The organism is Microbacterium testaceum StLB037, assembly GCF_008763945.1.
In the GTDB taxonomy this organism is placed as follows: Bacteria; Actinomycetota; Actinomycetes; order Actinomycetales; family Microbacteriaceae; genus Microbacterium; species Microbacterium testaceum_G.
Window position 1 is genome coordinate 1,477,978 of sequence record NZ_VTQH01000001.1, and the last position, 112,659, is coordinate 1,590,636.

A 112,659-nucleotide genomic window follows, 5' to 3' on the forward strand; every position below is an offset into this window, starting at 1 on the left:
CAGCAAGGTCTCGATCCCCGGCTGGATCGCCTTCGAGCAGGTCGCGACGTCGGCTCGCACGGGCCGCAACCCCCAGACGGGCGAGGAGATCTCGATCCCCGCCGGCAAGCGCGTCAAGGTGACCGCGGGCTCGAAGCTCAAGGCCGCCGTCAAGTAAGACGACGTCGAATCACAGAGGGGGGCTGCCGCACGGCATCCCCCCTCTGTCGTTCCTGCGCGACGTAGGCTGGAAGGGTGAATCCCCGCCTGCTCCGCGTCGCGGGACCCGTCATCCTGGTCGTGGTCTCGCTGATCGCCGTCGCGGTGGGGCTCGCCTACGGCGGCGGTGCCGCTCCGACGCAGCTCGCCGACCCCGGCCCGGTGGTCCGCTGGGGTCTGCCGATCGCCACGGTCGTCGTCAACCTCTCCGCCGCCACGATGGTCGGCTCGCTGGTGCTGGCGCTCTTCGCCCTCCCCGCGGGGGAGCGGCCTTTCGAGATCGCCCTCGACACGGCATCCATCGGCGCTGCCGTCTTCACCGTCTCGGCGGCGACCACGGGCTATCTGACCTTCCTCAACGTCCTGAACGCGAAGCCGACGCTCGACGCGGTGTTCGGCCAACAGCTCGGGCGCTTCCTCGTCGAGAGCTCGATCGGGCAGGCGTGGCTCATCACCACGATCGCCGGCGCCGTGCTCACCGTGCTCACCTTCGCCGTCCGCTCGTGGGTCCCCACGCTCGTGGTCGCGATCCTCGCCCTCGCCTCGCTGATCCCGATGGGAACGCAGGGCCACGCGGGCGAGGAGGCCAGCCACAACGCGGCGGTGACCTCGCTCGTGCTGCACATCATGGCCGCGGCGGTGTGGCTCGGCGGGCTGATCCTGCTCGTCGTCGTGCGCCCCGCGATGTCGCGGGGACAGCTTCAGACGATCCTGTTGCGCTACTCCTCGATCGCGCTCGTCGCCTTCATCGTGGTGGCGGTCTCGGGCACGGTGCGCGCCTCGATCGGTCTGCTGGGTCTGCAGAACCTCTGGTCGGCGTACGGCGTGCTCGTGCTGGTGAAGGTGGGCGCGCTGATCGCGATGGGCGTGCTCGGGGCCTGGTATCGCCGTCGACTGATCTCGCGAATGGCCGACGAGCCCGGCTCGCGCCGCTTCTGGGGCGTCATCACGCTCGAGCTGGCGTTCATGGGCATCGCCAGCGGCGTCGCCGCCGCTCTCGCGCGCACGCCCCCGCCGGTGCAGCCCCCGCTCGTGGGCCAGACCCCGGCCGAGGTGCTGACCGGCGCACCGCTTCCGCCCGAGCTGACGATCGAGCGCTGGTTCACCGCGTGGGACGTCGACCTGCTCTGGACCTTCGTCGTGGCCTTCGGGGTGTTCTTCTACCTCGCGGGCGTCTACCGGCTTCTGCGTCGCGGCGACTCGTGGCCGATCTACCGCACGGTGCTGTGGTGCCTCGGCATGCTCGGGGTGTTCTGGGTCACGTCGGGACCGATCAACGTGTACCAGGACTACCTGTTCAGCATGCACATGATCGGGCACATGCTGCTGTCGATGGCGATTCCGCTCCTGCTCGTGGCGGGGGCGCCGGTGTCGCTCGCCGCGCGCGCGATCCGCAAGCGCACCGACGGCACCCGAGGCGGGCGCGAGTGGATCCTCTGGGCCGTGCACAATCCGGTCGCGAAGGTGCTGACCAACCCGTACGTCGCAGCGGGGCTGTTCATCGGATCGCTCTGGGCGTTCTACTACACCGACCTGTTCCGCTGGTCGCTCTACGACCACGTCGGCCACATCTGGATGGTCGCGCACTTCCTCGTCACGGGCTACCTGTTCGTGCTGAGCCTGATCGGCATTGATCCGGTCCCGTACCGGCTGCCCTACCCGATGCGGCTGCTTGTGCTCATCGCGATCATGGCGATGCACGCCTTCTTCGGCATCGCGATCATGATGAACTCCGGCCTGATGGTGGCTGAGTGGTTCGGGGCGATGGGGCGCACCTGGGGCGCGACACCCCTGCAGGACCAGTACGTCGGCGGCGGTGTGGCGTGGTCGGTCGGCGAGATCCCGACCCTCATCCTCGCGATCGCCGTCGCCATCCAGTGGAGCCGCAGCGACGAGCGTCAGCAGCGCCGCCGCGACCGCCACGTCGACCGCGTGGGCGACGTCGAGCTCGACGCGTACAACGAAGAGCTGCAGCGGCTGGCCGAGCGCGACGCGCGGGTCGCCTCGCGCGGCGCGTAGGGCACCGTCCCGTCGGCGGGCGTCCGCCGGGCGGGTGGGCGGCCCGCGGGTGGGCGAGGGTTCCCCCAGGTGGCCGGCTCGGGCGCGCGGCTCAGTCGGACGGAGAGCCGCCGACGAGGATCGACGCGGTGCCGTCGGGAAGCACCGTGATCTCGCCGTCGACGCGGAACGCGACGTCTTCCTCGACCGTGCGCACGCTGCCGTCGAAGATCGAGCGGATGTCGACGACGATGTGCGCGACCGCGTCCGCCGAGGGGATCCGCCACCCGGCACCGTCGGGGACGACGGTCACCACGGGCTGCTGGACGATCGACCAGGTGGGGGCGTCGTCGATGCGGTTGCGCACCGTGAAGCCGAAGGGGCATCCGGTGGGCTGCAGCACCTGCTGCTGGGCGCAGGCGGTGAGGAAGTCCTCGACGCGGGACTGCACGACCGAGATGAACTCGTCAGTCGGCTGCGCCTGCAGCTCGACCGGGACGCTCGCCAGCGGCGCATCCGCGAGCACGGCGACGCCGGGGGTGGCCGAGATGGCCGTGTCGACGTTCACCGAGTACAGCCCCGGCGAGAACACCAGCAGCGGCACCGCCGCGGTAGGGTCGACGTCGGCTCCGTCGAGCGAGACCTGGCGCTTGTCGACCTCGAAGCCGTTGACGGCGAACCGCATCGACCCGTCGACCGTGAGCTTCATGACCGACAGCGGGCTGCGGGCGAACCGCCACCGTGGCAGCAGGCCCTCGTTCGTATCGTGCTGGACCGAGAAGGTCGTCCGTCCGCTGTAGCCGCCGGCGGTGTAGCTGACCGTGATCTGCGTCCGGTCGCCGTCCGTGCTCTCGCCGGTGATCTCGGCATCCGTCAGCGCGGCGAGGGCGTCCGGTCGCAGCAGCGCCTCGGACGCGGTGGCCGGGAGGCCCGCCGACTCCAGATCGGCGGAATCGACCGCGACGCCGGGTAGCGCGAGCGCTTCGGCCGTCCGGCGCTCCTGCAGCAGCTCGAGGTAGTGCTGGACGAAGGCGCGCGGGCTGTAGAACTCGCGATAGAGCGAGGCCGCTCCGGCGCCCAGTGCTGCGATCAGCAGCACCCCCACCAGGACGGTCGCGACGATCACGCGTCCCGGGCGTGCGGGCGCGCCGCGGACGCCCTCGGGCGTCGCGGGGCCCCCGCCTGCGGTGTCCACGCCCCCAGTGTAGGAAAGGCTCCTGTACGGGCGCCGCAGGCGTCACTGCATGACGAGCGACTGCACCACGGCGACGGCGGCGAGCTGACCGCCGGCGAGGGCCGCGGCGAGCGAGAACATCGGCCCCGGCTGGTGGTCGGGCTGGGCCAGGTCGCCCACCGCGTACACGTTCTCGACGCTCGTCCGACCGAACGGGTCGGTGCGTACGGCCCCCGACTCCTGCAGCTCCACGCCGAGTCCGTCGAGGAACGTCGCGCGCGAGCGCCAGGTGGGGGCGACGAAAGCCCCGGCCACCTCGAGCACCGATCCGTCGACGCGTTCGAGGGCGAGGCCTTCCGCGGTCCCGTCGACGCGGACGACCGTGGCGGGATCGACGAGATGGACCTCGGATGCCACGGGCTCGAGCATGCGGCCGAGCACGGCGGCGTGGTCGCTGCCGTTGACGATCGCCACGGGACGGCCGGCGAACTCGTGTCCGTGGCAGAAGGGGCAGTTCGCGACGCGGTCGCCCCACTGCTCCTGCAGCCCGGGGATGTCGGGGAGCCGGTCGGCGACCCCGGTGGCGAGGATCACGGCGTGGGCGCTCAGGCGTTCGGTGCCGACCGTGACGGTCAGGGCGGCGTCGTCTCGCGAGACGGCCGAGACGGCGGCATCCCGGATCTCGACATCGGGGTACGCGGCGATCTCGTCGCGGCCGAGGCGGCGCAGCTCGGCGGGGTCGCGCCCGTCGTTGGTCAGCAGATTGTGCGCGTGGCGCACGGTGCCGTTGCGGTACTCGCCCGAGTCGAGCAGGAGGGTGCGGCGGTGCATGCGCCCGAGGGTGAGGGCTGCCTGCAGGCCGGCGGGGCCGCCTCCGATGATGATCGCGTCGTACACGATGGGGTCCTTCCGTTTGCGTTCGGCTCCATCCTGTGACTTCATGTCGACATGAAGTCAAGCGCGGTGACGGACGGCGAGTCGATCGGAGAGGCGGCGGCGCGGTTCGGCCTCGAGACCCACGTGCTGCGGCACTGGGAGGAGGAGGGGCTCCTGCATCCGACTCGGGATGCCGCGCGTCGGCGACGCTACGTCGAGCGTGACAGCGTGCGGATCGCGGTGATCCTGCGGAACAAGGCGGCGGGTCTCTCGCTCGAGCAGATCCGCGTGCTGCTCGACGAGGAAGCCCCCGACCGCCACCGCGTGCTCGAGGAGCACGTGGCCGAGCTCGACCGCCGTGCGGCCGACATCGCGCAGGCGCGCGCCATGACCGAGCACGCGCTGCGCTGCCGTTCGCACGACATCACCGAGTGCCCGCGGTTCCGCAGCCACGTCGCCGACGTGCTGTCGGGCGAGGCCCGCTGGCTGCTCGTCCACACCGAGCCGATGGGCGGCCCCGTCCCCAGCCCGCCGCCCGGGGCGACCCGTGCGAACTAGCATGGGCCGGTGACCACGCCGCCCCTCTCCGCCGAACAGCAGGCGCTGTTCCGGCTGATCGAGGACACGCGAGAGCACGTGTTCGTCACCGGCCGTGCCGGCACGGGCAAGTCGACCCTCCTGCAGCACCTGGCGTGGAACACCAAGAAGCAGATCGCGGTGTGCGCTCCCACGGGGGTCGCCGCGCTCAACGTCGAGGGGCAGACGATCCACTCGTTGTTCCGCCTGCCGATCGGGCTCATCGCGAACGGCGACATCGACCAGAACGACGCCACCCGCAAGATCCTCAACGCCATCGACACGCTCGTCATCGACGAGATCTCGATGGTGAACGCCGACCTGATGGATGCCATCGACCGCTCGCTGCGTCAGGCTCGAGGGCGGCGGTCGGAGCCGTTCGGCGGCACGCAGATCGTGATGTTCGGCGACCCCTACCAGCTCGCCCCGGTGCCGCCGCGGGGCGATGAGATGCGCTACATCCGCGACCACTACCGCTCGTTCTGGTTCTTCGACGCGAAGGTGTGGTCGGGAGAGGCCGCCAGCGACGGGCTCATCGACATCGGTCGGCACGGCGCGGATCTGCACGTCAACGAGCTCGTCGAGATCCACCGGCAATCCGACCCGGGGTTCAAACAGCTCCTCAACGCGGTGCGGTACGGGCGCGTGACGGCCGAGATGGCCGGCATCCTGAACACCGCCGGCGCCCGCACGCCGCCGCACCCGGCCGACGGCGAGCACCCGATCATCACGCTCGCGACCCGCAACGACCGCGTCAACACGATCAACCGCAAGCACCTCGACGAGCTCATCGGCCGCACGCAGACCGCGAACGCCGAGATCTCGGGCGACTTCGGTCGCGGTGAGGCGAACTATCCGGCCGAGATGGAGCTGACTCTCAAGGTCGGCGCGCAGGTGATGTTCCTGCGCAACGACGCGGCGCAGTTCGGTGAGGCGCCGCGCTGGGTCAACGGCACGATCGGAACCGTCACGCGGATCGCGGGCGACAGTGTGCGCGTCGAGGTCGACGGCATCCAGCACGACGTCGAACCGGCCGTGTGGGAGAGGTACCGCTACGCGTACGACCCCGGGACGAAGAACCTCTCGCGAGAGATCGTCGCCGAGTTCACGCAGTTCCCGTTGCGGCTCGCGTGGGCCGTGACCATCCACAAGTCCCAGGGCAAGACGTACGACCGCGCGGTGGTCGACCTCGGCGCGGGCGCCTTCGCCCCCGGGCAGACCTACGTCGCGCTCAGCCGCTTGACCTCGCTCGACGGCCTCTATCTGACGCGGCCGCTCAAGCCGAGCGACATTCGCGTCGACGAAGACGTGCGCCGCTTCATGAAGCAGGCGTGGCTCGCGCGGCAGGACACCGCGAAGGCGTGAGCCCTACGCGACCCGGCCGGCCTTGGCGCGCGTGAGGTCGGCGAACAGCTCGGTGGTGAAGCGGTAGGCCACGAGCACCTCGGCGATGACCCGCTCCTTCTCGTGGTCGTCCCACGGGGCGGCGTCGAGCTGCTCGCGATAGACGGTCTTGAATGCCTTGGGGTCGGCGATGTCGCCGAACAGCAGGAAGCCGATGCCGTTGGTCTCGAATCCGAAGCGGCGACGCATGAGGCGGCCGATCGAGGGCCCACCCGACAGGTCGCCGAGCAGGCGGGTGTAGTGGTGGGCGACGAAGCCGCCGGGCCAGGTGGCGGCCACGCGGCGGATGCGCGAGACGTAGGCCTGCGTGGTGGGCAGCGGCGAGATGCGTTCGCGCCAATCGGCCCCGATGAGGAAGTCGAGATCGGCCTCGAGAGCGGGAAGGCGTGAAAGGCGGCCGTGGAGGAACACGGATGCCACGGGGTCGGTCCGCAGACGCGTCGCCGCCTCTTCGAGGGCGGCGTAGATGAACCAGTGCTGGGCGATGAGGGCGATGTAGTCGTCGCGCGTGCCGGCGCCGGTGATCAGGTCGGTCATGAACCCGTCGCACTCGTTGGGCGAGTGCGCGCCGCTGGACCGCTCGCGCAGAGCTGTCGAGAACGGGACGACGGCGTTCATGCGGCCATCATACGCACAGAGTTAGGTTCCCCTAACCCCCATTTCCCCCGGAAACCGCTGTCGCCTGGCTGGTCGTGATGCAGACGTGACGGTAACGAGGGCGCAAGCGCCGCTTTCGTTCAGGTGCCATGTGTTTGAATCTTCGGAGCGGGTGCTTCGTCGCGCGCGGAAGTGCGGGGGTTTCACATGCGGGCATGGCGTCGTTCCGCGGCCATCGCGATCGCGGGAGCGAGTGCTCTCGCCGTCGTGCTGAGCGGCTGCACGCCGGAGGGCTCGGTGTCGGTGAACGTCCCGGCCCAGGTCGATGCGCCGCTGCCCGAGGCCACGGTCGCCGAACTGCAAGAGGCGGTCACCTCGGCCATGACCGCGACCGGCTCCACCGGAGCGATCGTCGGCGTCTGGGCCCCCTGGAGCGGCACCTGGGTGACGGGTCTGGGCACGCAGGGACCCGGTGGGGCGGAGGTCACGGCGGATCTCGGATTCCGTGCGGCCGATGTGACCGGCGCGATGACGTGCGACGTGCTGTACCGCCTGGCCGCCGACGGCACCCTTTCCCTGAGCGACCCCGTCACCCGCTGGGTGAGCAACCTCCCCGGCTACGAGGACATCACCCTCCGTCAGCTCTGCGACGGCACCTCCGGTCTCGCGTCGTACACCGCCGAGCTCGACGGCCTGGTCGCGAACAACCCCGAGCGCGTGTGGAACCCGCGCGAGCTCATGGCCTACGGCATCGCGAGCCCGCGCACCAACGCCCCCGGCGTGTCGTTCTCGGACTCGGCGACCGACTACGTCGTCGCGGGTCTCGCGGCCGAGCGCGCCGCCAACGAACCTCTCGCGAAGCTGATCGCGGAGCGCGTGACCGGACCCCTCGGGCTCGACGCGACGGGTCTGCCCGACGCGGCCCCCGCCGCCCCGGCCGACTCCTCGCTGCAGGGGTACTGGTCGCAGAAGAACGCCGAGGGCGCCTGGAACTGCACCGACCCGCGGGAGTACACCACCATGTCCTCCAGCTACGGCGGTGCGGCCGCCGGGGCCGTGACCGACATCACCGACCTCGGCCGGTACGCCCAGGCCCTGGCCACCGGCGCGCTCCTGCCCGCCGAGAACGACCGGTTCGCCGCCCCCGTGCCCGTGGGAGGCGACCAGCCCACGTGGTTCACCTCGGCGGGAGGCGCCTTCCAGGCCGGCTCGCTCATCGGGCAGTACGGATCGACTCCCGGCTACCTCGTCGGCGCGTTCGCCGACCCGACGACGGGCATGTCGGTGGCGGTCGTGCTGAACAACTCCGGAGGCAACTCCACCACCGGTGCGTGGCTCGCGTGGGAGCTCGCGGCGATCGCCTCGAAGGCCCCCGCCGCCCAGGGCCAGACCGCGCCTCAGGCGGGCCTGCCCTGGACCTCCGAGCAGATGCGCGACAACATCAACGCCAACGCCATCTGCTCCGCTCCCGCCGGATGACCCGGCGATGACCGCCCGCGGCGGGCAGGGGTCGGCAGCCGCGCTCGTGCTCGTCGGGCTGGCGTGCCAAGAGGTCGGCGCCTCGTTCGCGGTAATGCTGTTCCCCGACACCGGGCCCCTCGGCATCGTCATGCTCCGGCTGCTCTTCTCGGCGGTGCTTCTGCTGATCATCGCCCGCCCGCGCCTGCGCGGACACACCCGCCCGGCGTGGCGCTCCGTGGTCGGGTTCGGTGTGGTGCTGGCATCCATGAACGGGCTCTTCTACCTCGCTCTCGAACGGCTGCCCCTGGGCGTGACCGTGACCATCGAGGTGCTGGGGCCCTTGACGCTGTCGATCCTCACGGCGACGGGCGCGGCACGGTGGCTGTGGGCGGGTCTCGCGCTCGCGGGCGTCGTCGCCCTCGGGGCGGGCGGGTGGGATCGCCTCGATCCGCTCGGTGTGCTCTTCGCGCTGGGCGCCGCGGTGAGCTGGGCGCTGTACATCCTCGCGTCGGCGCGGGTGGGCCGCGAGTTCCCGCGGCTGGACGGTCTCGCCCTCGCGATGGCCGTGGGGGCTCTGATCGCGCTGCCGTTCGGGATCGCCCAAGCGGGTTCGGTGCTGCTGCGGCTGGACATCCTGGGTCTCGGCGCCGCTGTCGCCCTGCTGTCGTCGACGATCCCGTACGCCCTCGAGCTGGTGGCGCTGCGCCGCCTGGCGGCCTCGGCGTTCGCGATCCTCATGAGCCTCGGGCCCGCCACCGCCTCGATCGCGGGGTTCCTGCTGCTCGGCCAGCACCTGTCGTGGCTCGAGCTCATCGGGATCGCCCTCGTCATCACGGCCAGCATCGGCGCGGTGCTCGCCGCCGCCCGTCGCGGCGTCGGGGCGCGGCATCCCGGACGGGACGCCGAGGAACCTCTGAGCGAGCCCATCGGCTGAACGGATGCCATGACCCCGGCGCCTACGCAAGGGGTCTGCCCCGCCGGTGGGCGGTGACCAGGATGACGGCATGAGCGACGACCAGGAGCAGACGAAGAAGGACTTCGACGAGGCGGTCAACATGTCCGCGAGCGAGCTGAAGAAGTGGCTCGACACCGACGAGTCGAAGTCCGTGGGGCAGAAGAAGGACGGCGGCGAGTCGACCGGTCACGAGAGCGGGCGGCACATCGTGCGCATCCTCGAGAAGAAGAAGGCCGATCTCACCGACGACGACTACGCCCACATGCGCAAGGTCGTCGGCTACGTCAAGCGGCACAGCGCGCAGAAGCCGAAGGGCGACATCACCGACACCGACTGGCGCTACTCGCTGATGAACTGGGGCAACGACCCGAAGAAGTGAGCCCGTAAGGAGATCGTTAGGGCCGGCGCGACGGGGCCCGGGACCATAGGCATCCGGGGTAGAACGGACACATGCCCATCATCGACAGCGCCGTGTACGTCGACGGACGCCGGATCGAGAACCCCTCGAGCCTCGACCAGACCTTCGAGTACATGGAGGCGCACGGCGGGATGGCGTGGATCGGGCTGCTGCGCCCCTCGCCCGAGGAGCTCGAGCGCGTCGCCGCGGAATTCTCGCTGCACCCCCTCGCCGTCGAGGACGCGCTGTCCGGACACCAGCGCGCCAAGCTCGAACGCTACGGCGACAACCTCTTCGCGGTGCTCCGCCCCGCCCGCTACATCGACGAGACCGAGACGATCGAGTTCGGCGAGCTGCACGTGTTCATCGGCGCCGACTACGTCGTCACGGTGCGGCACGCGGAGGTTCCCGATCTCGCCGCGGTGCGCAGGCGGCTCGAGAAGAACCCCGACCTGCTCGCGCGGGGGCCGGAGGCGGTGCTCTACGCGATCCTCGACGAGGTCGTCGACCAGTACGACCCTGTCGCGCGCGGCCTGCAGAACGACGTCGACGAGATCGAGGACCAGCTCTTCGGCGAGGGCGGCGCGGATCTGACGCAGCGCATCTACGAGCTGGCGCGAGAGGTCATCCACTTCCAGCGTGCGACCGAGCCCCTGCGCGACATGCTCGAAGCCCTGCTGCGCGGGGCCGACAAGTACGGCGTCGATCTCGAGTTGCAGCGGTCTCTGCGCGACGTGCTCGACCACGTGCTTCGCCAGTGCGAGAAGCTGACGGCGCTGCGGGCGATCCTCGACAACGCCCTCACGGTCAACGCGACGCTGGTGACGCAGCGCCAGACCGACACCTCGCTGAAGCAGAACGAAGAGGTCAAGAAGATCTCGGGCTGGGCGGCGATCCTGTTCGCACCGTCGCTGGTGGGCGGCATCTACGGCATGAACTTCACGAACATGCCCGAGCTCAACTGGACCTTCGGGTACCCGATGGCGCTCGCCCTGATGGCCGCCACCTCGGTGGGCCTGTGGTTCGCCTTCAAGCGCAAGCACTGGCTCTGATCGCCCGATCCGCGCTTGTCGGATAGCCCGTTGCGCGAATCGAGTGGTTCGATGGGGGGCATGAACGACACCCCCTCGCGCTCAGGCGACGCCGCCGAGCCGACGACCACCTCGACCGTTCAGCTCGAGGACAGCGGCTATCACAAGCGCCTGACGTCGCGACAGGTGCAGATGATCGCCATCGGCGGCGCGATCGGAACGGGTCTGTTCCTCGGCGCCGGCGGCCGCCTCGCGCAGGCCGGCCCCGCGATCGTGCTCTCGTACGCGGTGTGCGGACTCTTCGCCTTCTTCATCCTGCGCGCGCTCGGCGAGCTCGTGCTGCACCGCCCGACGTCGGGGTCGTTCGTCTCGTACGCGCGCGAGTTCTTCGGTGAGAAGGCCGCGTTCGTGTCGGGCTGGTTCTACTGGATCAACTGGGCCACGACCACGATGGTCGACATCACCGCGGCCGCGCTCTACATGAACTTCTTCGGCAAGTACGTGCCGTGGATCGCCGCCGTGCCCCAGTGGGTCTGGGCGCTCGCGGCCCTCGTGACGGTCCTCGCGGTCAACCTCGTCTCGGTGAAGGTGTTCGGCGAGCTGGAGTTCTGGTTCGCGCTCATCAAGGTCGCCGCCCTCGTGGCGTTCCTGCTCGTGGGCATCTACTTCGTGATCTTCGGTACCCCCACGGGCGCCCCCACCGGGTTCTCGCTCATCGCCGACAACGGCGGGTTCTTCCCCAACGGCATCCTGCCCGCGATCATCCTCATGCAGGGCGTCGTGTTCGCGTACGCGTCGATCGAACTGGTCGGCACCGCCGCGGGCGAGACGAAGAACCCCGAGAAGGTCATGCCGCGCGCGATCAACTCGGTCATCTTCCGCGTCGCGATCTTCTACGTCGGCTCGGTGCTGCTGCTCGCCCTGCTGCTGCCGTACACGGCCTACACGAAGGACGAGAGCCCGTTCGTGACGTTCTTCGGCTCGATCGGCGTGCCCGGTGTGGACGTGATCATGAACCTCGTCGTGCTGACCGCCGCCCTGTCGTCGCTGAACGCCGGGCTGTACTCCACGGGGCGCATCCTGCGGTCGATGGCGGTGGCGGGATCGGCGCCGAAGTTCGCCGCGCGCATGAACAAGGCGGGCGTCCCCTACGGCGGCATCGCGATCACGGCGGTCGTCGCCCTCCTCGGCGTCGCCATCAACTACGTCAACCCCAGCGACGCGTTCGAGACCGTGCTGAACGTCGCGGCGGTCGGCATCCTGGTGACCTGGGCGACCATCATCCTCTGCCAGATGAAGTTCAAGCGCCTCGCCGACCGGGGTGAGCTCGTGCGGCCGGCCTTCCGGCTGTTCTGGGCGCCCTACACCGGGTACGCGACGCTGGTGTTCCTCGCGGTCGTGCTGGTGCTGGTGTTCATCGACTCTCCCGCGACGCTGCTGGTGGCGGTGCTGGCGAGCATCGCGATCACGATCGGCTGGTTCGCCTGCCGCAAGCGCATCGCCGAGCTCGCGGCCGAGCGCGAGGGGTACACGGGCACGGTGCCGGTCGTGCCGAGCCCGTTCCCGAAGCCGCGCGACAAGAAGGACTGAGCCGGCGGGGCGCCGCCGGTCAGGCGTCGAAGGGCCAGCCGCAGTAGGCCTCGGCGAGGTAGGCGCGGCCGTGCTCGGACTCCACGACGGTGCGCAGTTCGCCGACCTGGCGTCGGCGGTCGAAGTCGGTGGCATCCGGAGCCACGTGCAGCAGGCTCGTCATCCACCACGAGAAGTGCTGCGCCTTCCAGATGCGGCGGCTCGCCGTCTCGGGGTAGGCGTCGAGCAGGCGCTCGTCGTTCTCGTGCAGCAGGGACTCGAGGGCGGCGGCGAGCAGCCGCACGTCGGCGATCGCGAGGTTCATGCCCTTCGCTCCCGTGGGCGGCACGGTGTGCGCGGCGTCTCCGACGAGGGCGACACGACCGCGGCGCAGCTCGTGCGCGACGAAACTGCGGAAGCGCAGCACGTCGCGCTGGAAGATCGGTCCCTGCTTCAGCGTCGTTCCCGGGACGCGCTTCTGCAGCTCGGTCCACAGCTGCTCCTCGCTGTAGGCCGCGGTGTCGGTGTCGGGGTCGCACTGGAAATACATGCGCTGAACGGTGTCGGAGCGCTGGCTGACCAGGGCGAAGCCGTCGGGGGAGTTGCTGTAGATGAGCTCGTCGGCGCTCGGCGGCGCCTCGCACAGGATGCCGAACCACGCGAAGGGGTACTCGCGGAAGTAGCCGCCCGTGCTCGACCCGGTGACGGCGGCGCGAGCGACGCTGCGCGAGCCGTCGGAGCCGACGACGAACTCCGCCTCGATCTCGAACGGCTGACCGTCGGCGTCGCGGGCGATAACGCGGGGCCGGTCGGTGTCGGCGTCGTCGACGCGCTCCGCCGTGACGCCGAACCGCAGGTCCTGACCGGCCTCGAGCCGGGCGGCGATCAGGTCTTTCAGTACCTCGTGCTGGGGGTACAACCAGACGGCACGACCGACGGATGCCGCGAAGTCGATGCGGTGGCCCTCACCCTCGAACCGCAGCTCAATGCCGTCGTGGCGGTGGCCCACGGTGCGCGCGCGCGAGGCGTCGCCGAGGGTGTCGAGCAGTTCGACGGTGCCCTGCTCGAGGATGCCGGCGCGGATCGTGCTCTCGATCTCGTCGCGCGAGCGCTGGTCGATGACGACGGACTCGATGCCCGCCCGGTCGAGCAGGTGCGAGAGCAGGAGCCCGGCGGGGCCGGCGCCGACGATGGCGACGCGGGTGCGGGTGGTGGTGGTCATGGCGTCTCCTTCGACGGGGGCTGTGTCGATGGTGGCCCGCTCGACACCCGCTATCGCGTCTCTTCCCGTTGATCAGGAACCGGCATGACCCGCGTGAGGTGCCGATATCTGTCGCCTGGAGGCCCCCGCAAGCGACAGATATCGGCGCCTCACGCGAGTGGGGGCGGGGGCTAGCGGCGGTAGCCGAGGGCGCGCTCGGTGTCGCGGGCGGCGCGGTGCAACTCCACCAGCGCGAATTGGGTCTCGGCGTCGCGCGGGAGCACAACCGACAGGGCGGCGATCACCGCGCCGGTCTCGTCGCGCACGGGCACGGCGACTCCCGTCGAGACGCTGTCGACGTAGCCGGGGGCGATGACCCGGCCGAGGCTGCGGATCTCGGCGAGCACTCGGCGAAGAGTCGCCGGGTCGACGATCGTCTCGGGCGTGACGGCGCGCAGGGGACCGGCGAGCACGCGCTCCTGCAGATCGTGCGGGGCGAAGGCGAGCAGCACGAGTCCCGACGAGGAGGCGTGCAGCGGCAGGCGCCCGGCGACGCGGGTGATGTTGGCCCCCGAATCGGGGGCGCTGAGGCGTTCGAGGAAGAGCGCCTCCTCCTGCTCGAGGATCGCGAGCTGCGTGTGCTCCCGCACGCGCTGCTGCACACGCTCCATCGACGGCAGGGCCGCTTGCCGCAGGCGCAGCGCGTGCGAGGAACGCGTGGCCAGCTCCCACAGACGCATCCCCACGCGGACCCGGCGCTCCTCGTCGCGCTCGAGCAAGCCGGCATCCACCAGCTCGTTCACGATCCGGTGCGCCGACGAGCTCGGCAGACCCGCCCGGCGCCCGATGTCGGACGTCGTCTGCGCGGTACGCGTGGGCGTGAAGGTCTCGAGGATGCGCACCAGGCGGTCGGTGACCGAGTCGCCCGAGGGGGAGTTCGCCATGGGGCCAGGATGCCACGGTTCCCATTCAGCGGGAACGTTCCGCCACGGCGCGGGACCGTGCCAGAACATGGAGGGGTCGAAGGAGACCCCATGACGAACGCCCCCGCCGCGGCCCCCGAATCGCTGCTGGCCGCTCCCGACCAGGCGACGCAGGACGAGATCGTCCGCGAGATCCACGCCCGCCACGCCGAGCTCGACGCCCTCGACGCCGCGGGCGAGCGCGTCGCCGCGACCGCGCACGACTTTCCGGCCTATCGGTCGAGCGTGCTGCGGCATCCGACCAAGAATCCGAAGCTCGTCGACCCCGAGACCATCGAGCTGTTCTCGCCGGCGTTCGGTCAGCGTGACGTCGCCGCCATCGAGTCGGACCTCACCCTGCAGCACGCGGGGGAGCCGCTGGGTGAGCGCATGACGGTGCAGGGCCGCCTGCTCGACTCGTGGGGGCGCCCGGTGGCGAACCAGCTCATCGAGATCTGGCAGGCGAACGCGGCCGGCCGCTACATCCACCAGCGCGACCAGCACCCCGCGCCCCTCGACCCGAACTTCACGGGAGCCGGTCGCGCGATCACGAACGACAACGGCGAGTACCGCTTCACGACCATCAAGCCCGGCCCCTACCCGTGGAAGAACCATCGCAACGCGTGGCGCCCGGCGCACATCCACTTCTCGGTGTTCGGCTCGTCGTTCACGCAGCGGCTGGTGACGCAGATGTACTTCCCCGGCGATCCGCTGTTCGCGCTCGACCCGATCTACAACTCCATCCACCGGCAGAAGGACCGCGACGCCCTCGTCGGCGTGTACGACCACGACCTCACCTCGCCGGAGTGGGCGACGGGGTACCGCTTCGACATCGTGGTCGACGGGCCGGATGCCACCTACTTCGAGCAGGAGGGCGACGAGTGATCCCCGCCAAGACGCACCGCGCGACCCCCGGCCAGACGGTCGGCCCGTTCTTCGCCTACGGCCTGGAGTACCCGAAGCAGCACGAGGTGGTCTTCCCGCACTCACCGGGCGCGATCGTGCTCTCGGGCACGATCTACGACGGAGCGGGAGCGCCGATCCCCGACGCCCTCGTGGAGATCTTCGGAGCGGATGCCGACGGCTCGGTGCCCCGCGCGCGGGGCGCGTTCCGCCGCGACGACCACACGTTCACCGGGTTCGGGCGCGCCTTCACCGACGACGAGGGGCGCTACTCGTTCTGGACGCGCGAGCCGGGTGGCATCCGGGGCCGTGCGGGGTTCTTCGCTGCGATCGTGTTCGCGCGGGGTCTTCCCAACAAGCTGCACACGCGCATCTACTCGCCCGCCGACGAGGCCGCGCTCGCCGCCGATCCGCTGCTGTCGTCGCTGTCGAGCCCGGAGCGCGCTAGCCTCGTCGCGACCCGGACGCCCGACGGGTACCTGTCGCACGACATCCGACTGCAGGGCGAGAACGAGACGGTGTTCCTTGCCTTCTGATCCCCCCGCCGTGATCGACTCCGGGCTGCTCTCGCCCGTGACGGTGGGCCACGACGCGCTGGTGTCGGACGCCCTCCTGCTCGACGACCTCGTGCGGGCGGAGTGCGCGCTCGTGACGGCGTGGGTGGAGCTGGGGGTCGCACCGCGCGAGGCGCGGACGCAGATCGACCGGGTATTCGGCATCCAGGAGAAGTACGGCTCTCCGGCGCGGGGTCTCGACCGCGACCGCCTCATCGCGGAGTCGGTCGCGGGGGGCAACCCCGTGATCCCGCTCGTCGGCATGCTGAGGGACAAGGTACGGGCCGAGCACCGCTCGTGGATCCACCGCGGGGCGACGAGCCAGGACATCCTCGACACCGCGCTGATGATGCTCGCCCGGCGCGCGATGGACCAGGTCGCCTCGTCGCTGCGGATCGCCGGGCAGCGGGCCCGCGAGCTCGCGGTCGCCCATGCCGACGAGGTGGCGGCCGCGCGCACGCTCACCCAGCACGCGGTTCCCACCACGATCGGCGCGCGAGCGGCGACCTGGGCGCGGGGGATCGAGCGGGCCTCGAAGCGCCTCGACGACCTGTCGTACCCCGCGCAGCTGGGGGGAGCGGCGGGAACCCTCGCCTCGTTCGTGCAGATCGCCGGCTCCGAGGAGGCGGCCGCGGCGCTCCCCGCGGTGTACGCCCGCGCGGTCGGCTTGGACGCCCCCGAGGCTCCGTGGCACGTCACGCGCTGGCCGGTCACCGAACTCGGCGACGCCCTCGCGCAGGCGATCGACGCCGTCGGCAAGATGGCCGCGGACGTCTCCACCCTCAGCCGCACCGAGATCGGCGAGGTGTCGGAGGGGGTGGGCGGGGGCTCGTCGGCCATGCCGCAGAAGCAGAACCCGGCCGAGGCGGTGTTGATCCGCTCCGCCGCCCTGCGGGCGCCCGGTCTCGTCGCCACGCTGCACCTCGCGGCATCCCTCGCCGTCGACGAGCGACCCGACGGAGCCTGGCACGCCGAATGGCCGACGCTGCGCGAACTGCTGCGGCTGGCGCTGGGCGCGACGCGGCACGCGGCCTCGATGGTCAGCCACCTGCGGATCGACGTCGACGCGGCGCGACGCAACGCCGGGGTCACCGGCGGGCGGCTCGTGAGCGAGCGACTGCGCGGGGTTCTCGTCCCGCTCATCGGCGCGGCGCGGTTCTCCGAGCTGTTGGCCGGCGACGGCGATCTGTCGGAACGTCTGAGGGGGCTGCCGGAGGCCGCGGGCCTCGACGTCGACGCGCTGCTCGACCCGAACGGCTATGCGGGGCTGGCCCCGCGACTCGCGCGCGGCGAAACGCACACCGGCGTGGGCGACGCGGCGCAGGGAGGAGCAGGCGCATGAGCCTCATCTCCCTGACCGCGCCGGTCGGACCCGCCGACGCCCCGCTCGTGGTGCTCGGGCCCTCGCTCGGCACCTCGACGATCCTCTGGGATGACGTCGTGCCCCTGCTCGCGGACGACTACCGCGTCGCGGCGTGGAACCTCCCCGGCCACGGCACCGGGCCCCGGGTGAACGAGGCGTTCACCGTCGGCGATCTCGCGGATGCCGTGGCGGCGACCGTGCCCGACGAGACGTTCCTCTACGCCGGGGTGTCGCTCGGCGGGGCGGTCGGGCTCGAGCTCGCGCGGCGACACGGCGAGCGTGTGCGGGGCGCCGCGATCGTGGCATCCGGGGCCGTCCTCGGCGATCCCTCGTCGTGGCGCGAACGGGCCGCCCAGGCGCGGTCGCAGAGCACCTCGAGCCTCATCGTCGGCTCGGCCCAGCGCTGGTTCGCTCCCGAGTCGATGGCCCGCCGCCCCGAGCTCAGCGGGCGCCTGCTACACGTGCTGCAGGACGCCGACGACGAGAGCTACGCCCGGTGCTGCGAGGCGCTCGCCGCGTACGACGTGCGCGCGACGCTGGGTGAGATATCGGTTCCGGTGCTCGCCGCATGGGGAGCCTTCGACCAGGTCGCCCCCGAGCCCAAGGCGGTGGAGATCGCCGAGGGCGTGCAGCGCGGGACCATCGCGCGCATCGACGACGCCGGGCACCTGCCGCCCGCCGAACAACCCGAGGCCGTGGCGGCGCTGCTGCGGTCGTTCTTCGCCTCCGTGCGGGGAGAGGACGCCTGATGCCCACAGACCAGGAACGCCACGACCAGGGCATGGCCGTGCGCCGCGCCGTGCTGTCGGACGAGCACGTCGATCGTGCGACGGCCGCGACGACCGAGCTCACCGCCGACTGGCAGGACTTCATCACACGCGTGGCCTGGGGTGACGTCTGGTCGCGCCCGGGTCTCGACCGCCGCTCGCGCTCGATCGCGGTGCTGAGCTCGCTGATCGCGCACGGTCACCACGAGGAGCTCGCGATGCACCTGCGCGCGGCGCTGCGCAACGGCCTGACGATCGACGAGATCCGCGAGGTCATCCTTCAGGCGGCGATCTACTCGGGCGTGCCGGCGGCCAACACGGCGTTCCGGATCGCGTCGCAGGTGTTCGCGGCGGCGGATGAGGGGGCCGGCGGCGACGGGGAGTGAACCTCGAGGCCGTGGGTCGCGCTCGTCACGAAAACAGGGGATGTGACCAGAACAGGCCGGTTCCGCGCGGAGCGGCCTGTTCTCGTTGCATCCCCTGTGCCTGTGACGCCGCGATCTGATGCGGGGGATCAGGAACGCTTATGTCTGAATCCGGCATAAGCGGGTAGCGTCGACAGCGAACCCCACAGAGAGTGAGCGACGATGCTTCTCGAAAGAGACCTCATCCAGTCCGTCGGATTCCGAAACGTCCGCCAGAACGGCGAGATCACCGGCTTCCAGTTCCGCGTGCGCATGCCGTCGTACCGCGGCATGGCAGCCTCGTTGATCGACGGCATCGGCGTCAGCATCCCGAGCCTGGTGGATGTCGCACCCGACGTCCCGCTGTGGACGCTGCAGGGACGGCAGTACTCGCTCGCCGAGCTCTGGGACGGCGACGGCGTGCGGTGGCCGCTCGAAGACGCGGCGGTCATCTTCGTGCCCCTCGCCGGTGGCCTGCCCGACGGCGTGCACGAGCTGTCGATCGAACTGCGCCTGCGGATGTCGTACATCCCGCAGGAGCACCAGCCGAGCACGTACCGCGTCACCAAGCACGTCACGCTCGCCCCCGAGGCATCCGGTGCTCCCTTCCGCTACGGCGTCTCGCTCTACAGCTACATGACCGACTTCGGCACCGTGATGGACCTCGAGACCGCGATGGCCTCGATCGCCGACCTCGGCGCGACGGGCCTCGAGATCCTCGGCGAGGCGCACATCCCGAACTACCCGAACCCCTCCGACGAGTGGGTCGACCAGTGGTTCGCGCTGCTGCAGAAGTACGGTCTCGAGCCGACGAACTATGGCTCGTGGATCGACACGCGCCTGCACTCCAGCGGCCCGAACGGTCGCGACATGACGGTCGACGAGGGCGCTGCGGCCCTCCAGCGCGATCTGCGCCTGGCCAAGCGCCTCGGCTTCCGCTTCGTGCGGCCGAAGATCGGCGTGGTGTCGGGGGATCTCGTCCCGCACCCGATCTGGACCGAGGTCGTCGAGGCGTCTCTCCCGCTCGCCGAAGAGCTCGACGTGATCATCTGCCCCGAGATCCACTCGCCGACGCCCATCAAACACGAAGTCGTCGACGACTACATCGCCCTCATCCGCCGCACCGGCACGAAGCACTTCGGCCTTCTGCTCGACACCGGCATCTTCCAGGACCGCCCGATCCCGCTGAAGCCCGGCGAGCTGCCGGGTCAGCGTCCGGCGTTCCTGGACGGCATCCACGTCGATCCGAACGACGTGTTCGACGTGATCGAGAACGTCGTGTTCATCCAGGCGAAGTTCCACGACATCGACGAGAACCTCGAAGACCAGCAGATCCCGTGGGAGCCGGTGCTGAAAGCACTGAAGGACGCGGGCTACACCGGCTACCTCTCCAGCGAGTACGAGGGCGAGCGCGAGCCGTGGCGCTCGATCGAGCAGGTGCGTCGTCAGCACTCGCTGATGCGCCAGATCGCCGACCGGATCTGAGGGAGACGGACATGCCCAACGGACTCATCCACGACGACAGCCTCCGCGCGCACCCCGACGGGCTCGCGCTGCGACTCACCATCCCGTGGTACCGCAGCCTCTGGCTGTCGTCGGTCACGACGCTCGAACTCACCGTCGACGGGGAGCGGGTGGATGCCGACGACCTCCGCGTCGAGTTCGGTGACGCCTCGTACCGCCTCGACGAGCTGCCCGAGCAGAGCGAACGCCTCTGGTTTTTGCAGGAGCACCCGCTGCTCGTGGCCCGCCGCTCCACGCCCGTCGTACTCGGCGAAACGCACGACATCGTGCTGCACGGCGAGCTGCGTCTGCCCTACATGCAGATCGCGCCGGGGACCGACGGCGGGCCGGGGATGTACGTGCCGAACGTCGTCCACGACGTGAGAACCCTCACGGTCGTCGACGCGGATGCCGGGATTCCGGCGCTCGTGTCAGACGTCACGCCCCCGCCGCCCGCGGCCGAGGACGACCCGTTCCAGCTGGGCCTGACGCTGTACTCGGCCAGCGCGGAGTTCCGCGCGGGGTACTTCGACTTCGACGGTCTGCTCGACCGGGTCGCGGAGCTCGGCATCGGTCCGGGCATCGAGATCGTGGCATCGCAGATGGTGCCGACCTACCCCGTCGTCGGTGACGAGTTCGTGCGCACCTGGCGCGCGGCCTTCGATCGGCACGGGTTCGTCGAGAGCTCGTTCGGGGCCAACCTCGACATGGGTCGCCGCCGCGATCGCGACATGACGCCCGACGAGGAGTTCGCCTTCTCGAAGCTCATGTTCGAGGGCGCGAAGAAGCTCGGCTTCCCGCTGGTGCGGATCCAGAGCGCCAAGCCCGAGCTGCTGCGCCGTCTGCTGCCGATCGCCGAAGACCTCGAGCTGAAGCTCGCCTACGAGATCCACGCGCCGATGGGGCCGAACGCCGAGCCGATCCTGCGCGTGCGCGAGACGTACGCCGAGCTCGACTCGCCGCTGCTCGGCTTCGTGGCCGACTTCTCGTCGACCATGCACGCGATGTCGCCGACGCTACTGCGGGCCGTCCGCCGCGCGGGACTCGACGACGAGGCCGTGGCCAAGCTGCAGGAGATCTGGGCGACGGATGCCACGATGCAGGCGCGCCAGCAGCAGTTCCTCGGCTACCTTCGGGGCCGTGACTTCGACCCGGGTCGGCTCGGCTCGTTCGCGCACCTGGCCTTCAACATGCACGGACACGTGGACCCGCGCGAGTGGGCCGACATCATGCCGCAGATCCTGCACGTGCACGCGAAGTTCTACGACATCGACGAGAGCGGCCAGGAGCCGGCGATCGACTACCCCGAGCTCGTGCGCGTGTTCGTCGAGGGCGGGTACCGCGGCTTCTGGTCGAGCGAGTGGGAAGGGCACGCCTTCGCCGAGCTCGGCGAGGTCGACCCGCTGCTGCTCGTGCGGCGCCAGCACGACCTCATCCGGGCCTCGATGCGGGCGATGACCGTGGGCTGACCCTCCCCTCGAAAGGATCCGGGGAGGCTCTCATTCGGAGCGACCGGGTGCGGACGCCTCCAGCTCGTCGGGCCGTCGAGGGTCAGCCAGCCGACAGCGACAGGAACACCGTGCGCATCAGCCGCTCGAGCAACTCAGACCAGCGGTAGGCGTCGTGTGGCGTCGCGGTCGCCGTCACACCGAGGCCGAGATATCGCACGCACACGCTGTAGAAGACCTCGAACGCCCAGATGGCGTCGTCCTTCGTCAGCCGGACGCCGTGCGCGGAGGCCGCGGCCAGAAGGGCGCGGACGAACACGGCCTGCCCGGCGTCGCCGGAGCGTCGACCGCGCGCGAGGATCTCGACATCGTCCACCCCCATCACGAAGAAGGGGGAGAGCAGGTCGCGGTTCTCGCGCAGGATGCCGGCGTAGACCGCGACGATCTCGGCCGTCGCCGTCTCGAAGTCCGTCGCGCCGATGCCGGCGGACGCGACGCGTTCGGCGGTCTCGACATCGAGGCGGTCGAACTCCTGCGCCTGGATCAGGCGCAGCAGTTCGGCCTTGCCCGAGACTCGGCCGTAGATCGAGCCGATCGACACCTCGGCACGCGCGCTGACCTCGGCGAGCGAGAACTGACCGGTGTCGCGCTCGTGCAGCAGCGCGAGGACGGCGGCGCGGACCCTCGCGAACGAGTCGCGACTTCGCTGCTGCTTGGGCTCGGACACCCCGCTCGCTCCCTCTCTCGTCGCCATCGTCGTGCTCTTTCCGTTTCCGCCCTCAGGCCCTCAGCTCCACGAGGAACACGGACTGCGGCTCCAGGGCGAGGTCCATCCGCAGGCTCCCCTCCGCCGACACCGCGACAGGGGCGGGGCCCTCGACCGCGCCGGATAGCGACGTGACGGTGGCCTGCACGGTGGCATCCGCCCAGGGGAGGTTCTGCAGGTCGAGGCTCACCCGTTCCACCCCCTCCGATGCCAGATCGGGACGCTGCGGCGGGAGGGTGAGCCCCAGTTCGATGCGCTGCTCGCCGATGGGGATGCGAAAGGTGAAACGGTCCTCGGCGCGTGGGGCGAGGGCGCTGTCGGGGGCCACGTAGTTCGTCACGAGGACGCGGACGGTGTCGCCGTCGCGCCCGGCGGCGACCGCCAGCCCCGACGCGTCGCCCCCGGTGGCCTCCAGCCTCCGCCCGGTGAGCGCCCGACCCGCGAGGACGAGCGCGCGCGAGCGCTCGTCGGGCCGCCCGTCGACGTCGCCGACCCCGCCCGGGTCGACGAACCCATAGTGCGGATCGCGGCCGGTGTCGGCGCGGAAGAAGAACGCGTGGTCGATGACCGTGTCCTGCAGCGCGATCGCCGTGGCCGCCATGAACGCGCCCTTCTCCGGCGCCGGTGCGGTGCTGCTGGGCACCGCGAGGTAGTTCCAGTAGCTGAGCGTCAGGTCGGTGTCGGTGAACCCGTGACCATCGAGCACTGCGCGCAGCTCGCGCGCCACGTAGCGATAGTCCATCGGATCGCGGCTGCCATCGGTGAACCACAGGAACGAGAAGAAGTGCAGCGGCAGGTCGTTCTCACGCACGAACGTCAGGAAGCCCTCGCGGTAGGGCGAGTCGGCCTCCAGCGAGAAGGCGACCGAGGGGCCCCCGACGGTCAGGGACGCGTCGACGCGGTGCACCGCCTCGCAGAAGGCGCGGTACATCGCGTAGAACTCCTCCGGTCGCCCGGCGAAGTGCAGCGGCCCAAAGTCGGGCTGATCGCCGAATTCGTAGAGGCGCACGGGCGTCGCCGGGCCGCCCGCCCACCCCTGGGAGTAGTGCCGGACGATGTGCTCGACGACCCGGCCGTACACCTCGACGTCGGCGGCGGGCAGCTTGTTCTTCGGGATCGAGCTGGCCACGGTGAACAGCACCTCGGCGCCGATGGAGTGAACCGCGTCGACCCACGCATCGGTCGCGGCGAAGTTGTAGCTGGCCGGGTCGTCGGGGTCGGCGCTCCAGTCGGGGAAGAGGCTTGTGGGGTCGTCGCGGGTGTCGAGGCGCGAGATCCAGTCGAACGAGCGCACGAGGGTCACCCCCGCCTCGCGCCACAGGGGCGTCATGTCGGGGAAGTCGGGGTAGGCCGCGACGGGGCCGGGTACGCCACCGACGCCGTTGAGGGAGCGGAACATGCTCTCGCGGCCGGCGTCCACGACGAGGGTGCGGGTGGGGGTGTGCGACACGGGTGTCTCCTCGGGGGTCTCAGTAGGGCATCCGCAGGAGGCGGTTCGCGTACTCGTTCGCGATCGGCTCGTCGTGACGGAGATGGTCGATGCGCGCGGCATAGGTCTCGTCGGTGACCGAGTCGAATTCTTCGAGCATCGACTCGATCGAACGCTCGTGCACCGCGCGCACTCGGGGCAGGCGGCGCTTCATGAATTCGAGCTGGGCGTCGAGCAGAGACTGATCCTTCGCGAGCTCCTGGGCGAGCACGACGCCGTCTTCGATGCTCATCGCCGCTCCCGATCCGAGATAGGGCGTCATCGTGTGGGCGGCGTCACCCAGGATCATGATGCGCCCGCGGAACCACGGGTAGGGCACCCACACCGTCGAGTACGGGGTGTAGGCGACGTTCTCGGCGTGACGGACGTCGTCGAGCGCGTCGGCGAGGAAGGTCGACCCGCGCGTGAGGGACGCGGCGCGATCGTGCATGATCTCGGCCATCTTGCTCGCGTCGTAGCGCGGGCGGCCCTCTTCGGCCACGGTGAGCACCATGTACATGGTGTCCTCCGACAGGGGCGTGAGCATGATCTTGCCGCCGTAGCCCTGGCAGATGATCGGCTGCGTGATCTTGCGACGGTTGGGGAGACCCGCGCGCCAGGCGACCCCACCCACCGGGCGCGGAGCGTACTTCTCGCCGAAGTACTCGCGGCGGATTTGGGAGTTCAGACCATCGAAGCCGAGCACGAGGTCGTAGTCGGCGTCGTCCCCGGTGCTGAACGTCACGGTCGCGCTATCGGCATCCTGGGCGATGTCGGCGACGGTCGTGCTCATGTGGAACGTGGCGCCGTTGGCGAGGGCGTGGCGTGCGGCCATCTCGAGGAACGCCATGCGCGACATCGTCACGCATCCCGGCAGGCCCTCATCGCGGGTGCCGTAGCTCATGGTGCTCAGCAGGGTGCCGTCGGCGTCGTAGTTGTCGATGCCCGGGGCGGGATGGCCGATCTCGAGGACATCGTCGAGCAGTCCGATTTCGCGCACCGCGCGCAGGCCGTTGATGCGGAGGCCGAATCCGACGCCGGCGACGCTGATCTCGGGCTTGTCGTCGATGACGTCGACGTGCGCACCGATCCGGGCGAGGGCGGATGCCGTGGTGAGGCCGCCGATGCCGGCGCCGACGATCAGTATTCTCAACGGGTTCGACATGGGTGCTCCTCCTCGAGCGGACGGCCGGGCCCGCGGGGGTGCGCGCCTCACCGAATCAGAACGTTGATTCTGATTTCAGGCTAAGGACGGGCCGGTCGCGCTCACAACGACCGCACCTCGACCGTCGTGGATGCCGTCCATCACGATCGGTGATGCGGGCGGCACCCGCCCGTCTCACTGCGGTGCGTGCCCCGCGGCGATCACTCGGCCGGCCTCGGCGAAGAGGCCGCGCATCCACTCGTGCTCGGGATCGCGGTTGTGCGAAGGGTGCCACCACAGGGCGCTGACGATCGGTGTCGCCGCGAACGGCAGGGGCACCACGCGGATGCCGCCGATGCGCAGCAGGTGGGGGGCGAGGGCGGACTGCACGAGTCCCACGCGCCGCGTTCCGCTGACGAAGTGCCCCACCGAGAGGAAGCTCTCCAGCACCACCTCGATGTGCGGTTCGACGCCGAGCTGCTGGATCTGGCGGGCGGCCGAGGTGAAGGCCGAACGCGACTGGAAGGTGAGCACCCACGGCAGGTCCGCGAGGTTCTGCATCGTGAGCGACTCGCCCACCTCGTCGTTGTCGTCGGCCACGACCGCCAGCCAGTCGTCCTGCCAGAGGTCGAGGTAGGGCAGCTCCGACACGGGACCGTGGGGGATGACCATGGCGTCGGCCGAGCGCAGGCGGTTCGCGGCGTCTTCCACGATCCCGGGGTTGTGCAGCATGTAGCGGAAGCGAACGCCCGGCGCTTGCTCCGCTGCGAGCTGTGACACGACGGTTCCGACGGTGACGAAGCCGTAGTCGGACCCGTAGATCGAGAACTCGCGCGTCGACTCCGCCGGAGACCACGACGCCTGGCTGTCGAAGACGCGTCGGGCTGCTTCGAGGGCCGTGCTCGTGTGATCGGTCAGGCGGACGGCGAACGGCGTGAGCTCGTAGGTGTTACCGCGACGGGCGAGGATCTGGTCGTTGAAGTGCGTGCGAAGGCGCGCGAGAGAGGCGCTGAGCGCGGGCTGGCTCAGGTGCAGACTCTCGGCGGCGCGCGTGACGCTGCGCTCGGTGAGCAGCGCGTCGAGCGCCACCAGGAGGTTGAGGTCGAGGCGCGAAAGCGCCGAATGGTCGGTCACCACGGCGTGATCCTTCGCTCGGGAAAGCTGTCTCGGGATCGTATCAATACCGTCTATGTCACAGCTAGGCGCCATACTCCGGAACGATGGTCACGGTCCTCCGCGCCTTATGTGCTGCATCGCGAAGACTTATGTGCGTTTTCTGCGCAACGCGCCGATACTGAGTCACACAGCACAGGCGCTCCCACCGAAGGGCTCGCCGACAACGTCGTCAGAAAGGCTGGCCATGACTCAGCATCGCCGCGTCACGCGGATCGCAGGTCTCCTCGCTCTTCCCGTCACCGCCGTTCTCGTCCTTGCCGGGTGCTCCGGCTCGGGTTCGGGAGACGCCGGGGGCGACTCGAACTCCTTCACGTTCACGTACGCCACCTCGAACAACCTGGAGAGCCCGTACGAAACCCTCGCCAAGGAGTACATGCAGCAGCACTCGGGCGTGACCATCACGACCAACCCGACCCCGAACGACAAGTACGGCGAGACGATCCGCACGCAGCTGCAGGCCGGCAACGCCTCGGACGTGATTCAGACCACCCCGGGTTCGGGGGACGCGCGCGGCATCATCCCGCTCGCCCAGGCGGGCTTCCTCGAGCCCCTCGGCGACACCGCGACGAAGCTCATCATCCCCGGGAGCGAGAGCGTCTACACGATAGACGACAAGGTCTACGGCCAGCCGCTCGACTTCACGATCGGCGCCATCGTCGCGAGCCTCGGTACCGCGAAGATGAAGGGCCTGTCGGACTTCCCCACCACGATGGGCGACTTCACAGCCGCGTGCTCGACGCTCCAGGGGCAGGGTGGATCGCTCCTCGCACTGGCCGGCGCCGCCGGTCCGAATGTCGGTCTGACCATCCAGGGCATCTCCGCCACCCGCGTCTACGCCGACACCCCGGACTGGAACGAGCAGCGCGCCGAGAACAAGGTGACCTTCGCCGACAGTCAGGGCTGGAAGGACACCCTCCAGACCTTCGTCGACCTCAAGAACGATGGATGCTTCCAGCCGGGCGCCGAGGGCGGCGGCTTCGACGCCATCACGAACGGACTCGCGCAGGGCACGTCGGTGGGTAGCTTCATTCCCTCGGGCTCCGCGGTCGAGATCGCCAAGGCCGCGCCGGCCGAGGCCGAGTTCGCCGTCGAGCCCTTCCCCGCGGCCAAGAGTGGCAAGGAGATGATCCTGGGCAGCTCCAACTACACCCTCTCGATCAACGCCAAGGCCAAGAACAAGCAGGGGGCGGAGGACTTCCTCGCATGGATGGCCGAGCCCGCCCAGCAGCAGCGCTACTACGAGCTCTCGGGCGAACTGCCGGTGTCGGCCTTCGACTCCCTCGACCTGTCGGGCACCATCTACGCGCCGGTCGCCGACCTCCTCAAGGAGAAGAAGTACACGCCGCTGCCGAACAACATCTGGCCGAACCCCTCGGTCTACGAGGCGCTGCAGACCGGCGGTCAGGGTCTGCTGACCGGTCAGACCAGCATCGACCAGGTGCTGCAGAGCATGGATGCGGCCTGGGGCAACTGAGTGATTCCGCCGCCCGGGCCCCTGGACCCGGGCGGCGGAGCCGCACCCCATCGAGGATGACGAGGACGCGATGAGCACCACTTTCCGAGCCGGCGAGATCGCCGCCACCGAGACCGAGCGCGTGGTGCTGCCACGCCGCGGCGGACGCCGCCGCTCCGCGCCCCGCCCGCGCCGCAAGGGCCTGCTGAAGTTCGGATACTGGTGGTGGGCTCTGCCCGGCATCGTCTTCGTCATCGGCATCCACTACGTCGCCACGAGCGTCGGCGGCTTCTTCGCCTTCACGAACTGGACCGGCATCGGGGCCTTCGAGCTCATCGGACTCGACAATTTCGTGCGGATCTTCCAGGACCCCACCAAGCTCGGAGCCCTGTGGAACACCCTGTTCTTGGCATTCGGCTCGGTCATCCTCAGCAACGTGCTGGGCCTGGGCATCGCGCTCGGGCTGAATCGAGGACTCAAGACCCGCTACATCCTGCGCACGCTCTTCTTCATGCCCGTGGTGCTCAGCCCGTTGGCCACTTCCTACATCTGGAAGTTCATCTTCGACTACAACGGCCCCCTCAACCTCGTGCTGCGGGGGGTCGGCCTGGACTCGATGGCCCGGGCGTGGATCGCCGACCCCACGTGGGCGATCTGGACGATCCTCGTCGTGCTCGTCTGGCAGAACATCGGCTTCGCGATGGTCATCTACATGGCGGGTCTCGCCGCCGTCCCGGTCGAGATCGAAGAGGCCGCCGCCATCGACGGGGCCAACCTGTGGCAGCGCTTCTGGCATGTGACGCTCCCGTCCATCCGCCCCGCGGTCGCGATCGCGACCACCCTCGGCCTCGTGAACGGCCTTCGGGTCTTCGACCAGATCATGGCACTGACCGGGGGCGGGCCCGCCGCGGCCACCGAGACGCTGGCGACGCAGGTCTACAAGCAGTCGTTTGCCCTCGGCAACTTCGGCTACGGCGCCGCCCTGGCATTGCTGCTGACCCTCATCATCCTGGTCTTCGCGGTCATCCAGCAGCGCGTTACAGCCGACCGTTCGGAGGGAAACTGACATGTTCCGCTACACGAAACTCACGGGGCTCCGAGAGTTCCTCTTCTGGGTCGCCGCGCTCGTCTTCCTGGTTCCGTTCTACTTCCTCATCACCACGTCTCTGAAATCGGACCGCGAGGTCATCACCACCTCGACGCTGGCCCCGCCGACGGCTCCCGACTTCGGCAACTTCCTCAAGGTGCTGACCGCCTCCGGCAACTCGAACGTCGTCATGGGCCTGGTCAACAGCATCATCATCACCGCTGGCAGCATCGTGCTGCTGGTTCTGCTCGGCTCGCTCACCGGCTACGTGATCGCCCGCAGCACGCGCCGCTGGAGCCGCGTCGTGTACTACCTGTTCCTCGTCGCGATCGTGCTGCCCACGCAGCTCGGGACGGTGCCGCTCTACATCGGAGCACGCTCGCTGGGACTCACGGGGTCGGCCTGGGGCATGATCATCCTCTACACCGGCATGCTGCTGCCGCTGGCGATCTTCCTCTACGCGGGATTCTTTCGCGGACTCGGCACCGAGTACGAAGAGGCCGCCACCATCGATGGGGCGAGCCGGACGCAGATCTTCTTCCGCATCGTGCTCCCGCTGATGTCACCCGCGACGGGAACGGTCGCGATCCTCGCGGGCCTCATCGTCTGGAACGACTTCTTCACGTCGCTGATCTTCCTCGGCGGATCGGCGAACCAGACCCTCCCGGTGGCCATGTACTACTACATCGGTTCGTTGGTGTCGGCCTGGAACCAGATCTTCGCGATCGTGATCGTCTCGATGATCCCCATCCTCGCCTTCTACCTCTTCGCCCAGAAGCGCTTCATCCAGGGCTTCGCGGGCGGCCTCAAGGGCTGAGCCTGCCCAGACGGATGCCGCCTCGCACGGCATCCGTCGCTCGTCGCGCCTCACGCACCCCGAAAGGACACCCTCGTGTACCAACTCGCTCCCAACATCGAACTCCTCTTCACCGAGGCCGGCGACTACCACGACCGCGTGCGCGCGGCGGCGGCGGCGGGTTTCGACGCCGTCGAGATGTGGGGTCCGACCGGCGTCGACGCCCCGGCCACACCCAAAGACCTGCCGGCGCTCAAGGCGGCGCTGCAGGAGACCGGCGTGCAGCTCACCGCGCAGCTGGCCGAGCCCCGCACGCAGTTCATGATCCCGCCGTGGGATCACTCCGAGTTCTTCCGCAAGCTCGACGAGGGCGTCGAGATCGCCCGCGACCTCGGCTGCCCCCGCATCGTCGTGGGCAGCGGTACCGGCTTCGGCGGGTGGAAGCGGCAGGTGCAGCTCGACAAGCTCGTCGAGATCTACCGGAAGGCGATCGCGCAGATCGACGGCTCGGATGTGGGGCTGGTGCTCGAACCCGTGAATGTCCGTGTCGATCACCCCGGCTCGCTGCTGGATCGCACCGCCGAGGCCGTATACGTCGCCCGCGGCGTCGACTCGCCGCAGTTCGGCGTGCTCTACGACATCTATCACTCGGCCGTCGAGGGCGAGGACATGGAGGCCGAACTGGCGAACGCCGGCGACCTCATCCACTACGTGCAGCTCGCCGATGCCCCCGGTCGCGGAGAGCCCGGCACGGGACACCTCGACTGGAACGAGCGGTTCCGTCTGCTGCGCGACAGCGGCTACGACGGGCCCGTGGGGCTGGAGTACTACCCGACCACCGCGTCGGAGGCATCCGTCGCCCACGTCGTCGAGATCGCGCGCGCGGCATGAGCGCCCGGCAGTATCCGACCGAGGTCGATGTCGTGATCGTGGGCAGCGGCCCGACCGGCTCCGCCTACGCGCGCATCCTCGCGGAGCGCGCACCTGAGGCGACCGTCGCGATGTTCGAGGTGGGCCCGACGGTGTCGAACCCGCCCGGCGCGCACGTGAAGAACATCGCCGACCCCGCCGAGCGCGCCCGCGCGCAGGTGGCCTCGGAGGGCCCGGGCGAGCGCGGCGAGAAGGTCGCCAGCCCGGGCGCGGCCAGGGCCGGCGTGCGCGGGGCCCGCCCCGGCACGTTCCTGCTCGAGGACGGCTATGCGTTCGAGGGCGAGGACGGCCTGCCCGTCGTCGCGATGTCGAGCAACGTCGGCGGCATGGCCGCGCACTGGACCGGCGCGTGCCCGCGGCCCAACGACAGCGAGCGGATCGCCTTCGTCGACGACCTCGACGAGCTCCTCGACGAGGCCGACCGGCTGCTCGGCGTCACGACCGACGCCTTCGACTCCGCTCCCTTCGGGGCGATCGTGCGCGAGCGCCTCTCGGCTGCGGTCGATGAGGGCCGCGTCGAGGCGACGAAGGTGCAGCGGATGCCGTTGGCCGCCCACCGGCGCGACGACGGCCGTCTCGTGTGGTCGGGGTCTGACGTCGTGCTGGGCGAGGTGACGCGCGAGAACCCGCGCTTCTCGCTCTTCGACGAGTCGCTCGCGGTCCGTGTGGTCGTGGAGGGTGGCCGCGCCTCGGGCGTGGTCGTGCGGGATCTGCGCTCGGGCGAGGAGCACACGGTCGCGGCGCGCTTCGTCGTGGTCGCGGCCGACGCTCTGCGCACCCCGCAGCTGCTGTGGGCGTCGGGCGTGCGGCCCGAGGCCCTCGGGCGGTACCTGAACGACCAGGCGCAGGTCGTCTTCGCCTCGAGGCTGCGCGACATGCCCCCGCTCGACGCAGACGACCCCACCGCGGGCCTCGCGGAGTACAGCGGCGTGAGCTGGGTGCCGTTCACCGACGACATGCCCTTCCACGGGCAGATCATGCAGCTCGACGCCTCGCCCATCCCCCTCGCCGAAGACGACCCCGTAGTGCCGGGCTCGATCGTGGGTCTCGGTCTGTTCTGCGCGAAAGACCTGCAGGCCGACGATCGGGTCGCCTTCGACGCGGAACACCTCGACGGGTACGGTCTTCCCGCTCCCCGCATCCACTACCGGCTCACCGATCGCGATCGCGAGGTGGTGGAGCGCGCTCGTGCAGAGATCGTCCGCTTGGCCGAGGCCGTCGGCGACCCGGTCGGCGACCGCCCCTTCACCCTTCCGCTCGGTTCGTCGCTGCACTACCAGGGCTCGACCCGGATGGGCGTGGCCGACGACGGCACCAGCGTGTGCGACGTCGACAGCGAGGTGTGGGGAGTCCCCGACCTTTTCGTCGCGGGCAACGGCGTGATCCCCACGGCGACGGCGTGCAACCCGACGTTGACGTCGGTCGCGCTCGCGGTGCGGGGTGCGCGCAAGATCGCGTCGGTGCTCTCGCGGGAGCGTTCGCGCGCGAGCGCGGCATCCGCGTGATCCTTGCTTATGTACGAATCAGACATTAGAGTGTAGAAATCAAGACAAAGTGGTCTGTGGCTTCGGCCGCACCGACGAGGAGGTCATCGTGATCCCGGATCGCATCATCGAGCAGGGGACGCTCACCGCCCGCGACGGGCGCGCGTCGGTGGAGGTGCGCCTGCCCTGGTACCGGGCGCTGCCGGCATCCTGCATCTCGGGCGCGAAGCTCACCATCGACGGTGTCGAGGCACCCGCCGAGTCGCTGCGCTGGCAGATGAACGGCGAGGAGCTCACCTTCGCCGACATGAAGACGAACACCGAGCAGTGGTGGTTCCCCACCGACTCCGCCGTCCTCTCGGGCGAGATCGAGACGGATGCCGGGGAGCACGAGGTGCGCGTCGACCTCGAGCTCTACATCCCGTACATCATCATCGCCGATGACCAGGTGCTGCACATCGAAGAGCACGACACAAAGAACATGACCGCCCGCCAGGTCGAGGAGGCCCGCGCATGACCGGTTCGACCGCGTCCGGCACCCCCATCCAGGGCGTCACGCTCTACAGCTTCACCCGCGCCTTCCACGGCCGCGAGTACGACCTCGACCAGCTCATCCGCAAGACCGCGGCCGAGGGGTTCGGCCCGGGCCTGGAGATCATCGGCTTCTCGAGCTTCCGCGGCTTCCCCGACATCGACGATCGATTCGCCGGACGCTTCTCCGACCTCGTCGACGAGGTCGGGCTCGTACGCACCTCGCTCGCGGTCAACGCCGACATCGGCCTGCGGCCCGACAGGCTCATGGACCAGGACGAGCTGCTGGCCTACATGCGCAAGCAGATCGCGGCGGCGGCGAAGCTCGGCTTCCCCATCGCCCGCGTGCAGATCTCGATCACGCCCGACTCGATGGAGGCCCTCGCCCCCATCGCCGAGGAGTACGGCGTCACCCTCGCCCTCGAGGTGCACGCTGACCAGTACGCCTCGCACCCGCGCATCCTGGCGCTGCGCGACCGCTACGAGAAGGTCGGCTCGCCCTTCCTCGGGTTCACGATGGACTGGGGCGCCACCGTGACCGGTTTCGCGCCGTCGCTCATCGAGGCGTACCGCCGACGCGGCGCGTCGGAGGAACTGCTGGCCGCCGTCGTGCAGCTGTGGGACGACTTCTACGAGCAAGGGCCGCCCGCCGACCAGGCCGATCACGGCCAGCGCTTCGGCCGTTTCATCGGCCTCGCGCACCAGCACGGCCGCCCCGACCTCGGCATCGACTTCGGCATCAACGGCACGGGCCTGTTCGGCCCCGCGCGGGTGAATGACTGGCTCGAGATCATGCCGTGGGTCAAGCACGTGCACGGCAAGTTCTTCGGCATCGACGAGAACGGGAACGAGCCCTCGGTGCCCGTCTCCGACCTCATCACCCTGTTGGTCGAGAACGGCTACAGCGGAGCGGTGTCGAGCGAGTACGAGGGCTGGCACTGGAACCACTGGCAGAGCCCCTTCGAGATCATCCGGGGCGAGCAGGCGATCCAGCGCACGGCCGCCGAGGCCGCCGGCTCGCGCATGATCACCGACGCCGCCGAGGCGCGCCGCGCCCTCGACACCCACCTCGCGCACGCCGTGCGCGCCTGATCTTCCCGGAGAAGGACATGACCGACACCAACGGCATCGCCGGCACCGGCATCAAGCTCGGCACCACGCTCTACTCGATGACGAGCGAATTCGCCGCGGGGCAGTACACCCCCGAGACCCTCATCAAAGAGGTGCACGACCAGGGCATCGGCCCCGGTGTGGAGTTCAACTTCGCGCAGCTGCTGCGCTCGTACCCCGACGTCGACGACGCCTTCGTGAAGCTCTGGTTCGACTCGCTCGAGACCTACGGTCTCGAAGCGAGCGCCGTGGGCACCAACCTCGACATGGGTCGTCGCAAGGACCGTGACATGACGCCCGACGAGGAGCACGACTTCTTCGCTCGGCAGCTGAAGTCGGCGCACACGCTCGGCTTCAAAAGGGTCGTCATCCGCTCCGCGGGCAAGGAGCTGCTCCGCCGCCTGCTGCCCCTCGCCGAGAAATACGACCAGAAGCTCGGTTACGAGATCCACGCGCCCTCGGGGCCCAACGATCCCAAGGTGATCGAGATCCGCGAGGTCTACGACGAACTCGGCAGTGACCGCCTGGGCTTCACCGCCGACTTCTCGTCGACCATGCACGCGCTCTCACCGACGCTGCTGCGCACGCTCGGACAGATGGGCATGGACGAGAAGCACTTCTCGGTCATGGACGAGATCTGGCACGAGCCGACCCCCATGCACGTGCGCAACCAGAAGTTCGAGGACTACCTCTCGGGCGAAGGGGTCGACCCCCTGCGCTTCGGGCCGTTCACGCGACTGGCGTTCAACATGCACGGTCTCGTCGCTCCCGAGGAGTGGCTCGACATCATGCCGCAGATCTTCCACGTGCACGCGAAGTTCTACGACATCGGCGCCGACGGCGAAGAGCCGGCGATGGACATCCCGCGCATCGTGAGGCAGTTCGTCGTCGGCGGGTACCAGGGCTACCTCTCCAGCGAGTGGGAGGGCCACGCCTTCAGCGACCTCGGCGAGAGCGACCCCATCGACCTGGTCAAGAAGCAGCACGCGCTCATGCGCCGGGCCATCGAAGACACCGTCGCCGCCCGCGACTCCGCCGCCCAGCCCGCCTGATCCATCCACCTCACGAAGGAGTGAGCATGTCGAACACCGCCACCACGGCATCCGTCGAAGATCTCATCGCCGAGGTCGCCCGCCTGCGCGAACAGGTCGAGGCGGCGCACGCCCTCGCCCAGCGCGCCGAAGACCGCGGCCAGGTCGAGAACCTCTTCAACCGCTACATGTACCTGCACAACGCCTTCGAGGACGAGCAGATCATCCCGCTCTGGGTGAAGGAGGGCACCGAGGGCATCCGCGCGCGCTACACCAACGCCGGTCAGTACACCACCTGGCAGAGCGTCACCGAGTACCACCGCGGACGCCCGCACCCCGAGGGCAAGCTGATTCTCCACGCCACGAACACCCCGGTGATCGAAGTCGCCGCCGACGGCAAGACGGCCAAGGGCGTGTGGATGATGGCCGGCACCGAGTCGGGTCTGACCGACCCGCAGGTCGCTGAGGCGTTCCCCGACATGTACTCGCCCGAAGAGGTGCTCGGCAAGAAGGTCTGGGCGCACTGGGTCTGGTGCAAGTACGCCATCGACTTCCTCAAGCAGGACGGCGAGTGGAAGTTCTGGAAGTTCCGCTGCTACGAGCTGGCGCGCGCGCCGTTCGAGGAGAACTGGGTCGCCTTCGGCCTCAAGAACCAGGGCGCCTTCGACCTCGACCTCATGTACTTCGGCGACGACGGCAAGCCCGTCTTCATGCCCCCGGCCGACGAGCCGGTGCCGTCGAAGAACCACCCCTACAGCCCCGAGACCACTCAGAAGCTCGAGCCCGCGCCGCCCGTGGCGCACGACCGCTTCACCGACACCTTCGCCTAGGAACCGCCATGGCCACCCACAACTCCCTCTTCTCCGAGAAGGACGTCCGTCGCACCGACGACGGCCTCGCCGTCTCGGTGCAGTTGCCCTGGTACCGCAGCCTCTGGCTGTCGGCCGTCGACGACGTCGCGGTCACCGTGAACGGTGTCGCGGTGCCGAAGGACGACCTGCGCTTCTCGCTCGAGGGCCGCGAGTACCGCATCGACGAGCTGCCCGAGCAGTCCGAGACGCTGTGGTTCGTCGCCGACCGCCCCGACGTGCTGATCCGCCTCGACACCCCGCCGGCCGCGGGTGAGACGGTGACCGTCGAGGTCGTGCTCACGATGCGCCTGCTCTACATGCAGATCATGCCGGGTGCCGACGGCGGCCCCGGTCGCTACGTCACCAACCGGGTCCCGGTCGAGCGCGAGCTGGTGCTGTCGTGACGGCTCCCGGGCGCCCCCTGCGGGTCGCCATGATCGGCTACGGCTTCATGGGAGCCGCGCACTCGGTGGGCTGGCGACAAGCGCCCCGCATGTTCGACCTGCCGCGCGAGGTAGAGATGGCGGTGATCGTCGGACGGAACGCGGATGCCGTGGCCTCGGCCGCCCAGAAGTGGGGGTGGGCCGAGTCGGCCACCGATTGGCGTGACATCGTCGCGCGCGACGACATCGACATCGTCGACATCGTCACCCCTGGCGAATCCCACGCCGAGATCGCGATCGCCGCGCTCGAGGCGGGCAAGCACGTCCTGTGCGAGAAGCCGCTCGCCAACACGGTGGCCGAAGCCGAGGCGATGGCCGAGGCCGCTGCGCGGGCCCGGGCTCGCGGCATCCGGTCGATGGTGGGGTTCACCTACCGTCGGGTTCCCGCCGTCACCCTGCTGCGCGACATGATCGCCGAGGGCGCCGTGGGCACGGTGCAGCAGGTGCGCGCGGCGTACCGGCAGGATTGGCTCGTCGACCCGGAGACGCCGCTCGCGTGGCGCCTGCAGAAGGAGCACGCCGGCTCCGGAGCTCTCGGTGACATCGGTGCGCACATCATCGACATGACCCAGTTCGTCACGGGGCTGGGGGTTGAGCGGGTGTCGGGCACGATCGACACGATCGTGAAGGAACGCCCACTGCCCGCGGACGGGTCGATGGGACTGTCGAAGGGGGCCGGCGCCACCGAGAAGGGCACCGTGACCGTCGACGACGTCGCGATCTTCACGGGTCGCCTCGCGAACGGAGCCCTGGCCTCGTTCGAGGCCACCCGCTTCGCCACCGGCCGCAAGAACGCGCTCACCATCGAGGTGTCGGGGGACCGCGGAGCTCTCGTGTTCGACCTCGAAGACCTCAACAGTCTGCGTTTCTACGACCGCACGGCTCCCGAGGGCAGGCAGGGGTTCACGCAGATCCTCGTGACCGAGGCGCAGCACCCGTACGTCTCGGCGTGGTGGCCCGCGGGGCACATGCTCGGCTACGAGCACGGCTTCAGCCACCAGGTCGTCGACCTCGTCGAGGCCATCGACGCCGGCACCGACCCGCACCCCTCGTTCGACGAGGGCCTGCGCGTGCAGCGCGTGCTCGACGCGGTCGAACGCAGTTCTTCCGCCGACGCGACCTGGACTCGCGTCGCCGCCGCCGTCCCGGCTCTCTGAAAGGTTCTGTCATGGTTCGCCCGATCACCCTGTTCACCGGCCAGTGGGCCGACCTGCCCTTCGAAGAGGTCGCGCGCCTCGCCGGGGAGTGGGGGTACGACGGCCTCGAGATCGCCTGTTGGGGCGACCACATCGATGTCTCGCGCTGGGACGACGCCGCTTACGTGCAATCTCGCCTCGACATCCTCGAGAGCAACGGCCTGAAGGTCTGGACGATCTCCAACCACCTCGTCGGCCAAGCGGTCTGCGACGATCCGATCGACGAGAGGCACCACGACATCGTGCCGCCGCGGGTGTGGGGGGACGGGGATGCCGAGGGCGTGCGCCAGCGCGCGGCCGAAGACCTGAAGAACACGGCACGTTTCGCCGCGAAACTCGGGGTGAAGACGGTCACCGGCTTCACCGGGTCGAGCATCTGGAAGTACGTCGCGATGTTCCCTCCGGCCTCAGACGCCATGATCGAGCGAGGGTACGCGGATTTCGCCGCCCGCTGGCATCCGATCCTCGACGTCTTCGAAGAGGTGGGCGTGCGCTTCGCGCTCGAGGTGCACCCCTCCGAGATCGCGTACGACTACTGGACCGCCAAGAAGACCCTCGAGGCGATCGGTCATCGCGAGAGCTTCGGGTTCAACTTCGACCCCTCGCACTTCGTGTGGCAGCAGCTCGACTCCGTGGCATTCGTACTCGACTTCGCCGACCACATCTTTCACGTGCACTGCAAGGAATCGACCACGAACCTCGACGGGCGCAACGGCGTGCTCGGCTCGCACCTGTCGTGGGACAACCCGCGTCGCGGCTGGACCTTCGTCTCGACCGGCCACGGCGACGTGCCGTGGGAGCCGCTGTTCCGCGCGCTGAACGCGATCGGCTACGACGGGCCCACGAGCGTGGAGTGGGAGGACGCCGGCATGGACCGCCTCGTCGGCGGCCCCGAGGCCCTCGCCTTCGTGCGCAAACTCGGCGGGATCACCCCGCCCCACCAGTTGTTCGACGCCGCGTTCTCGCAGAAAGGCTGACGCGTGACCGACGTGCTGAACGTTCTCATCCTCTCGGGTCACATGACCATCGAGCACGACAACGCCCACCGCAGCTTCTGCCTGCACAACCAGTGGATCACCACGTTGCTCGAAGACACGGGACGCTTCAAGGTCCGCGTCGTCGAAGACCCGCGCGGGCTGCCGGCGAGCGTCATCGACAAGTACGACGTGCTCATCGTCATCTTCGAGGGGCGCGACGGCTATCACGACATGGCGACCGGTTTCGGGGAGGAGACGGATGCCGCGATCCTGCGATTCGTACACGACGAAGGCAAGGGGATCGTCTGGTTCCACGGGTCCGCCGCCCAAGAGGACCGCTGGGGCTACCCCGAGGAGTACAACGTCATGCGCGGCGCCAAGCTCAGCGCGTGGGAGACGGGATTGCGCCCGCGTCCGTGGGGCGAGGCGCAGCTGCACACGACCGAGCCACGGCATCCGATCACCGAAGGCATCAACGCGACCTGGACGGTCACGGGAGACGACATCCTCGTCGGCGTGCAGATGTACGAGGGCGCCCAGGTGCTGCTGACGACGTTCGACGACCTCGAGGCCTACGAGAAGGCGCCCGTGTGGCCGATGTCGCACTACCCGGTCGACATTCCGCCCGGCGGCATCGCCGAGCTACCCGGGATCAACACGGAGCAGCCGCTGGCGTGGATCAACGAATACGGCAAGGGACGCTCGTTCACCATCACGATCGGTCACGACATCGACACGTTCCGCCGCATCGAGTTCATCCGCATGTTCCCGCGGGGTGTCGAGTGGGCGGCGACCGGCGAGGTCACGCTGACCGGCCCCGACCGCCGCGGCGACCGCCGCATCAACCCCTGGCCGTACTACAACGGCCAGGGGTGACGTCGGCCGGCGTACGGCCTCGACGCGTCACGAGAACAGGGGATGTCACCGGAACAGGCCGTTCCGGCGCGGATCGCCCTGTTCTCGTGACCTCCCCTGTTCTGGTGACCGGCGTCGAGGCGCCGACGTGAAGGAGTCACGAGCATGATCCGAATCGGGATCCTGGGCGCCGGCGGCATCGCCGAGCGGGCGATGGTCGAGCCCGCGCGCGGCGTCGACGGCGTGGAGGTCGTCGCCATCGGCGCGCGCGACCCCGAGCGGGCGCGGGCGTTCGCCGAGCGGCTCGACCTGCCCGCGTGGGGCGACTACGACGCGGTGCTCTCCGACCCGCGCATCGATCTCGTGTACCTCGCTCTGCCGCCCATCGTGCACCGCGAGTGGGCCGAGCGGGCTCTCGCGGCAGGCAAGCACGTGTTGTGCGAGAAGCCGCTCTCGGCCAACGGCGACAGTGCGGCCGCCATTGCCGATGCGGCGGATGCCACGGGGCTCCGCGCCTTCGTCGGGTTCCACTTCCGCTTGCACGGCTTCATCCGTGAGCTCGTCGACACGATCCGCTCGGGGGAGCTCGGCGAGGTGAAGCTGGTCGAGATCGACTTCAGCATCCCCCACTTCGTGGTGAAGCCCGGCAACATCCGTTTGGACGGCGACCTCGCCGGCGGCGCGGTCATGGACGTCGGCTGCTACGCCATCGACCTGCTGCGCGCGGCGTTCGGTGAGCCCGAGGTCGTGACGGCGATCGCGCAGACGTACGACGCCGACCCGCGCATCGACCTGCAGACCGACGCCGAGCTGCGGCTTCCGGGCGGGATCACCGCTCTCGTGCGCGCATCGTTCCAGGGCGACGACGAGGGCGCGATGTGGGTGCGGGTCGACGGCTCCCGCGCGTCGCTGTGGGCGACGAGCGTGATCGTGCCGCAGTGGGGCGCGACGCTCACGGTGACCTCGGCCGACGGCCACGAGCTACGCTCCGTCGCCGCCGACCCGGCCGAGAACAGCTACGCCCGCCAGCTCGAGCACCTGCGCGACGTGCTCGCCGACGGGTCGGAAAGCGTCCTCGACGCCCGCCGCGGCGTCGGCACGATGCGGGTCGTCGACGCGATCTACCGCGCCGCGGGTCTGCAGCCGCGCTGACGCCGCGCGCACCCCGCGTCACCAGAACAGGGGATGGTTCCAGAACAGGCCGATTCCGCGCGGATCGGCCTGTTCTCGTTGCTTCGCCTGTTCTCGTGACGCCGCGGACGGCCTCAGCGCGCGCGACCGAAGTGGAACGGGCACGACGACGGCGCGTCCGCGCGGCGCACGCGTCCGCCGGAGCGGGGCTTGGTCGGCATCCGCCGCCTATTCACCTCGAGCCCGCGGCCGCTGATGCGGATGCGCGCGTCGCTGAGCACGGCGACGGATGCCGCGAGCCCGGCGATCGCGAGCTTCTCTCCGGGGCAGCGGTGGCCGGTGCGGACGTCGGCGCCGCCGTGGGGCACGAACGCCTTCAGCGCTTCGTAGTCGTGGACGCCCACGAACCGTTCGGGGTCGAAGGCGGAGGGGCGTTCCCACTCGCGGGTGTCGGTGTCGGTGCCGAGGATGTCGAGCACGACCCGGCCGCCGGCGGGCACGCGCTGACCGTCGAGTTCGATGTCGGTCTCGGCCCACGCGGGCAGCATCGGCACGAAGGGGGCGGTGCGGCGGATCTCCTGAGCGAAGGCCGTGGCGAGTTCCCCGCCGACGAGGGTGCCGCGCTCGGCAGTTTCAGCGGCGATGCGCGCGCGCCACTCGGGGCGGTCGTGCAGCTCTTTCGCGGCGAACGCGACGAAGCGCGACACGGCGATCATCGGGCGGAAGCTGTTCTGCAGCTCGACCCCCGCGGTCTTCGCGGGCAGGGGCTCGCCGTTCTCGTCGCGGTGGTGCGCCCACGCATGCAGAGCCGTGTTCTCGGCGGGGCGCAGGGTGCCGGCCCGCACCGCGTCGATCAGCTCGGCGGCGTGGCGGTCGGACCAGCCGCGGTTGAGCAGCGCGAGCGCGAACTCGGGGGAGTAGGGAACACCGAAGCCGTCGACGATCTGCGCCTGACGCCTCGCCCAGCGGGTCTGTGCGGCCGCGGTGCCGGGGATGCCCGCCCACCGCATGATCGCGCGACCAAGCGCTCCCACCGCGGCGTCGTAGGCCGAACGCTCACCGCCGGCGACCCAGGCGTCGAGCTCGCCGCGCCACTGCCGGTCGAGCTCAGGAAGAAGCCGCTGCACCTCGGCGTCGTCATACAGCACGTCGACGAAGGTCGCCTTGCGGTGACGGTGCTCGGCGCCGTCGAGGCTGTGCACCGAGCCGTGGCCGAACAGGGACTCCTGGATGAAGGCGGGCATGGCGCCGTGGCGGCGGATGCGCGACTCGTCGTAGAAGAGATCCACCCCCTCCTCGCCGCGGACGAACAGGGCGTCGCGACCGAGCAGGCGGAACGGCACGGCCCGCGCACCGCGGTCGGCGCGGCGCCAGAGGTGCGCGCCGAAGCCGTAGCCGCGGACCAGGAGCGAGAGCGAGTCGTCACGGAGGAGGGCGAGGGGGGATGCCATGCCCTCACGGTTTCACGGGTGCGCCGAGCGACCGAGGGGGCGGCGCGTTTCCGACGCGTGTGGTACCGCGTGAGGGGTCGATTCGTGTCGCCGGGCGGGTGCCCTGGGCGACAGAGAACGACCCCTCACGCGGGGTGCGGGTCAGGCGGGAACGCGCGCGCCCTCGAGGATCGGCCGTAGCACCTTCTGCACGTACCAGCCGGCGACCATCGTGCTCTCGGCGGGGTGCGGGCTCTGGTCGGACTCGACGACGATCCAGCCGCGGTAGCCGTGCTCGGCCAGGGCGCCGACGAAGCCCTCGAAGTCGACCAGCGCGCGCTCGTCGCTCGGCTCGTAGAACCAGCGCAGGATCTTGCGCGCGCCGCCCTCGGTGCGGATGAACTGCTCCGCGTGCGGCGTCGACGCCTCGGCGTCGTCCACCGTCTCGCGCGCGTCCTTCAGCTGCACGTGCACGACGCGGTCGGCGTGACGGCGGTAGAGGGTGACCGGGTCAATGCCGGCGATCGCGAGCTCGGCGGTGTCGATCGCGAGACCGACCTTCTCGGCATCCGTCGCCTCGAGAAGGCGCGAGATGCCGTCGTCGAGGCGCAGCGCCGAGAGGAAGTCGACGTGCAGGCCCAGTGCGATGCCGTCCGCCGCGATCGCTTCGCCCACGGAGTTCCACAGGGTCGCGAGCACCTCGATCTGCTCCGCCGACAGCGCCCCGGTCTGCCAGGCCGACGGCGCGGCGCGCACGACCAGCACGCTGCCGCCCAGTCTCCGGATGGCATCCGCGAACCACCGCGCGGTGCGCACGATCTGGTCGACCGACGCGGGATCGAGGGGATCGGGCCCCCGACCCATCTCGACCTCGAAGCCCACGGAGGGGTCATAGACGTAGCTGCTCACGGCCTCGATGGCACACGAGGAGAGGAACTCCCCGAATTGCTCGACCGACCCGTAAAGGTCGGCGAGCTGCTGGGGCGTGCCGAGCGGCTCCCACGCCCCGAAGCTCTCGGCGGTCAGTTCCACTCCCGAGAAGCCGCTGATGGATGCCGTCTTGAACGCCCGCTCGTGCTCGCGCTTTCGCACGAACGAGTCGATGTTGGTGTCCCACTGGTTGATGGCGTAGGCCCAGCGCACGTCGCTCATCGCGCGACCTCCTCGTTGTAGATGCCGTCGAGCACGTTCTTGGCGTACCAGCGCGAGATCGCGGTGCTCTCGGCGTAGTCGCCGCCGAGCTTGTCGGCCTTGTCGTGCTCGACGCTGATCCAACCGGTGTAACCGTGGTCGCGCACCGAGCGCATCATGGCCTCGAAGTCCACGAGGCCCTCGTCGGTGCCCATCTCGTAGAACCACTTCTCGGTGGTCTTCGCCGACACCTCGGCATCCGGGAACATCCGATAGTCGTCGTTGACGTCTTTGTGGCGCGTGTCCTTGAAGTGGAAGCCCGTCACGCGCTCGTGGTGCTTCGCGTACACGTCGACCGGGTCGACGTCGGCGATGCAGTGCTGGGCGGTGTCGACGAAGAACTTCACGTAGCGCGGGTCGGCGTACGAGTAGAAGCGGTCGATCTGGTCGCGCGTGCGGATGCCGGCGTAGAACTCGTGGTGACAGGTGAGGTTGACGCCGTACTGCTGCGTGAGCTCGCCGACCTTGCCCCAGACGTCGGCGGCGTGCTTGAGGCCGTCGTCGGGCACTCCGGCCTCGTCGAAGTAGCGGGATCCGGGCATGACGATGATGTTGTCGAGCTGGATACCCGACCACATGTCCATCGTCCGCTGGAAGTCCTCGAGGATCGTCGCGTGGGTCGCCGGCACCTCCGGTGCGTAGCGGTCGGGGGAGTAGTAGACGCCGTGGAAGGTGTTGACGATGCGCTCGAGGCCCTGCTCCTGCACGAACTCCTGGTAGTTCGCGACCGAGCCGTACTGCTCGAAGATCTGCCAGATGCGGAAGTCGAAGGTGTCGATCGCGTCGAAGCCGACGGCGGCGACCTGCTGGAGGAAGCGCTTCATCGCGAGCTTCGACTGCCACTGGTCGTAGGGGCCCGCGGGTCCCTGTGCTCGCCAGTGGTCCATGTAGCTCCACTTGATGGGTCGGTCGGTCATTGCGTGCTCGCTCTCTGAACGGATGCGGGTGAGGGACGGTCGGAGAGGATGCCGGCGGCCAGCGCGAGATGACGAGAGGTCGTCTCCCACGGGTCGTCGTCGAGCCACTCCTGGCCGCCCCACTCGCTGCAGAGCGTGCCGGTGAAGCCCGTCGCGGCGAGGGCCGTGCCCACGTCGCGAAGGGGGTCGGAAAGTCGGTGGTCGGCATCGTCGAGATCCCAGAACTTCAGGTGCACCGCACCGAGCAGGGGGAGGACGGATGCCAGATCCGAGACGTGCGCGCGGCCGAAGCGCACGAGCAGGTTCATGTAGAGGGTGTGCACGGGCCCGGGCACGCCGCCGGAGCGCAACAGGTCGATGACCGCGTCGTGGGTGGCCGGATCGCGCCAGTCGTCGCGCAGACGTCGGAGCAGATCGGCCGGGATGCCACCGTGCTCGAGCCGATCGAGGTAGGTCACCGGCAGCGCGGGCATGAGCATGCTGATGTCGAGCAGCAGCCGCACGTGCGGGGTGTCGAGCTCGGCCATGCGATCGTAGGCCGCAGGTTTCGCGGCGGGCGTCTCGTGGCCTTGCGCCTCCTCGAACAGCACGAGGTCGAGCTCCTCGAGCAGGGGCACGAGGTCCTCGAGCAGCGCTCCCGCCTGGCCGATCGGCAGGCGCACCCCCGAAGCGCCGACCGCGGCCGCCGCGCGCAGCTGCGGCTCGAGGAAGGCCCGGCGCTCGGCATCCGTCCGCCGTCGTCCGCGGTCGTACTCGTCGATGCTGACGCCCACGATGCTGACCCGCCCGCCCGCGGCGGCGAGCCGGTCGCGGAAGGATCGCGCCTCGGCGTGCGAGGGGTCGGGGAAGCCGCGCCACATCTGGCCGAGCTCGATCTCGATCGCCGGGGCGATGTCGCGCTCGACCAGGGTGAGGGCGAGGTCAGGGGCGGTCCGCTCGGCGCGGATCACCTCGGGGGTCAGGTTGAACGCGCTGGCGGACAGGGTCCAGCCGGTGGGCAGGCTCACGCGGCGCTCCCCACGTCACGGGAGACGGTCGCGGCGCGGGCATCGGTCGACAGCTCCCGCGTGAACGAGAACGGCAGGCGCAGGGGTTCTTCGGGGCCGCCGGGCAGGTAGGGGATCTCGAGCCGGAACGACATCGACACCTCGTGGATGCCGGGGCTCACGGCATCCGGGATCTCGAAGACGACCCGGTCCTGCAGGTACCACCACGCCTCCTCGGCCGCCAGGGCGTCGACCGGGACCCGCCGGGTGCCGAGCGCGACCAGCGGCTCGCGCTTCTCGCCGTCGAGGTGGACCCGCGCGTCGAGGAGGCTCGCGAGCGGGAGGGAGCGGATCCACGGCAGCGAAAGCCGCACCTCGGTGCGTTCGGCGCGCACCCGGAGGGCGTCGTCGCGCAGGGCGGTCAGGGTCATGGCGGGCACGTCCTCGTGTCACGAGCGCGCCCGACGGCACGCTTCCGCCTATAACCTAACCACTAATGTCTGAAATAGGAAGAAGTTAGCCCGGCAATCCGTGCACCGCGGCGATGGTGGGGCGGCCCTCGGCGAACCAGCGGGGCAGGCTCACCTCGAACAGCTGCTCCTGCGCGAGATCGACGCCGCCGCGCACGGGTTCGCGTGCGTCGCTCTGACTGGTCGTGATCACCAGATCGCGGGTCGCGAGCGGGAGCGAAAGCTCGTAGACGCGATGGCGCACCTCGGCGAGGAACAGCTCTCCGGTCGAGGCGACGGCGCCACCGATGACGATGAGACTCGGGTTGAACATGTTGACCAGAGCGGCGATCGCCTCGCCGACCTGTCGAGCCGAGGCCTGCACGAGGGAGGTGGCCAGGGCGTCGCCCCGGGTGGCGGCGATGGTGATGGACTCGAGGGTGAGAGCGGTTCCGGATGCCACGCTGTCGGCGAGCGCGCCGGTGGCGCCCCCCGCGATCGCCTCGTGCGCATCGCGCACGAGAGCCCAGCCGCCGGCCACGGCCTCGAGGCAACCGACCTTGCCGCATCGGCACACCTGCTCGGCACCGGGGACGCGCACGTGACCCATGTCGCCCGCTGCGCCGTTCGCGCCGCGGTGCAGGCGGCCGTGCGAGACGAGCCCCGCGCCGATGCCCGTGCCGACCTTGCAGTAGATGAGGTCGACGCCGTCGTCGCGGTGCCGGGCGCGCTCGCCCGCGGCGAGCAGGTTGACGTCGTTGTCGACCCACACGGGGGCGTCGTAGCGCTTCTCGAATGCCTCGCGCACGTCGAAGCCGTTCCAGCCGGGCATGATCGGCGGGGCGACCGGCCGACCGGTCTCGAAGTCGACGGGACCGGGGAGCCCGACCACGACGGCCCACACGGGGGTCCCGTCTCCGGATGCCAGCAGGTCGTCGACCATCGCCGTCGCCGTCGCGATGGTCTCGGCGGGGCCGCTGGCGATGTCCCACGCGCGGTGCGCCTCGTCGAGGATCGTTCCGTCGAGGTCGGTCACGCCGACGTGGATGTGCTGACCGCCGAGAGCGCAGACGACGATGCGACCCCGTTCGGCGCGGAAGCGCAGGGTGCGCGGAGCGCGCCCCCCGGACGACGGGGCATACTCGGCGTCTTCGAGGAAGCCCATCTCGACGGCGCGGTCGACGCGCTGGGCGACGACGCCGCGGCCGAGGCCGGTCACGCGCCCGATCTCTGGGCGGGTGAGGGCTTCGCCCGAGCGCACCATGTTGACGATGCGCAGCAGGCTCGTGACCTCGTCGGTCTGGGCGCCGAAGCGGAGAGTGGACACGTTGGCCATGGGTTGATCTTCACACAGGACCCCCTGCCCCCTGCCGAAATCGCCGCTTGTATGGTTCATTAGTCTCTGACTTCAGCGCAATTCGTGCCGAAGTGGGCGAGGGGGCCGGGATGACGTGGGGCGTGGGCATCATCGGATCCGGGCCGGGAGTGGCGGCTCTGCACGCCCCGACCCTCGCCCGCACGGACGGTGACTTCCGGCTCGTGCACGTCAGCGACGCCGGGAGCGGACGGGCGGCCGTGATCGCCGAGCGCTTCGGGGCCCGGGCGTCGACGGGCGTCGACGAGCTGCTGGCCGACCCCGACGTCGACGTCGTCGCCGTGTGCAGCCCGCCGGCCCAGCACGCCGCGCACGTGCGCGCGAGTCTCGCGGCGGGGCGACGGGCGATCTTCTGCGAGAAGCCGCTGGCCGACACCGCGGACGAGGCCGACCGTCTCATCGCCGAGTGCGCCGCCGTCGGTGCTTTGCTGGTCGTCGGAACGAACCATCTGTTCGACCCCGCATGGGTGCGGGCGACGCACCACCTCAGCGCCCTCGACGGCCGGATCGCCGCGGTCACGGTGACGCTGTGCCTGTCGCCGAACGATCGCTATCACGCGCTGACGATGGGCGAGCCGATCCCCGCGGGTGCGCCGGTGCACCGCCCCCCGCTCGACCTCGACGACCCGGAGCAGAGCGCCGCGATCGTGCGGCAGCTGGTCGCCGGCCTCGGCGTGCACGATCTGCCCCTCGTGCGCGACCTCGTCCCCGCGGCACCCGATCTGGTGTGGGCGAGGCCGGTGGCACCGGTCGGCTTCGATCTGGCGCTGCGCGCGAACGGCGCGCTCGTGCGGTTCACCACCGTCATGCTCCCCGAGGGGGCGGACTCGCTGTGGCGGGTCAGCGTGGTCACCGCGGGCGCCCGCGTCGAGGTCGAGTTCCCTCCGCCCTTCGCGCACGTCGGTGGGGCGCTCACGACGGTCCGCGATGCGCAGGGCGTGCAGACCGTGTATCCGATCGATCGCCGCGACGGCTACGAGGCGGAGTGGCGGGCGCTCGCCGCCCTGCTGCGCGGGGAGGCCGCGATGGAGTACGACGAACTGCGCGCGGACGCGGCCTTCGTGCTGGGGATCGCCGACGCGGCGGCAGCCGCCGTGCGGGCGGAGGCGGTGCGATGAGCGCGCGCGAGGTGCGGACCGACCTCGCCGCCTACCGGGCGGCGGTGGCCGAACTCTCGCCGCTGGTCCGGCTCGGCCGCGGTGCCGGGGCGATCCGCGTGGTCGAGGGCCGGGGCGCCTGGTGGGAGCGTTTGATCGACGCGGCGGCGTTCGTGGTCGACGAACCCGACCCGGCGCCCGCAGACGTGCACGGGCGCCTCGCGCTGATCGCCGCGCCGGTCGCCGTCGTGCGCCGACGCCTGCGTCCCGACGTCGTCGCTGACGCGGGTGCCGAGCCCGTCGCCGCCCGGCACGTCGTCGTCGACGCCTGGGGAGGGCGAACGGATGCCACGGCCCTCCTCCGCGACGCTCTGGGGTGGGCGCGGGTCCTGGCCGGCGGACCGCTGAGCGTCGTCGCTCACGCGGATACGGCGACGGCCACGACCCTGGCCCTCCGCGGCCCGGACGGCGTCGGCGCGAGCGTGACCCGAGCGATCGGTGGCGGGGTGGGCGGCGCGATGGTCGCCACGGCGCTGGGGCCGCGCCGCGTCGAGGTGCGCGTGGATTCGGCGTCGCCGCTGGCCGAAGTCGCGTTCGATGACGACGAGGGGCGCCGCATCCGGCCCGTTCGGCGGGAATCGCCCGAGCGTCTCGCGCTGCGACGGGTGCTGGAGGCTGTCGAGTCGGGCGCGACGCTGAACGACCTCGATGAGCTGGCGGCGGATGACGCGGTCCTCTCACCTTCTTCGGAATGAGCCGCTCTTTCGGACGGCCGCTCCTGCCGGAGCAGGACCCCCTCATGGCCGGTTGCAGGCTCCCCAAGCGGCCAGATGTGGGACATGCACCGTCAAGAGGGGGACGAGCGATGCCCGGGCCCGCGGTCGCCCCTCGCGCTCGCCGCGAGAGCGCCGAGCGGATAAGCCACACCGATGCCCGGCATCCACACAATCGGATTCCCTGATACCGACTTCCGTCGGATAGTGGAAGAAGAGTCGGAACGACCCGATTCACCGAAAGGATCGAAGATGATCAAGCTTCTCTCTCATCTGTCGTTCGTCGCGATCACGACTCCTGATGTCGAGGCCTCGGTGGACTTCTACGTCAACCAGGTCGGCCTGACCGAGGTCGCCCGCGAAGACGGCCGCGTCTACCTCCGCTGCTGGGGCGACTACTACGCGTACTCCGTCGTCGTGGCCCCGGGCGACGAGCCCTCGCTCGAGACCATGGCCTGGCGCACCTCGTCGGCCGAGGCCCTCGAAGAGGCCGCCAAGCGCGTACAGGCCGCGGGCATCGAGGGCGAGTGGTTCGATGGCCGCGGTATCGGCCGCGCCTTCCGCTTCACCGGACCCCAGGGCCACAACATGACCCTGCACTGGGACGTCGAGCGTCATCGCGCCGAGCCGCACACCGCCTCGATCTACCCCGACCGTCCCGAGAAGCGCAGCCCCGTCGCCGGTGCCCCGCGCCAGCTCGACCACGTCACGGTCGCCGCGAAAGACGTCGACGCGTTCGTGCAGTGGTACGTCGACACTCTCGGCTTCCGCTTCATGGCCCGTACGGTGCTCGACGAGGCCCCCATCTCGGTGTTCTCCGTCCTCACCACCAACGAGAAGTCGCACGACCTCGGCGTCGTGCTCGACGGCTCGAGCCGCGCCGGACGCATCAACCACTACGCCTTCTGGGTCGACACCCGCGAAGAGCTGCTCATCGCCGCCGACACCCTCATGGAGAACGGCGTGCCGATCGAGTACGGCCCCAACATCCACGGCATCGGCGAGCAGACCTTCCTCTACTACCGCGAGCCCTCGAGCCTGCGCATCGAGCTGAACACGGGCGGCTACCGCAACTACGTGCCCGACTGGGAGGCCAACACCTGGAAGCCCTCGCTCGGTTCGAACAACATGTACCGCAACGGCGCGATGCCGATGTCGATGACCGAGTCGTTCCCGCCCGCCGACGGCCCCAGCGCCACGGAAGAGGGCGTGCCCGACGAGATCAAGGACGCCCTGCTCAACCCCTACGCCGTCCAGGGCCGGGGCTGAGCGTCGATCCCGGTCGGGGAAAGTGAGCACCACCATGACGACCGCACCCTTCGCGCTCGCGCGCTTTCGACAGGCGGATGCCGTGCGCATCGGCCTCGTCGCCGGAGACCGCATCCGCGCGCTCACCGATGACGAACTGGGTGGGGGCCTGAACGCGTTCCTCGCCGACCCCGACTGGGATCGCCTCGAAGCACTCATCGACGGCCCGGGGGAGTGGCATCCGGTCTCGGAGGTCACTCTCACCGCGCCCGTCGAACCGCGGCAGGTGCTGCAGACCGGCGCCAACTACCGCCAGCACGTGATCGAGCTGGTGGCAGCGGGCCTGACGCAGAACACCGACCGCACGCCCGAGGAGGCGAGGGCGTTCGCCGCCGACATGATGGACGAGCGCGCCCGCAGCGGCGAGCCCTACTTCTTCATCGGGCTGACCGCGTGCGTCGTCGGCGACGACGTGCCGCTGGTCCTGCCCGCGTACAGTGAGGTGCACGACTGGGAGCTCGAGCTCGCCGTCGTGATCGGCCGCGAGGCCTTCCGCGTCTCTCGCGAGGACGCGCTCGACCACGTCGCCGGCTACACGATGGTCAACGACATCACCACGCGCGACCTCGTGTTCCGCAAGGACATGAAAGAGATCGGCACCGACTGGTACCGGGCGAAGAACGCGCCCGGGTTCCTGCCGACCGGTCCTCTGCTGGTGCCCGCGCGGTTCGTCGACCCCGCCGATACGGCGGTGCGTCTCGAACTGAACGGGCAGGTGATGCAGGATGCCAACACCTCCGACCTTCTCTTCGACGTGCCGGCGCTCATCTCGGCGGCCTCGCAGACGCACCCCCTGCTCCCCGGCGACCTGCTGCTGACCGGCAGCCCCGCCGGCAACGGTCAGCACTGGAAGAGGTTCCTGCGCGACGGCGACGTCATGACGGGCACCATCGGCGCGCTCGGAACGCAGGTCGTGCGGTGCGTGGGGGAGGGGGCGTCGTGACGCTCCCCTCGGAGGACCCGGCCGATCTCGACCGCCAGAACCCCGAAGCCGAGATCGCGGCGCGCGCCGAGGCCTTCCGCAACTGGGGGCGCTGGGGCGAGGACGACGTGCTCGGCACGCTCAACTTCATCGACGCCGACAAGAGGCGGGAGGCCGCCGCCCTGGTGCGCGACGGCGTCTCGATCTCGCTCTCGCAGCCGTTCGACACCGACGGACCGCAGAAGGGGTGGCGCCGACGCACCAACCCCGTGCACACGATGACCGACACCGGCACCGACGCCGAGCGTGGCAACCAGGGCTTCCCGCACGGGATCGGCGGGGCCGACGACGTCATCTCGATGCCGCTGCAGTGCTCCACCCAGTGGGACGGTCTCGGCCACATCTTCGATCACGGGTACGCATGGAACGGCCGCCGGGCGGGAGATGTCGTCACCAGCGACGGCGACCTCGTCACCGGCATCGAACACGCCGCCGACGTGATCGTCTCGCGCGGCGTCCTGCTCGACCTCGGCCGCCATCTCGTGCCCGAGACCGGAGAGCTCGCCGACGGCCACGCGATCACCGTCGCCGACCTCGAGGCCTGCGCCGCGGCGGAGGGCGTCGAGATCGGTCGCGGAGACATCGTGCTCGTGCGCACCGGCCACTACACGCGCGCTCGCCGCGAGGGCTGGGGCGACTACGCCGGTGGCCCCGCTCCGGGTCTCTCGCTCACCACCGCCGGGTGGCTGCACCGCACCGAGATCGCCGCGATCGCGACCGACACCTGGGGGTTCGAGGTGCGGCCGAACGAGTTCGACGTTCCGGCCTTCCAACCCCTGCACCAGGTCGTCATCCCGAACCTGGGTCTGACGATCGGCGAGATGTGGGACCTCGACGCTCTCGCCGCGCACTGCGCCACCGCGGGGCGCTGGGAGTTCCTGCTCTCGGCCCCGCCGCTGCCCATCACCGGGGCCGTCGGGTCACCGGTGAACCCCGTCGCTCTGCTGTAATCCCTTCACCCGTCCACAGAACAGAGAGGTTCTGACATGACCGCCGTTCAGAAAGTCGCGATCGCCGGGGCCGGCGTCGCGGGCCTGGCCACCGCCATCTTCCTCGCGAAGGAGGGCGTCGAGGTCGACCTCTACGACGCCCAGCCCGCGCTGTCCACGCGCGGCTCGGGCATCACCCTGCAGGGCAACGCCCTGCGCGTGTTCGACGAGCTCGGGGTATGGGACGAGGTCGCCGCGGCCGGGAAGGCCTTCGAGGGGCTGAACCTGCGTGCTCCCGGACCCGGCGCCCCGGTCGTCGCGGCCCTGCCCGACCTGAAGACCGGCGGACCTGACTACCCCTCGACGATGGGGATGTCGCGTCCCGACCTCGCCCGCATCCTGCTCGCCGCGGCTGAGCGCAACGGCGCGCGCGTGCACTTCGGCACGCGGGTCACGGCCGTCTCGCAGACCGACGAGGGTGTCGAGGTCGAGGTGGACGGGGAATCCGCCGGCACCTTCGACCTGCTCGTGGGTGCCGACGGCCTGCATTCGGCCGTGCGCGAGATGATCGGCATCCACGTCTCACCCGAACAGACGGGCATGGGGATCTGGCGCACCTTCGTGTCGCTGCCGCCCGAGGTCGACCGCAGCGAGCTCTACTACGGCGGGCCGATGTACATCGCGGGCTACACGCCCACGGGCGACGACACCATGTACGCCTTCCTCGTCGAGGGGGCTCAGGACCGCTCGCACGTCTCGCCCGAAGAGGCCCGACGCATCATGGTGGAGCAGTCGCGCGCCTACGACGGGCCGTGGAACCACATCCGCGCCGACATCGAGGCCGGGGCCGACGCCAACTACACGTGGTTCACCCGCCACCTCGTCGACGCCCCGTGGAACCGCGGCCGTGTCGTCGTCATCGGCGACGCCGCGCACAGCTGCCCTCCGACGATCGCGCAGGGAGCGGCCCAGGGCCTGGAGGATGCGGCGGTGCTGAGCGAACTCCTCGTTCAGCGCGATGCCGTGGACCAGGCGCTGTGGGACGCGTTCCACGCCCGTCGTGTCGAGCGCGCCAAGGCGATCGTCGACGCCTCGGTGCAGCTCGGCCAGTGGCAGCTCGACGGCGTCCGCGACGCCGACATGGGCGGCCTGATGTTCGGCGTCGCACAGCTGACGGCGGCCCGCGCGTGAGCCTCGCGAGCGACGGTGCCACCCGCACCGAAGTCACCGACGTCCACGCCCACCTGCTCATGCCCGGGCTTCACGCCGAGGTCGAGCGCCGCGTGCCCGACGAGGTGCAGGCCGCGGCCGACCTCGAGCTGAAGCGCAACGGGCTCGCGAGCCTGCAGGCCTCGGGCCGCATGATCGGCGAGCGCTTCCCGCGCCTGACCTCGGTCGAGGCGCGTTTGGCGGCCATGGACGCGCAGGGCGTCGACCGGCAGTGGGTGAGCCCCTCGCCGAACCACTTCTACCCGTGGGCGAACGAGGGCCTGGCGACCTGGACCACCGGCGAGGCCAATCGCCTCGTCGCCGAGCACGTCGCCCAGGCCCCCGACCGCCTGGTCGGGCTGGGGACCGTGCCGCTGCAGCACCCGCACCTGGTGGTCGACGCGCTCGATGACGCCGTGCTCGGGCGCGGACTCGCGGGAGTCGAGATCTCGTCGTTCGCCGGCGACGTCGAGCTCAGCGACGAGCGGCTCGAGCCCTTCTGGGCGCGCGCGGCCGAGCTGCGTGCGGTGGTGTTCCTGCACCCCTTCGGCTGCTCGCTCGACGAGCGCCTCGACCGGTTCTACCTCTCCAACACGGTCGGCCAGCCCACCGAGAACGCCGTCGCGCTCTCGCACGTCATCTTCGCCGGCGTGCTGGATCGGCATCCGGGACTCCGCCTCGTCGCCGCCCACGGGGGCGGCTACCTGCCGACCGCCATCGGCCGGTCCGACCGCGCCTGGAAGGTGCGGCCCGAGGCGCACGGCTGCGCGCACGCCCCCTCGAGCTATCTGTCGAAGATCTGGTTCGACACCGTCGTGCACGACGAGCGAGCGCTGCGCTGGCTCGTCGAGGCGGCGGGAGCGGACCGGGTGCTGCTGGGCAGCGATTTCCCGTTCGACATGGGCCTGGACGACCCCGTCGCCTTCGTGCGGGGCGCGGGGCTGACGCAGGCGGAGGTGCCCGGCATCCTGGGCGGGAACGCCGCCGAGCTGCTGCGCACCCGGGTGCACGCGTGAGGATCGCGCGCTGGGCCGATGGCGCCGACATCGGCGAGGGCTTCGTCGAGGCGGATGCCGTGGTGCCCTTCCCCGATGGGCTGCGGGTGGCCGAGGTGCTGGCCCAGGGGCTGGCCGCCCTTCCGTCGCTCTTCGCCCGGCGTGACACGCACGCCGCCCGACCCCTGGTCGAGGTGCGCCTGCTCGCCCCGCTCGTGCCCGCCTCGATCCGGGACTTCGTGGCGTTCGAGGAGCACGTCGAGGGCGTCAGCGCGTCGGTCGACGGCAAGAGCGAGGTCGTGCCCGAGTGGTACGAGGCCCCCACGTTCTACTTCACCAACCCGCACACCGTGCGGGGGACGGGCGAGGTCGTCGCGATCCCCGAGACGCAGCGGCTCGACGTCGAACTCGAGCTCGCTGCCGTCATCGGCGGGGTGGCGGGTTCGGACGGAGAGAATCTGGATGCCGAGACCGCGGCGACCCACATCTTCGGGTACACCGTCATGAACGACTGGTCGGCCCGCGACCTGCAGTCCCGCGAGATGAAGGTGCGGCTGGGCCCCGCCAAGGGCAAGGACTTCGCCATGACGCTCGGCCCGTGGATCGTCACGGCCGACGAGCTCGAGCCCTTCCTCGACGACGAGGGCTTCCTCGCTGTGCGGGCCGAGCTGTTCCTCAACGGCGAGCTGATCGGCCACGACCTCGTGTCGAACATGGGCTGGCCCTTCCCCGAGCTCGTCGCGTACGCGGCCCGCAACTCGGTGGTCGTGCCCGGTGACGTGCTCGGTTCGGGCACGGTCGGAAACGGCGGATGCCTCGGCGAACTGTGGGGGCGCCGCGGCGGGCTCGACCCCCGTCCGCTCGAACCCGGCGACGAGGTGCGTCTGGTGATCGAGGGCGTCGGCGAGATCGTCAACGTCGTCGGCGAGCGCGTACCGGCCCCGCCGATCCCCCGCGCGCGGGCACGGTCGAGGGCGCGCTCGCGATGAGTACGCCCGGGATCACCGGGAACATCTTCGTCGTCACCGGCGCGGCAGGCGGTCAGGGGGCGGCGGAGGCCGTGGCGCTCGCGCGGCAGGGCGGCCGGGTGATCGCGGTCGATCTCACCGACGACGCCCCCGGGCTGCGCGAGACCGAGGGCGTGGACTATCGCCGGCTCGATGTCTCGTCCGAAGCGGACTGGGCCGCGCTCGCCGCCGCACTCGCGGGCGAACGCGTGCGCGGGCTCGTCAACAACGCCGGCATCACCCACCGCGCCCGCATCGGTGCGATCGCCCGCGACGACTGGGACCGCGTCTTCGCGGTCAACGTCACGGGTGCGATGCTCGGCATCCAGGCCCTGCTCCCCCTGATGGATGCCGGCTCGTCGATCGTCAACATCGGCTCGGTGGCGGGACTCACGGGGCACTACACGGCGGCGTACACGGCGAGCAAGTGGGCGTTGCGAGGGCTCACGCACGCGAGCGTCACGGAGCTCGGGCCCCGCGGCATCCGGGTCAACCTCGTGCACCCGGGATTCATCGACACCGACATGACCGCGAGCGCCCCGCCGGCGTTCCGCACCGCGAACGAGGGTGTCATCCCCCTCGGTCGCGCGGGCGAGGTCGACGAGGTGGCCGGCATCGTGATGTTCCTGCTGTCGGATGCCGCGGCCTTCCTCACCGGCGCGGAGATCGGCGTCGACGGGGGACAGGCGTTGTCGGGGGCGGCATCCGTCCTCTCTCGCGCTCTCCCCTAATGTTGAAATTCGACATAAGTCCGGTATGATGAGAGGGACGTCGGGGCCCCACGGGTCCGTTCGCCCGGTGAGGAAGCCGGAGCGGCACACACGGTCGCGTCGATCGCCCGGTCGTACGGGCGCCCCACGCATGACTCTCTCCCCCACGCGCCTGCGCGTCCTCGTCGCGGCCCTGCTCGCGGTGTCGTTCCTCGGCGCCCTCGACCACACGATCGTCTCCACCTCGCTCGCCACGATCGCGGGCGACCTCGGCGCGCTCGAGCATATGAGCTGGATCATGGTCGGCTACACGCTCGCCGCCACCGTGATGCTCCCCGTCCTCGGCAAGCTCGGCGACGTCGTGGGCCCCCGACGCGTCTTCGTCGTCTCGCTCGTGCTCTTCCTCGCGGCCTCCCTCGCGTGCGGGTTCGCGCCCGACCTGGGCTGGCTCATCGCCGCGCGCGTGCTGCAGGGACTCGGTTCGGCGGGGCTCCAGTTGATGTCGCAGACGATCGTCGCCCGCGTCACCACCCCCCGCCAGCGTCCGCGCTACATGGCCGTCATCGGCGCGGCCTTCCCGGTCGCGATCGTCGTCGGCCCGGTGGTCGGCGGACTCATCACCGACTACTCCAGCTGGCCCTGGGTGTTCTGGATGAACATTCCGGTGGGGGTCGTCGCGCTCGTCCTTGCCATCGTCGCCGTCCCCCGTCTGCCGGGCGGCGCCCACCCCCGCTTCGACGTGCCGGGCTCGCTCGTGTTCACGGGGTCCCTGCTCGCGCTCATCCTCGCGGTCACCTGGATGGGCGACGACGCCCTGCGTCCCGCGGCGATCGTCTGCGCGGTGGCGGCGGGCATCGGCATCCTGGCCCTCATCGTCATCGAACGGCGGGCCGCGGCGCCGATCCTCCCGCCGCGCATCCTGCGCGACCGCACGATCCTCGTCTGCCTCGGGCTGTCCCTCGTCGTCGGCGCCGGTCTGTTCTCGGTGGTCGCCTACATGCCGACCTACGTGCAGATGGCGTACCGCGCGAGTGCGACGGTGTCGGGCCTCGTGCCGATCGCGACGGTTCTCGGCATGCTCGTGAGCAGCCTGCTGACGGGATGGCTCGTCAGCCGGTCGGGCCGGTACCGGCTCTACCCGGCGGCGGGGACCGCGCTGGCCGCGGCCGGCCTGCTCACGATGGCGTTGCTGCCCCCGGGGGTACCGCTGTGGGCGCCGATGGCGGTCATGGCCGCGGTCGGCATCGGCACGGGCGCGTTCACGAACCTGATCTTCGCGGTCGTGCAGAGCGCGGCCTCGCGCGACGACCTCGGGGCGGTCACCGCCACGACGAACCTCGTGCGTCAGGTGGGCGCGGCCGTCGGGACCGCGGTGGTCGGCGGCGTGATCGGCTTCTCGGTCGCGTCGGCCCTGCCGGCAGGACTGGATGCCGCGACCCTCACGCCCGCGGTCGTTCGATCGACCCCCGCGGCGGTGCAAGACGAGATCGGGCTCGTCTACCACGACGTCTTCGCCCCGGTCTTCCTGGGCCTGTCCGCCGTCTACGCGTGCGGTGTCGTCATCGCCCTGCTCCTGCCCCCGGGGCGGTTGTCCGACGAGACGCCCGCCCCCACGGCATCCGCCCCCGCCCGTCAACCCGCCTGAACGTCCCCGAAGGAGAGACCATGTCCGCCACCCCCACCATCGCCGTCGTCGGCAGCGGCCCCATCGGGTCGACCTACGCCCGACTCCTGCTCGAGGCGCTGCCCGATGCGCGCGTGATCATGTTCGAGGCGGGTCCCCAGGTGACCCCGCGCCCGGGCGAGAGCGTTCGCAACCTCACCGACCCCGACGAGAAGGCGCGTGCTCGCGAGAGGTCGCAGGGTCCGCAGGCCGGGTCCTTCCGCGAGTCGCTCGGGATCCCGGCCGGCGCGGTCGTCGAGGGGATGTTCACCGCGCGGCAGGGAACGCACCTGCTCGATTTCGGGGGACCGGGCTCGGCGCACGCCGAAGCGTTCCCGGCCGCGGCCGCCGCGACCAACGTCGGCGGGCAGGGCGCGCACTGGACTTGCGCCATTCCGCGCCCGGCGTTCAGCGAGAAGCTCGACTTCATCGCCGACGACGAGTGGGAAGACCTGATCTCCACCGCCGAGGGCCTGCTGCACAAGCAGAGCGCCGCCTTCTCCGACTCTCCCGTCGGGGCGGCGATCCGCACGCTCCTCGACCGCGAATTCGCCGCCGAGCTCCCCGAGGGCTACGGCGTCAGCACCCTGCCCGTGGCGGGCGACCCGCAGCCCGACGGCACGATGCGCTGGGCCGGAGCCGACACCGTGCTCGGCCCGCTCATCGAGCCCGGAACCGACACCGCCGCCCGCTTCGATCTGCGCGAGCTCACGCTCGTCCGACGCATCGAGCACGACGGCACCCACGTGCGCGGCGTGGTCGTCGAAGACCTGCGCACGCGCGAAGAGTCGTTCGTCGAGGCGGATGCCGTGGTGGTCGCCGCCGACGCGTTCCGCTCGCCGCAGTTGCTCTGGGCGTCTGGCATCCGCCCCGCGCCCCTCGGGCGGTACCTCACCGAGCACCACGTCGTCATCAGCACCGTCGCCCTCGACGCGGACCGCATGAGCGCTCTCGTATCCGACGACGAGCTCGAGGCGGAGCTCGCCCGACGGGCCACGAATCCCGCCGACCCCGTCGCCGCCGTCAACCGCATTCCCTTCTCGGAGCCCGGGCACCCGTACTCCGCGCAGATCATGTACGCCGAGACCCCACCCTTCCCCCTGCCGGCAGACCACCCCGCGGCCGCCAACCGGTGGGGGTACGTCAACATGGGCTTCGGCACGCGCAAGTTCCCCCGCGTCGAGGACGGGGCGACGTTCAGCGACGACGAGCTCGACTACCGCGGCATGCCGAACTTCACGATCGAGTACGCCCTCACCGAGCGCGAGCGCGTGGAGATCGCCGAGGCCACGACGCGTCTGCGTCGTGCGGGCGAGGCCCTCGGCACCTTCATCGCCGAGCCGCGTCTGCTGCCCAACGGATCGAGCCTGCACTTCATGGGCACGATGCGCGCCGGCACCGATCCCGCCACCTCGGTCGCCGACCCGTCGTCGCGGGTCTGGGGCTTCGACAATCTCGTCGTCGGCGGCAACGCGCTGATCCCCACCGCGAACACGATGAATCCCACGCTCACCAGCGTCGCGATCGCCGTGCGCGGGGCGCGGCACCTGGCCGAGGAGCTGCGGGCCGCGCGCCGAGAGACCGCGCAGGTGGGCTGACTCCCCTCGCCCTTCGCTCGCTTGAGTGCCCGAGACGCGCAGCGGCACACCGGCGACTCGCGGTCCATTCCGGCCGCTCGTCGCGGCGATGTCGCGCCGAAGGCCCTCCTCGGGACGGCCGTCGGGATAGAGGGCGCGTGCGGGCCGAAGGAACGATGCGCCACGGCGCCTCGGCGTGGTTGTCAGACCCGCGAACCTGAGATATTGTCTAGCTGTCTGACAGCTATACGAGCAACGGAGTTCCCATGGCGACCAATGATCTCTACGAAGCGGGGCTGGCCAAGCGGAAGAAGGTGCTCGGCGAACAGCATGTCGAGCGATCGCTCGCGGCCGCGACGGACTTCGCGCGTCCCATGCAGGAGCTGGTGACGGAGTACTGCTGGGGGGCCGTGTGGACGCGCGACGGTCTGGACGATCGCACCCGCAGCATGATCAACCTGGCGATGCTCACGGCTCTCAACCGTGGGCACGAGCTCGCGGTGCACGTGCGCGGGGCCGTGGCGAACGGTGTCACCGAGCAGGAAATCCAAGAGGTCCTCATGCAGACGGCGATCTATTGCGGGGTCCCCGCGGCGCTCGAGTCGTTCCGCATCGCCGAGTCCACTCTCAACGAGCTTCGCAGCGCTCATGAGTGAGGTCGGCTTCATCGGTCTCGGCAAGATGGGCCTGCCGATGGCCGGCCGTCTGGTGGACGCGGGCCTTCGGGTTCGCGGCTACGACCCCGTCGACGCCGCGCGCGACGCGTTCGCCGCCGCGGGCGGCCTCGCCGTCGACGGTGCGGCCGCGGCCGCGGCGGACGTCGTCGTTCTGATGCTGCCCGATTCGGACGTGGTCGATGCCGTCCTGTTCGACGGCGGCGTGGCCGCCGCTCTTCCGGCCGGGTCTCTCGTCATCGACATGTCGTCCTCGGCTCCCCTGCGTACGCAGGACGTCGCGCGCAGGCTCGCCGAGCGGAGCATCGCTTTCGTCGACGCCCCGGTGTCCGGCGGCGTCTCGGGAGCCGTCGCGGGCACGCTGACGATCATGCTCGGAGGAGATGACCCAGCGGTCGAGCGGGCGACGGCGGTCATCGGGACGCTCGGGGCCGTACGCCACGTCGGCCCGGTCGGGGCTGGTCATGCGTTGAAGGCGCTGAACAATCTGCTCTCGGCCACGCATCTGTGGGCGACATCCGAGGCCATTCTGATCGGGGAACGATTCGGCCTCGATGCCGCCACCATGCTCGACGCGATCAACACCTCGAGCGGCCGCAGCGGGTCGACGCAGAAGAAATGGCCGGACTTCGTGCTCCCGGGCACCTTCGATTCCGGCTTCAGCCTCGCTCTCATGCTGAAGGACATGCGCATCGCCAGCGATCTGGCTCACCGTCTGAACATGCCGGTCGAGCTCGGCGATGCCGCGGTGCAGCGCTGGGCGGACGCGCGCGAGGGCCTCCCCGAGAACGCCGACCACACCGAGATCGTCCGCTGGCTGCGCGGCGCGACCTCAGAGTGACCTGAGACCAGGACGGCGCAGTCCGGTGCCTGGACGTGAATCTCAACTCGAAGAAGAGGGAAAATGGGTAATTCATCGATGGACGCGGGCCGTCTCGGCGAGCTGGAGCGCGTGGTGCGCGCCGATGTCCAGAGCGGTCGCTACTTCGGGGCCGCCATCAAGATCGCACGGGGCGGCGAGACCGTCCTCGACCTGGCGGTCGGCCACGCCGATGAGGCGGGCACGCACGAGATCCGGACCGACACGGTGTTCAGCGTGTTCTCGATCACGAAGGCCTTCGTCAACGTCCTCGTCCTCCGGGCGATCGAGCTCGGCCGTTTCGCTTTGACCACACCGATGGTGGACATCGTGCCCGAGTTCGCCGGCCGTCCGCGCGACAGGGCGACGATCTTCCACTTCCTCACGCACACGACCGGTATGCCCGGCGTGTGGGAGCCGGTGCCGGGGCTGCTGCTCGAAGATCTCGAGGAATCGGTCGCGGCAGTCGTGGCGCACGTGCACGGAGCGGTCGAACCCGGGACCCGCTGCGACTACGCGCCGATGGCCGGCCACGTCCTGCTGGGTGAGGTGCTGAGACGCACCGATCCTGCCGGTCGTCCGATCGGTCGGATCCTGCGCGAGGACCTGTGGGATCCGCTCGGGATGACCGACACCAATCTCGGGATCCTGCCGCACATGCGCGACCGGCACGCCGTGCCCGAGATGCGCGGTGTGCTGCCGATCACGTCCCGTTCGCGCACCAGCCCGGGCGATTACGGTCTCTACACCGCCGAGCGCAACGAGGCGGTGTGGGCGGGTTCGGCCTCGACGACCCGCGACCTGCAACGCTTCATGGAGATGCTGCGCCGCGGGGGGAGCCTCGACGACGTGCGCATCCTCTCCCCACGCATGATCGAGCTGGCCCGCACGGTCTGGACGGGCGACATGCCCAACGAGCTCTACCGCACGGTGGCGTTGCGAAACGGCGATGCTGTCCCGCCGGCGCACCTGGGGCTCGGCTTCAACGTGCGCGGCGAGGGGATCTTCACGACGCAGCTCGGCACGCTGACGAGCCCGTCGACCTTCGGCAACTACGGCGCGGGCACCGGTCTGGTGTGGGTCGACCCGGCCTCCGATGTGTCATTCGTCGGATTGAGCGCGGGCCTTCTCACGCAGGCCGACAACATCGCCCGCTACCAGCGGCTGTCCGACATGGTCGCCGCCGCGGTGATCTGAATGCACGTCGTCATCGTCGTGCGACGACGCTGACGTGATCGATTCCGGGCAGGTGCGGGTAGCGCTGCTGCACGCGCGGATCGTGGCCGGTCACCACCGCGGTGACAGCCGGATCCTGCGCGAGGGAGCGGATCAGGTGCAGGCTCTCGTACATCGCGAGCAGGTCGGTCTGGTGGCGGAAGGGGCGATCGTCCTCGAGCTCTTCGTCGAGGTGGGCGGCGTCGCAGGCCAACACGACGATGCCGGCGCCGGTGCGGACGAGGACGACGAGCTCGCCCGGCGTGTGCCCCGGTGCGGGGATGATGACGACCCCCGGCGCCGCCTCCTGCACCCCGGTGGTGAGGGTGAGCAGGTTGTGGGCGGCGACGGTTTCGAGGTAGGCGAGGTCGGCGTCGTCGACGACGCTGCGCAGGAGGGGGCGACGCGAGGCGTCCGAGCGCCAGAAAGCGTACTCTTCGGCCGCCATCGTCACCGGTCGGCCGGGAATGTCGGACAGCCCTCCGATGTGGTCGTAGTGCGCATGCGAGACGATCACCCGCGCCACGTCCTCCGGGCGGAGGTTCAGTTCGGTCAGCGCCGTCGCGGTCGAGCGTTCGTAGCCTCTCCCGCGCGATCGGGCGCCCTGGTCGGACATCCCGGCGTCGACGACGATGACGGCGTCGTCGGTGCGCAGAACCCAGAACGAGTACGACATCTCGAGGTCGCCGTCCGGCTCCCCGTACACGTCGTGGTTGAGGAAGACGTGCGAGCGACGCGTCGAGAGCGTGCCCTGCCGGATCGCCAGGACGTCCCAGGTCTTCGAGCCGCTTCCGCAGAGACGGAGCGCAGACGCGGGGTCGACGGGCATGGGCGAGGGAGAAGCCATCTTGGCAGCATAGTGTCACCTATTCGCCTATAAGACAGCAAGAATCGGATGCCGAGACGCGCTCGCGCGACGTCGTCGCATCGACCGGAGAGAGCGGGAGAACAGCTATGGACGAGACAGTGCAGCGCGTCGTGGTCGTGACGGGAGCCGGGCGTGGAATAGGCGAGGCCATCGCCCGTCGCCTCTCGTCGGATGGGTGGACGGTCGTCGCCGTCGACCGGGATGCCGACGGCATCGAGCGGCTCGCGCGCTCGACCACGACAGAGGGGCGGGTGCACGCGGTGCGCGCCGACGTGACGGACAGAACAGCGGTCGAAGCGCTGATCGACGATGTCGTCCGGCGGTTCGCACGCATCGATGCCGTCGTCAACAACGCGATGTGGGTGCGCTATGCGCCGCTCCCGGAGGTGGACGATCAGATGCTTGACGGCATGCTCGCGATCGGGCTGAAGGCGCCGTTCTGGAGCACGCAGGCGGTGATCCCACATTTTCGACGTCAGGGTGGGGGTGCCATCGTGAATCTGTCGTCCCCTGCGGCGACTCGGGGGTTCGTCGGCAGCTCCGTGTACTCCGCCGTCAAGGGTGCGGTGGCGAGCCTGACCCTGCAGGCGGCGCGGGAGCTCGGCCCCGACGGCATCCGCGTGAATGCGATCGTGCCGGGCGCGGTGCCGACACCGGGTGCTCGCGAAGTCGTCGACGAGGAGGGCTACGAGATCCGGCGGTCCATGACGGCACTGCAGCGCCTCGGTACCCCCGATGACATCGCGGGTGCGGTCGCGTTCCTGGTCGGCGCCGATGCCCGATTCGTCACCGGGCATCTTCTGCGCGTCGACGGCGGGCTCTGACGGTCGTCGGGCGTCGTCGTTCAGTCGGACGGCAGCAGGCCGTGGGCGGATGCCATCGCCTCCGCTGCGGCTTGCACGTGTGCCGCGGCCTCCCGCTCGGCCGCGCCCGCGTCACGCGCGTCGATGGCGGCGTGCAGGCGCTCGAACTCGGCCAGCGATGCGCGATCGCGTCCGTCGACTCCGAGGGTCAGCGCGCGCAGCTGCGCCACACGCACTTGCAGTCCCTGGATCGTGCGGTCGAGCACCGGGTTGCCGGCGCCGTCGAACAGCGCGCGGTAGAACTCCGCTTGGGCCTCGAGGATGGCGCGATGGTCGTCGCCCGCCGCCGTGGCGGTGCGTAGAGCGTCGAGGGCGCGGGCGAGTCGAGCGCGCGTCTGGTCGTCGGCGCGATGGCAGAAGAGGCGGGCGGCGAGGCCCTCGAGTTGCGCGCGGACCTCGTACACGTCGCGCGCTTCGCCCAGACTGAGCACTCGGACGTAGGTGCCGCGGCCGTTGCGGGACTCGATCAGGCCCTCGGCCTCGAGCTGGCGCAGCGCCTCCCGCACGGACGGGCGGCTGGCGCCGGTGCGCTCGGTCAACTCCCGTTCGATCAGGAGCTGTCCGGGCTGGAGCTCGAGCTCGGCAATCGCCCGCCGCAGCGAGTTCGCGATCTGATCCCGGATGGTGGGATGCCGCGTGACGGCCATCGATGCGCCGTACGACGAGTCCATGCGAGTCAGCATAGGGCCAAGAGTGTTGCGTCTGCTCGATACCTCACCTACTATCAGTCTGTCAGACAGCTTGGAGGCATTGTGGCCCATCAGCACACCGACGGTGACAGTCGAGTCGCCGTCGTGACCGGGGCGGCGTCGGGAATCGGATCCGCCCTGGCCGCAGCGCTGTCGGAGCGTGGACATCAGGTCGTGGTCTCCGACATCGACGGCGACGCGGCGGCCGCGGTCGCCGAGCACATCGGCGGCGTCGCCTTCCCCTGCGACGTGGCCGACCCCGAGCAGGTCGACTCCCTCCTGGCGTTCACCCTGAACACGTTCGGGGGCGTCGACGACCTGTTCAACAACGCCGGGGTCGGATCCCACGGACGCATCGCAGCCATGACCCGCGACGACTGGGCGTGGATGCTCGGCGTCAACCTGCACGGCGTGATCAACGGGGTCACCTCGTTCCTACCCGCCCTGCGTCGGAGCGCGGCCGGTGGTCGCATCGTGAACACCTGCTCGATGTCCGCCGTCGCTCCCCTCCCCGGACTCGGCGCCTACGCCGCCGCGAAGGCCGGCGTGCTCGCTCTCAGCGAGGTGCTCGCCGCCGAGATGGCCGACGAACCCGACGGCGTGACCGTCTCCGCCGTGCTGGCGGGGCCCGTCCGCACGCGCATCAACGCCAGCGCTCGTCACCGCGACGCCGCAGGCACCTATACACTCGCCGACGCCGACCTCACCGGGCCCATCGTCGAGCACATGATCGAACCCGACGAGGCCGCCGCGAGGATCCTCCGAGGGGTCGACGCCGGAGACCTCTACATCGTCACCCACCCCGCGCTGGGCTTCCGTGCACGAGCGCGCGCCGAGGCGATCGCCGCGGCGTTCTCACCCGCCTGACGGGCACCCCGGGTCGCCCGTCGAAAACCCCACCCGCTCGAAGGAGAGCTATGTCATCTGCACCGGCCACCGTCCAGACGGACGTCGCGAAGAACCCGCGTGACGCCCGCCGCGCCTCACTCGGCAGTTACCTCGGCGCCACGCTGGAGTTCTACGACTTCGTCATCTACTCCACGGCATCCGCCATCGTCTTCCCCGCGGTGTTCTTCTCCGGCATCGATCCGGCGCTCGGGGTGGTGCTGTCGTACGTGACCCTCGCCGCCGGGTACGTCGCGCGACCCATCGGTGCGATCGTGTTCGGGCACTTCGGCGACCGGCTCGGTCGCCGTCAGATGCTCGTCGTCACGATGATCATCATGGGCATCGCCTCCATCGGCATCGGCCTCATCCCCGGATCTGCGAGCATCGGCGGCTTCGCGGCCGTGCTTCTGGTCACCCTGCGCGTCGTGCAGGGCTTCGCCGTCGGTGGGGAATGGGCCGGAGCGAGCCTGATGTCCATCGAGCACGCCCAGGCGAAGAAGCGTGGATTCGCCGGCGCTGTGGTGCAGAGCGGGGGACCGAGCGGTGCCGTGCTGGCCACGCTCACGTTCGCCCTGGTCTCGCTCATGCCGCAGGACGTACTGATCGCGTGGGGATGGCGCATCCCCTTCCTCGCCTCCGCCGTGTTGGTCATCGTGGCGATCCTGGTGCGCCTCGGTGTCAAGGAGTCGCCGGAGTTCGCCGCCACCGAACGCTCGGAGGGCACGGCTCGCGTCCCGCTCCTGTCGACGTTCTCGCAGAACGGCCTGAGCGTGCTGCTCGTCGTGCTGACGGCGTTGTCGCCGTTCTTCCTGCAGTCGGTTACCTCGACGTTCGGTCTGCAGTACGCGATCGGTCACGGAAACGCGCAGGCTCCTGCCCTGTGGATGCTGACCATCAGCAACGCCCTCACCATCTTCGCGACGCTCTTCTTCGCCGTCCTCTCGGACCGGTTCGGGCGAGTGCGGATGATGGTCATCGGCTTCATCGTCACCGGCGTGCTGGTCTGGGCCGCCTTCGGCCTGCTCTCGCAGGCGAACCTGGGTGCGGTGCTCCTGGCGTTCATCATTCTTCAGCCGATCGGGAATGCGATGATCACGGGGCCTCTCGCCGCGTACATGGCCGATCTGTTCCCCGTGCGCAACCGGTTCACCGGCGTCGGCGTCTCCTACCAGCTGGCAGCGACCATCGCCGCGGGCTTCGCGCCGCTGGTCGCCACCGGTCTCGTGGGTGCAGCGGGTGGTGCGACGTATCTGCTGACCGGGCTCGTCTCCCTGCTCGCCGTGATCGGAATCGGTGCTGTCCTGGCGAGTCCGCGGATCCGGGTGCGCTGATCGATACAGGAGGAAGGGGGACGGGATGCCGCGGACTCGTCCACCCTCTTCCGTCCGTTCCCTGGCTGCACCTTCGGCACTCAGGTTCGTGCGGACATCGCTGGGGCTCTCAGGCGGGACCGCGGCACCGTGGCCCGTCGATAATGGAGCCATGGAGGTCTGGGAGACGCGCGAGTGGTTCGCCGACTACCTCGAGGCGCTCAACCGCCACGATCTCGGAGCCGTCCGTGGGCTGCTGCACCCGGCCGTGCGTCGTGCGCACCTTCCCGCGGGCGCGGAGGCCTGGATCGCGGACCTCGCCGAGCTGTGGCGTGGTTTTCCGGATTGGCAGTGGAAACGCATCCAGCTGGTCGTCGAGGACGACCGTCTGGCGGTGCACCTGCGAGGCGGGGGATCGCACACGGGCTCGTTCGGCCACGTGAGCCCGACTCGTCGGAGGGTGAACATCGCGTCCTTCGCCATGTACCGCCTCGAGCGCGGCCGGATCGCCGAGGCGAGCGGCACCGACGATACCGCGCAGATCCTTCTCGCTCTCGGCTGAGTCGGAGCGCGTGCGGTCGGGTCTATCGCGTCGAGCGATCTGTCAAGGGCGGCCGCATGTCGGAGGGGCGGGGTACGGTCACTCTCGCCCGTTTCCATCCCGGGTAGAAAGAGGGGCGACCATGGTGTCTCACGACCGCCCCGGCGCCGGAGTCGTCTGGGCTCGCGTCGAAGACGGCTTCCACGTCGGCAGTAAAAGCGGTGTGTTCCTCGGATACATCGACCGTCAGCCCGGCGGGGCCTTCCTGGCCTACGACGGCCGTTCGCGCCTGGTCGGCCGTTTCGAGGCGTTGACCGCCGCCATGGCCGCCGTCACGAACGGTCAGCCCCCGCAAGAGGCGGAGATCACGCTCCGCGAGGTGCGGGTCCCCGCGCCCCGCTCGATCGACGGCGAGAGAAACGCATGACCTCCGACCTCCTCTCCATCTCGTACGTGAGCGCCGCCTCCGAGCCGTTCGACGACGATCGACTGAACGACCTCCTCGCGCAGAGCCGTCGCTCGAACCACGAGCACGACCTCACCGGCATGCTGCTGTATCGCCGCGGGCGCTTCTTCCAGGTGCTGGAGGGGCCTCAGGATGCCGTGGACGAGCTCATGACGAAGATCCGTCGCGACCCACGGCACACGGGCGTGCGCGTGTTGCTGTCGGAGCCCATCGGCGAGCGCCGCTTCACGGAGTGGACGATGGGGTACGAGCCGATCGGTGTTCCCACGACCCCCGCGCCCGAGGGCTTCCGCGACACCTTCGACGACCTCGAGGCCGACGATGAAGACGCGAGCATCCGCGCCGTGCGCGAACTCACCGTGTGGTTCCGCGCGCGGACCGCGGGCGAGAGCTGACGCGGGTCCGCTGCCGCAGAGGACGCGGTAGCGTCGCGGGGTGCCCTCCCGCCCCGCCCGCCGACGCCTGCGCGACCTCGCGCGTCTGACAGCGGGCGCGGTGGTCCTCGCCGTCGTGCTGTTCGCCTATGCATTGCGGATCGCGGCGGGCGATACCAACCCCTTCGACTTCTTCGGGTACTTCACGAACCAGACGAGCAGTCTGACGGCGCTCGTGGTGATCGCGGTCGGCGGACTCGGTCTGGCGGATCGCCGCGTCCCGTTCGGACTCTCGCTCGCATGGGCGATCGGCGCGGCGTGCCTGATCGTGGTCGCCGTGGTCTACAACGGGCTCGTCCCCGGCACGGGGTCGGCTCCGCCGTGGGTGAGCGCGGTGCTGCACGTCGTGTTCCCCGTGCTCGTCGTCCTCGACATCGCGACCGCTCCCGACCGTCCCCGACTCGCGTGGCGGCACCTCTGGTGGGTACTGCCGTACCCGCTGGTCTGGATCACCGTCGTCCTCGTGCGCGGAGCGACGGACGGATGGGTCCCCTACGGATTCCTGCTCCCCGAGCGCGGGTTCGCCTCCCTCGCGCTGCACGTCGTCGGCATCCTGCTGCTCCTCCTGCTGGCCGCGGCGGCCGTCTGGGCTCTCGGTCGGCGTCGAGCCCCACGAGCCCTGTCGTCATAGCGGCGGGTCGAGGGCGCCCAGCGCGGCATCCATCCGCTCTGCCAGGTACGCGTACCCGGTGTCGTTCGGGTGCAGGCCGTCGCTGGCCATCCAGCTGTCGGCGGAGTCGGAGTAGTGCCCGTCGAGCCAGTGGCTGGCGCCGGCGATGTGGTCGGCACCGATGCGCGCGGCGGCGTCTTCGACCCACCCCGCGATGACGTCGACCGACCCCGGGCGGTCGGCGGTGTACCAGAACGGCTCGACGACGACGATCCGCGCGTCGGGGAGCCCCTCGCGCAGCCGCTGAAGGTCGCTGTCGATGGTCTCGCGGATGCGGTCGGCCGCGCGGTCGTAGCTGAAGTTGTCGTTCAGACCCATGGTCACGAACACCAGGTCGGGGTCGTCGGCGATGATCTGGGCCGGGATGTCGTCGAGGCCGGGGCCCATCGACGCGCGGCGGTTGACGAAGCCGAGGCCGTTCTCGCTGCGGTTGATCTCCTGCCAGCCGCGCTCGGCCGAGACGATGCTCGACCACCGCTTGTCGGTCGCGCTCGCGCCCGTGCCGCGCGTATACGAGTCGCCGTAGAACGCCACGACGGGCCCGGTGGCGGTGGGGGCCGGTTCGACCGCCGGTGCCGCACAGGCGGTCAGCCCGAGGAGGAGGGATGCCGCGGCGGCCAGGCCGAAGAGACGTCGCGCGCGCATGAGCCCATTCTCCGTGCCGATCACTCCTCGGGGGCCGGGGGAGCTGATCCCGCGGCGAGGCGTTCGACGTGCCGCGCGATCCGCGCGGCACGGGTGGCCGGGGTCGCCGCCGTGACGACGGGGTGCAGCACCGAGTACCGCTCGGCCTGGGTCAGGGCCTCGAAGGCGCGCGCCGCGGCGGGCACGGCGTCGAGCGCGCCGCGCAGATCGTCCGGAACCTCGATGTCCGCCGACCCCGCGTAGGCGCGCTCCCACCGGCCGTCCGCCTGAGCGCGCGCGACCTCCTCGGCGCCGCGTTCGCGCATGCGTCCCTCGTCGATCAGGCGGGCGACGTGCTCGACGTTGCGCTTCGACCACATCGATCGCGCGCGGCGCGGGGTGAAGTGCTGCCGGAAGGTGCCGGCATCCCGAGACTGTTTCCGTCCGTCGATCCACCCGCTGCAGAGAGCCTCGTCGAGGGCCTGGGCGTACGTGAGGGTGGTGGGCGAGATCGTGCCCTTCTTCGCCAGGACGAGCCAGACGCCGTCGCTGGAGTCTTCGTGGGCGTCGAGCCACGACCGCCATCCGGCGGCGTCGTCAACTGTCAGTTCGGGGGCCTCGGCCATGATGGTGGTCCTCTCCGCTCGCTCATCGGACCCTAACGCGCACCCCCGACACGCGGGCCCCTATCGGAGCCGGGCTCTCGGGGCAACCGGCACCCGGTTTCGCCGCCGAGACGCCATCATCGCTGAATGCGCAGTGTGACCTATGCCGGCGAGACCGTCACCACCACCGACGACGTGGCGGAGGCTCTCGTGCAGCTCACCGCGTCCATCGCCGCCGAAGGGCAGGCGGAGGCCGTGAGCATCCCGATCGTCATCGACGGGGCCGAAGACGAGGCCGAGCTGGTGATCGGCGTCGGCAACGACGTGCTCAGCGCCCCGGCGACCTGGGACGGCGAGGAGCCCGACTTCTCCTGGGCGGCCGACGAGCTGCGTCAGCACAAGCGCTTCCCCCAGGCGCCGGCCATCGCGGTCGAGCAGCCGAACGACGAGGCCAACCCCGACGCGTTCTGGGATCCCGATCTCGACGGGTTCACGCGCGCCTGAGCGGCTCGCGCCTCGCGGGGCCGTGTCCTCGCGATCATCGACCCCCGCACCCCGCGGGGGAGCTCGTCAAGCCCACCCCCGCTCCCGCGCTCGGACGTAGCGTGGGTCATCCGCACCGGACGCGACCGGTTCATCGCCCCGGTGCGTGAGCCCCGGACAGTTCGGGCGGCCCGCCGTTTCGCGGTGCCGCCCGGACGCTCGTACCGGGAGGATGGGGGCATGCTGCACTCCCTCGTCACCGGCGCCTCGCGCGGGATCGGCCGGGCCATCGCCGTCGCCCTCGCCGCGCGCGGCGACCGCGTGGCCGTCCACTACGGCCACGACCGTTCCGCCGCCGAAGAGACGCTCGCCCTGCTCCCCGGAGGCGGGCATCAGCTCGTCGGAGGCGACCTGTCCGACCCTTCGACGGCGGAGCGGGTGGTCGGCGACGTCCTCTCGACCTTCGGACGCATCGACATCCTGGTCAACAACGCCGCGATCGCCCCGAACCCCGAGACCTCGCACCCGATCGCGACCGTCGACTACGCCACCTGGCACCGCACGTGGGAACGGATGGTGCAGGTCGACCTGGAAGCCCCCGCGAACATGGCCTTCCTCGTTGCGCGCTCGCTGATCGAGCGGGGCCTGCCGGGGTCGATCGTGAACGTCGGCTCGCGCGGGGCCTTCCGCGGCGAGCCGGAGTTCCCCGCCTACGGTGCGGCGAAGGCGGGCCTGCACGCGATGGGCCAATCTCTCGCCGTCGCACTCGCGCCCCACGGCATCGCGGTCACGAGCGTCGCCCCCGGCTTCGTCGGCACCGACCGGCAGCAGCAGAAGCTGACCGGGGCGGAGGGGGACGGCATCCGGGATCAAAGTCCCTTCGGTCGCGTCGCGACTCCCGAAGAGGTGGCGGATGCCGTGGTGTACCTCAGTGCGCCCGGTTCGCAGTGGGCGTCGGGAGCCGTCCTCGATCTGAACGGCGCCTCGCACCTGCGCACGTGAGCGCCTCCGCTCAGCGGCGTGTCGCTTCGCTGGCGAGGGAGCGCTGCAGCGGTTCGTAGTGGGCGACGACCGCGCGGCGGTAGGCCTCCACGTCACCCGCGAGAGCGGCGTCGAGCATTGCGCCGTGCGCGGCGGCGGTCAGACGGATGTCGTCGGGCATCGGGATCTCGAGAAGCGGGATCACCGCGGTGTGCACGTCCCAGAACGCCCCCACCAGCTGCTCGGCCAGACGGTTGCCGGTCGCGGCGAAGAGCTTCGTGTGGAAGGCGCGGTCGGCCTCGAGGAAGCTCTCGCCGCTCTCGGCGCGCTGCACCATCTCGGCGACCAGGGCTCGGAGGGCGTCGGCGTCCGCGTCGCCCGCGTGCGCGCGTTCGACCACGAGCTCGGCGAGGGCCAGGTCGAGGGCGACGCGCACCTCCACCACCTCGCGCAGGGCGTCCATCGACCCGTCGGGTGAGAGCACGCCGCGGAAGACGAGCGCCTCGACCATGGGGTCGAGCGACATGCCGCCGACGAAGGTGCCGTGGCCGTAGCGCACCTCGACGATGTCGAGCGTCGCGAGCGTGCGCATGGCTTCGCGCACCGACGAGCGCGAGACGCCGAGGGTCTCGCAGAGCTCGGCCTCGGTCGGCAGCAGGTCGCCGGGCTTGAGGTCCCGAGTGAGGATCAATTGCTTGATCTGATCCGCTGTCGTGGATCGCCGCATCCGCGACGCCTGTCGGTCGGCCATGACCATTCGGTGCTCCATCCCCCTGAAATCCCCGCTCGAAGCGGTTCGCGATCCGGCTTTGTATTTCGCCGACATTCGTGAGTATAGTGCGTCAGACGTCAGATGTCCTCACGACGCCCGAACCATCCACACAGGAGTGACCATGTTCCGAAACCCCCTGCGCCGACGCACGCGCCGGGCCACCGCGCTCGTCGCCGGTGCCCTCGTCGCCACCGTCGCGCTCGCCGGTTGCGGCGCGGGCGGCACCACCGCCTCGAACACCGCCAGCGACGCCCCGATCGACCCGAACGCGACGATCGAGGCGGGCATCTCGTACTCGCTGAACGGCAGCTTCGACCCGATGGTCGCCTCGGGCGCCGTCACCGTCGCCGCCAACTGGCACATCTTCGAGGGCCTCGTCGACCTCGACCCCGTCACCAAGCAGCCCTACGCGGCGCTCGCCGCCGAAATGCCGGTGCAGAAGAACGACACGACCTACGACATCGACCTGCGCGAGGGGGCGACGTTCCAGAACGGCCAGCCCGTCACCGCCGACGACGTCGTCTACAGCTATCAGCGCGTGCTCGACCCGGCCAACGGCTCGCTGTTCACCTCGTACGTGAACTTCATCGACTCCGTCACCGCCGTCGACAGCGACACCGTCGAGATCACCACCAAGTACCCGTTCTCGCTGCTCAACGAGCGCCTGGGCATCGTCAAGATCGTGCCGAAGGCCCTCGTCGAGAGCGAAGGCGCCGAGGCGTTCGGCAAGACCCCGATCGGCTCCGGCCCCTACTCGCTCGTGTCGGCCGTGCCGGAGGACAAGCTCGTCTTCGCCCGTTACGACGGCTACAACGGCCCGCGTCCCGCGAAGGCCGCCGGCATGAATTGGAACCTGCTCTCCGACTCGGCCGCGCGCGTGACCGCGATGTCGTCGGGCACCATCCAGGCGATGGAGGACGTGCCCTACATCGACGCCGACGGACTGGCATCCACCGCGAACGTCGAGAGCGTGCAGTCCTTCGGTCTGCTCTTCATGATGTTCAACACCCAGGCGGCGCCCTTCGACGACGTCCGCGTGCGTCAGGCGTTCCAATACGCCCTCGACATGGACAAGATCATCCAGACCGGCATGCTCGGCAACGCCACCGCGGCGACGTCGTTCCTGCCCGAGGGCTACAAGAACTACAACGAGGCCTCGACGGTCTACTCCTACGACCCCGACAAGGCGAAGGAACTCCTCGCCGAGGCCGGCGCGCAGAACCTCTCGATCACGCTGCTGTCGACCGACACCGGCTGGGTCAAAGAGGTGGCACCCCTCATCAAGGAGTCGCTGGATGCCGTGGGCGTCAACGTCACGCTCGATATCGGTCAGTCCTCGGCGCAGTACGCGAAGGTCGACGCGGGGGACTACACCGCGATGATCGCCCCCGGTGACCCCTCGGTCTTCGGTAACGACCCCGACCTGCTGATGAACTGGTGGTACGGCGCCAACGTGTGGACGCAGAAGCGCACGCACTTCGCCGACCAGCCCGAGTACGCCGAGCTGCGCACCCTGCTCGACCAGGCCGTCCAGCAGACCGGCGACGAGCAGCAGCAGACCTGGAACAAGGCCTTCGACCTCATCGCCGACCAGGCCGTGCTCTACCCGCTGTTCCACCGCAAGCTCCCGACCGCCTGGAACGGTCAGCAGCTCGTCGGCTTCCAGCCGGTCCCCACGACCGGCCTGTCGTTCCTCGACGTGGGCGTCGCCGCCCAGTAACCCCGGTGGGGGTGCGCCGCCCGCGCGCCCCCACCCCATCCGCTCAGGAAGGAGCGGTCCGTGTCGCACACGCTCCGCCTCGTCGGCCGCCGGCTGCTGCAGCTGCCGCTGATGATCCTCGGCATCACGTTCCTGGTGTTCTTCGTGATGTCGTTCTCCCCGGTCGATCCCGCGCGCAATGCGCTGGGCGAGACCGCCTCCCCCGAGGCCCTCGAGGCCTACCGCACCGCCAACGGCCTGAACGACCCGCTGTTCGTGCGCTACGTCGCGTTCCTGCTCGGCCTGCTGCGCGGCGACCTCGGCACGTACTCCGCGCGCTCGCTGCCCGTGGGTGACGAGGTGGCCCGCGCCTTCCCGGTGACGCTGTCGCTGACCTTCTTCGGCCTGGCCATCGCCGTCGTCCTCGCGTTCCTGCTCGGCGTGCTCGCCGCCGTCTACCGCGACCGCTGGCCCGACCAGCTCATCCGCGTGATCAGCGTCTCGGCCCTGTCCACGCCGTCGTTCTGGCTGGCCATCCTCATGATCCAGCTGTTCACGCTGCAGTTGCGGCTGCTGCCGGCATCCGGACCCCTCCCCGACTTCCTCGACGACCCGGGCGGATGGATCGCGCGCATGACGCTGCCCGCCGTGGCCCTCGCGATCCCCGTGATCGGTCAGCTCTCGCGCGTCGTGCGCACCTCGATGGTCGAGGAACTCGACCGCGACTACGTCCGCACCGCTCTCGGCGCCGGCATTCCCCGCGTCATCGTGGTCGCCCGCAACGTCCTGCGTAACGCCCTCATCACCCCCGTGACGGTGCTGGGTCTGCGCATCGGCTACCTGCTGGGTGGGGCCGTGGTGATCGAGGTCATCTTCGCCATCCCCGGCATGGGAACCCTCATCCTCAACGGCGTCACCAACAACGAGCCGAACCTCGTCCAGGGCGTGACCCTGGCCGTCGCCCTCGCGTTCGTCGTCATCAACATCGTCGTCGACCTGCTCTACGTCCTCATCAATCCCCGAATCCGGGCGGTGTAACCCCATGCGACGCACATTGACCGAGCGCTTGTCGCTCCCCGGGCTGCGGTTCGGCCGCCTCCCGATCGGCACCACCATCTGCCTCGCCCTCATCGCGATCGTCGCGCTGGTCGCGGTGTTCGCCCCGCTCGTCGCGCCGTACGACCCGCTCGCCTCGGGCCCCGCGGTGCAGCCTCCCGGACCCGAGCACTGGTTCGGCACCGACCGCCAGGGCCGCGACATCTTCTCGCGCCTGGTCTACGGAGCCCGGTACTCGCTCTCGATCGGTCTGGGCGCGACGATCGCGGCCCTGATCACCGCCGCGGTGCTCGGCACGATCGCCGCCACCGCTCCGCGTCTCATCGCCGAGACCCTCATGCGCGTGATGGACGTCATCATGTCGTTCCCCGGCATCGCGCTCGCCGCGGTCTTCGTGGCCGTGTTCGGTCGCTCGCTGCCGGTGCTGATCCTCACGATCGCGTTCCTGTACGTGCCGCAGCTGACGCGCATCGTGCGCGCCAACATCCTCGACCAGTACGGCGAGGACTACGTCTCGGCCGTTCGCGTGATCGGCTCGTCGACTCCGCGCATCATCGTCAAGCACGTCGCCCGCAACACCCTGGCGCCGGTGCTGGTGTTCGCGACCGTCCTCGTGGCCGACGCGATCGTCTTCGAGGCCTCGCTGTCGTTCCTGCAGGCGGGCGTCCCCGACCCCGAACCCTCCTGGGGCAACGTGATCGCCGCCGGCCGCAACCTGCTGATGGCGGGGGCGTGGTGGGCGACGTTCTTCCCCGGCATCCTGATCATGCTGACGGTGCTGTGCCTCAACATCGTGTCCGAGGGACTGACGGATGCCATGGTCTCGCCGAAGGCGCGCAAGGTCACCGCCGACGCCGCCTCGACCGACGAGGCGACCACCGACCTCGAGAAGGCGGAGGTCCCGACCGGCGACGACGACGGTGCGGCGCGGATCGCCGACGGCACCGCGTACGACCGAGAGGCCGTGCTCGAACCCGCTGCGGCGGCGCAGGCGGCATCGCTCGCTCAGCGTCTCGACGACCTGCGCGACCGCGAGCTCGCCCGCGGGGAGCGGATGCCGTACAACTCCGACGCCGCGCCCTTGCTCGAGGTGCGGGGCCTCTCGATCGGATTCCCCCGTCACGGCGACGTGAACGTCGTCGACGACGTCTCCTTCACCGTCCGCCCCGGCGAGACCATGGCGCTGGTGGGCGAGTCGGGCTGCGGCAAGTCGATCACGTCGCTCGCGATCATGGGTCTGCTCGATCCGAAGGCGCGCATCTCGGGGCAGATCCTCTTCGACGGCAAGGACCTGCTGACGATGACCCCGGGCGAGCGCAACGCCCTGCGCGGTCACGACATCGCGATGATCTACCAGGACGCGCTCAGCTCGCTGAACCCGGCGATGCTCATCCGCTCGCAGATGAAGCAGCTCACCTCGCGCGGCGGAACGCGTAGCGCCGAAGACCTGCTGCGGCTGGTGGGACTCGACCCCGAGCGCACGCTCGCGTCGTACCCGCACGAGCTCTCGGGCGGTCAGCGTCAGCGCGTGCTCATCGCGATGGCCCTCACTCGCAACCCGCGCCTCGTGATCGCCGACGAGCCGACCACGGCTCTCGACGTCACGGTGCAGGCGCAGGTCGTCGAGCTGCTCAACCGGCTGCGCGAGGAGCTCGGCTTCGCGATGGTGTTCGTCTCGCACGACCTGGCCCTGGTGGCCGAGCTCGCGCACCGCATCACCGTCATGTACGCCGGCCAGGTGGTCGAGCAGGCGCCCACGCACGACCTGCTCGTGCAGCCCCTGCACGAGTACACCCGGGGACTGCTCGGATCGGTGCTCTCGATCGAGTCCGCCTCCGACCGCCTGCACCAGGTGCCGGGCACCGTGCCCTCGCCGCGCGACTTCCCGAAGGGCGACCGGTTCGCCCCGCGGTCGTCGAACCCCGAGCGCGGGCGCGGCGTCACCCCCGTGCGCCGTCGCGTCGACGGCACCGACCACTACTACGCCGCGCATCCCGACGATGCGCCCGTCGTCCCCGTAGGAGGTGTGCGATGACCGATCCCGTCATCGAACTGAGAGACGTGCACGTCCGCTTCGCGACGCGCCAGTCGGGACTGTTCCGCAAGAGCTATGTCGACGCCCTCGCCGGGGTCTCGCTCGCGGTGCACCGCGGCTCGACCCTCGGCATCGTGGGCGAGTCCGGCTCCGGAAAGTCCACGGCCGCGAAGGTGCTGATCGGCCTCGAGAAGCCGACCTCGGGAGAGGTGGTGTTCGCCGGTCGACCGGTGCGCGACTTCTCGACCCGGGTACGGCGCGAGCTCGGCGGCATCCTGTCGGTGGTCTTCCAAGACCCCGCGACCGCCCTGAACGCCCGCATGACCGTGCGCGATGCGCTGCTCGATCCCATGCAGGTGCACCGCATCGGCAGCCCGAACGAGCGACAGAAGCGGGTGAGGGAGCTGATCGGTCTCGTCGGTCTGCCCACCTCGGCCCTCGACGCTCTGCCCGGTCAACTCTCGGGCGGTCAGCGCCAGCGCGTCGCGATCGCCCGCGCCCTCGCCCTGAACCCGCAGGTGATCGTCGCCGACGAGCCCACCTCGGCGCTCGACGTGTCGGTGCGCGCGCAGATCCTCAACCTGCTCACCGACCTCAAGCGCGATCTGGGCCTGGGCATGGTCTTCATCTCGCACGACATCCAGACGGTGCGCTACCTCTCCGACGAGATCGCCGTCATGCACAAGGGCCGTGTCGTCGAGTTCGGCTCCGCTGCCGACGTGTTCGACGCCCCCTCCGACCCCTACACCCGCTCGCTCCTGGGCGCCGCGCCCTCGCTGCTCGCCTGACCACAGAAACACGGACCCCTCATGAACCACTCGTCCTCCACCACGCGCTTCTCGGGCGTCGTCCCTCCCGTCGCCACCCCGCTTCACGCCGACCGGTCGATCGACCACGCCTCGCTCGAGCGTCTCGTCGACCACCTGATCGTCTCGGGTGTGCGCGGCCTGTTCGCCCTCGGCTCGACCGGTGAGACCGCGTACTTCACCGACGCCCAGCGCGTCGAGATCGTGCGCACGATCGTCAGCGCCACGGCCGGTCGCGTGCCGATCATCGCCGGGGCGATCGAGCTCACCGCCCCGCGCATCACCGAGACCGCTCGCCGGCTCACCGCCGAGGGGGTCGACGCGATCGTCACCACCGCTCCGCTGTACACGCTCAACTCCCCGACCGAGATCGCCGGCCACTTCCGCGCGATCGCCGCGAAGATCGACGCACCGCTGTGGGCATACGACGTGCCCGTGCGCGTGCACACCAAGCTGCCCCTCGCCCTGTTGCTCGAGCTCGCCGCCGATGGCGTCGTGCACGGCGTGAAGGACTCCTCGGGCGATGACGTGGGCTTCCGCCGTCTCGTCGCCGCCAATACCGACGCCGGGCGTCCCCTGCAGCTGCTCACCGGTCACGAGGTGGTCGTCGACGCGATGGCCCTCGCGGGAGCCGACGGTGTCGTGCCGGGTCTCGCGAACGTCGAGGCCGAGGGCTACGTGCGCCTGTGGGATGCCGCGGAGCGCGGCGACTGGGACGCCGCTCGCGCCGAGCAGGAGCGCCTGAACCGCATCTTCGACATCGTCTTCCAGCCCCGCGGGCTGTCCGGCGACGCGACCGGCGTGGGCGCGTTCAAGGCCGCGATGGCCGCGCGCGGGCTGATCGACGATGCGTTTATGGCCGACACCGTCGAGAGCCTCGACGCCGACGCCGTGGCATCCGTCCGCGAGGTCCTCTCGCGCGCCGGAGTCCTCCCCGTCGCGGTCGCGTGATGACCGACGCCGTCGCCGCCGTCGACATCGGCGGGACCAAGACGACCGTCGCTCTCGTCGACCCCCGCGGCGAGATCGTCGACCGGGCGACGGCGTCGACCCCCGGCCGCGTGGGCGGGGCGGCGATCGTCGACCTCGTCGCGGCCCTGACCACCTCGCTCACCGATCGGTACGGCGTCTCGCTCCGCGGCGTCGGCGTCGGCACGGCCGGGGTGGTCGACACCTCGACCGGCACGATCGTCTCGGCCACCGACACCCTGCGGGGATGGATCGGGATGCCGCTGCGCTCCGCCCTGCGCGCGGCCCTCGGTGAGCACCTCGAGGCGTCGGCCCCCATCTCGGTGCAGAACGACGTCGATGCGCACGCGCTGGGCGAGTACCGCTTCGGCGCCGGTCGCGAGGCGTCGAGCCTGCTGACGGTCGCCGTGGGCACCGGGGTCGGCGGCGGAGTCGTCATCGACGGCCGCTCGTGGAACGGCGCGCACCACGTCGCGGGCGAGATCGCCCACATGCCCACCCCGGGGGCCGAGCACCTGCGCTGCCCCTGCGGACGCATGGGGCACCTCGAGGCGATCGGCGGAGGTCTGGGCCTGCTGCGGCACTACCGCTGGCTCGGGGGCGACCCCACGGTCGCCGACACCCGCGCGGTCGCGGCCCGTGCGGCCGACGATCTCACCGCAGGTCGCGCCATCGCCGATGCGGCCGCGGCCGTCGGCCGGGCTCTCGCGGGAGCGGCCACCCTGCTCGACCCCGAGGTCATCGTGGTCACCGGCGGGGTCGCCGACATCGGACCCGCGTGGTGGCACCCGATGGAGGCCGCGTTCCGCGCGAGCGTCATCGACGCTCTCGCGGGAGTTCCTGTGCGGCCCGGCGAGCTCGGGGCCGACGCGCCAATACGCGGGGCGGCCTTCGCGGCCTGGGCCGACGTGGCGGTGGCGGCATGAGCGGCGGCGCCGAAGCGCGCGGCGGCGACCCGCGCGGCGGCTTGCGCGCCGAGGGCGGCACCGCCGGCCTGCTCGAGAGCCTGCGCGACGGCCTGATCGTGTCGTGCCAGGCCTACCCCGGCGAGCCGATGCGCGACCCCCGCACCATGGCGCAGATCGCGCGCGCCGCTGTCGTCGGCGGGGCCGCGGGCGTGCGCCTGCAGGGCCTCGACGACATCCGCGCGGCGAGCGACGTCGGCGTGCCCGTCGTGGGTCTGTGGAAGGACGGCGACGACGACGTGTTCATCACCCCGACCCTCGCCCACGCGCACGCCGTCGCCGAGGCGGGGGCGCACATCGTCGCGATCGACGGCACGCGCCGCACGCGGCCCGATGGCCTCACCCTGGCCGAGACGATCGCCAAGCTGAAGGCGGCGCACGACGTGCTCGTCATGGCCGACTGCGGTTCGCTCGACGACGCGATCGCCGCCGAGGCGGCGGGAGCCGACATCCTCGGCACCACCCTCTCGGGCTATACGGGCGAGCGCCCGAAGACCGCGGGTCCCGACATCGAGCTGATAGCCGCCGTGGTGGACTCCTGCACGCGACCCGTCGTCGCCGAGGGACGCATCCACACCCCGGCCGACGCCCGCCGCGCGAAGGACGCCGGAGCCTTCGCCGTGTGCGTCGGCACCGCGATCACCCACCCCTCCACCCTGACGTCGTGGTTCGTCCAGGCGCTGGGTGTCTCCCAGCCCGACGACCCCGAGCCCGACGCCCCCGAACCCGACGCCCCCCGGCGCGAGACCCCCGCGCACGAGAAAGAGAACTGATGGAAGTCGTCATCACCACCGCCGACGAGATCGGCGACCTCATCGCCGACGAGATCGCCGCCCTCGTGGCATCCGCCCCCGAGACCATCCTCGGTGTCGCGACAGGCTCGAGCCCCCTGCGGGTCTACGAGGCGCTCGGCCGCCGGGTCGACGCGGGCGAGCTCTCGTTCGCTCGGGCGCGCGCCTTCACCCTCGACGAGTACGTCGGCCTGCCCGCGGGACACGCCGCCCGCTACGACGCCGTGATCCGCGAGGAGTTCGTCGCCCGCGTCGACATCGATCCCGCGGCTGTCCGCGGCCCCGACGGCGACGCCGACGACCTCGATGCGGCGTGCCGGCGGTACGAGGACGAGATCCGCGAGGCCGGCGGCATCGACCTGCAGATCCTCGGCATCGGAACCGACGGGCACATCGCCTTCAACGAGCCCGGGTCCTCGCTCGCATCGCGCACCCGCGTGAAGACCCTGACCGCGCAGACGCGTCTCGACAACGCGCGGTTCTTCGACGGTGACCTCGACGCCGTCCCCCGTCACTGCCTCACGCAGGGGCTCGGCACGATCCTCGAGGCGCGCCGCATCGTGCTCGTCGCGACGGGAGAGGCGAAGGCGCAGGCCGTCGCCCAGCTCGTCGAGGGCGCCGTGTCGGCGCGCTGGCCAGCCACCGTGCTGCAGCACCACCCCGACGTGACGGTGTTCGTCGACGAGGCGGCCGCATCGCAGCTCGAGCTCTCCGACTACTACCGCGACACGCGCGCCCACCGGTCGCTGGTCCAATGACCCCCGTCCTGGTCAGCGCGTACGCGGCGTCTCCGGCGTTCCGCACCTGGGACCCGCACCTCGAGGGCGAGCTGATGGCCGGGTTGTGCGCCCTGCCCGACGTCGTCGGTCTCGAGGTGCCGTGGCTCGGCGGCATCCACCCCCACGACGAGGAGTGGTTCCTGCGCGAGCTGCCGGCGATCGAGCTGGCGGTCACACCCCTGCCCTGGGTCATGGGTCGTTGTGCGGCGGCACCCGGCTACGGTCTGGCCTCCGCCGACGACGCCGGTCGGCGGGCCGCCCTCGACGACCTGCGGCGCGTCCGCGACGACGTGCATCGCCTCGCCGAGCGCAGCCGCGCGCGCGTCACCACGGTCATGCTTCACTCCGCGCCGCGCGGGGGCGGCTTGATCGATGCCCTGCGATCCTCGCTCGAGGAGCTCGCCGCGTGGGATTTCGCCGGCGCCCGGCTCGTGATCGAGCACTGCGACGCCTACACCGGGTCGCACCCCTTCGAGAAGGGGTTCTTGTCGATGGATGCAGAGATCGAGGCCATGCGCACGAGCGGCGCCCCGGTCGGGCTGTGGATGAACTGGGGGCGGTCACTCATCGAGACCCGCGACCCCGCATCGGTCACCGCGCAGATCGCGCGCGCGGCGGCGTCGGGCCTGCTGAGCGGGCTCGCCCTGTCAGGTGCAGCGGCGGTCGACGGGCCGTACGGCGCGGCCTGGGCCGACGCGCACCTCCCCTTCGCCGAAGCCGACTCCTCGTCGCGGTCGCTGCTCACCGCCTCGGCCGCGGTCGATGCCCTCGGCGCCGCGGGCGCGGTCGACCGCCTCGGTCTCAAGGTGAGCCGTCGCCCCGACGACCGCACGGCCGCCGACGTGCTCGGCACGGTCGCGGCGAACCTGGGCGCGATGCTCCGGTCCGCGGCATCCGCCCCCGCGCGGACCGCGGCATGAGCCTGCTTCTGCGCGACGCCCGCGTCATCACCGGCACCTCCGCCGAGATCGAGCGTGGCTGGGTGCTCCTCGCCCGCGGCGTCGTGTTCGAGGTGGGGGCGGGGGATCCGCCGCCCTCGGTGGTCTCGGCAGTGACCGACATCGTCGACGCCCGAGAGGTGGCCGGCCCCGGGGCTCTCGTGACCCCCGGCCTCGTCGACATCCACACCCACGGCGGGGGTGGTTCGGCGTTCGAGGATCCGGATGCCGCGACCGCCGTCGACCGCATCCTCGGGGTGCACGCGGCACACGGTGTCACGCGAGTGGTCGCCTCTCTCGTGAGCGCCGCGCCGCCCGCTCTCGAGCAGACCATCGGTGCGCTGAGCACCGCAGCCCGGCCCGGGCTCCTCGGCATCCATCTCGAAGGCCCCTGCCTCGACGTCGATCATCGTGGCGCTCACGCCCCCTGGGCACTGAGAGATCCGTCATCGCTCGACGTCGCGCGTCTGACCGCCGCCGGGAGCCTCGCCCAGATCACCATCGCGCCCGAACTCCCGGGCGCCCTCGATCTCATCCGCGCGTTCGTCGCGGCGGGGGTGCGCGTCGCGGTCGGGCACACGGGAGCCGACGCCGCGACGACCCGCGAGGCGATCGCCGCCGGGGCGACCCTGCTCACGCACGCGTTCAACGCCATGCCGCCGCTGCACCATCGCGCCCCGGGGCCGGTGGGTGTCGCCCTCGCCGACGAGGCAATGATCCTCGAGCTCATCGCCGACGGCACGCACGTCGATCCCTCGCTGATCGCCCCGCTCTTCCGTGCGGCGCCCGGCCGCATCGCCCTTGTCAGCGACGCCATGGCCGCCGCCGGGTCGCCCGACGGCGACTACCGGCTCGGTGACCTCGCGGTGACCGTCGCGGGCGGCATCGCGCGCCTGCGCGACACGGGAACGATCGCGGGGTCCACCCTCACCCTCGATCGTGCCGTGCGAACCGTCGTCGCGACCGGCGTCCCTCTTGTCCAGACCATCGAGGCGGCGACGTGCGTTCCGGCCCGGGCCATCGGGCGCTCCGACGTGGGGCGATTGCACCCCGGATGCCGCGGCGATGTCGTGCTCTGGAGCGCGGGGCTCGAGCCGGCCGTAGTCTGGCGCGACGGCATCCGCATCGCCTGACCGTCCTCTCGCATACGGATCGCCCCGAGTGACTACTGCGAGAGCTGCCGGTCCAGACGGTCCAGGAGCGACTCCAGGGACACCTCGAACTCCTCCTCCGCGTGGTCCTCGCTGAGGAGGGGGCGCAGGCGCTCGACCTGGGTCAGGTCGGCGAGCGACCGAGACCCGTCGTCCTGGGGGATGTCCGCCCCGCCCTCGTCGAGGGGTTCTTCCGCCGGCGAGGTGTCCGCGCCGCGCACGGCCGATTCCAGCAGCAGCTGCCCGAGCAGGAAGCTGCTGAAAGCCCGGTAGGCGTCCACGGCCTGCCCGTCGCTGAAGCCGTAGTCCAGCAGGGCGGACAGGAAGATCTCGACGACCTCGACACTGCGCAACGGCGGGCGCAGCCAGGGGGCGGCCGGGTGGCGCGTGGCGACGAGGGGAAAGGCGCGGGGGTGTTCGATGGCGATGCGTCGCACCTCGTGGGCGGTGACCTGGAGAAAGCGTTGCCACTGCTCGGCTCGCGCGCGTTCGAGAGCGGCCGTTAGATCGGTCATGAGCAGGTCGACGATGCCCTCGAGCAGGTCTTCGCGGCCGTTGACGTAGCGGTAGAGCGACATCGCCTCCACGTGCAGCGACTTCGCCAGGTTGCGCATCGACAGCCCGTTCAACCCGTCGCTGTCGATCTGCTCGAGTGCGGTCGTGATGACCAGGTCGCGGCTGAGTCGGGGTGTGCTCGACGGGGCCTGCTCGTCGACGCGGTCTTCCATGGATCCCTCCCGGTGGGTCGTCCCTCTATGGTGCGGGTCGACGACGCGACGAACCCTGCTGCTTGCACGCGCGCGGGGCGTGCGCTAGCCGTGCGCGGGGATCGGGCACGCGGCGAGGGTCCGGAGGGGGAGGGGCGGGGTCGCGGGCGCGCGGTGCGGCCCCGCGACCCCGTCTTTGGGGGAGGCGTCACGCGGCGACGGCTCGCCGGCCCAGCACGCGCACGATGAGCCCAGCCACGGCGGCTCCGACGAGCGGCGCGACGATGAACACCCACAGCTGCGAGACGGGGAGCGCGCCCCCGTAGACGGCCGTCGCGATCGAGCGAGCGGGGTTCACCGAGGTGTTGCTCACGGGAATGCTAATGAGGTGGATGAGGGTCAGGGTGAGCCCGATGCCGATCGGTGCGAAGGTGACGTACTCGCGCTTGGCGGTGACCGACAGGATCACGGCGATGAAGACCCCCGTCAGCACGGCCTCGATCACGAAGACGGAGGCGAGACCGTACCCGCCGGGGCTGCCCTCGCCGTAGCCGTTGGAGGCGAAGCCGGCCGACTGCGCAGCGGCGAACGCCCCGTCTTTGCCGGTGAGGACGAGGGCGATGATGCTGGTCGCCACGACGCCGCCGAGGATCTGCGAGAGCAGGTAGCCGGGCACGTGCCGGGCGTCGGTGCGCCCCGCGACGAGCAGGCCGATCGTGACGGCCGGATTGAAGTGGCCGCCCGAGATGTGACCCACGGCGGCGATGCCCGCGACCAGGGTGAGGCCGAACGCGAGGGCGACCCCCAGGAAGCCGACCCCGGCCTGGTTGTCGTCGGCGCTGGGGAAGTTCGCGGCGAAGAGAGCGGTTCCCACCCCGCCGAGGACGAGCAGGAAGGTGCCGAAGAACTCGGCGGCGTAGCGGGCGAGCGACGACCACTGGGAGGCGTGCTCGGCCTGCTGCTCGGCGGTGGAGTCAGCGACCTCGAGGGGTTCGCTCGCGGTCTTCTTCTTGTTCTTGCCCATGACGGGTCTCCTCTCGGCCGCCGACCGTGTGCCGGCATCGCGATGGAGACGTCGGGGCGTGCGAGATCGTCACGCGCCATCTGGGCCGACGTCCTCGCCGCTGACCTCAGAATGGCCGGTACGCGCAACGCGGCCCACTTCTTGACTGCCGCGCGAGCGCTGCGATATACGGCGTAAGCCTATTCTTTTCGATACACATTGCGATACGGCACGCAAGCCCTCCGCGATCGTCCGCGGATGCCGTGAGACTGGGTCTGCGAACCGTCGCGCCACGCTCCCGCGCGCGACGACCTCACCCGAGGAGGACACGATGGCCGGCAGTTGGTTCTCCGCCCTCGGCGCGGCATCCGACGACCTCGTTCGCGCCGCCGGTGACCTGTGCACGGCTGCGCCGAGGCGGACCTCGTGACCGCTGTCGCCGCCGGCCCGGAGGTCGGCTTCCCGCCTCGCCGCACCCGCGCTCTGCTCGAGTCGTGGGTCGCCGACTTCGAGGCAGCGACGCATCTGGACGGGGCGCGGATTCACGTCGCGCCCCAGGAGGATGTCGGCGACCTCGATACGGGGCTCGTGATCATGCGGCCGTGCGACTCCGAGCTGTCGGTGTACATGCAGCCGCGCGGGTTCGACGACCCGCTGTGGGAGCTGACGATCCCGGGTCGCGACTTCGACGTCACGATGACGCCTCTCGAACTCGGGGGACTCGCGGCGGTCGTGCTGGACGCTTCGCGCCTGTGCACGTACCTGCAGTACCGATCGCTGGAGTGGGACCGGGAGTCCGGTCGGCGACGGCGTGTGTCGGCGCCGGGAGGATCCTGACCCTCTGCATCCGGCGGATCGTCCGCACCGGCGAACAGCCGTCTCCACAGTTGTGGATAACTCTGTGGAAAGCGTGTGTGGAAACCCGTACGGCCTGTGTAAAGACGTGTGGATAAGGGCCGTGTTCGTTAACGTGTTCGAAACTACACGCGCGTAATTCCGGGGCAGGCGTCGCGTGTGCTCAGTCCTGACCCTGTGGAAAAGCCCGCGTGGATTCACCCGAGGCTTCGATTCTTGGCAACACGAAAGCCCTCCCGAACGGCCAACGGCCGCCCGTGAGGGCTGTGAGGGGCTGACGGGAATCGTCCCCACCGCCCCTCCACGCGCTGCTTCGCAGCGCGCGGAGCCTCCGGCGGCGTGGGTTCACCCAGGGCGTCGATTCACGGAAACACGAAAGCCCTCCCGAACGGCCTACTGCCGCCCGTGAGGGCATTGAGGGGCTGACGGGAATCGTCCCCACCGCCCCTCCACGCGCCGCTTCACGTCGCGCGGAGCCTCCGGCGGCGTGGGCCCACCCGCCGCGGGGTCGGTTCCTACGGCACCCGCGCAAAAGGCCCGTTCCATCGCCGAGGCGATGAACCGGACCTTTGAGGGGCTGACGGGAATCGAACCCGCGCTATCTGCTTGGGAAGCAGATGTTCTGCCATTGAACTACAGCCCCGTGCGCCTTGCGGCAGCCCGGCCAGCATAACAGCGTCTGCGCGGCATCCCTCGATGATCGCGCGATCCGCGTCGGGGTTCGGTGCCGTCGAAACCGACGCGCGCGCCACCGGCCCCGCCCCTAGGCTGGGGCCGTGCTGCTCTCCGATCGCGACATCCGGGCCGAACTCGACGCGAAGCGGCTCGGCCTCGAGCCCTTCGACCCGGCCATGGTCCAGCCCTCGAGCGTCGACGTGCGTCTCGACCGGTACTTCCGGCTATTTGACAACCACAAGTACCCCTTCATCGACCCCGCCGAAGACCAGCCCGAGCTCACCCGTCTCATCGAGGTCGAGCCCGACGAGCCGTTCATCCTCCACCCGGGGGAGTTCGCCCTCGGCTCGACGTTCGAGCGGGTCAGCCTGCCCGACGACGTCGCCGCGCGCCTCGAGGGCAAGTCCTCGCTCGGACGCCTGGGGCTGCTCACCCACTCGACGGCGGGCTTCATCGACCCGGGCTTCTCGGGTCACGTCACCCTCGAGCTGTCGAACGTCGCGACGCTGCCCATCAAGCTGTGGCCCGGCATGAAGATCGGACAGGTCTGCTACTTCCGGCTCACCTCGCCCGCCGAGAACCCATACGGCTCCGGCCCCTACGGCAACCGTTATCAGGGTCAGCGCGGCCCGACGGCCTCGCGCTCGGCGCTGAACTTCCACCGCACCGACGTCGGCTCCAACGACGCGGGTTCGGCCGGACGCTGACGAAACGACGACGCGGCGGGCTCCCGAGGGAGGTCCCGCCGCGTCGTCTTTTCGATGATCACTCGGATGCCGAGGACTCGCGCCCTCGCGTGAACCCGGCGTCGAAACCGCGCTCGTAGGCGCGTTCCGCCGCGCGGTGTCCGCGGCCGTGACCGCGCTCGTGCCGGTGGCCGTGATCGCCGTGACCGTGGTCGCCGTGACCCCGCTCGCCGTGACCGTGGTCGCCGTGACCCCGCTCGCCGTGGCGGGAACCGTCGGTGGCGCCGTCGCCGTCGGCACGGTGTCCGTCGGTGTGGCCGCCGTGGCGCGGTCCGAAGCCGTGGTGGGCGTTGCCGCCGTCACCGCGTCGGTGTTCGCGCTCGCCGCCGCCGAAGCGGGGGCCACCGCGCATGCCGGGGCCGAAGCCGCGACCGGAGCCGGGGCCGAACGGGCCGGGACCGAAGCCGAAGCCGCGGGGTCCGCGCGGCCCGACCGGATCGGCGTCCTCGTCGAGGCCGAGGGCCTCGGTGATGGCGTCGAGGGCGGACGTCAGCCGCTCGATCTGCTCGGGCGGAACGTCGGCGAGAAGCGCCTGGCGCTCGGCATCCACTCGATCGAGGATCTGTCGGCCCTCGTCGGTGAGTGTCCAGCCGTCGCCGGCGGGGGCGATCCATCCCCGGTCGGCGAGGGCGCTGACGCGCTTACCGCCGCGGGCGATGCGGTCGCTGATCCACGGGGCGTCGAGGCGTCCGTCGATCACGGAGAGGACCATCACGGTCTTCGGGTGCAGGTCGCTGTCGCGCAGCTGCGCGAACAGTCGGTGGTGCAGCGCGTGGCCGACGGTCGTCAGGCGATGCGCGAGGCTGCGGGGGTCTGAGGGTTCAGGGGTGTTCATGGGGGTGTCCTTTCGTCGGCGGTCTCTCCGCCAATGCATGTCATGTGACAACGAATGTACTATGACATGCATTCCCGATGCTTGTCAAGCGACATGTAAAATCTCGGCATGGCCACCGACCCCGCCGACGAGATCGCCGCCGCCCTCGGGCGTCTGCGCGGACGCCGCCCGCGGCCGCCGTTCCCGGCCGAGGCTCACCATCACCCGCACGGCGATCACGGGGGAGGCCACGGGGGTCCGTGGGGCCGGGGTGCTCCGCCGTGGGTGGCCGATCCCTCGCACGGACGCTTCGGCGGCCCCGCGCGGTTGCGCATGCTCGACGCGCTCGTGGCGGCATCCGGCTCGCTCTCGGTCAGCGAGATCGCGGAGGCGGTCGGCGTCGACCAGCCCCGCGCCTCGCGTCTGGTGCAGCAGGCCGCGCAGATGGGTCTGGTCGCACGCGAGCCCGACCCCGACGACGCTCGCCGCACGCGCGTGCGCCTCACCCCCGAGGGCGAGGGGCTCGTGACGGGCTTCCGGGGGCGCAGAAGGGATGCCGTGCGCTCCGCGCTCGAGACCTTCACCGACGCCGAGCGGGTGGAGTTCGCGCGCCTGTTGTCGAAGTTCGCCGACTCCTGGCCCCGCGACTGACGCCGCCCGCTCCGCCGAGGGACGCCGCCCGCTCCGCCGAGGGACGCCGCCCGCTCCGCCGAGGGGCGCCGCCCGCTCCGCCGAGGGGCGCCGCCCGCCCGCGGCATCCCGAGTCCGCGGCATCCCGCGTCCCGCTCCCCGAGACCACACGATCCGCACGAGATCACCGGATCGGGGGCGGCTCTAGAGCGTGATCTGGGGCCGATCGTGTGATCTGGGCGGCGCTCCGCCTTCGCCTCGGCCCTGACCTCCGCCCGCACCCCGCCCGGACCTCGCCCGAGCGGCACCTGGCCTCTCAGGCGATGACGGCGGGCTTCGCCTTCACCGGGATCAACAGCAGCAGGCCCGCTCCCAGGATCAGGACGATGCCCACGATGCCGAGGCGCGTGTCACCCGTGAGGCCGACGAACAGCGCGAAGAGGCCCGGAGCCAGGAACGACACGGCGCGACCGGTCGTCGCGTAGAGGCCGAAGATCTCGCCCTCGCGGCCCTCGGGAGCCACGCGCGCGAGGAAGGACCGGCTGGCCGACTGCACCGGGCCGACGAAGGCGCACAGCCCGAGGCCGGTGATCCAGAACGCGGTCTGCGACGTGCCGATGAACAACACCGCCCCGCCGAGCACGATGAGGCCGATGAGCGAGACGACGATCACGCGCTTGGGGCCGAACCGGTCGTCGAGGCGTCCCGAGAGCATGGTGCTGATCCCGGCCACGACATTGGCGGCGACCGCGAAGTACAGCACCTCGGTCGAGGTGAAACCGAACACCTGGGCGGCGATGATCGCGCCGAAGGTGAAGACCCCGGTGAGGCCGTCGCGGAAGACGGCGCTCGCGATGAGGAACATGAGAACCTGTCGGCTGTCGCGCCACAGCGATCGCAGCGTGCCCCAGAGCACGACGTACGAGCCGAAGAAGCCGACGCGCACGCGGCGCTGCTGCGCGGGGATCTCGGGTACCCGCACGAGCACCGGGATCGCGAAGACGGCGTACCAGAGCGCGGATGCCAGCACCGCGAGACGGATGTTCCAGCCGCCGTCTTTGGTCACGGCCAGGAGCCCGCCGGCATCCGGATTCCCGAAGCTCTGGATGAACAGCACGAGCAGCAGCAGAAGCAGCACGATGCCGCCGACGTAGCCCATTCCCCAGCCGAAGCCCGAGACCCGGCCGATGTTCTCGCGCGTGGAGACCTGCGTGAGCATCGCGTAGTAGTTGACGCTCGCGAACTCGAAGAACACGTTGCCGACGGCGATCAGGGTCGCGCCGAGGACGAGGAACGACGGCGTCCCCTCCACGAAGACCATCGCGGCCATCGCCAGCACGACGACCCCGGTGTTGATGCCGAGCCAGAGCTTGCGGCGGCCGGTGCCGTCGGAGCGCTGGCCGAGCACCGGGGCGACGAGGGCGACCACGATCCCGGCGATCATCAGCGCGACGCCGACCAGCGAGGCGTTGTCGGCGAGGGCGCGCACGAGGGCCGGGTCCTTGTCGTTCCCGTTCGCGGCGGCGACGATCGCCGGGTCCACGAAGAGCTGGCTCGCCAGGTAGGTGCTGAACACGAACGTCGTGACGACGGCGTTGAACGCCGCGGAGCCCCAGTCCCACAGGGCCCACGCCAGCACGGGTCGGCGTGCGGGGGCGGGGGTGCGAGCGGCGCCGGGGGGAGGCATGGGGGTCACGGTAGGGCCCTTCGGTGAACACCCGGGGAGGTCGGGCGAGGTCACGCCGTCTTCGGCGTGCGGGTTCAGGTTAGACCCCGGCCCGCGGCCGAGCGCGGAGGAGACTACCGTTAGAGGTATGGCATCCGAAACCCCCGTCGACTCCGCTGAGGCCGAGACCACTCCCGAAAAGCTCACCTTCGCCGACTTGGGACTGGATGCCGCTGTGCTCAAGGCCCTGAAGGACGTGGGCTACGAGACCCCGTCGGCCATTCAAGCCGCGACCATCCCCGTCCTGCTGCAGGGCCGCGACGTCGTCGGCCTCGCCCAGACCGGAACCGGCAAGACCGCGGCCTTCGCGCTGCCGGTGCTGTCGCAGATGGAGACCGGCTCGAAGAACCCGCAGGCCCTCGTGCTCGCCCCCACCCGCGAGCTCGCTCTGCAGGTGTGCGAGGCGTTCGAGAAGTACGCCGCGCACATCAAGGGCGTCTCGGTGCTGCCCGTCTACGGCGGTCAGGGCTACGGCCAGCAGCTGTCGGCCCTGCGTCGCGGCGTCGACGTGATCGTCGGCACGCCCGGTCGCATCATGGACCACCTCGACAAGGGCACGCTCGACCTCAGCGAGCTGAAGTTCCTCGTGCTCGACGAGGCTGACGAGATGCTCAAGATGGGCTTCGCCGAAGACGTCGAGACGATCCTCGCCGACACCCCCTCGACCAAGCAGGTCGCCCTCTTCTCGGCGACCATGCCGGCGCAGATCCGCCGCATCTCGGCCCAGTACCTCAACGACCCCGAAGAGATCACGGTCAAGACCAAGACCACGACCTCGGCGAACATCACGCAGCGCTACCTCGTGGTGTCGTACCAGCAGAAGATCGATGCGCTCACCCGCATCCTCGAGGTCGAGAACTTCGAGGGCATGATCGTCTTCACTCGCACCAAGAACGAGACCGAGACGGTCGCCGAGAAGCTGCGCGCCCGCGGGTACACCGCCGCCGCGATCAACGGCGACATCGCCCAGGTGCAGCGCGAGCGCACGGTCAACCAGCTGAAGTCCGGCAAGCTCGACATCCTCGTCGCCACCGACGTCGCCGCGCGCGGCCTCGACGTCGAGCGCATCAGCCATGTCGTCAACTACGACCTGCCCATCGACACCGAGTCGTACGTGCACCGCATCGGGCGCACTGGTCGCGCCGGTCGCACCGGAGACGCCATCAGCTTCGTCACCCCGCGCGAACGTCGCATGCTCACCGCGATCGAGAAGGCCACCCGTCAGCCGCTGACCGAGATGTCGCTGCCGAGTGTCGACGACGTCAACGCCACACGCCTCACCCGTTTCGACGACGCGATCACCACCGCCCTCGAGGACACCGCGGCGATCGCGACCTTCCGCGACGTCGTCGCCCACTACGTCGCGCACCACGATGTTCCGGAGGCCGACGTCGCCGCAGCGCTCGCCGTGGTCGCTCAGGGTGACACCCCGCTGCTGCTCGAGGAGGAGACCCTCGCCCCGCAGCGTTTCGATCGTGATCGCGACCGCGACCGCGACCGTCCCGCCCGGGATGGTGGAGGCCGCGGCGACCGCCGCAACAGCGGCGGACGCTTCGCGACGTACCGCATCGCCGTCGGGCGTCGTCAGCGGGTCGAGCCCCGTCAGATCGTCGGTGCCCTCGCCAACGAGGGGGGCCTCCGCCGCAACGACTTCGGCGCGATCCAGATCCGCCAGGACTTCTCGCTCGTCGAGCTGCCCGCCGACCTCTCGCGCGACACGATCGATCGCCTCGCCGACACCCGCATCTCGGGTCAGCTGATCGACCTGCGTCTCGACCAGGGTGGCCGTTCGGCCAAGCGCAGCGACCGTCCGCAGCGTCGCGAGCGCGACCGCGACTGAGGCCCGATCCCGGCCGTCGCGCCGGGTTCACAGCCTCCGTTCGTAGCCCCCGCCGACCTTCGAGGTCGCGGGGGCGTCGTGCGTGTGCCGGGGGAGTGGCTCGCCGGGCGTGCGGCGGCCCCGCGGCGCCCTGGCTGGGACGTGGGAAGTGGCCCCGGGGCGGGGAACGTGGCCCCGGGCCGGTAGGAGCCGCCCCGGGGTATCGGAGCCGGTCGTTGGATTTCTGGGGCGTGATCCGCGGCCCCGGGGTGTGTGGACCTGTCGCTGGGATTTGTGGGGCGTGACTCGTGGCCCCGGGGTGGGGACCGTGACCCCGGGGCCACGGGGGACGGTGAGCCCGTACCGTTCGGGGCGGATCCCGTCGTTCGGGGCGCGAGAATGCCGCCCCGAACGACGGATTCCGCCCCGAACCGAGGGATCCGACCGGCGGCGCGCCCGCGGCGCCTCGTGCGACCGCGACCGGTGGCATCCGGATGCCGATGCTCTGCGACCCGCATCGCGTCACGATCGCTTGCGCCCGCGGCATCCGGAAGTTGAGCCAATTCATATCAAGTCACCTTGACCTCGTGAACGGGCTCCGATAACCTTGAGTCACCGCGGCTCAACCCGCGCAGAGACTTTCACCAGAACCCCGAGTGCGGCAACGGCCGCGCTCACAAGCAAGGAGACACATATGCCCCGTGCAGTGGGAATCGACCTCGGTACGACCAACTCCGTCGTGAGCGTGCTCGAGGGTGGCGAGCCCAAGGTCATCGCCAACGCCGAGGGTTTCCGCACGACCCCCTCGGTCGTCGCCTACACGAAGGACGGCGAGGTGCTCGTCGGCGAGACCGCCAAGCGCCAGGCCGTCACGAACGTCGACCGCACCATCTCGAGCGTCAAGCGCCACATGGGCACCACCTGGAGCTTCGACGTCGACGGCAAGAAGTGGACGCCGCAGGAGATCTCGGCCCGCATTCTCCAGAAGCTCAAGCGCGACGCGGAGGAGTACCTGGGCGACAGCGTGACCGACGCGGTCATCACGGTGCCCGCGTACTTCAACGACGCCGAGCGTCAGGCCACGAAGGAGGCCGGCGAGATCGCGGGCCTCAACGTTCTGCGCATCATCAACGAGCCCACCGCCGCGGCCCTGGCCTACGGCCTCGACAAGGGCAAGGAAGACGAGCTCATCCTCGTCTTCGACCTCGGTGGCGGAACCTTCGACGTCTCGCTGCTCGAGGTGGGCAAGGACGACGACTTCTCCACCATCCAGGTGCGCGCCACCTCCGGTGACAACCGCCTCGGTGGTGACGACTGGGACCAGCGCGTCGTCGACTACCTCATCAAGCAGTTCAAGGACACCACCGGTGTGGACGTCTCGGGCGACAAGATCGCGTTGCAGCGTCTGAAGGAAGCGGCCGAGCAGGCAAAGAAGGAGCTGTCGAGCTCGACCTCGACCAGCATCAACCTGCCCTACCTGTCGCTCACCGACTCGGGCCCCGTCTCGCTCAGCGAGACTCTCACGCGCGCCAAGTTCGAGGACCTCACCAAGGACCTCCTCGACCGCACCCGCAAGCCCTTCTCCGACGTCATCCGCGAGGCCGGCGTCAAGGTCGACGACATCGCCCACGTGGTGCTCGTCGGCGGCTCGACCCGCATGCCCGCGGTCGCCGAGCTCGTCAAGAAGGAGACGGGTAAGGATGCCAACAAGGGCGTGAACCCCGACGAGGTCGTGGCCGTGGGCGCAGCCCTGCAGGCCGGTGTCCTCAAGGGCGAGCGCAAGGACGTCCTGCTCATCGACGTCACCCCCCTGAGCCTCGGTATCGAGACCAAGGGCGGCATCATGACCAAGCTCATCGAGCGCAACACGGCCATTCCGACCAAGCGCAGCGAGACCTTCACCACCGCCGACGACAACCAGCCGTCGGTCGCGATCCAGGTCTTCCAGGGCGAGCGCGAGTTCACCCGCGACAACAAGCCGCTCGGCACCTTCGAGCTCACCGGCATCGCCCCGGCTCCTCGCGGCATCCCGCAGGTGGAGGTCACCTTCGACATCGACGCGAACGGCATCGTGCACGTCTCGGCGAAGGACAAGGGCACCGGCAAGGAGCAGTCGATGACCATCACGGGCGGCTCGTCGCTGCCCAAGGAGGACATCGAGCGCATGGTGCGCGAGGCCGAGGAGAACGCGGCGGAAGACAAGAAGCGCCGCGAGTCCGCCGAGACCCGCAACCAGGCCGAGACCCTGTCGTACTCGATCGAGAAGCTGATCAAGGAGAACGACGACAAGCTCCCCGCCGAGGTCAAGACCGAGGTGCAGGGCGATGTCGACGCGCTCAAGACGGCTCTCGCCGGCGACGACGACGACGCGGTCAAGACCGCGTTCGACAAGCTGAACGCCAGCCAGGGCAAGCTCGGCGAGGCCATCTACGCCTCCTCGCAGGCCGCCGGTGAGCCCGCCGACCCCAACGTGGGTCAGCCCGGCAACGGCGAGACGCCGAACCCCGAGGAAGACGTCATCGACGCCGAGGTCGTCGACGACGAGCCGACCGACGAGAACAAGAAGTAAGCAGAGAACATGGCACACAAGGACGACGAACAGCCCACGGGCTCGGGCGCCGGTCCTGACGAGACGGGGCCGGAGGAGAACACCTCCGGCCCCGCGCCGTCGGGTGACCAGCCGGATGCCGACGAGTTCACCATCGACGACATCCTCGGCGCCGAGCAGACTCCCGAGGCTGCAGCAGAAGACGCCGGTTCCGACCGCGAGGCCTCGCTGCTGATCGACCTCAAGCGCCTCCAGGCCGAGTACGCCAACTACCGTCGGCGCACCGAGGAGCAGCGCGAGCGCGAAATCGAGCGGGCCAAGGGCGAGGCCGTGAAGGGTCTGCTACCCGTCATGGACGACCTCGACCGCGCCGCCAAGCACGGCGACCTCGTCGAGGGCAGCCCCCTCGCCGCGATCGGCGACAAGGTGCGCGCCGTGGCCGAGCGCCTCGGGGTGGTCTCGTACGGCGCCGTGGGCGACGTCTTCGACCCGCAGCAGCACGAGGCGATCTTCCAGGCTCCGACTCCGGGCGTGACCGAGACGACGATCCTTGAGGTCGTCGAGGTCGGCTACCGCCTCGGTTCGGTCGAACTGCGACCGGCCAAGGTCGTCGTCGCCGTGCCGGCCTAAGAGGAGGACGCATGGCGAGTCAGGACTGGTTCGACAAGGACTTCTACAAGGTCCTCGGTGTCGACAAGGGCGTCAGCGCTGCCGATCTGAAGAAGACGTACCGCAAGCTCGCGCGCCAGTACCACCCCGACTCGAACCCGGGAGACGCGAAGGCCGAGGCGAAGTTCAAGGAGATCAGCGAGGCCTACTCGGTGCTCAACGATCCCGAGCAGCGCGAGGAGTACGACCAGATCCGGGCCATGGGCTCGGGGGCGCGCTTCTCGGCTCCCGGGGCCGGGGGCGGCGGGGGCTTCGACGACGTCTTCAGCCGATTCGGTCAAGGGCGCGGACAGCCCCAGGGCGGCTTCGACGACTTCTTCACGATGTTCGACCAGCAGGGCGGCGGCTTCGGCTCCGGCCGGTTCGGTCAGACGACGGGAGGGTTCCGCGGCTTCGGCGGTCCGCAGAAGGGCGCCGACGTCACCGCGCGCACGACGCTCGACTTCATCACCGCGGTCAAGGGCGAGACCATCACCCTCGCGGGGGAGGACAACGTCCCCTTCAAGGTGAAGATCCCCGCCGGAGTCTCCGACGGGCAGAAGATCCGCCTGCGAGGTCGAGGACGCAAGTCCCCTGACGGTGGCGAGAGCGGCGACATCGTCGTGACGGTCGCGGTGCGCCCGCACCCGGTGTTCACGAGAGACGGGCTCAACCTCCGCCTCACGGTGCCGGTCACCTTCACCGAGGCGGCTCTCGGTGCGACCATCGAGGTCCCGACGCTGGGCGGCGACCCCGTCCGCCTGCGCGTCGCTCCCGGCACCCCGTCCGGCCGCGTTCTGCGCGTCAAGGGCCGGGGGATCTCGACCACGAAGGGCGCCGGCGACCTGCTCGCCGAGGTCCAGGTCGCCGTCCCCGCGCACCTGGACGACGCCGCGCGCGAAGCCCTCGAGCGCTTCCACGCGCTCGAACCGAAAGAGAACCCCCGCGCCGACCTGATGTCCAAGGCGCGATAAATACACGCGCGTCGCCGAGGTTCTCGGCATCCGATACGACAGGATGCCGAGAACCCGGGCGCCGCACCCGGCACGACGAGAAGAGGTGAAGACGTGTCCGAGAGAGAGATCGACGAAGACGCCCCGATCTTCGCCATCGCCGCCGCCGCCGAGCTGTCGAACATGCACCCGCAGACGCTGCGGCAGTACGACCGGCTCGGCCTCGTCGTGCCCGCGCGCACGCAGGGCGGTTCACGGCGCTACTCGAGCCGCCACGTGCAGCAGCTGCGCGAGGTCGCTCGCCTGTCGGGTGAGGGCATGAGCCTGCCGGCGATCGCCCGCCTGCTCGCACTCGAGGAACGGGTGCACGAGCTCGCACGCCGCGTGAACGACCTCGAGCGGCAGCTCACCGTCGAGCGGCAGTCCCGGCCCGGAGCCCGGGTCTTCGCGGCAGGCGCCACCGGTTCGGTCGTGACGCTGCGCCACGGGGCTCGCGTGCGCCGCGCCACCGACATCGTGCTGTGGCGGCCGCGCGACATCCACGACGACTGATCTGCTCGCCTCGTCGCGAGTCCTCAGCCGACGTCGACGGTCCCGCCGGGTTATGAAAACAGGGCGCGCGACGCAAACAGGGCGATGACGCCGCGAATGCGCTGTTCTCGACCCGCCTCCTGTCCTCGTGACGGCGCGGCGCGTCAGGCCGGGTCGAGCCGCAGCACCGTCGGCGATTCGCCGAGCTTCAGGTCGTCGACCACTCGGATCGTGCGGGCCACCTCGTCGACCGCGGAAATAACCGTGCCGAACCGTTCGCGGTCGGAGCAGACCGCCGTGACGGTGACGAAGTGCGAGCCCGTGTCCCACGTGTAGGTCGCGAAGGGCGGGGTCTTCGCGTCGCTCGGCAGGGGCATCGCGAGCTTCTCCCCGACCCCCAGGTAGGGGTTCCGGAACGACTCGGTGTCGTCGTACTCCATCGGCATCATCGCCCGCGCGGTGCGCAGCTGCGGCGTGGCCTCCTGGAGCTGAGCCATGACGACGAGCAGCTCGGGGTCGCTCTTCCAGACCCAGACGAGCACGCGCCCGGCCGCGCGGCGCATGAGCAGCGGAGCGGCCTGGCTGAGGATCCACGCGAACGCGCCGCCCCCGGGTCTCGGGGCGGCGCCCGCCGCCTGATTGGCCTGGCTCAGCAGCATGCCGATCGCGGCCTTGCGGTGGCGGCGGCCACGGAGTCCGAGGGAACCCGTCACGGGCACCCAGCGGTCGGCGGGGGCGTCGGCCTGCAGTCGGGACATGCGATCAGCCTACGATCCGGCCCTCAGAAGAGGGATGCCGAACCCCGGCGTTCGCGACGGGAGAACGCTCCCATGCCCGATCGGGTGGCCGATGTCGGAGGTCGGTGCCAGGCTGTGTCCAGCGGTCATCGCGACCGCGTCGAATTCTCGGAGGGCTTCGTGCTCGGCAAAATCCTCATCCGCTACCTCTCGCGCTATCGCTGGCTCCTGGTCGCGATCCTCGTCTTCCAGGCCGCGTCTGCGATCGCGACGCTGTACCTTCCGCGCCTCAACGCCGACATCATCAACCTCGGCGTCGCCCGCGGCGACACGGGCTTCATCTGGTCGCAGGGCGGGCTCATGCTCGTGATCTCGCTCGGGCAGATCGTGGCCTCCGTCATCGCGACGTACTTCGCCGCGCGCGCCGCGATGGCCGCCGGCCGCGACATCCGCCTCGACGTCTTCGAACGCGTGAGCGGCTTCTCCGAGCGCGAGCTGTCGCAGTTCGGTGCGGGCTCGCTCATCACGCGCAACACCAACGATGTGCAGCAGGTGCAGATGCTCGCGATGATGGGCGCCACCATGCTGGTCAGCGCTCCGCTGCTGGCCATCGGCGGCATCATCATGGCGCTGCAGCAAGACGTCGGACTCAGCTGGCTCATCGCGGTGTCGGTGCCCGTCCTGCTGGTACTGGCCGGGTTGATCATCGCGCGCATGGTGCCGCTGTTCCGCAGCTATCAGACCAAGCTCGACGCCGTGAACCGCGTCATGCGCGAGCAGCTCACGGGCGTTCGCGTCGTCCGGGCCTTCGTCCGCGAGCGCATCGAAGAAGAGCGCTTCCGCGGGGCGAACACCGACATCCTGGTGGTCGGGCGCAAGGTCGGTTCGCTGTTCGTCCTGCTGTTCCCGCTCGCGATGCTCGTGCTCAACGTCACGGTCGTGGGCGTCATCTGGTTCGGCGGCATCCAGGTCGACGCCGGCGGGGTCGAGATCGGCACCCTGTTCGCCTTCATCCAGTACGTCGCACAGATCCTCGGCGGCGTGCTCATGGCGAGCTTCATGACGGTCATGATCCCGCGTGCCGCCGTGTCGGCCGAGCGCATCGGCGAGGTGCTCGACAGCCGCTCGACCCTCGAGCGGCCGGCGAACCCCGTCGAGCGCCTGCCCGAGCCCGGGGCGATCGAATTCGACGACGTCGCGTTCGCCTACCCCGGCGCCGATTCGCCCGTCGTGTCGGGCATCAGCTTCACCGCCCGCCCCGGCGAGACGGTCGCGATCGTAGGCTCCACGGGCGCGGGCAAGACGACGCTCGTCTCGCTCATCCCCCGCCTGTTCGACGTGACCTCCGGTGCCGTGCGGGTCGGCGGCGTCGATGTCCGCGACGCCGACCTCGACGTGCTGTGGAAGAGCATCGGCCTCGTTCCGCAGCGGCCCTTCCTCTTCAGCGGTACGGTCGCGTCCAACCTGCGGTTCGGGCGCGAAGAGGCCACGGACGACGAGTTGTGGCGAGCCCTCGAGATCGCTCAGGGCCGCGACTTCGTCGAGGTGATGGACGGTCAACTCGAGGGGCGCATCGCGCAGGGCGGTACGAACGTGTCGGGAGGGCAGCGTCAGCGTCTCGCCATCGCGCGGGCCATCGTGCACCGCCCGGCGGCGCTCGTCTTCGACGACTCGTTCTCGGCACTCGACCTGAGCACCGACGCCCGGTTGCGACAAGCGCTGTGGAAGGAGCTGCCCGAGGTGACGAAGATCGTCGTGGCCCAGCGCGTGTCGACCATCACCGGCGCCGACCGCATCGTGGTGCTCGAAGACGGGCGCATGGCCGGTCTCGGCACGCACGACGAGCTACTCGCCACGAGCGCCACCTACCGTGAGATCGTCGAGTCGCAGCTGGGGGTCGAGGCATGAGCGCTCCCGACACCCTCACCGAAGAAGAACGCGCCGAGGCCGAGCTCGCCGAGCAGGCGCGCCTGAACTCCGGGAGCTGGGACAGCGTCGCGCCCGGGAAGGCGTCGAACTTCGGGCCGAGCTTCCGGCGCCTCATCGGCCTGCTCAAGCCCTACGCCGCGGCCTTCGTCTTCGTGTCGATCCTCGGCGCCGTCGGCGTCGTGCTGGCCGTCCTCGCCCCGCGCGTGCTCGGGGACGCGACAAACATCATCTTCGAGGGCGTGGTCTCGAAGGGACTCGCGCAGCAGTTCCCCGCCGGCACCTCGCAGGCCGAGGTCGTCGACGCGTTGCGGGCTGCGGGTCAGAACGACATCGCCAACATCGTCGGCGCGATGAACAACTTCTCCGTGGGCGCCGGCGTCGACTTCGACGCGTTGCGCCTCGTGATCGTGACGGTGCTCGCGATCTACGTCGGCTCATCGCTGCTGTCGTGGATCCAGGGCTACGTCATCAACGTCATCATGGTGCGCACGATGTGGCGTCTGCGCGAAGACGTCGAGGCGAAGATCAACCGCCTCCCGCTGTCGTACTTCGACAAGGTCCAACGCGGAGAACTCATCTCCCGCGTGACCAACGACATCGACAACATCACACAGACGATGCAGCAGTCGCTGTCGAGTGCGCTCACCTCGGTCCTGACCGTCGTGGGCGTGCTGATCATGATGTTCACCATCTCGTGGCAGCTCGCCCTCGTCGCCCTCGTCTCGCTGCCGCTCATGGCGGTCATCTTCGGCGTCATCGGTCCGAAGTCTCAGAAGGCCTTCGGCGAGCAGTGGAAGAAGGTCGGCCGTCTCAACGCCCGCGTCGAGGAGTCGTTCTCGGGTCACGCCCTCGTCAAGGTCTACGGACGCGAGAAAGACGCCCGCGAGAAGTTCGAGGCCGAGAACGAGGAGCTGTTCCAAGCGAGCTTCAAGGCGCAGTTCCTCTCCGGCATGATCATGCCGGGCATGATGTTCGTCGGAAACCTCACCTATGTCGGCATCGCCGTGCTCGGTGGACTGATGGTGGCCGGTGGACAGATCCGTCTCGGCGACGTCCAGGCGTTCATCCAGTACTCGCAGCAGTTCACGCAGCCGCTGTCGCAGCTGGGCGGCATGGCGGCGGTCGTGCAGTCGGGCACCGCCTCGGCCGAGCGCGTGTTCGCGCTGCTCGACGCCGACGAGCAGGACCCGGATGCCGCGGACGCCCCCGCCCACGTCGACGGGCGCGGTGTCATCGAGTTCCAGAACGTCCGTTTCTCGTACACGCCCGAGCGGCCGCTGATCACCGACCTGTCGTTCCGGGTGGAGCCCGGGCAGACCGTGGCGATCGTCGGCCCGACGGGTGCGGGCAAGACCACTCTGGTGAACCTCATCATGCGGTTCTACGAGCTCGACGGTGGGCGCATCCTGCTCGACGGGCAGGACATCGCCGAACTCCGACGCGACGACGTCCGCTCGCGCACCGGCATGGTGCTGCAGGACCCGTGGCTGTTCGCCGGATCCATCCGCGACAATATCCGCTACGGCCGCGAGAGCGCGACCGACGACGAGATCCACGAGGCCGCCGTGGCGACCCGCGTCGACCAGTTCGTGCACTCGCTCCCCGAGGGCTACGACACCGTGCTCGACGAAGACGCCGCGAACGTCTCGGCGGGCGAGAAGCAGCTCATCACGATCGCCCGCGCCTTCGTCGCGCGACCCTCGGTGCTGATCCTCGACGAGGCGACCTCCTCGGTCGACACCCGCACCGAGCTGCTGCTGCAGCAGGCGATGGCGGCGCTGCGCGAAGGGCGCACCTCGTTCGTGATCGCGCACCGCCTGTCGACGATCCGCGATGCCGACCTCATCCTCGTGATGGAGCACGGCGACATCGTCGAGAAGGGCACGCACGACGAGCTCATCGCCACCGAGGGGGCTTACTACCGCCTCTACCGGTCGCAGTTCGAGCAAGCCACGACCGACCTCGACCCCGCGCAGGCGGAGGCCCCGGTCGAGGTCGAGCCTCAGCGCGCACCGGCGACCGACGACGCCGTCGTGGTCTCGGCGATGGCGGCCGCGGCATCCGAGGTCTCCGCCGCAGCGGGCACCGACGGCCCGCCGCGTCCGGCGCAGGGCGTGCCCGCGCCCGACCGGCGCGCCGGCGACGAGGGCTGACCGCCCGCTCGCCCCGCATCGACGCCCACTCGGCTCCGCGCCGGGCGGGCGTCGTCTCGCGGGAGGGGCCTTGCCCCGCCCCGCGCCGCGCCCCGCCCCCGCGTCCTCACCCCCGACGCGCCGCCGCGCCCGGCGGCAGCCCACCCTGTGCACGGCTCCGGGGAGTGCTGAACCCGCTCGGGTAGGGTGGACCGCGCAACACCCCGCACCGTGCGACCCGTCCGCCGCATAGATAGGCCTCACCCCTCGTGACCACTCCTGCGACGCCCGCCGACACTCCCGCGCCCGCCGCCGATCGTCCGCTGCGCATCCTCATCGGTGCCGACACGTTCCTCCCGCACGTCAACGGCGCCGCCCGCTTCGCCGAGCGCCTCGCCGCCGGTCTCGTCGCCCGCGGGCACGACGTCCATGTCGCGGCTCCCAGCGCAGGCCGGGGCGAAGACGGCACCGGGACCGAGGTCATCGAAGATCAGCCGATGACCGTGCACCGCCTACCGTCGCACCGTTTCCTCCCGCACGACTGGCTGACGTTCGTCTTCCCCTGGCGTTCGAAGCACTACGCCCGCATCCTGCTCGACGAGATCAAGCCCGACGTCGTGCACATCCAGTCGCACATCATCATCGGGCGCGGTCTGGCCCGCGAGGCGCGAAAGCGTGGCATCCCGGTCGTGGCGACGAACCATGTGATGGCCGAGAACATCCTCGACTTCACCACCCTCCCCGACTTCCTCGACCGCATTTTCGTCAAGCTCGCGTGGGCCGACGCCGAGCGCACGTTCAAGATGACGCGCGCCGTCACCACGCCTACGCGCAAGGCGGCCGACTTCCTCGAGTCGACGATCGACATCTCGGGCGTGATCCCGATCTCGTGCGGTATCGACCGCTCGAACTACTGCCCCGATCTGACTCCGCGCGACGCGAACCGCATCCTGTTCGTGGGGCGTCTGACCACCGAGAAGCACATCGACGTCGTCCTCCGGGCCTTGTCGCAGCTCGATCCCGCGCTCCAGGTCACCTTCGACGTCGTGGGCGGCGGCGACCAGCGCGCCAAGCTCGAGGCCCTCGCGCAACAGCTCGGGGTCGCGTCGCGCGTGACGTTCCACGGCCACGCGTCGGAGGAAGACCTGCGCACGCTCTACTCGCGGGCCAGCGTCTTCGCCATCGCGTCCATCGCGGAGCTGCAGTCGATCGCGACGATGGAGGCCATGGCATCCGGTCTGCCGATCGTCGCCGCGAACGCCGTGGCACTGCCGCACCTCGTGCACGAGGGGGAGAACGGCTACCTCTTCGAGCCCGGCAACGCCGAAGAGCTCGCCGCGCGTCTGACCGACGTGCTCTCCGCCGCGCCCGACGAGCGGACGCGCATGCAGCAGGCCTCTCTCGACGCGGTCGCCGTGCACGACATCAATCGAACGCTCGACACCTTCGAGGCGCTGTACCGCGGTCGGCCCCTGCCGGAGTGATCCCGTGCACGTCGTGATGTTCGCCGACCAGCACCTCGAGTCACTCGGCGGCGCGCAGGTGTCGATGCGGCTGCAGAAGCGCTTCCTCGAGCGTGCGGGTCATGTCGTCACCGTGGTGGCGCCCCGCCTGCATCGCGACGCACCGGACGACCCGGCGTACCTCGACCTCCCCTCGATCGCGATCACCCCCGATCGCGAATACGCGCTGTCGTGGCCGGGCGCGCGGACGGACAGATTCCTGGATGCCGAGATGGGCGCGCGACTCCCCGTCGACGTCGTGCACGTGCAGGCCGACTTCTGGGGCGCGTTCATCGGCCACCGCTACGCCGCGCGTCACGGGCTTCCGGTCGTGCACACGATGCACAACCGCGTCGACGTGGGGATCGAGGCGACGGCGCCGTTCCCGGGGCTCGTGCTCCGCGCGCTCAACGCGTGGGCGCGGCGGGCGCTGCCGGGCGGGGCGCCCGCCGGCGCCGAACCCCGCAAAAACGCACCGAGCTCGCAGATGTCGGGCGGATCGATGCGAGATCGGCGCGATTCTGCGAGTTCCGCGACGGCGGCAGCCCGCAGCCGCGCCGACGGCTGGGCGTTCCTGCGCCGGCTGGCCCGTCTCTCGCGCGCGGTGACGGCCCCCTCGGGCCACTTCGCCCGGCGCCTCGAAGACCACGGGGTGGCCCCCTCGGTCGATGTGATCTGGAACGGTATCGACGACGACGTGCTCGACGCGGCGTTGCGTGCCGAGACCTCGGAGCGCCGCCCGGGCCGCCCGCGTTTCATCTGGCTCGGTCGCATGAGTCCCGAAAAGCGCCTGCTGCCGTTCCTCGAGGCGGTCATCGCCTCGGGCATCGACGCCGAGGTCGAGATAGTCGGAGGCGGGGCGCAGCTGCGCGCCGCGCGTCGTCTGGTCGAGCGGTCGTCGCCGACGGCGTCCGTGATCTTCTCGGGGCGCTTGCCCTATGCCGAGACGCTCCGGCGCCTCGCCGATGCCGACGCCGTCGTGCAGACCTCGATCGGATTCGAGACGCAGGGGATGACGGTGTTTGAGGCGGCTTCGCTCGGGACGCCCGCGGTGGTGAGCGACCCGGATATCGCGGCCGAGCTCGGCTCGGGCATCTGGACGGTTCCGGATGCCACGATCCCGGCGCTCGCGGAAGCGCTCCGCCGTTCCGCCGCCGACATCGCCGCCGGCACCCCGGTCATCCCCGACCCGTCGATCGCGGAGCGGTTCCGCCAGTCCTCGCGCACGGCCGCGATGGTCGACGTGTACGCGCGGGCGGTCGCTGCGGGGCGCTGAGCCGCCGACCGCTGAGCCGCCGGGCGTCCCGCCCGGTCCGGCGCGCCTCGGGAGTGGTCGGTGCGGACGCGGCCGTAGCCGTCGGTGCGGACGAGCCAGACGGTTCCGACGATGCCGACCAGGGACAGGATGCCGAGAGCGATGAAGTAAGCCATGTCCGAAAAGCTACGACTGGAGCAATCCGGTCACGAGTGGCATGATGGACGCACTACATCAGATTTCTGCCATGCCGGAGGATCCCATGCGCTCGGTCGCCGTCGTCATCCAGTCGGGCTTCGCCCCGTTCGAGTTCGGCTTGGCATGCGAGGCGTTCGGTCTCGACCGCAGTGATGAGGGCATCCCCAACTTCGATTTCCGCATCGTCGCCCCCGACCCCGGCGTCGTCCCCGCGAACATCGGGTTCTCGGTGAACGTCGAGCATGGGCTCGAGGCCGCCGCCGACGTCGACATCCTCGTGCTCGCGCCGATTCCGAGAAAGCAGTGGGATGCCGTGGACCCCCGCGTGATAGAGGTGGTGCGGGCCGCGCACGCCCGCGGCGCCTGGCTGCTGAGCGTGTGCAGCGGGTCGTTCGTCCTTGCGGCGGCGGGCGTCCTCGACGGAAAGCGGGCGACCACCCACTGGCGATACGCCGACGTCATGTCGCGGATGTACCCGGAGATCGAGGTCGACCCCGACGTGCTCTACGTGCAGTCGGGCAACATCATCACCAGCGCCGGCACCGCCGCGGGCCTCGACGCGTGCCTGCATCTGCTGCGGCAGGAGCTCGGGTCCGAGCTCGCCAACCGCATCGCCCGGCGCATGGTCGTGGCTCCGCAGCGCGACGGCGGTCAGGCGCAGTTCATCGCCTCGCCGATCCCGATCGACTCCTCGCTCTCGCTCGCCCCGGTCACCGAGTGGATGCTGCAGAACCTGGATGCCGACCTCTCGGTCGACCGTCTCGCCGCTCGCGCGCACATGTCGCCGCGCACCTTCGCGCGCCGCTTCAAGGCGGACCTGGGTGTGACTCCGGCGGCCTGGCTCGCACGTCAGCGCCTGCTGCACGCGCAGCGTCTGCTCGAGGAGACCGACCTCGGTCTCGACCGCGTCGCGGCGGAGTGCGGGTTCGGGTCGGCCGCGGTGCTGCGGCAGAACTTCGCTCGGACGATGGGCCTCACCCCGACCGCCTACCGCGCGCGCTTCTCGTGTGCGGGGGAAACGGCATCCGGGGTCGATCTTCCCGCGCAGATCGCGGAGCCGATCCCCGCCTGACGTGCGGCCGACCGCGTCCCGAGCCTCCGCTAAGATCACGTGATCTCGCCCACCGCGCCCGCTGTAGCGGGTCATCTCGCCCAGTTCACGTGATCTCGTCGACCTCGCGCGCTGCGGCGGGTCATCTCGCCCAGATCACGTGATCTCGGCGCCCCCGGCGGGTAACCGGACGCCCCGGGCCGCCCGGTGCCCATTGCCGCGCGCCCCGGCCACTGCTAAAGTTGAGCCAACGCAACTCAACTTTGCGAACAGACTTCAGGAGAACACATGAATGCCACACAACAGCCGGGGCAGGAGGACGCGCGCAGCGCCCTCGAGCAGTTCGGCATCAACCTCACCGACCGGGCCCGCCAGGGCAAGCTCGACCCCGTCATCGGGCGTGACGGCGAGATCCGCCGCGTCAGCCAGGTGCTCACCAGGCGCACCAAGAACAACCCCGTGCTCATCGGTGAACCCGGCGTCGGCAAGACCGCCGTCGTCGAGGGCCTCGCCCAGCGCATCGTCGCGGGTGACGTCGCCGAGAGCCTCAAGGACAAAGAGCTCGTCTCGCTCGACATCTCGGCCCTCGTCGCCGGCGCGATGTACCGCGGCCAGTTCGAGGAGCGCCTGAAGAGCGTTCTCAAAGAGATCACCGAGTCCGACGGACGCGTCATCACGTTCATCGACGAGCTGCACGTGCTCATGGGCGCGGGTGGCGGCGAGGGCTCGGTCGCGGCCTCGAACATGCTCAAGCCCATGCTCGCTCGCGGCGAGCTGCGGCTCATCGGCGCCACGACGCTGGACGAGTACCGCGAGTTCATCGAGAAGGACGCCGCCCTCGAGCGCCGCTTCCAGCAGGTGTACGTCGGCGAGCCCACGGTGGAAGACACGGTGGCGATCCTGCGCGGATTGAAGGAGCGCTACGAGGCGCACCATAAGGTCGCGATCGCGGATGCCGCCCTGGTCGCCGCCGCCGCGCTGTCCAACCGCTACATCCCGGCACGTCAGCTGCCCGACAAGGCGATCGACCTGATCGACGAAGCGGCATCGCGCCTCCGCATGGAGATCGATTCGGCTCCTCTCGAGATCGACGAGCTGCGCCGCCACGTCGACCGCCTCAAGCTCGAAGAGCTCGCGCTGAAGAAGGAGAAGGACGACGCTTCGAAGGAGCGCCTCGCGACCCTTCGCGAAACTCTCGGCGCCGAGCAGGCCAAGCTCGACGACCTCCAGGCGCGGTGGGAGCGCGAGCGCGCCTCGCTCAACCGCGTCGGTGATCTCAAGACCCGATTGGATGCCGCTCGCGTCGACGCCGAGCGTGCGCAGCGCGAGGGCAACCTCGAGCGGGCATCGCGACTGCTGTACGCCGAGATCCCGGCCCTCGAGCGTGAACTCATGGCCGCTGAGCGCGAAGAGCCCGCGGGGGACCGCATGGTGAACGAGCAGGTCACCGACGAAGACATCGCGGCGGTCATCGCGGCGTGGACGGGCATTCCGGTCGGGCGCCTGCTGCAGGGGGAGACCGAGAAGCTCCTCAACCTCGAGCGCGAGCTCGGCAAGCGCCTGATCGGGCAGCGGGATGCCGTGAAGGCGGTGTCCGACGCCGTTCGACGCTCGCGCGCGGGCATCAGCGACCCGCACCGGCCGGTCGGATCGTTCCTGTTCCTCGGCCCGACCGGCGTCGGCAAGACGGAGCTGGCGAAGTCGCTCGCCGACTTCCTCTTCGACGACGAGCACGCCATGGTCCGCATCGACATGTCGGAGTACGGCGAGAAGCACTCCGTCTCGCGGCTGGTCGGTGCTCCTCCGGGCTACATCGGCTACGAGCAGGGCGGTCAGCTGACCGAGGCAGTGCGTCGTCGACCCTATTCCGTCGTGCTGCTCGACGAGGTCGAAAAGGCACACCCCGAGGTCTTCGACGTGCTGCTGCAGGTGATGGACGACGGGCGTCTCACCGACGGTCAGGGGCGAACGGTCGATTTCACGAACGTCATCCTGGTGCTCACCTCGAACCTGGGGTCGCCCATCCTCATCGACCCGACCCTGTCGATGGAGACCAAGCGCGAGCAGGTGCAGGCGCTCGTCCGCCAGGCGTTCAAGCCGGAATTCGTGAACCGACTCGACGACATCGTGATCTTCCAGGCGCTGAGCCAGGACGACCTCGCGCAGATCGTCGAACTCGCGGTCGACGCGTTGCACAAGCGTCTTCGCGAGCGCCGACTGAGCCTGGCGGTCACCCCCGACGCCCGGTCGTGGCTGTCCGAGCGCGGATACGACCCGGTGTACGGCGCCCGGCCGCTGCGCCGGCTCATCCAGACCGAGATCCAGAACCGCCTCGCGATGGCGATCCTGGCCGGCTCGGTCCGCGACGGCGATGTCGTGCGGGTCGATGTGGCGAGCGACGGCGACTCGCTCGTGCTCGTGAGCACCGGGCCGGCGCAGCCGGAGTCGGGCGACGACGACGTGATCGAGGCGGAGATCGTCGAGTAGCGGCGACAAGAAGGGGGATGCCACGCGCTGTGCGCGGCATCCCCCTTCCGTGTGCGCGACTCCCGCCGGCGCGCCCCGCCCCCTGCCGATAAACGCCCGCTGCACGGGGAAACGCTCTCCGAGAGCGTTTCCGAGTGCAGCGGGCGTTTATCGGGTGGAGTGGGGACGGATGCCGGGGCTCAGTCGTCGACGAGCAGCGACTCCTCCACCGAGCGGCGCTGGCGCGGAGCGAGCTCGCGCTGACGCAGGCCCTCTTCGGCCGCGTCGATGTCGCCCAGGGCGCCGACCGCGATGACGGTCACGGGGGTGAAGCGGGCGTCGATGTCGAAGGCGGCGCGCAGATCGTCGGCCACGAATCCGCCCATCTGGTGGGTCGCGAGGCCCTCGGCGTGCGCCTGCACGGTGAAGTGGGCGGCGGCCTGGCCGCTGTCGTACTGAGCCCAGGTGCGCGCCTCGCCGTCTTCGGTCTCGGTTTCGGCGAGCACGACGAGCAGGGCGCCGGCGGCGGGAGCCCACGCCTGGTTGAAGCCCATGAGGGCGGAGACGACCTTCTTGTGCGCGGCGGTGCCGCGGCGCGCGACGATGAAACGCCACGGCTGGAAGTTCATGCCCGAGGGAGCCCAGCGGGCGGCCTCGAGGGCGGAGCGCAGGGCGGCCTCGTCGATCGGCGTCTCGGGGTCGAAGACCCGGGTGCTCCACCGCTCGGCGAGGACGTCGAGGATGGGGGCGTCGGTGGGGGCGGTGCGGTCGAGGGTGAGAGACATGAGAACTCCTGAGAACGGGGACTGATCCGGGACGCCGTTGACCCGCACCATTGAACGCCGACGCGCGGCGAGGTGTTCCCGTGTGAACTTATGCGTCTCTGATGAGCGACCGACTCGCGGCCGGCGACCCCGGGTGACCGCCGCGTGCCGGGGAAGTGATCAGTCGTTCCAGGAGGATGGCCCTGCGGTCCCCGCCGGGTACTCGTCGAGGGGCACCTCGTTCTTGCGCCACGCGTCGATGACCGGCTGCACGATTCGCCAACACTGCTCGGCCGCGTCACCGCGGACGGCCAGCATGGCGTCGCCGTCGAGGATGCCCGAGAGCACTTCGCCGTAGGCCTTGAGGGCGCCCTCGCCGAGGTGCGCGGAAAGGTTCACGCGCTCGAGATCGAGGGGGTCGTCGGCACCGTTGATGTTGAGGCCGAGGCTGATCGTGTCGGGACCCAGCGAGAACACCATCTCGGAGGGCTCGCTCTCTCCGATGAACCCGTCGGGAAGGTGGCGCACGGGCTTGAACGTCACCGTCACCGCGGGGTCTCCCGCGCCGAGCGCCTTGCCCGAGCGCAGCAGGATCGGGACGCCCTGCCAGCGGGCGGTGCGCACCTCGGCGGTCATCTCGGCGAGCGTCTCGGTGCCACGCGAGGCGTCGACCCCGGGCTCGTCGACATACGACGAGAAGTGACGATCGCCCACGTCTCCCGCGGTGTAGCGCGCGCGGCGCGAGTTCGCGACCGGATCGTCGTCCTTCACGTGCGTGGCCCGCAGGACCGCCGAGGTCGCATCGCGCAGATCGAGTTGATCGAGGGATGCCGGCGGCTCCATCGTGACGAAGGCCATCACCTGCAGGAGGTGGCTCTGGATCATGTCGACCAGGGCGCCGGCCGCATCGTAGTAACCGGCGCGGCCCTCGAGGCCGAGGGCCTCGGGGAAGTCGATGCGGATCGAGGCGATGTCGTCGGCCGACCAGACGCTCTCGACGATGCGGTTCGCGAAGCGCGTGCCCAGGAGGTTCAGCACCGTGGAACGGCCCAGGAAGTGGTCGATGCGGAAGACCTGGTCTTCGGGCACGAGGGTCGCCAGTTGCTTGTTGAGCGTGTGGGCGCTGGCCTCGTCGGTACCGAACGGCTTCTCGAGGGCGAGGATCGTGCCCTCGGGGATCGTGACATCGCTGAGCGCGAGGCAGGCCTTCTCGGTCACCGCCGGGGGAACCGCGAAGTACAGGGCCGGTCGGCCCTCGGCGTCGTCGAGCAGCTTCTGCAGGTCGGCGGCCTTCGTGATGTCGGCCTGCGAGTACGTCGTCTCCGAGACGGAGGCGAAGGCATCGTCGGCATCCATCGTCTGGAAGGCCTTCTCGACCACTCCGCGCCAGTGCTCGTCGGTCCAGTTCTCCATACCGGCGCCGTGCAGACGCACGGACCGGTTCGGCTCGCGCGAGAGCAACTGGCCGAGGGCCGGGAGGAGCAGTCGCGAGGTGAGGTCGCCCGAGGCGCCCAGGATGATCAGGGTGGTGTCCGCGGCCATGGGGAAACCGTAGCGCTCGCCTCCGACATCGCCGTGCCGCTTGCAGCGGGTGCACGGGAACCACTAGCGAGATCGATGAGCATGATGTCGGAGGCACCTGCCACAATCCGAGGGTGACGACTCCGATCGAGGACTACGCGGTCCTCAGCAACTGCCGATCCGCCGCTCTCGTCTCCTCCGCGGGGAGCGTCGACTGGTTGTGCCTGCCGCGGTACGACAGCGGTTCGATGTTCGGCGCCCTGCTCGGCGACGAGTCCCATGGCGCGTGGTCGTTGCGCCCCGCCGACCCCGAGGCCCGGGCGACCCGGCGGTACGACGGCGACACGTTCGTGCTCGTCACACGGTGGGAGACCTCGACCGGCATCGCCGACGTCTACGACGCCATGCCCGTCGACGAGGGTGTCGAGGCCCTCATCCGACGGGTGGTGGGGGTGTCGGGCGCGGTCGACTTCGTCAGCGAGGTGCGTCTGCGCTTCGACTACGCCCGCGCGGTGCCGTGGGTGCGCCAGATCGGTCACGACGACGAGCACGTCATCCTCGCCGCCGCCGGGCCCGACGCCGTGACGATCCGCGGGCCCCGTCTCATCGCCGTCGACACCGCCCACCGGGGCCGCTGGACCACGGAAGCGGGCCGAAGCGTCGACTCGGTCCTGGCGTGGGGCCCGTCCTGGCAGGACCCGCCGGCCGCCTTCGACGTCGAGGCGGCGCTCGAACGCACCCGAGAGTGGTGGGCGGCGTGGGCCGACCGGGTGCAGTCCGCGGGTACGCACGCGGCGCTCGTCACGCGCTCCCTCATGGTGCTGCGTGCCCTCACGCACTCCGAGACGGGCGGCATCGTGGCGGCGGCCACCACCTCGCTGCCCGAGGCCTTCGGGGGGTCCCGCAACTGGGACTACCGCTACGTCTGGCTCCGGGACGCGGCTCTCACCCTCAGCGCCTACATCGCCCACGGCTACCTCGATGCCGCTCACCGCTGGCGCGACTGGCTGCTCCGAGCGATCGCGGGCGACCCCGCCGACGTGCAGATCATGTACGGCATCGCGGGCGAGCGCGACCTCCCCGAGCGCGAGATCCCGAGCCTCCCCGGCTACGGCGGCGCGGCCCCCGTGCGCATCGGCAACGGAGCGGTCGACCAGTATCAGGCGGACGTCATCGGCGAGGTCATGGTCGCCCTCGAAGCGGCCCGCGACGCCGGCGTCGAAGAGACGACGTTCTCGTGGTCCCTCCAGCGCGCGCTCCTCGACCAGTTGGCGAGCGAGGTCGACCGCCCCGACCTGGGCATCTGGGAGATGCGCGGCGACCCCCACTTCTTCACCCACTCCCGAGCGATGGTGTGGGCCGCGTTCGACCGTGGCATCCGGGCCGTCGAAGAGGGCGGTCGCGACGGCGACGTCGCCACCTGGCGAAACCTGCGGGATCGCGTCCGAGCCGACATCGACGCGCGCGGAGTGCACGCCGGCGGCTGGTTCACCCAGCACTTCGACACCGACGAGGTCGACGCGTCGCTCCTCGTGCTGCCGCAGGTGGGCTTCTGCGCCTACGACGACCCGCGCATGCTCGCAACCGTCGCCCGCATGGAAGAGACGCTCATGCCCGACGGCTGGCTGCTGCGCTACCGCACCACGGGCGTCGACGGGCTGACGGGCGATGAGCACCCCTTCCTCGCGTGCTCGTTCTGGCTCGTCGGGCAATACGCGCACAGCGGCCGCCGCGACGAGGCGGTCGCGCTCATGCAGCGTCTGACGGCCGTCGCCAACGACCTCGGCCTGCTGTCCGAGGAGTACGACCCCACCAGCGGTCGCCAGGCGGGCAACACCCCCCAAGCGCTCTCCCACCTCGCCCTGGTGGGCGCGGCCGACGCCCTCGACGCCACCGCGCGCGCCGAGGCGACCTGAGCCCGACCCGACGGACGCCGCCGCGGCCCTAGAGTCGACGCATGGACGACGACGTCGAGCTGCGACGGCTGCGCGAGCGCGTGTACGGGGCCGAGGGGGCGTCCGCGACGCCCGCGATGATCGAGCGTCTCGCCGAGCTCGAAGATCGCGCCCGCGCCGACTCCTCCCCAGACGTCGCGCCCGACCCGGCTTGCACCGCGTCGGCCCCCGATGCCCCGGCTCCCGGAGCCCTCGCCCCCGAGAGCCCCGCCGCCGACATCCCCACCCCCGCGGACCCTCCCCGCATCCCGGATGCCACCCGCCTGACGCCCCGCCGCGTGCTGCGCGTCGCGGTGACCGCTGTCGGCGCCCTGGTGATGCTCGGGATCGGCATCGCGATCGGGGCGAGCACGGCTCCGACCATGGCCGCGACCCCCGATCCGGCAGCGGCGGCCTACCCCGAGCTGACGTTCCCGCAGACGGTCGAAGACGTCATCTCGGCCGATATCCTCCGCGACAGTGGCATCGACGCCGGGAGCACCCGCTACATCGCCACGGTCAGCGACTTCCGCATCTACCTCGCCCAGCCCGATGACGGTGACGGACGCTGCGTCGTGACCTTCACCTCGACCGACAACCGTCCGTGGTCGGCCGGGTGCGCGAGCGGAGCGCAGGAGGGGGCCGCGATCTTCGGCGTCGACGAGACCCTGACCGTCGCGATCGGCGACCCGGATGACTCCGACGTCACCGGCATCCCGATCCGCTTGTCGCCGAGCGTCACGGCCTACGTGGCGCAGTAGAGAAGGAGAACGACGACGTTCCACGCCGATGGTGCCTATTCCGAGTGATCGGGCTCACCCCACGACGGCTCCGAGCGCGAGGAAGCGAGCGGGCGCAGCCAGTCCCGAGCCTCACGACGAAAAGGGGCGGATGGATGCCGAAGCCCTGGCATCCATCCGCCCGCTGACCGGACCCGAACCGGTCAGCCCCGCAGAGCCTCGCCGAGCTTGACGCGCGCCCCCATGCGCAGCAGCGAGTTGCGGTAGATGCGGGCG

Annotated in this window: 107 protein-coding genes and 1 tRNA gene (2 of these 108 cut by a window edge); 79 read left to right on the forward strand and 29 right to left on the reverse strand. The window is 70.3% G+C overall.

Annotated features, from left to right (window positions below):
- Positions 1–157, forward strand: partial view of an HU family DNA-binding protein gene (locus F9B98_RS06910; protein ID WP_013584778.1) — the 3' portion only. 131 nt of this gene lie to the left of the window's left edge; 157 of the gene's 288 nt are visible here — the last part of the coding sequence; its start codon lies beyond the left edge, outside the window; the stop codon is at positions 155–157.
- Positions 158–234: 77 nt separating this feature from the next.
- Entirely contained in the window at positions 235–2,217 is a 1,983-nt protein-coding gene (locus F9B98_RS06915) for a cytochrome c oxidase assembly protein (RefSeq protein ID WP_150954727.1), read from the forward strand.
- 91 nt (positions 2,218–2,308) lie between these two features.
- On the opposite strand, the gene F9B98_RS06920 is transcribed toward F9B98_RS06915, so the two are convergent.
- Positions 2,309–3,391 carry a hypothetical protein gene (locus F9B98_RS06920; protein ID WP_150954729.1) on the reverse strand — a complete coding sequence of 361 codons (1,083 nt, stop codon included), beginning with the start codon at positions 3,389–3,391 and terminating at the stop codon, positions 2,309–2,311.
- Between the two features lie 42 nt (positions 3,392–3,433).
- On the reverse strand, positions 3,434–4,267 hold the full coding sequence (locus F9B98_RS06925) for an NAD(P)/FAD-dependent oxidoreductase (RefSeq protein ID WP_150954732.1): 834 nt from the start codon (positions 4,265–4,267) through the stop codon (positions 3,434–3,436).
- A 51-nt stretch (positions 4,268–4,318) separates the two neighbouring features.
- Between F9B98_RS06925 and F9B98_RS06930 the strand changes: the two genes are divergently transcribed.
- Together F9B98_RS06930 and F9B98_RS06935 are read left to right on the forward strand one after the other, a co-directional pair.
- The gene (locus F9B98_RS06930) at positions 4,319–4,804 is read left to right on the forward strand and encodes a MerR family transcriptional regulator (protein ID WP_150954735.1); all 486 of its coding nucleotides are present in this window, start codon (positions 4,319–4,321) and stop codon (positions 4,802–4,804) included.
- A gap of 9 nt (positions 4,805–4,813) precedes the next feature.
- Complete coding sequence (locus tag F9B98_RS06935) at positions 4,814–6,187, forward strand: ATP-dependent DNA helicase (protein ID WP_150954738.1); 1,374 nt, start codon at positions 4,814–4,816, stop codon at positions 6,185–6,187.
- A 3-nt stretch (positions 6,188–6,190) separates the two neighbouring features.
- Here the strand turns inward: F9B98_RS06935 and F9B98_RS06940 are convergent, their stop codons facing one another.
- A complete protein-coding gene (locus F9B98_RS06940) occupies positions 6,191–6,844 on the reverse strand; it encodes a heme oxygenase (biliverdin-producing) (RefSeq protein ID WP_150954741.1) in 654 nt (217 codons plus the stop codon).
- 186 nt (positions 6,845–7,030) lie between these two features.
- Here F9B98_RS06940 and F9B98_RS06945 point away from each other — a divergent pair, with 186 nt between their 5' ends.
- From F9B98_RS06945 to F9B98_RS06965, 5 genes are all read left to right on the forward strand, one after another.
- Entirely contained in the window at positions 7,031–8,302 is a 1,272-nt protein-coding gene (locus tag F9B98_RS06945; protein ID WP_150954743.1) for a serine hydrolase domain-containing protein, read from the forward strand.
- A 7-nt stretch (positions 8,303–8,309) separates the two neighbouring features.
- Positions 8,310–9,218, forward strand: a complete 909-nt coding sequence (locus F9B98_RS06950; protein ID WP_150954746.1) for an EamA family transporter — start codon at positions 8,310–8,312, stop codon at positions 9,216–9,218.
- 70 nt (positions 9,219–9,288) lie between these two features.
- On the forward strand, positions 9,289–9,618 hold the full coding sequence (locus F9B98_RS06955; protein ID WP_150954749.1) for a DUF3140 domain-containing protein: 330 nt from the start codon (positions 9,289–9,291) through the stop codon (positions 9,616–9,618).
- A 71-nt stretch (positions 9,619–9,689) separates the two neighbouring features.
- Positions 9,690–10,688: a magnesium/cobalt transporter CorA gene (gene corA, locus F9B98_RS06960; RefSeq protein WP_150954752.1), complete on the forward strand. Its 999-nt coding sequence runs from the start codon at positions 9,690–9,692 to the stop codon at positions 10,686–10,688.
- A gap of 60 nt (positions 10,689–10,748) precedes the next feature.
- Complete coding sequence (locus tag F9B98_RS06965; RefSeq protein ID WP_150954757.1) at positions 10,749–12,257, forward strand: amino acid permease; 1,509 nt, start codon at positions 10,749–10,751, stop codon at positions 12,255–12,257.
- A 19-nt stretch (positions 12,258–12,276) separates the two neighbouring features.
- Here F9B98_RS06965 and F9B98_RS06970 read toward each other — a convergent pair whose 3' ends face one another.
- Together F9B98_RS06970 and F9B98_RS06975 are read right to left on the reverse strand one after the other, a co-directional pair.
- Positions 12,277–13,458, reverse strand: a complete 1,182-nt coding sequence (locus tag F9B98_RS06970; RefSeq protein ID WP_150954760.1) for a 4-hydroxybenzoate 3-monooxygenase — start codon at positions 13,456–13,458, stop codon at positions 12,277–12,279.
- A gap of 170 nt (positions 13,459–13,628) precedes the next feature.
- Positions 13,629–14,381, reverse strand: coding sequence for an IclR family transcriptional regulator (locus F9B98_RS06975; RefSeq protein WP_150954763.1), 753 nt, complete (start codon positions 14,379–14,381; stop codon positions 13,629–13,631).
- 90 nt (positions 14,382–14,471) lie between these two features.
- Here F9B98_RS06975 and pcaH point away from each other — a divergent pair, with 90 nt between their 5' ends.
- The 7 genes from pcaH to F9B98_RS07010 all read left to right on the forward strand — a co-directional run bounded on the left by pcaH (position 14,472) and on the right by F9B98_RS07010 (position 21,362).
- Complete coding sequence (pcaH, locus tag F9B98_RS06980) at positions 14,472–15,284, forward strand: protocatechuate 3,4-dioxygenase subunit beta (RefSeq protein WP_150954766.1); 813 nt, start codon at positions 14,472–14,474, stop codon at positions 15,282–15,284.
- Complete coding sequence (gene pcaG, locus F9B98_RS06985; protein WP_191966704.1) at positions 15,281–15,838, forward strand: protocatechuate 3,4-dioxygenase subunit alpha; 558 nt, start codon at positions 15,281–15,283, stop codon at positions 15,836–15,838. The genes pcaH and pcaG overlap by 4 nt, the downstream gene beginning before the upstream one ends.
- A complete protein-coding gene (locus tag F9B98_RS06990) occupies positions 15,828–17,198 on the forward strand; it encodes a lyase family protein (protein WP_150954769.1) in 1,371 nt (456 codons plus the stop codon). Before pcaG ends, F9B98_RS06990 begins: the two co-directional genes overlap by 11 nt.
- Positions 17,195–17,968: an alpha/beta fold hydrolase gene (locus F9B98_RS06995; protein WP_150954772.1), complete on the forward strand. Its 774-nt coding sequence runs from the start codon at positions 17,195–17,197 to the stop codon at positions 17,966–17,968. The genes F9B98_RS06990 and F9B98_RS06995 overlap by 4 nt, the downstream gene beginning before the upstream one ends.
- The gene (gene pcaC, locus F9B98_RS07000; protein WP_150954775.1) at positions 17,968–18,372 is read left to right on the forward strand and encodes a 4-carboxymuconolactone decarboxylase; all 405 of its coding nucleotides are present in this window, start codon (positions 17,968–17,970) and stop codon (positions 18,370–18,372) included. Before F9B98_RS06995 ends, pcaC (F9B98_RS07000) begins: the two co-directional genes overlap by 1 nt.
- 201 nt (positions 18,373–18,573) lie before the next feature.
- Positions 18,574–19,875 carry a DUF6379 domain-containing protein gene (locus F9B98_RS07005; RefSeq protein ID WP_150954778.1) on the forward strand — a complete coding sequence of 434 codons (1,302 nt, stop codon included), beginning with the start codon at positions 18,574–18,576 and terminating at the stop codon, positions 19,873–19,875.
- A gap of 11 nt (positions 19,876–19,886) precedes the next feature.
- On the forward strand, positions 19,887–21,362 hold the full coding sequence (locus F9B98_RS07010) for a DUF6379 domain-containing protein (RefSeq protein ID WP_150954781.1): 1,476 nt from the start codon (positions 19,887–19,889) through the stop codon (positions 21,360–21,362).
- 82 nt (positions 21,363–21,444) lie between these two features.
- Here the strand turns inward: F9B98_RS07010 and F9B98_RS07015 are convergent, their stop codons facing one another.
- From F9B98_RS07015 to F9B98_RS07030, 4 genes are all read right to left on the reverse strand, one after another.
- Positions 21,445–22,095, reverse strand: coding sequence for a TetR/AcrR family transcriptional regulator (locus F9B98_RS07015; protein WP_150954784.1), 651 nt, complete (start codon positions 22,093–22,095; stop codon positions 21,445–21,447).
- Between the two features lie 25 nt (positions 22,096–22,120).
- A complete protein-coding gene (locus tag F9B98_RS07020) occupies positions 22,121–23,557 on the reverse strand; it encodes a GH39 family glycosyl hydrolase (RefSeq protein WP_191966705.1) in 1,437 nt (478 codons plus the stop codon).
- Between the two features lie 19 nt (positions 23,558–23,576).
- A complete protein-coding gene (locus tag F9B98_RS07025; protein WP_150954789.1) occupies positions 23,577–24,740 on the reverse strand; it encodes an FAD-dependent monooxygenase in 1,164 nt (387 codons plus the stop codon).
- Between the two features lie 174 nt (positions 24,741–24,914).
- Positions 24,915–25,853 (reverse strand): LysR family transcriptional regulator, encoded by a 939-nt coding sequence (locus tag F9B98_RS07030; RefSeq protein ID WP_103208565.1) that lies wholly within the window; start codon positions 25,851–25,853, stop codon positions 24,915–24,917.
- A 226-nt stretch (positions 25,854–26,079) separates the two neighbouring features.
- Between F9B98_RS07030 and F9B98_RS07035 the strand changes: the two genes are divergently transcribed.
- The 14 genes from F9B98_RS07035 (at position 26,080) to F9B98_RS07100 (ending at position 39,791) form a co-directional block, all read left to right on the forward strand.
- Positions 26,080–27,369: an ABC transporter substrate-binding protein gene (locus F9B98_RS07035; protein WP_150954791.1), complete on the forward strand. Its 1,290-nt coding sequence runs from the start codon at positions 26,080–26,082 to the stop codon at positions 27,367–27,369.
- 70 nt (positions 27,370–27,439) lie between these two features.
- The gene (locus tag F9B98_RS07040) at positions 27,440–28,414 is read left to right on the forward strand and encodes a carbohydrate ABC transporter permease (RefSeq protein ID WP_150954793.1); all 975 of its coding nucleotides are present in this window, start codon (positions 27,440–27,442) and stop codon (positions 28,412–28,414) included.
- 1 nt (position 28,415) lies between these two features.
- On the forward strand, positions 28,416–29,252 hold the full coding sequence (locus tag F9B98_RS07045; RefSeq protein WP_150954795.1) for a carbohydrate ABC transporter permease: 837 nt from the start codon (positions 28,416–28,418) through the stop codon (positions 29,250–29,252).
- 75 nt (positions 29,253–29,327) lie between these two features.
- On the forward strand, positions 29,328–30,122 hold the full coding sequence (locus F9B98_RS07050; protein WP_150954797.1) for a TIM barrel protein: 795 nt from the start codon (positions 29,328–29,330) through the stop codon (positions 30,120–30,122).
- A complete protein-coding gene (locus F9B98_RS07055) occupies positions 30,119–31,666 on the forward strand; it encodes a GMC oxidoreductase (protein WP_150954799.1) in 1,548 nt (515 codons plus the stop codon). Before F9B98_RS07050 ends, F9B98_RS07055 begins: the two co-directional genes overlap by 4 nt.
- Positions 31,667–31,754: 88 nt before the next feature.
- Positions 31,755–32,162 carry a DUF6379 domain-containing protein gene (locus F9B98_RS07060; protein ID WP_150954801.1) on the forward strand — a complete coding sequence of 136 codons (408 nt, stop codon included), beginning with the start codon at positions 31,755–31,757 and terminating at the stop codon, positions 32,160–32,162.
- On the forward strand, positions 32,159–33,268 hold the full coding sequence (locus F9B98_RS07065; RefSeq protein WP_150954803.1) for a sugar phosphate isomerase/epimerase family protein: 1,110 nt from the start codon (positions 32,159–32,161) through the stop codon (positions 33,266–33,268). The genes F9B98_RS07060 and F9B98_RS07065 overlap by 4 nt, the downstream gene beginning before the upstream one ends.
- Positions 33,269–33,285: 17 nt before the next feature.
- Entirely contained in the window at positions 33,286–34,338 is a 1,053-nt protein-coding gene (locus tag F9B98_RS07070) for a sugar phosphate isomerase/epimerase family protein (RefSeq protein ID WP_150954806.1), read from the forward strand.
- Between the two features lie 26 nt (positions 34,339–34,364).
- Positions 34,365–35,147 (forward strand): nuclear transport factor 2 family protein, encoded by a 783-nt coding sequence (locus tag F9B98_RS07075; RefSeq protein WP_150954809.1) that lies wholly within the window; start codon positions 34,365–34,367, stop codon positions 35,145–35,147.
- 8 nt (positions 35,148–35,155) lie between these two features.
- On the forward strand, positions 35,156–35,572 hold the full coding sequence (locus F9B98_RS07080) for a DUF6379 domain-containing protein (RefSeq protein WP_150954812.1): 417 nt from the start codon (positions 35,156–35,158) through the stop codon (positions 35,570–35,572).
- Positions 35,573–35,601: 29 nt separating this feature from the next.
- The gene (locus F9B98_RS07085; protein ID WP_150955985.1) at positions 35,602–36,768 is read left to right on the forward strand and encodes a Gfo/Idh/MocA family protein; all 1,167 of its coding nucleotides are present in this window, start codon (positions 35,602–35,604) and stop codon (positions 36,766–36,768) included.
- An 11-nt stretch (positions 36,769–36,779) separates the two neighbouring features.
- Entirely contained in the window at positions 36,780–37,784 is a 1,005-nt protein-coding gene (locus tag F9B98_RS07090) for a sugar phosphate isomerase/epimerase family protein (RefSeq protein WP_150954815.1), read from the forward strand.
- Between the two features lie 3 nt (positions 37,785–37,787).
- Positions 37,788–38,660 carry a ThuA domain-containing protein gene (locus F9B98_RS07095; RefSeq protein ID WP_150954819.1) on the forward strand — a complete coding sequence of 291 codons (873 nt, stop codon included), beginning with the start codon at positions 37,788–37,790 and terminating at the stop codon, positions 38,658–38,660.
- Between the two features lie 144 nt (positions 38,661–38,804).
- Positions 38,805–39,791 carry a Gfo/Idh/MocA family protein gene (locus F9B98_RS07100; RefSeq protein ID WP_150954822.1) on the forward strand — a complete coding sequence of 329 codons (987 nt, stop codon included), beginning with the start codon at positions 38,805–38,807 and terminating at the stop codon, positions 39,789–39,791.
- Positions 39,792–39,904: 113 nt separating this feature from the next.
- On the opposite strand, the gene F9B98_RS07105 is transcribed toward F9B98_RS07100, so the two are convergent.
- The 6 genes from F9B98_RS07105 to F9B98_RS07130 form a co-directional block, all read right to left on the reverse strand.
- Positions 39,905–41,221: a cytochrome P450 gene (locus tag F9B98_RS07105; protein ID WP_150954824.1), complete on the reverse strand. Its 1,317-nt coding sequence runs from the start codon at positions 41,219–41,221 to the stop codon at positions 39,905–39,907.
- A gap of 141 nt (positions 41,222–41,362) precedes the next feature.
- On the reverse strand, positions 41,363–42,352 hold the full coding sequence (locus tag F9B98_RS07110; RefSeq protein ID WP_150954826.1) for a sugar phosphate isomerase/epimerase family protein: 990 nt from the start codon (positions 42,350–42,352) through the stop codon (positions 41,363–41,365).
- The gene (locus tag F9B98_RS07115; RefSeq protein WP_150954828.1) at positions 42,349–43,308 is read right to left on the reverse strand and encodes a sugar phosphate isomerase/epimerase family protein; all 960 of its coding nucleotides are present in this window, start codon (positions 43,306–43,308) and stop codon (positions 42,349–42,351) included. Before F9B98_RS07115 ends, F9B98_RS07110 begins: the two co-directional genes overlap by 4 nt.
- On the reverse strand, positions 43,305–44,315 hold the full coding sequence (locus F9B98_RS07120; RefSeq protein WP_150954830.1) for a restriction endonuclease subunit R: 1,011 nt from the start codon (positions 44,313–44,315) through the stop codon (positions 43,305–43,307). Before F9B98_RS07120 ends, F9B98_RS07115 begins: the two co-directional genes overlap by 4 nt.
- Positions 44,312–44,725 (reverse strand): hypothetical protein, encoded by a 414-nt coding sequence (locus F9B98_RS07125; protein WP_150954832.1) that lies wholly within the window; start codon positions 44,723–44,725, stop codon positions 44,312–44,314. Before F9B98_RS07125 ends, F9B98_RS07120 begins: the two co-directional genes overlap by 4 nt.
- Before the next feature lie 85 nt (positions 44,726–44,810).
- Positions 44,811–46,079 (reverse strand): ROK family protein, encoded by a 1,269-nt coding sequence (locus tag F9B98_RS07130; protein ID WP_150954834.1) that lies wholly within the window; start codon positions 46,077–46,079, stop codon positions 44,811–44,813.
- A 110-nt stretch (positions 46,080–46,189) separates the two neighbouring features.
- On the opposite strand from F9B98_RS07130, the gene F9B98_RS07135 reads away from it, so the two are divergent.
- The 14 genes from F9B98_RS07135 (at position 46,190) to F9B98_RS07200 (ending at position 61,098) form a co-directional block, all read left to right on the forward strand.
- On the forward strand, positions 46,190–47,236 hold the full coding sequence (locus F9B98_RS07135; RefSeq protein ID WP_150954838.1) for a Gfo/Idh/MocA family protein: 1,047 nt from the start codon (positions 46,190–46,192) through the stop codon (positions 47,234–47,236).
- On the forward strand, positions 47,233–47,970 hold the full coding sequence (locus tag F9B98_RS07140) for a hypothetical protein (RefSeq protein ID WP_150954841.1): 738 nt from the start codon (positions 47,233–47,235) through the stop codon (positions 47,968–47,970). Before F9B98_RS07135 ends, F9B98_RS07140 begins: the two co-directional genes overlap by 4 nt.
- Before the next feature lie 270 nt (positions 47,971–48,240).
- The gene (locus F9B98_RS07145; protein WP_150954844.1) at positions 48,241–49,257 is read left to right on the forward strand and encodes a VOC family protein; all 1,017 of its coding nucleotides are present in this window, start codon (positions 48,241–48,243) and stop codon (positions 49,255–49,257) included.
- Positions 49,258–49,291: 34 nt separating this feature from the next.
- On the forward strand, positions 49,292–50,239 hold the full coding sequence (locus F9B98_RS07150) for a fumarylacetoacetate hydrolase family protein (protein ID WP_150954847.1): 948 nt from the start codon (positions 49,292–49,294) through the stop codon (positions 50,237–50,239).
- Positions 50,236–51,228 (forward strand): cyclase family protein, encoded by a 993-nt coding sequence (locus F9B98_RS07155; RefSeq protein ID WP_150954850.1) that lies wholly within the window; start codon positions 50,236–50,238, stop codon positions 51,226–51,228. The genes F9B98_RS07150 and F9B98_RS07155 overlap by 4 nt, the downstream gene beginning before the upstream one ends.
- A 36-nt stretch (positions 51,229–51,264) precedes the next feature.
- Complete coding sequence (locus F9B98_RS07160) at positions 51,265–52,398, forward strand: FAD-dependent monooxygenase (RefSeq protein WP_150954853.1); 1,134 nt, start codon at positions 51,265–51,267, stop codon at positions 52,396–52,398.
- A complete protein-coding gene (locus F9B98_RS07165; protein ID WP_150954856.1) occupies positions 52,395–53,432 on the forward strand; it encodes an amidohydrolase family protein in 1,038 nt (345 codons plus the stop codon). Before F9B98_RS07160 ends, F9B98_RS07165 begins: the two co-directional genes overlap by 4 nt.
- Positions 53,429–54,400 carry a fumarylacetoacetate hydrolase family protein gene (locus F9B98_RS07170; protein ID WP_150954859.1) on the forward strand — a complete coding sequence of 324 codons (972 nt, stop codon included), beginning with the start codon at positions 53,429–53,431 and terminating at the stop codon, positions 54,398–54,400. Before F9B98_RS07165 ends, F9B98_RS07170 begins: the two co-directional genes overlap by 4 nt.
- Positions 54,397–55,149, forward strand: a complete 753-nt coding sequence (locus F9B98_RS07175) for an SDR family NAD(P)-dependent oxidoreductase (protein ID WP_150954862.1) — start codon at positions 54,397–54,399, stop codon at positions 55,147–55,149. Before F9B98_RS07170 ends, F9B98_RS07175 begins: the two co-directional genes overlap by 4 nt.
- 130 nt (positions 55,150–55,279) lie before the next feature.
- Positions 55,280–56,773, forward strand: a complete 1,494-nt coding sequence (locus F9B98_RS07180) for an MFS transporter (RefSeq protein WP_150954864.1) — start codon at positions 55,280–55,282, stop codon at positions 56,771–56,773.
- A gap of 20 nt (positions 56,774–56,793) precedes the next feature.
- On the forward strand, positions 56,794–58,389 hold the full coding sequence (locus F9B98_RS07185) for a GMC oxidoreductase (RefSeq protein WP_150954867.1): 1,596 nt from the start codon (positions 56,794–56,796) through the stop codon (positions 58,387–58,389).
- Positions 58,390–58,634: 245 nt separating this feature from the next.
- Positions 58,635–59,024 carry a 4-carboxymuconolactone decarboxylase gene (pcaC, locus tag F9B98_RS07190; protein WP_150954871.1) on the forward strand — a complete coding sequence of 130 codons (390 nt, stop codon included), beginning with the start codon at positions 58,635–58,637 and terminating at the stop codon, positions 59,022–59,024.
- A complete protein-coding gene (locus F9B98_RS07195; protein WP_150954874.1) occupies positions 59,017–59,883 on the forward strand; it encodes an NAD(P)-dependent oxidoreductase in 867 nt (288 codons plus the stop codon). Before pcaC (F9B98_RS07190) ends, F9B98_RS07195 begins: the two co-directional genes overlap by 8 nt.
- Positions 59,884–59,946: 63 nt before the next feature.
- Positions 59,947–61,098: a serine hydrolase domain-containing protein gene (locus F9B98_RS07200; protein ID WP_150954877.1), complete on the forward strand. Its 1,152-nt coding sequence runs from the start codon at positions 59,947–59,949 to the stop codon at positions 61,096–61,098.
- Positions 61,099–61,108: 10 nt separating this feature from the next.
- Here the strand turns inward: F9B98_RS07200 and F9B98_RS07205 are convergent, their stop codons facing one another.
- Positions 61,109–61,963, reverse strand: coding sequence for an N-acyl homoserine lactonase family protein (locus tag F9B98_RS07205; RefSeq protein WP_150954879.1), 855 nt, complete (start codon positions 61,961–61,963; stop codon positions 61,109–61,111).
- A 107-nt stretch (positions 61,964–62,070) separates the two neighbouring features.
- On the opposite strand from F9B98_RS07205, the gene F9B98_RS07210 reads away from it, so the two are divergent.
- Positions 62,071–62,808 (forward strand): SDR family NAD(P)-dependent oxidoreductase, encoded by a 738-nt coding sequence (locus F9B98_RS07210; protein WP_150954882.1) that lies wholly within the window; start codon positions 62,071–62,073, stop codon positions 62,806–62,808.
- 20 nt (positions 62,809–62,828) lie between these two features.
- Here F9B98_RS07210 and F9B98_RS07215 read toward each other — a convergent pair whose 3' ends face one another.
- The gene (locus F9B98_RS07215; protein ID WP_191966706.1) at positions 62,829–63,530 is read right to left on the reverse strand and encodes a GntR family transcriptional regulator; all 702 of its coding nucleotides are present in this window, start codon (positions 63,528–63,530) and stop codon (positions 62,829–62,831) included.
- 69 nt (positions 63,531–63,599) lie between these two features.
- Between F9B98_RS07215 and F9B98_RS07220 the strand changes: the two genes are divergently transcribed.
- The 6 genes from F9B98_RS07220 to F9B98_RS07245 all read left to right on the forward strand — a co-directional run bounded on the left by F9B98_RS07220 (position 63,600) and on the right by F9B98_RS07245 (position 67,806).
- Positions 63,600–64,403 carry an SDR family NAD(P)-dependent oxidoreductase gene (locus F9B98_RS07220; RefSeq protein WP_191966707.1) on the forward strand — a complete coding sequence of 268 codons (804 nt, stop codon included), beginning with the start codon at positions 63,600–63,602 and terminating at the stop codon, positions 64,401–64,403.
- A gap of 50 nt (positions 64,404–64,453) precedes the next feature.
- Positions 64,454–65,755 (forward strand): MFS transporter, encoded by a 1,302-nt coding sequence (locus tag F9B98_RS07225; protein ID WP_150954890.1) that lies wholly within the window; start codon positions 64,454–64,456, stop codon positions 65,753–65,755.
- A gap of 151 nt (positions 65,756–65,906) precedes the next feature.
- Positions 65,907–66,296, forward strand: a complete 390-nt coding sequence (locus tag F9B98_RS07230; protein WP_150954893.1) for an ester cyclase — start codon at positions 65,907–65,909, stop codon at positions 66,294–66,296.
- A 121-nt stretch (positions 66,297–66,417) separates the two neighbouring features.
- Positions 66,418–66,702, forward strand: coding sequence for a hypothetical protein (locus F9B98_RS07235; protein WP_191966708.1), 285 nt, complete (start codon positions 66,418–66,420; stop codon positions 66,700–66,702).
- A complete protein-coding gene (locus F9B98_RS07240; protein WP_150954896.1) occupies positions 66,699–67,136 on the forward strand; it encodes a BLUF domain-containing protein in 438 nt (145 codons plus the stop codon). The genes F9B98_RS07235 and F9B98_RS07240 overlap by 4 nt, the downstream gene beginning before the upstream one ends.
- Positions 67,137–67,176: 40 nt before the next feature.
- The gene (locus F9B98_RS07245) at positions 67,177–67,806 is read left to right on the forward strand and encodes a Pr6Pr family membrane protein (protein ID WP_150954899.1); all 630 of its coding nucleotides are present in this window, start codon (positions 67,177–67,179) and stop codon (positions 67,804–67,806) included.
- Here F9B98_RS07245 and F9B98_RS07250 read toward each other — a convergent pair.
- Both F9B98_RS07250 and F9B98_RS07255 read right to left on the reverse strand, forming a co-directional pair.
- Positions 67,801–68,490 carry an SGNH/GDSL hydrolase family protein gene (locus tag F9B98_RS07250; protein ID WP_150954902.1) on the reverse strand — a complete coding sequence of 230 codons (690 nt, stop codon included), beginning with the start codon at positions 68,488–68,490 and terminating at the stop codon, positions 67,801–67,803. The genes F9B98_RS07245 and F9B98_RS07250 overlap by 6 nt on opposite strands.
- A 20-nt stretch (positions 68,491–68,510) precedes the next feature.
- Entirely contained in the window at positions 68,511–69,095 is a 585-nt protein-coding gene (locus F9B98_RS07255) for a YdeI/OmpD-associated family protein (protein WP_150954904.1), read from the reverse strand.
- Positions 69,096–69,221: 126 nt separating this feature from the next.
- Here F9B98_RS07255 and F9B98_RS07260 point away from each other — a divergent pair, with 126 nt between their 5' ends.
- A complete protein-coding gene (locus F9B98_RS07260) occupies positions 69,222–69,578 on the forward strand; it encodes a hypothetical protein (RefSeq protein ID WP_150954908.1) in 357 nt (118 codons plus the stop codon).
- A gap of 219 nt (positions 69,579–69,797) precedes the next feature.
- Complete coding sequence (locus F9B98_RS07265; RefSeq protein WP_150954911.1) at positions 69,798–70,559, forward strand: SDR family NAD(P)-dependent oxidoreductase; 762 nt, start codon at positions 69,798–69,800, stop codon at positions 70,557–70,559.
- A gap of 10 nt (positions 70,560–70,569) precedes the next feature.
- On the opposite strand, the gene F9B98_RS07270 is transcribed toward F9B98_RS07265, so the two are convergent.
- Entirely contained in the window at positions 70,570–71,289 is a 720-nt protein-coding gene (locus tag F9B98_RS07270) for a FadR/GntR family transcriptional regulator (protein ID WP_225310253.1), read from the reverse strand.
- Between the two features lie 142 nt (positions 71,290–71,431).
- Between F9B98_RS07270 and F9B98_RS07275 the strand changes: the two genes are divergently transcribed.
- From F9B98_RS07275 to F9B98_RS07320, 10 genes are all read left to right on the forward strand, one after another.
- On the forward strand, positions 71,432–73,030 hold the full coding sequence (locus tag F9B98_RS07275; protein WP_150954913.1) for an ABC transporter substrate-binding protein: 1,599 nt from the start codon (positions 71,432–71,434) through the stop codon (positions 73,028–73,030).
- A 111-nt stretch (positions 73,031–73,141) separates the two neighbouring features.
- Complete coding sequence (locus F9B98_RS07280) at positions 73,142–74,047, forward strand: ABC transporter permease (RefSeq protein WP_412177033.1); 906 nt, start codon at positions 73,142–73,144, stop codon at positions 74,045–74,047.
- Positions 74,048–74,051: 4 nt separating this feature from the next.
- Positions 74,052–76,100 carry a dipeptide/oligopeptide/nickel ABC transporter permease/ATP-binding protein gene (locus F9B98_RS07285; protein WP_150954919.1) on the forward strand — a complete coding sequence of 683 codons (2,049 nt, stop codon included), beginning with the start codon at positions 74,052–74,054 and terminating at the stop codon, positions 76,098–76,100.
- Entirely contained in the window at positions 76,097–76,888 is a 792-nt protein-coding gene (locus F9B98_RS07290; protein WP_150954922.1) for an ABC transporter ATP-binding protein, read from the forward strand. The genes F9B98_RS07285 and F9B98_RS07290 overlap by 4 nt, the downstream gene beginning before the upstream one ends.
- A gap of 21 nt (positions 76,889–76,909) precedes the next feature.
- The gene (locus F9B98_RS07295) at positions 76,910–77,857 is read left to right on the forward strand and encodes a dihydrodipicolinate synthase family protein (RefSeq protein ID WP_150954925.1); all 948 of its coding nucleotides are present in this window, start codon (positions 76,910–76,912) and stop codon (positions 77,855–77,857) included.
- Entirely contained in the window at positions 77,857–78,801 is a 945-nt protein-coding gene (locus F9B98_RS07300) for an ROK family protein (RefSeq protein WP_150954928.1), read from the forward strand. The genes F9B98_RS07295 and F9B98_RS07300 overlap by 1 nt, the downstream gene beginning before the upstream one ends.
- Complete coding sequence (locus tag F9B98_RS07305) at positions 78,798–79,613, forward strand: N-acetylmannosamine-6-phosphate 2-epimerase (protein WP_150954931.1); 816 nt, start codon at positions 78,798–78,800, stop codon at positions 79,611–79,613. Before F9B98_RS07300 ends, F9B98_RS07305 begins: the two co-directional genes overlap by 4 nt.
- Positions 79,613–80,389 (forward strand): glucosamine-6-phosphate deaminase, encoded by a 777-nt coding sequence (gene nagB, locus F9B98_RS07310; RefSeq protein ID WP_150954934.1) that lies wholly within the window; start codon positions 79,613–79,615, stop codon positions 80,387–80,389. Before F9B98_RS07305 ends, nagB begins: the two co-directional genes overlap by 1 nt.
- Complete coding sequence (locus F9B98_RS07315; protein ID WP_150954937.1) at positions 80,386–81,330, forward strand: DUF4862 family protein; 945 nt, start codon at positions 80,386–80,388, stop codon at positions 81,328–81,330. Before nagB ends, F9B98_RS07315 begins: the two co-directional genes overlap by 4 nt.
- Complete coding sequence (locus tag F9B98_RS07320) at positions 81,327–82,481, forward strand: N-acetylglucosamine-6-phosphate deacetylase (protein WP_150954940.1); 1,155 nt, start codon at positions 81,327–81,329, stop codon at positions 82,479–82,481. The genes F9B98_RS07315 and F9B98_RS07320 overlap by 4 nt, the downstream gene beginning before the upstream one ends.
- A gap of 32 nt (positions 82,482–82,513) precedes the next feature.
- Here F9B98_RS07320 and F9B98_RS07325 read toward each other — a convergent pair whose 3' ends face one another.
- Positions 82,514–83,227 carry a TetR/AcrR family transcriptional regulator C-terminal domain-containing protein gene (locus F9B98_RS07325; RefSeq protein WP_150954942.1) on the reverse strand — a complete coding sequence of 238 codons (714 nt, stop codon included), beginning with the start codon at positions 83,225–83,227 and terminating at the stop codon, positions 82,514–82,516.
- Positions 83,228–83,414: 187 nt separating this feature from the next.
- Positions 83,415–84,230 carry an aquaporin Z gene (aqpZ, locus tag F9B98_RS07330; protein ID WP_150954945.1) on the reverse strand — a complete coding sequence of 272 codons (816 nt, stop codon included), beginning with the start codon at positions 84,228–84,230 and terminating at the stop codon, positions 83,415–83,417.
- Positions 84,231–84,635: 405 nt separating this feature from the next.
- Here aqpZ and F9B98_RS07335 point away from each other — a divergent pair, with 405 nt between their 5' ends.
- Positions 84,636–85,046: a hypothetical protein gene (locus tag F9B98_RS07335; RefSeq protein ID WP_150954948.1), complete on the forward strand. Its 411-nt coding sequence runs from the start codon at positions 84,636–84,638 to the stop codon at positions 85,044–85,046.
- 590 nt (positions 85,047–85,636) lie between these two features.
- On the opposite strand, the gene F9B98_RS07340 is transcribed toward F9B98_RS07335, so the two are convergent.
- Positions 85,637–85,707, reverse strand: a tRNA-Gly gene (locus F9B98_RS07340).
- A gap of 133 nt (positions 85,708–85,840) precedes the next feature.
- Here F9B98_RS07340 and dcd point away from each other — a divergent pair.
- Positions 85,841–86,446, forward strand: a complete 606-nt coding sequence (gene dcd, locus F9B98_RS07345) for a dCTP deaminase (RefSeq protein ID WP_150954951.1) — start codon at positions 85,841–85,843, stop codon at positions 86,444–86,446.
- A 58-nt stretch (positions 86,447–86,504) separates the two neighbouring features.
- Here the strand turns inward: dcd and F9B98_RS07350 are convergent, their stop codons facing one another.
- On the reverse strand, positions 86,505–87,320 hold the full coding sequence (locus F9B98_RS07350) for a MarR family winged helix-turn-helix transcriptional regulator (protein WP_150954954.1): 816 nt from the start codon (positions 87,318–87,320) through the stop codon (positions 86,505–86,507).
- Between the two features lie 108 nt (positions 87,321–87,428).
- On the opposite strand from F9B98_RS07350, the gene F9B98_RS07355 reads away from it, so the two are divergent.
- Positions 87,429–87,950 (forward strand): MarR family winged helix-turn-helix transcriptional regulator, encoded by a 522-nt coding sequence (locus F9B98_RS07355; RefSeq protein WP_150954957.1) that lies wholly within the window; start codon positions 87,429–87,431, stop codon positions 87,948–87,950.
- A 295-nt stretch (positions 87,951–88,245) separates the two neighbouring features.
- On the opposite strand, the gene F9B98_RS07360 is transcribed toward F9B98_RS07355, so the two are convergent.
- A complete protein-coding gene (locus tag F9B98_RS07360) occupies positions 88,246–89,616 on the reverse strand; it encodes an MFS transporter (protein ID WP_150954960.1) in 1,371 nt (456 codons plus the stop codon).
- 127 nt (positions 89,617–89,743) lie between these two features.
- Between F9B98_RS07360 and F9B98_RS07365 the strand changes: the two genes are divergently transcribed.
- The 5 genes from F9B98_RS07365 to F9B98_RS07385 all read left to right on the forward strand — a co-directional run bounded on the left by F9B98_RS07365 (position 89,744) and on the right by F9B98_RS07385 (position 96,175).
- Positions 89,744–91,495: a DEAD/DEAH box helicase gene (locus tag F9B98_RS07365; protein ID WP_150954963.1), complete on the forward strand. Its 1,752-nt coding sequence runs from the start codon at positions 89,744–89,746 to the stop codon at positions 91,493–91,495.
- 673 nt (positions 91,496–92,168) lie between these two features.
- Positions 92,169–94,043, forward strand: coding sequence for a molecular chaperone DnaK (gene dnaK / locus F9B98_RS07370; RefSeq protein WP_150954966.1), 1,875 nt, complete (start codon positions 92,169–92,171; stop codon positions 94,041–94,043).
- Between the two features lie 9 nt (positions 94,044–94,052).
- Positions 94,053–94,652, forward strand: coding sequence for a nucleotide exchange factor GrpE (locus F9B98_RS07375; protein WP_150954969.1), 600 nt, complete (start codon positions 94,053–94,055; stop codon positions 94,650–94,652).
- A gap of 11 nt (positions 94,653–94,663) precedes the next feature.
- On the forward strand, positions 94,664–95,644 hold the full coding sequence (locus F9B98_RS07380) for a DnaJ C-terminal domain-containing protein (RefSeq protein ID WP_150954972.1): 981 nt from the start codon (positions 94,664–94,666) through the stop codon (positions 95,642–95,644).
- Between the two features lie 93 nt (positions 95,645–95,737).
- Entirely contained in the window at positions 95,738–96,175 is a 438-nt protein-coding gene (locus F9B98_RS07385) for a heat shock protein transcriptional repressor HspR (protein ID WP_150954975.1), read from the forward strand.
- Positions 96,176–96,318: 143 nt separating this feature from the next.
- On the opposite strand, the gene F9B98_RS07390 is transcribed toward F9B98_RS07385, so the two are convergent.
- Positions 96,319–96,912, reverse strand: coding sequence for a hypothetical protein (locus F9B98_RS07390; protein WP_150954979.1), 594 nt, complete (start codon positions 96,910–96,912; stop codon positions 96,319–96,321).
- Between the two features lie 159 nt (positions 96,913–97,071).
- On the opposite strand from F9B98_RS07390, the gene F9B98_RS07395 reads away from it, so the two are divergent.
- The 6 genes from F9B98_RS07395 to F9B98_RS07420 all read left to right on the forward strand — a co-directional run bounded on the left by F9B98_RS07395 (position 97,072) and on the right by F9B98_RS07420 (position 107,445).
- Positions 97,072–98,799, forward strand: coding sequence for an ABC transporter ATP-binding protein (locus F9B98_RS07395; RefSeq protein ID WP_150955990.1), 1,728 nt, complete (start codon positions 97,072–97,074; stop codon positions 98,797–98,799).
- Entirely contained in the window at positions 98,796–100,973 is a 2,178-nt protein-coding gene (locus F9B98_RS07400; RefSeq protein WP_225310254.1) for an ABC transporter ATP-binding protein, read from the forward strand. Before F9B98_RS07395 ends, F9B98_RS07400 begins: the two co-directional genes overlap by 4 nt.
- A 248-nt stretch (positions 100,974–101,221) precedes the next feature.
- Positions 101,222–102,436, forward strand: coding sequence for a glycosyltransferase (locus tag F9B98_RS07405; RefSeq protein WP_150954982.1), 1,215 nt, complete (start codon positions 101,222–101,224; stop codon positions 102,434–102,436).
- Positions 102,437–102,440: 4 nt separating this feature from the next.
- The gene (locus F9B98_RS07410; protein ID WP_150954985.1) at positions 102,441–103,730 is read left to right on the forward strand and encodes a glycosyltransferase; all 1,290 of its coding nucleotides are present in this window, start codon (positions 102,441–102,443) and stop codon (positions 103,728–103,730) included.
- Between the two features lie 241 nt (positions 103,731–103,971).
- Entirely contained in the window at positions 103,972–104,979 is a 1,008-nt protein-coding gene (locus F9B98_RS07415) for a GlxA family transcriptional regulator (protein WP_150955993.1), read from the forward strand.
- Positions 104,980–105,246: 267 nt separating this feature from the next.
- The gene (locus F9B98_RS07420) at positions 105,247–107,445 is read left to right on the forward strand and encodes an ATP-dependent Clp protease ATP-binding subunit (protein WP_150954989.1); all 2,199 of its coding nucleotides are present in this window, start codon (positions 105,247–105,249) and stop codon (positions 107,443–107,445) included.
- A gap of 179 nt (positions 107,446–107,624) precedes the next feature.
- Here the strand turns inward: F9B98_RS07420 and F9B98_RS07425 are convergent, their stop codons facing one another.
- Together F9B98_RS07425 and F9B98_RS07430 are read right to left on the reverse strand one after the other, a co-directional pair.
- Entirely contained in the window at positions 107,625–108,209 is a 585-nt protein-coding gene (locus F9B98_RS07425) for a nitroreductase family protein (RefSeq protein WP_150954992.1), read from the reverse strand.
- A 159-nt stretch (positions 108,210–108,368) separates the two neighbouring features.
- Positions 108,369–109,730: a glucose-6-phosphate dehydrogenase gene (locus F9B98_RS07430; RefSeq protein ID WP_150954996.1), complete on the reverse strand. Its 1,362-nt coding sequence runs from the start codon at positions 109,728–109,730 to the stop codon at positions 108,369–108,371.
- A 113-nt stretch (positions 109,731–109,843) separates the two neighbouring features.
- Between F9B98_RS07430 and F9B98_RS07435 the strand changes: the two genes are divergently transcribed.
- Positions 109,844–111,625: a glycoside hydrolase family 15 protein gene (locus tag F9B98_RS07435; RefSeq protein ID WP_150955000.1), complete on the forward strand. Its 1,782-nt coding sequence runs from the start codon at positions 109,844–109,846 to the stop codon at positions 111,623–111,625.
- 41 nt (positions 111,626–111,666) lie between these two features.
- Positions 111,667–112,404, forward strand: coding sequence for a hypothetical protein (locus F9B98_RS07440; protein WP_150955003.1), 738 nt, complete (start codon positions 111,667–111,669; stop codon positions 112,402–112,404).
- A gap of 182 nt (positions 112,405–112,586) precedes the next feature.
- On the opposite strand, the gene F9B98_RS07445 is transcribed toward F9B98_RS07440, so the two are convergent.
- Positions 112,587–112,659: the 3' end of an ABC transporter permease gene (locus F9B98_RS07445; protein ID WP_150955996.1), read on the reverse strand. 1,061 nt of this gene lie beyond the right edge of the window; 73 of the gene's 1,134 nt are visible here — the last part of the coding sequence; the start codon falls outside the window, past its right edge; it ends in the stop codon at positions 112,587–112,589.

What these genes read in the sequence shown, in the direction of transcription:
- F9B98_RS06930 (WP_150954735.1), top strand. Translation starts at nt 4,319, where the DNA reads ATGAAGTCAAGCGCGGTGACGGACGGCGAGTCGATCGGAGAGGCGGCG.
- F9B98_RS06940 (WP_150954741.1), bottom strand. Translation starts at nt 6,844, where the DNA reads ATGAACGCCGTCGTCCCGTTCTCGACAGCTCTGCGCGAGCGGTCCAGC.
- F9B98_RS06945 (WP_150954743.1), top strand. Translation starts at nt 7,031, where the DNA reads ATGCGGGCATGGCGTCGTTCCGCGGCCATCGCGATCGCGGGAGCGAGT.
- F9B98_RS06950 (WP_150954746.1), top strand. Translation starts at nt 8,310, where the DNA reads ATGACCGCCCGCGGCGGGCAGGGGTCGGCAGCCGCGCTCGTGCTCGTC.
- F9B98_RS06955 (WP_150954749.1), top strand. Translation starts at nt 9,289, where the DNA reads ATGAGCGACGACCAGGAGCAGACGAAGAAGGACTTCGACGAGGCGGTC.
- corA (WP_150954752.1), top strand. Translation starts at nt 9,690, where the DNA reads ATGCCCATCATCGACAGCGCCGTGTACGTCGACGGACGCCGGATCGAG.
- F9B98_RS06965 (WP_150954757.1), top strand. Translation starts at nt 10,749, where the DNA reads ATGAACGACACCCCCTCGCGCTCAGGCGACGCCGCCGAGCCGACGACC.
- F9B98_RS06970 (WP_150954760.1), bottom strand. Translation starts at nt 13,458, where the DNA reads ATGACCACCACCACCCGCACCCGCGTCGCCATCGTCGGCGCCGGCCCC.
- F9B98_RS06975 (WP_150954763.1), bottom strand. Translation starts at nt 14,381, where the DNA reads ATGGCGAACTCCCCCTCGGGCGACTCGGTCACCGACCGCCTGGTGCGC.
- pcaH (WP_150954766.1), top strand. Translation starts at nt 14,472, where the DNA reads ATGACGAACGCCCCCGCCGCGGCCCCCGAATCGCTGCTGGCCGCTCCC.
- F9B98_RS06995 (WP_150954772.1), top strand. Translation starts at nt 17,195, where the DNA reads ATGAGCCTCATCTCCCTGACCGCGCCGGTCGGACCCGCCGACGCCCCG.
- pcaC (WP_150954775.1), top strand. Translation starts at nt 17,968, where the DNA reads ATGCCCACAGACCAGGAACGCCACGACCAGGGCATGGCCGTGCGCCGC.
- F9B98_RS07005 (WP_150954778.1), top strand. Translation starts at nt 18,574, where the DNA reads ATGCTTCTCGAAAGAGACCTCATCCAGTCCGTCGGATTCCGAAACGTC.
- F9B98_RS07010 (WP_150954781.1), top strand. Translation starts at nt 19,887, where the DNA reads ATGCCCAACGGACTCATCCACGACGACAGCCTCCGCGCGCACCCCGAC.
- F9B98_RS07015 (WP_150954784.1), bottom strand. Translation starts at nt 22,095, where the DNA reads ATGGCGACGAGAGAGGGAGCGAGCGGGGTGTCCGAGCCCAAGCAGCAG.
- F9B98_RS07025 (WP_150954789.1), bottom strand. Translation starts at nt 24,740, where the DNA reads ATGTCGAACCCGTTGAGAATACTGATCGTCGGCGCCGGCATCGGCGGC.
- F9B98_RS07035 (WP_150954791.1), top strand. Translation starts at nt 26,080, where the DNA reads ATGACTCAGCATCGCCGCGTCACGCGGATCGCAGGTCTCCTCGCTCTT.
- F9B98_RS07040 (WP_150954793.1), top strand. Translation starts at nt 27,440, where the DNA reads ATGAGCACCACTTTCCGAGCCGGCGAGATCGCCGCCACCGAGACCGAG.
- F9B98_RS07045 (WP_150954795.1), top strand. Translation starts at nt 28,416, where the DNA reads ATGTTCCGCTACACGAAACTCACGGGGCTCCGAGAGTTCCTCTTCTGG.
- F9B98_RS07055 (WP_150954799.1), top strand. Translation starts at nt 30,119, where the DNA reads ATGAGCGCCCGGCAGTATCCGACCGAGGTCGATGTCGTGATCGTGGGC.
- F9B98_RS07065 (WP_150954803.1), top strand. Translation starts at nt 32,159, where the DNA reads ATGACCGGTTCGACCGCGTCCGGCACCCCCATCCAGGGCGTCACGCTC.
- F9B98_RS07070 (WP_150954806.1), top strand. Translation starts at nt 33,286, where the DNA reads ATGACCGACACCAACGGCATCGCCGGCACCGGCATCAAGCTCGGCACC.
- F9B98_RS07075 (WP_150954809.1), top strand. Translation starts at nt 34,365, where the DNA reads ATGTCGAACACCGCCACCACGGCATCCGTCGAAGATCTCATCGCCGAG.
- F9B98_RS07080 (WP_150954812.1), top strand. Translation starts at nt 35,156, where the DNA reads ATGGCCACCCACAACTCCCTCTTCTCCGAGAAGGACGTCCGTCGCACC.
- F9B98_RS07085 (WP_150955985.1), top strand. Translation starts at nt 35,602, where the DNA reads ATGATCGGCTACGGCTTCATGGGAGCCGCGCACTCGGTGGGCTGGCGA.
- F9B98_RS07090 (WP_150954815.1), top strand. Translation starts at nt 36,780, where the DNA reads ATGGTTCGCCCGATCACCCTGTTCACCGGCCAGTGGGCCGACCTGCCC.
- F9B98_RS07100 (WP_150954822.1), top strand. Translation starts at nt 38,805, where the DNA reads ATGATCCGAATCGGGATCCTGGGCGCCGGCGGCATCGCCGAGCGGGCG.
- F9B98_RS07105 (WP_150954824.1), bottom strand. Translation starts at nt 41,221, where the DNA reads ATGGCATCCCCCCTCGCCCTCCTCCGTGACGACTCGCTCTCGCTCCTG.
- F9B98_RS07110 (WP_150954826.1), bottom strand. Translation starts at nt 42,352, where the DNA reads ATGAGCGACGTGCGCTGGGCCTACGCCATCAACCAGTGGGACACCAAC.
- F9B98_RS07115 (WP_150954828.1), bottom strand. Translation starts at nt 43,308, where the DNA reads ATGACCGACCGACCCATCAAGTGGAGCTACATGGACCACTGGCGAGCA.
- F9B98_RS07125 (WP_150954832.1), bottom strand. Translation starts at nt 44,725, where the DNA reads ATGACCCTGACCGCCCTGCGCGACGACGCCCTCCGGGTGCGCGCCGAA.
- F9B98_RS07130 (WP_150954834.1), bottom strand. Translation starts at nt 46,079, where the DNA reads ATGGCCAACGTGTCCACTCTCCGCTTCGGCGCCCAGACCGACGAGGTC.
- F9B98_RS07135 (WP_150954838.1), top strand. Translation starts at nt 46,190, where the DNA reads ATGACGTGGGGCGTGGGCATCATCGGATCCGGGCCGGGAGTGGCGGCT.
- F9B98_RS07140 (WP_150954841.1), top strand. Translation starts at nt 47,233, where the DNA reads ATGAGCGCGCGCGAGGTGCGGACCGACCTCGCCGCCTACCGGGCGGCG.
- F9B98_RS07145 (WP_150954844.1), top strand. Translation starts at nt 48,241, where the DNA reads ATGATCAAGCTTCTCTCTCATCTGTCGTTCGTCGCGATCACGACTCCT.
- F9B98_RS07150 (WP_150954847.1), top strand. Translation starts at nt 49,292, where the DNA reads ATGACGACCGCACCCTTCGCGCTCGCGCGCTTTCGACAGGCGGATGCC.
- F9B98_RS07160 (WP_150954853.1), top strand. Translation starts at nt 51,265, where the DNA reads ATGACCGCCGTTCAGAAAGTCGCGATCGCCGGGGCCGGCGTCGCGGGC.
- F9B98_RS07175 (WP_150954862.1), top strand. Translation starts at nt 54,397, where the DNA reads ATGAGTACGCCCGGGATCACCGGGAACATCTTCGTCGTCACCGGCGCG.
- F9B98_RS07180 (WP_150954864.1), top strand. Translation starts at nt 55,280, where the DNA reads ATGACTCTCTCCCCCACGCGCCTGCGCGTCCTCGTCGCGGCCCTGCTC.
- F9B98_RS07185 (WP_150954867.1), top strand. Translation starts at nt 56,794, where the DNA reads ATGTCCGCCACCCCCACCATCGCCGTCGTCGGCAGCGGCCCCATCGGG.
- pcaC (WP_150954871.1), top strand. Translation starts at nt 58,635, where the DNA reads ATGGCGACCAATGATCTCTACGAAGCGGGGCTGGCCAAGCGGAAGAAG.
- F9B98_RS07195 (WP_150954874.1), top strand. Translation starts at nt 59,017, where the DNA reads ATGAGTGAGGTCGGCTTCATCGGTCTCGGCAAGATGGGCCTGCCGATG.
- F9B98_RS07200 (WP_150954877.1), top strand. Translation starts at nt 59,947, where the DNA reads ATGGGTAATTCATCGATGGACGCGGGCCGTCTCGGCGAGCTGGAGCGC.
- F9B98_RS07205 (WP_150954879.1), bottom strand. Translation starts at nt 61,963, where the DNA reads ATGGCTTCTCCCTCGCCCATGCCCGTCGACCCCGCGTCTGCGCTCCGT.
- F9B98_RS07210 (WP_150954882.1), top strand. Translation starts at nt 62,071, where the DNA reads ATGGACGAGACAGTGCAGCGCGTCGTGGTCGTGACGGGAGCCGGGCGT.
- F9B98_RS07215 (WP_191966706.1), bottom strand. Translation starts at nt 63,530, where the DNA reads ATGCTGACTCGCATGGACTCGTCGTACGGCGCATCGATGGCCGTCACG.
- F9B98_RS07225 (WP_150954890.1), top strand. Translation starts at nt 64,454, where the DNA reads ATGTCATCTGCACCGGCCACCGTCCAGACGGACGTCGCGAAGAACCCG.
- F9B98_RS07230 (WP_150954893.1), top strand. Translation starts at nt 65,907, where the DNA reads ATGGAGGTCTGGGAGACGCGCGAGTGGTTCGCCGACTACCTCGAGGCG.
- F9B98_RS07235 (WP_191966708.1), top strand. Translation starts at nt 66,418, where the DNA reads ATGGTGTCTCACGACCGCCCCGGCGCCGGAGTCGTCTGGGCTCGCGTC.
- F9B98_RS07240 (WP_150954896.1), top strand. Translation starts at nt 66,699, where the DNA reads ATGACCTCCGACCTCCTCTCCATCTCGTACGTGAGCGCCGCCTCCGAG.
- F9B98_RS07250 (WP_150954902.1), bottom strand. Translation starts at nt 68,490, where the DNA reads ATGCGCGCGCGACGTCTCTTCGGCCTGGCCGCCGCGGCATCCCTCCTC.
- F9B98_RS07255 (WP_150954904.1), bottom strand. Translation starts at nt 69,095, where the DNA reads ATGGCCGAGGCCCCCGAACTGACAGTTGACGACGCCGCCGGATGGCGG.
- F9B98_RS07260 (WP_150954908.1), top strand. Translation starts at nt 69,222, where the DNA reads ATGCGCAGTGTGACCTATGCCGGCGAGACCGTCACCACCACCGACGAC.
- F9B98_RS07265 (WP_150954911.1), top strand. Translation starts at nt 69,798, where the DNA reads ATGCTGCACTCCCTCGTCACCGGCGCCTCGCGCGGGATCGGCCGGGCC.
- F9B98_RS07270 (WP_225310253.1), bottom strand. Translation starts at nt 71,289, where the DNA reads ATGGCCGACCGACAGGCGTCGCGGATGCGGCGATCCACGACAGCGGAT.
- F9B98_RS07275 (WP_150954913.1), top strand. Translation starts at nt 71,432, where the DNA reads ATGTTCCGAAACCCCCTGCGCCGACGCACGCGCCGGGCCACCGCGCTC.
- F9B98_RS07280 (WP_412177033.1), top strand. Translation starts at nt 73,142, where the DNA reads ATGATCCTCGGCATCACGTTCCTGGTGTTCTTCGTGATGTCGTTCTCC.
- F9B98_RS07285 (WP_150954919.1), top strand. Translation starts at nt 74,052, where the DNA reads ATGCGACGCACATTGACCGAGCGCTTGTCGCTCCCCGGGCTGCGGTTC.
- F9B98_RS07290 (WP_150954922.1), top strand. Translation starts at nt 76,097, where the DNA reads ATGACCGATCCCGTCATCGAACTGAGAGACGTGCACGTCCGCTTCGCG.
- F9B98_RS07295 (WP_150954925.1), top strand. Translation starts at nt 76,910, where the DNA reads ATGAACCACTCGTCCTCCACCACGCGCTTCTCGGGCGTCGTCCCTCCC.
- F9B98_RS07300 (WP_150954928.1), top strand. Translation starts at nt 77,857, where the DNA reads ATGACCGACGCCGTCGCCGCCGTCGACATCGGCGGGACCAAGACGACC.
- F9B98_RS07305 (WP_150954931.1), top strand. Translation starts at nt 78,798, where the DNA reads ATGAGCGGCGGCGCCGAAGCGCGCGGCGGCGACCCGCGCGGCGGCTTG.
- nagB (WP_150954934.1), top strand. Translation starts at nt 79,613, where the DNA reads ATGGAAGTCGTCATCACCACCGCCGACGAGATCGGCGACCTCATCGCC.
- F9B98_RS07315 (WP_150954937.1), top strand. Translation starts at nt 80,386, where the DNA reads ATGACCCCCGTCCTGGTCAGCGCGTACGCGGCGTCTCCGGCGTTCCGC.
- F9B98_RS07320 (WP_150954940.1), top strand. Translation starts at nt 81,327, where the DNA reads ATGAGCCTGCTTCTGCGCGACGCCCGCGTCATCACCGGCACCTCCGCC.
- F9B98_RS07325 (WP_150954942.1), bottom strand. Translation starts at nt 83,227, where the DNA reads ATGGAAGACCGCGTCGACGAGCAGGCCCCGTCGAGCACACCCCGACTC.
- aqpZ (WP_150954945.1), bottom strand. Translation starts at nt 84,230, where the DNA reads ATGGGCAAGAACAAGAAGAAGACCGCGAGCGAACCCCTCGAGGTCGCT.
- F9B98_RS07350 (WP_150954954.1), bottom strand. Translation starts at nt 87,320, where the DNA reads ATGAACACCCCTGAACCCTCAGACCCCCGCAGCCTCGCGCATCGCCTG.
- F9B98_RS07355 (WP_150954957.1), top strand. Translation starts at nt 87,429, where the DNA reads ATGGCCACCGACCCCGCCGACGAGATCGCCGCCGCCCTCGGGCGTCTG.
- F9B98_RS07360 (WP_150954960.1), bottom strand. Translation starts at nt 89,616, where the DNA reads ATGCCTCCCCCCGGCGCCGCTCGCACCCCCGCCCCCGCACGCCGACCC.
- F9B98_RS07365 (WP_150954963.1), top strand. Translation starts at nt 89,744, where the DNA reads ATGGCATCCGAAACCCCCGTCGACTCCGCTGAGGCCGAGACCACTCCC.
- dnaK (WP_150954966.1), top strand. Translation starts at nt 92,169, where the DNA reads ATGCCCCGTGCAGTGGGAATCGACCTCGGTACGACCAACTCCGTCGTG.
- F9B98_RS07375 (WP_150954969.1), top strand. Translation starts at nt 94,053, where the DNA reads ATGGCACACAAGGACGACGAACAGCCCACGGGCTCGGGCGCCGGTCCT.
- F9B98_RS07380 (WP_150954972.1), top strand. Translation starts at nt 94,664, where the DNA reads ATGGCGAGTCAGGACTGGTTCGACAAGGACTTCTACAAGGTCCTCGGT.
- F9B98_RS07390 (WP_150954979.1), bottom strand. Translation starts at nt 96,912, where the DNA reads ATGTCCCGACTGCAGGCCGACGCCCCCGCCGACCGCTGGGTGCCCGTG.
- F9B98_RS07400 (WP_225310254.1), top strand. Translation starts at nt 98,796, where the DNA reads ATGAGCGCTCCCGACACCCTCACCGAAGAAGAACGCGCCGAGGCCGAG.
- F9B98_RS07415 (WP_150955993.1), top strand. Translation starts at nt 103,972, where the DNA reads ATGCGCTCGGTCGCCGTCGTCATCCAGTCGGGCTTCGCCCCGTTCGAG.
- F9B98_RS07420 (WP_150954989.1), top strand. Translation starts at nt 105,247, where the DNA reads ATGAATGCCACACAACAGCCGGGGCAGGAGGACGCGCGCAGCGCCCTC.
- F9B98_RS07425 (WP_150954992.1), bottom strand. Translation starts at nt 108,209, where the DNA reads ATGTCTCTCACCCTCGACCGCACCGCCCCCACCGACGCCCCCATCCTC.
- F9B98_RS07430 (WP_150954996.1), bottom strand. Translation starts at nt 109,730, where the DNA reads ATGGCCGCGGACACCACCCTGATCATCCTGGGCGCCTCGGGCGACCTC.
- F9B98_RS07440 (WP_150955003.1), top strand. Translation starts at nt 111,667, where the DNA reads ATGGACGACGACGTCGAGCTGCGACGGCTGCGCGAGCGCGTGTACGGG.